Origin of the sequence: Amycolatopsis sp. w19 (genome assembly GCF_051373225.1) — a bacterium.
In the GTDB taxonomy this organism is placed as follows: domain Bacteria; phylum Actinomycetota; class Actinomycetes; order Mycobacteriales; family Pseudonocardiaceae; genus Amycolatopsis; species Amycolatopsis japonica.
The window spans coordinates 110,361-225,703 of record NZ_JBPQFM010000010.1 but is presented as its reverse complement, the minus strand read 5'-3'; the positions used below and the strand labels follow the sequence as shown (position 1 = coordinate 225,703).

105 protein-coding genes (1 of these 105 only partly in view) are annotated in these 115,343 nt (G+C 68.5%); 63 read left to right on the top strand and 42 right to left on the bottom strand.

Translation table 11 applies throughout. The features are described from left to right. Positions 1-293: the start of a sugar kinase gene (locus ACSMFO_RS21570; RefSeq protein WP_378415062.1), read on the bottom strand. Its footprint begins 649 nt before the window's first position; only the first 293 of its 942 coding nucleotides appear in the window; it begins with the start codon at positions 291-293; its stop codon lies beyond the left edge, outside the window. Positions 294-443: 150 nt separating this feature from the next. On the opposite strand from ACSMFO_RS21570, the gene ACSMFO_RS21565 reads away from it, so the two are divergent. From ACSMFO_RS21565 to ACSMFO_RS21525, 9 genes are read left to right on the top strand one after another with little or no spacing between them, the layout of a single operon-like run. Further along, a complete protein-coding gene (locus tag ACSMFO_RS21565) occupies positions 444-1,748 on the top strand; it encodes an amino acid deaminase (RefSeq protein WP_073849267.1) in 1,305 nt (434 codons plus the stop codon). Between the two features lie 33 nt (positions 1,749-1,781). Further along, positions 1,782-3,377 carry an N-acyl-D-amino-acid deacylase family protein gene (locus ACSMFO_RS21560; RefSeq protein ID WP_436460252.1) on the top strand — a complete coding sequence of 532 codons (1,596 nt, stop codon included), beginning with the start codon at positions 1,782-1,784 and terminating at the stop codon, positions 3,375-3,377. Further along, the gene (locus ACSMFO_RS21555) at positions 3,374-4,762 is read left to right on the top strand and encodes a GntP family permease (protein ID WP_436460251.1); all 1,389 of its coding nucleotides are present in this window, start codon (positions 3,374-3,376) and stop codon (positions 4,760-4,762) included. Before ACSMFO_RS21560 ends, ACSMFO_RS21555 begins: the two co-directional genes overlap by 4 nt. Before the next feature lie 27 nt (positions 4,763-4,789). Next, entirely contained in the window at positions 4,790-5,920 is a 1,131-nt protein-coding gene (locus ACSMFO_RS21550) for a lactonase family protein (protein ID WP_436460250.1), read from the top strand. An 11-nt stretch (positions 5,921-5,931) separates the two neighbouring features. Continuing rightward, positions 5,932-7,215 carry an extracellular solute-binding protein gene (locus ACSMFO_RS21545; protein WP_436460249.1) on the top strand — a complete coding sequence of 428 codons (1,284 nt, stop codon included), beginning with the start codon at positions 5,932-5,934 and terminating at the stop codon, positions 7,213-7,215. Further along, complete coding sequence (locus tag ACSMFO_RS21540) at positions 7,216-8,175, top strand: carbohydrate ABC transporter permease (protein WP_073849265.1); 960 nt, start codon at positions 7,216-7,218, stop codon at positions 8,173-8,175. It abuts the gene before it with no gap. Next, complete coding sequence (locus ACSMFO_RS21535) at positions 8,166-9,041, top strand: carbohydrate ABC transporter permease (RefSeq protein WP_038511456.1); 876 nt, start codon at positions 8,166-8,168, stop codon at positions 9,039-9,041. The genes ACSMFO_RS21540 and ACSMFO_RS21535 overlap by 10 nt, the downstream gene beginning before the upstream one ends. A 1-nt stretch (position 9,042) precedes the next feature. Beyond that, positions 9,043-10,449: a beta-N-acetylhexosaminidase gene (locus ACSMFO_RS21530; protein WP_436460248.1), complete on the top strand. Its 1,407-nt coding sequence runs from the start codon at positions 9,043-9,045 to the stop codon at positions 10,447-10,449. A 21-nt stretch (positions 10,450-10,470) separates the two neighbouring features. Beyond that, on the top strand, positions 10,471-11,046 hold the full coding sequence (locus tag ACSMFO_RS21525; protein ID WP_436460247.1) for a hypothetical protein: 576 nt from the start codon (positions 10,471-10,473) through the stop codon (positions 11,044-11,046). 152 nt (positions 11,047-11,198) lie between these two features. Here the strand turns inward: ACSMFO_RS21525 and ACSMFO_RS21520 are convergent, their stop codons facing one another. Further along, the gene (locus ACSMFO_RS21520) at positions 11,199-12,275 is read right to left on the bottom strand and encodes a DUF5005 domain-containing protein (protein ID WP_436460246.1); all 1,077 of its coding nucleotides are present in this window, start codon (positions 12,273-12,275) and stop codon (positions 11,199-11,201) included. A gap of 67 nt (positions 12,276-12,342) precedes the next feature. Between ACSMFO_RS21520 and ACSMFO_RS21515 the strand changes: the two genes are divergently transcribed. Next, a complete protein-coding gene (locus tag ACSMFO_RS21515; RefSeq protein WP_436460245.1) occupies positions 12,343-13,596 on the top strand; it encodes a choice-of-anchor Q domain-containing protein in 1,254 nt (417 codons plus the stop codon). Between the two features lie 65 nt (positions 13,597-13,661). On the opposite strand, the gene ACSMFO_RS21510 is transcribed toward ACSMFO_RS21515, so the two are convergent. From ACSMFO_RS21510 to ACSMFO_RS21490, 5 genes are all read right to left on the bottom strand, one after another. Further along, complete coding sequence (locus tag ACSMFO_RS21510; RefSeq protein ID WP_016335415.1) at positions 13,662-14,210, bottom strand: snapalysin family zinc-dependent metalloprotease; 549 nt, start codon at positions 14,208-14,210, stop codon at positions 13,662-13,664. Between the two features lie 153 nt (positions 14,211-14,363). Beyond that, the gene (locus ACSMFO_RS21505; RefSeq protein ID WP_436460244.1) at positions 14,364-15,314 is read right to left on the bottom strand and encodes an alcohol dehydrogenase catalytic domain-containing protein; all 951 of its coding nucleotides are present in this window, start codon (positions 15,312-15,314) and stop codon (positions 14,364-14,366) included. A gap of 18 nt (positions 15,315-15,332) precedes the next feature. Then, a complete protein-coding gene (locus tag ACSMFO_RS21500) occupies positions 15,333-15,698 on the bottom strand; it encodes a MerR family transcriptional regulator (RefSeq protein ID WP_436460243.1) in 366 nt (121 codons plus the stop codon). Positions 15,699-15,734: 36 nt separating this feature from the next. Further along, the gene (locus ACSMFO_RS21495; protein ID WP_037345590.1) at positions 15,735-16,403 is read right to left on the bottom strand and encodes a response regulator; all 669 of its coding nucleotides are present in this window, start codon (positions 16,401-16,403) and stop codon (positions 15,735-15,737) included. Further along, the gene (locus ACSMFO_RS21490; RefSeq protein WP_436460242.1) at positions 16,400-18,004 is read right to left on the bottom strand and encodes an ATP-binding protein; all 1,605 of its coding nucleotides are present in this window, start codon (positions 18,002-18,004) and stop codon (positions 16,400-16,402) included. Before ACSMFO_RS21490 ends, ACSMFO_RS21495 begins: the two co-directional genes overlap by 4 nt. 204 nt (positions 18,005-18,208) lie before the next feature. On the opposite strand from ACSMFO_RS21490, the gene ACSMFO_RS21485 reads away from it, so the two are divergent. Both ACSMFO_RS21485 and ACSMFO_RS21480 read left to right on the top strand, forming a co-directional pair. Next, positions 18,209-19,528: a cation:dicarboxylate symporter family transporter gene (locus ACSMFO_RS21485; protein ID WP_037345587.1), complete on the top strand. Its 1,320-nt coding sequence runs from the start codon at positions 18,209-18,211 to the stop codon at positions 19,526-19,528. A gap of 82 nt (positions 19,529-19,610) precedes the next feature. Next, positions 19,611-20,192 (top strand): DUF6000 family protein, encoded by a 582-nt coding sequence (locus ACSMFO_RS21480; protein ID WP_436460241.1) that lies wholly within the window; start codon positions 19,611-19,613, stop codon positions 20,190-20,192. Here ACSMFO_RS21480 and ACSMFO_RS21475 read toward each other — a convergent pair. Then, entirely contained in the window at positions 20,182-20,583 is a 402-nt protein-coding gene (locus ACSMFO_RS21475) for a winged helix-turn-helix transcriptional regulator (RefSeq protein ID WP_007028064.1), read from the bottom strand. The two genes, ACSMFO_RS21480 and ACSMFO_RS21475, sit on opposite strands and share 11 nt — an antisense overlap. A 99-nt stretch (positions 20,584-20,682) precedes the next feature. Here ACSMFO_RS21475 and ACSMFO_RS21470 point away from each other — a divergent pair, with 99 nt between their 5' ends. Further along, positions 20,683-22,086, top strand: coding sequence for an MFS transporter (locus tag ACSMFO_RS21470; protein ID WP_436460240.1), 1,404 nt, complete (start codon positions 20,683-20,685; stop codon positions 22,084-22,086). Here the strand turns inward: ACSMFO_RS21470 and ACSMFO_RS21465 are convergent. The 4 genes from ACSMFO_RS21465 to ACSMFO_RS21450 are packed head-to-tail and all read right to left on the bottom strand — an operon-like array spanning position 22,065 to position 24,498. Continuing rightward, a complete protein-coding gene (locus ACSMFO_RS21465; protein ID WP_436460239.1) occupies positions 22,065-22,769 on the bottom strand; it encodes a carbon-nitrogen hydrolase family protein in 705 nt (234 codons plus the stop codon). The genes ACSMFO_RS21470 and ACSMFO_RS21465 overlap by 22 nt on opposite strands. A 9-nt stretch (positions 22,770-22,778) precedes the next feature. After that, on the bottom strand, positions 22,779-23,243 hold the full coding sequence (locus ACSMFO_RS21460; protein WP_436460238.1) for an SRPBCC family protein: 465 nt from the start codon (positions 23,241-23,243) through the stop codon (positions 22,779-22,781). Further along, positions 23,240-23,950, bottom strand: a complete 711-nt coding sequence (locus tag ACSMFO_RS21455; protein WP_038511425.1) for an anti-sigma factor family protein — start codon at positions 23,948-23,950, stop codon at positions 23,240-23,242. The genes ACSMFO_RS21460 and ACSMFO_RS21455 overlap by 4 nt, the downstream gene beginning before the upstream one ends. Beyond that, on the bottom strand, positions 23,947-24,498 hold the full coding sequence (locus tag ACSMFO_RS21450; RefSeq protein ID WP_161791131.1) for a sigma-70 family RNA polymerase sigma factor: 552 nt from the start codon (positions 24,496-24,498) through the stop codon (positions 23,947-23,949). The genes ACSMFO_RS21455 and ACSMFO_RS21450 overlap by 4 nt, the downstream gene beginning before the upstream one ends. Before the next feature lie 260 nt (positions 24,499-24,758). Between ACSMFO_RS21450 and ACSMFO_RS21445 the strand changes: the two genes are divergently transcribed. Then, on the top strand, positions 24,759-25,394 hold the full coding sequence (locus ACSMFO_RS21445; RefSeq protein ID WP_436460237.1) for a fibronectin type III domain-containing protein: 636 nt from the start codon (positions 24,759-24,761) through the stop codon (positions 25,392-25,394). 77 nt (positions 25,395-25,471) lie between these two features. Here ACSMFO_RS21445 and uvrA read toward each other — a convergent pair whose 3' ends face one another. Both uvrA and ACSMFO_RS21435 read right to left on the bottom strand, forming a co-directional pair. Continuing rightward, positions 25,472-28,327: an excinuclease ABC subunit UvrA gene (gene uvrA, locus ACSMFO_RS21440; RefSeq protein ID WP_063273341.1), complete on the bottom strand. Its 2,856-nt coding sequence runs from the start codon at positions 28,325-28,327 to the stop codon at positions 25,472-25,474. A gap of 77 nt (positions 28,328-28,404) precedes the next feature. Continuing rightward, positions 28,405-29,628, bottom strand: coding sequence for an acyltransferase family protein (locus tag ACSMFO_RS21435; protein WP_436460236.1), 1,224 nt, complete (start codon positions 29,626-29,628; stop codon positions 28,405-28,407). 107 nt (positions 29,629-29,735) lie between these two features. On the opposite strand from ACSMFO_RS21435, the gene ACSMFO_RS21430 reads away from it, so the two are divergent. Next, positions 29,736-30,413 (top strand): MBL fold metallo-hydrolase, encoded by a 678-nt coding sequence (locus tag ACSMFO_RS21430; protein ID WP_038511414.1) that lies wholly within the window; start codon positions 29,736-29,738, stop codon positions 30,411-30,413. Between the two features lie 119 nt (positions 30,414-30,532). Beyond that, the gene (locus tag ACSMFO_RS21425) at positions 30,533-30,673 is read left to right on the top strand and encodes a hypothetical protein (RefSeq protein ID WP_436460235.1); all 141 of its coding nucleotides are present in this window, start codon (positions 30,533-30,535) and stop codon (positions 30,671-30,673) included. Between the two features lie 203 nt (positions 30,674-30,876). Here the strand turns inward: ACSMFO_RS21425 and ACSMFO_RS21420 are convergent, their stop codons facing one another. Continuing rightward, positions 30,877-31,212, bottom strand: coding sequence for a hypothetical protein (locus tag ACSMFO_RS21420; RefSeq protein WP_436460234.1), 336 nt, complete (start codon positions 31,210-31,212; stop codon positions 30,877-30,879). Between the two features lie 251 nt (positions 31,213-31,463). Continuing rightward, positions 31,464-32,648 (bottom strand): hypothetical protein, encoded by a 1,185-nt coding sequence (locus ACSMFO_RS21415; RefSeq protein WP_436460233.1) that lies wholly within the window; start codon positions 32,646-32,648, stop codon positions 31,464-31,466. A gap of 188 nt (positions 32,649-32,836) precedes the next feature. Between ACSMFO_RS21415 and ACSMFO_RS21410 the strand changes: the two genes are divergently transcribed. From ACSMFO_RS21410 to ACSMFO_RS21375, 8 genes are all read left to right on the top strand, one after another. After that, a complete protein-coding gene (locus tag ACSMFO_RS21410) occupies positions 32,837-33,010 on the top strand; it encodes a hypothetical protein (RefSeq protein ID WP_350580768.1) in 174 nt (57 codons plus the stop codon). 32 nt (positions 33,011-33,042) lie between these two features. Continuing rightward, on the top strand, positions 33,043-34,062 hold the full coding sequence (locus ACSMFO_RS21405) for a DUF6734 family protein (RefSeq protein ID WP_436460232.1): 1,020 nt from the start codon (positions 33,043-33,045) through the stop codon (positions 34,060-34,062). 79 nt (positions 34,063-34,141) lie between these two features. Next, the gene (locus tag ACSMFO_RS21400) at positions 34,142-34,636 is read left to right on the top strand and encodes an AMIN-like domain-containing (lipo)protein (RefSeq protein WP_436460231.1); all 495 of its coding nucleotides are present in this window, start codon (positions 34,142-34,144) and stop codon (positions 34,634-34,636) included. Positions 34,637-34,826: 190 nt separating this feature from the next. Then, positions 34,827-35,552 (top strand): HEAT repeat domain-containing protein, encoded by a 726-nt coding sequence (locus tag ACSMFO_RS21395; RefSeq protein ID WP_436460230.1) that lies wholly within the window; start codon positions 34,827-34,829, stop codon positions 35,550-35,552. Between the two features lie 37 nt (positions 35,553-35,589). Beyond that, positions 35,590-36,276: a hypothetical protein gene (locus ACSMFO_RS21390; protein ID WP_007028085.1), complete on the top strand. Its 687-nt coding sequence runs from the start codon at positions 35,590-35,592 to the stop codon at positions 36,274-36,276. Between the two features lie 161 nt (positions 36,277-36,437). Further along, a complete protein-coding gene (locus ACSMFO_RS21385; protein WP_436460229.1) occupies positions 36,438-39,338 on the top strand; it encodes an alpha-L-fucosidase in 2,901 nt (966 codons plus the stop codon). A gap of 46 nt (positions 39,339-39,384) precedes the next feature. After that, entirely contained in the window at positions 39,385-40,188 is an 804-nt protein-coding gene (locus tag ACSMFO_RS21380; protein WP_378412579.1) for a MerR family transcriptional regulator, read from the top strand. After that, positions 40,185-41,180 carry a BtrH N-terminal domain-containing protein gene (locus tag ACSMFO_RS21375; protein WP_436460228.1) on the top strand — a complete coding sequence of 332 codons (996 nt, stop codon included), beginning with the start codon at positions 40,185-40,187 and terminating at the stop codon, positions 41,178-41,180. Before ACSMFO_RS21380 ends, ACSMFO_RS21375 begins: the two co-directional genes overlap by 4 nt. Here ACSMFO_RS21375 and ACSMFO_RS21370 read toward each other — a convergent pair. After that, entirely contained in the window at positions 41,162-41,953 is a 792-nt protein-coding gene (locus tag ACSMFO_RS21370; RefSeq protein ID WP_436460227.1) for a DUF1684 domain-containing protein, read from the bottom strand. The genes ACSMFO_RS21375 and ACSMFO_RS21370 overlap by 19 nt on opposite strands. A gap of 37 nt (positions 41,954-41,990) precedes the next feature. Further along, positions 41,991-42,347 (bottom strand): antibiotic biosynthesis monooxygenase family protein, encoded by a 357-nt coding sequence (locus tag ACSMFO_RS21365; protein ID WP_436460226.1) that lies wholly within the window; start codon positions 42,345-42,347, stop codon positions 41,991-41,993. 205 nt (positions 42,348-42,552) lie between these two features. Between ACSMFO_RS21365 and ACSMFO_RS21360 the strand changes: the two genes are divergently transcribed. From ACSMFO_RS21360 to ACSMFO_RS21310, 11 genes are all read left to right on the top strand, one after another. Next, positions 42,553-43,806 (top strand): DUF222 domain-containing protein, encoded by a 1,254-nt coding sequence (locus ACSMFO_RS21360; RefSeq protein ID WP_436460225.1) that lies wholly within the window; start codon positions 42,553-42,555, stop codon positions 43,804-43,806. 368 nt (positions 43,807-44,174) lie between these two features. Then, the gene (locus ACSMFO_RS21355) at positions 44,175-44,747 is read left to right on the top strand and encodes a hypothetical protein (protein WP_436460224.1); all 573 of its coding nucleotides are present in this window, start codon (positions 44,175-44,177) and stop codon (positions 44,745-44,747) included. A 60-nt stretch (positions 44,748-44,807) separates the two neighbouring features. Further along, entirely contained in the window at positions 44,808-45,011 is a 204-nt protein-coding gene (locus ACSMFO_RS21350; protein ID WP_038511380.1) for a DNA-binding protein, read from the top strand. Between the two features lie 72 nt (positions 45,012-45,083). Further along, positions 45,084-45,461: a DUF1801 domain-containing protein gene (locus tag ACSMFO_RS21345; protein WP_436460223.1), complete on the top strand. Its 378-nt coding sequence runs from the start codon at positions 45,084-45,086 to the stop codon at positions 45,459-45,461. 19 nt (positions 45,462-45,480) lie between these two features. Beyond that, entirely contained in the window at positions 45,481-45,867 is a 387-nt protein-coding gene (locus tag ACSMFO_RS21340; RefSeq protein WP_436460273.1) for a YchJ family protein, read from the top strand. A gap of 42 nt (positions 45,868-45,909) precedes the next feature. Then, the gene (locus ACSMFO_RS21335) at positions 45,910-47,148 is read left to right on the top strand and encodes a hypothetical protein (protein ID WP_436460222.1); all 1,239 of its coding nucleotides are present in this window, start codon (positions 45,910-45,912) and stop codon (positions 47,146-47,148) included. 125 nt (positions 47,149-47,273) lie between these two features. Continuing rightward, complete coding sequence (locus tag ACSMFO_RS21330) at positions 47,274-50,354, top strand: glycosyl hydrolase 2 galactose-binding domain-containing protein (protein WP_436460221.1); 3,081 nt, start codon at positions 47,274-47,276, stop codon at positions 50,352-50,354. 119 nt (positions 50,355-50,473) lie between these two features. Further along, a complete protein-coding gene (locus tag ACSMFO_RS21325; protein ID WP_198941864.1) occupies positions 50,474-50,878 on the top strand; it encodes a helix-turn-helix transcriptional regulator in 405 nt (134 codons plus the stop codon). 5 nt (positions 50,879-50,883) lie between these two features. After that, entirely contained in the window at positions 50,884-51,279 is a 396-nt protein-coding gene (locus ACSMFO_RS21320; protein ID WP_360087625.1) for a VOC family protein, read from the top strand. A 40-nt stretch (positions 51,280-51,319) separates the two neighbouring features. Beyond that, a complete protein-coding gene (locus ACSMFO_RS21315; RefSeq protein WP_083650158.1) occupies positions 51,320-53,188 on the top strand; it encodes a Na+/H+ antiporter in 1,869 nt (622 codons plus the stop codon). Positions 53,189-53,206: 18 nt separating this feature from the next. Continuing rightward, positions 53,207-53,893, top strand: a complete 687-nt coding sequence (locus ACSMFO_RS21310) for a histidine phosphatase family protein (protein WP_436460220.1) — start codon at positions 53,207-53,209, stop codon at positions 53,891-53,893. Here the strand turns inward: ACSMFO_RS21310 and ACSMFO_RS21305 are convergent. The 3 genes from ACSMFO_RS21305 to ACSMFO_RS21295 form a co-directional block, all read right to left on the bottom strand. After that, positions 53,856-54,623, bottom strand: a complete 768-nt coding sequence (locus ACSMFO_RS21305) for an ABC transporter permease (RefSeq protein WP_436460219.1) — start codon at positions 54,621-54,623, stop codon at positions 53,856-53,858. The genes ACSMFO_RS21310 and ACSMFO_RS21305 overlap by 38 nt on opposite strands. A 15-nt stretch (positions 54,624-54,638) precedes the next feature. After that, positions 54,639-55,124, bottom strand: a complete 486-nt coding sequence (locus ACSMFO_RS21300) for an MmpS family transport accessory protein (protein ID WP_436460218.1) — start codon at positions 55,122-55,124, stop codon at positions 54,639-54,641. Between the two features lie 201 nt (positions 55,125-55,325). Beyond that, complete coding sequence (locus tag ACSMFO_RS21295) at positions 55,326-55,730, bottom strand: NUDIX hydrolase (protein ID WP_436460217.1); 405 nt, start codon at positions 55,728-55,730, stop codon at positions 55,326-55,328. Positions 55,731-55,760: 30 nt separating this feature from the next. Between ACSMFO_RS21295 and ACSMFO_RS21290 the strand changes: the two genes are divergently transcribed. Next, on the top strand, positions 55,761-56,447 hold the full coding sequence (locus tag ACSMFO_RS21290) for a helix-turn-helix domain-containing protein (protein WP_436460216.1): 687 nt from the start codon (positions 55,761-55,763) through the stop codon (positions 56,445-56,447). Here the strand turns inward: ACSMFO_RS21290 and ACSMFO_RS21285 are convergent. Continuing rightward, a complete protein-coding gene (locus tag ACSMFO_RS21285) occupies positions 56,378-57,901 on the bottom strand; it encodes an FGGY-family carbohydrate kinase (RefSeq protein ID WP_436460215.1) in 1,524 nt (507 codons plus the stop codon). The genes ACSMFO_RS21290 and ACSMFO_RS21285 overlap by 70 nt on opposite strands. Positions 57,902-58,015: 114 nt before the next feature. On the opposite strand from ACSMFO_RS21285, the gene ACSMFO_RS21280 reads away from it, so the two are divergent. From ACSMFO_RS21280 to ACSMFO_RS21270, 3 genes are all read left to right on the top strand, one after another. After that, the gene (locus ACSMFO_RS21280) at positions 58,016-58,996 is read left to right on the top strand and encodes a LacI family DNA-binding transcriptional regulator (protein WP_436460214.1); all 981 of its coding nucleotides are present in this window, start codon (positions 58,016-58,018) and stop codon (positions 58,994-58,996) included. Between the two features lie 324 nt (positions 58,997-59,320). Continuing rightward, positions 59,321-59,902 carry a hypothetical protein gene (locus ACSMFO_RS21275; RefSeq protein WP_037345518.1) on the top strand — a complete coding sequence of 194 codons (582 nt, stop codon included), beginning with the start codon at positions 59,321-59,323 and terminating at the stop codon, positions 59,900-59,902. A 95-nt stretch (positions 59,903-59,997) separates the two neighbouring features. Continuing rightward, complete coding sequence (locus ACSMFO_RS21270; protein ID WP_007028108.1) at positions 59,998-60,654, top strand: RES family NAD+ phosphorylase; 657 nt, start codon at positions 59,998-60,000, stop codon at positions 60,652-60,654. Positions 60,655-60,730: 76 nt separating this feature from the next. On the opposite strand, the gene ACSMFO_RS21265 is transcribed toward ACSMFO_RS21270, so the two are convergent. Together ACSMFO_RS21265 and ACSMFO_RS21260 are read right to left on the bottom strand one after the other, a co-directional pair. Next, positions 60,731-62,692, bottom strand: a complete 1,962-nt coding sequence (locus ACSMFO_RS21265) for an alpha/beta fold hydrolase (RefSeq protein WP_436460213.1) — start codon at positions 62,690-62,692, stop codon at positions 60,731-60,733. A 30-nt stretch (positions 62,693-62,722) separates the two neighbouring features. Further along, entirely contained in the window at positions 62,723-63,697 is a 975-nt protein-coding gene (locus ACSMFO_RS21260; protein WP_360123473.1) for a TerC family protein, read from the bottom strand. Between the two features lie 274 nt (positions 63,698-63,971). On the opposite strand from ACSMFO_RS21260, the gene ACSMFO_RS21255 reads away from it, so the two are divergent. The 5 genes from ACSMFO_RS21255 (at position 63,972) to ACSMFO_RS21235 (ending at position 70,810) form a co-directional block, all read left to right on the top strand. Beyond that, on the top strand, positions 63,972-66,881 hold the full coding sequence (locus ACSMFO_RS21255) for an alpha/beta fold hydrolase (RefSeq protein WP_436460212.1): 2,910 nt from the start codon (positions 63,972-63,974) through the stop codon (positions 66,879-66,881). Beyond that, positions 66,874-67,833, top strand: a complete 960-nt coding sequence (locus tag ACSMFO_RS21250) for an ABC transporter permease (protein WP_436460211.1) — start codon at positions 66,874-66,876, stop codon at positions 67,831-67,833. The genes ACSMFO_RS21255 and ACSMFO_RS21250 overlap by 8 nt, the downstream gene beginning before the upstream one ends. Before the next feature lie 258 nt (positions 67,834-68,091). Further along, positions 68,092-68,514: a hypothetical protein gene (locus tag ACSMFO_RS21245; RefSeq protein ID WP_038511343.1), complete on the top strand. Its 423-nt coding sequence runs from the start codon at positions 68,092-68,094 to the stop codon at positions 68,512-68,514. Between the two features lie 43 nt (positions 68,515-68,557). Then, positions 68,558-69,331, top strand: coding sequence for an enoyl-CoA hydratase/isomerase family protein (locus tag ACSMFO_RS21240; RefSeq protein ID WP_436460210.1), 774 nt, complete (start codon positions 68,558-68,560; stop codon positions 69,329-69,331). A gap of 69 nt (positions 69,332-69,400) precedes the next feature. Next, entirely contained in the window at positions 69,401-70,810 is a 1,410-nt protein-coding gene (locus tag ACSMFO_RS21235; protein ID WP_436460209.1) for a S28 family serine protease, read from the top strand. Positions 70,811-70,885: 75 nt separating this feature from the next. Here the strand turns inward: ACSMFO_RS21235 and uvrB are convergent, their stop codons facing one another. Continuing rightward, positions 70,886-73,042 (bottom strand): excinuclease ABC subunit UvrB, encoded by a 2,157-nt coding sequence (gene uvrB / locus ACSMFO_RS21230; protein ID WP_360087598.1) that lies wholly within the window; start codon positions 73,040-73,042, stop codon positions 70,886-70,888. A gap of 58 nt (positions 73,043-73,100) precedes the next feature. Further along, complete coding sequence (locus ACSMFO_RS21225) at positions 73,101-74,429, bottom strand: DUF5685 family protein (RefSeq protein WP_436460208.1); 1,329 nt, start codon at positions 74,427-74,429, stop codon at positions 73,101-73,103. 142 nt (positions 74,430-74,571) lie between these two features. On the opposite strand from ACSMFO_RS21225, the gene ACSMFO_RS21220 reads away from it, so the two are divergent. The 3 genes from ACSMFO_RS21220 (at position 74,572) to ACSMFO_RS21210 (ending at position 78,351) form a co-directional block, all read left to right on the top strand. Further along, on the top strand, positions 74,572-75,087 hold the full coding sequence (locus tag ACSMFO_RS21220) for a DUF402 domain-containing protein (RefSeq protein WP_436460207.1): 516 nt from the start codon (positions 74,572-74,574) through the stop codon (positions 75,085-75,087). Positions 75,088-75,225: 138 nt separating this feature from the next. Next, positions 75,226-76,740 (top strand): ArnT family glycosyltransferase, encoded by a 1,515-nt coding sequence (locus ACSMFO_RS21215; RefSeq protein WP_436460206.1) that lies wholly within the window; start codon positions 75,226-75,228, stop codon positions 76,738-76,740. A 90-nt stretch (positions 76,741-76,830) separates the two neighbouring features. Beyond that, positions 76,831-78,351, top strand: a complete 1,521-nt coding sequence (locus ACSMFO_RS21210) for an ArnT family glycosyltransferase (protein WP_436460205.1) — start codon at positions 76,831-76,833, stop codon at positions 78,349-78,351. Positions 78,352-78,363: 12 nt separating this feature from the next. On the opposite strand, the gene coaE is transcribed toward ACSMFO_RS21210, so the two are convergent. Genes coaE through ACSMFO_RS21195 form a run of 3 tightly spaced genes read right to left on the bottom strand, consistent with a single transcriptional unit; the run spans position 78,364 to position 81,619 of the window. Then, positions 78,364-79,548 carry a dephospho-CoA kinase gene (gene coaE, locus ACSMFO_RS21205; RefSeq protein WP_436460204.1) on the bottom strand — a complete coding sequence of 395 codons (1,185 nt, stop codon included), beginning with the start codon at positions 79,546-79,548 and terminating at the stop codon, positions 78,364-78,366. Between the two features lie 5 nt (positions 79,549-79,553). Further along, positions 79,554-80,147, bottom strand: coding sequence for a TetR/AcrR family transcriptional regulator (locus ACSMFO_RS21200; protein WP_436460203.1), 594 nt, complete (start codon positions 80,145-80,147; stop codon positions 79,554-79,556). Continuing rightward, complete coding sequence (locus tag ACSMFO_RS21195) at positions 80,117-81,619, bottom strand: FAD-dependent monooxygenase (RefSeq protein WP_436460202.1); 1,503 nt, start codon at positions 81,617-81,619, stop codon at positions 80,117-80,119. The genes ACSMFO_RS21200 and ACSMFO_RS21195 overlap by 31 nt, the downstream gene beginning before the upstream one ends. 207 nt (positions 81,620-81,826) lie before the next feature. Between ACSMFO_RS21195 and ACSMFO_RS21190 the strand changes: the two genes are divergently transcribed. Next, positions 81,827-82,051: a hypothetical protein gene (locus ACSMFO_RS21190; protein WP_436460201.1), complete on the top strand. Its 225-nt coding sequence runs from the start codon at positions 81,827-81,829 to the stop codon at positions 82,049-82,051. A 155-nt stretch (positions 82,052-82,206) separates the two neighbouring features. On the opposite strand, the gene rpsA is transcribed toward ACSMFO_RS21190, so the two are convergent. Next, the gene (gene rpsA, locus ACSMFO_RS21185) at positions 82,207-83,706 is read right to left on the bottom strand and encodes a 30S ribosomal protein S1 (RefSeq protein ID WP_037345493.1); all 1,500 of its coding nucleotides are present in this window, start codon (positions 83,704-83,706) and stop codon (positions 82,207-82,209) included. 302 nt (positions 83,707-84,008) lie between these two features. On the opposite strand from rpsA, the gene ACSMFO_RS21180 reads away from it, so the two are divergent. The 6 genes from ACSMFO_RS21180 (at position 84,009) to ACSMFO_RS21155 (ending at position 90,022) form a co-directional block, all read left to right on the top strand. After that, complete coding sequence (locus ACSMFO_RS21180; RefSeq protein ID WP_436460200.1) at positions 84,009-84,860, top strand: class I SAM-dependent methyltransferase; 852 nt, start codon at positions 84,009-84,011, stop codon at positions 84,858-84,860. Further along, the gene (locus ACSMFO_RS21175) at positions 84,857-85,759 is read left to right on the top strand and encodes a GNAT family N-acetyltransferase (RefSeq protein WP_436460199.1); all 903 of its coding nucleotides are present in this window, start codon (positions 84,857-84,859) and stop codon (positions 85,757-85,759) included. Before ACSMFO_RS21180 ends, ACSMFO_RS21175 begins: the two co-directional genes overlap by 4 nt. A gap of 31 nt (positions 85,760-85,790) precedes the next feature. Continuing rightward, positions 85,791-86,720, top strand: a complete 930-nt coding sequence (locus ACSMFO_RS21170) for a GNAT family N-acetyltransferase (protein WP_436460198.1) — start codon at positions 85,791-85,793, stop codon at positions 86,718-86,720. A 139-nt stretch (positions 86,721-86,859) separates the two neighbouring features. Continuing rightward, positions 86,860-87,555 (top strand): ABC transporter ATP-binding protein, encoded by a 696-nt coding sequence (locus ACSMFO_RS21165; RefSeq protein ID WP_436460197.1) that lies wholly within the window; start codon positions 86,860-86,862, stop codon positions 87,553-87,555. After that, a complete protein-coding gene (locus ACSMFO_RS21160; protein WP_360087562.1) occupies positions 87,552-89,447 on the top strand; it encodes a YhgE/Pip domain-containing protein in 1,896 nt (631 codons plus the stop codon). The genes ACSMFO_RS21165 and ACSMFO_RS21160 overlap by 4 nt, the downstream gene beginning before the upstream one ends. Continuing rightward, positions 89,444-90,022, top strand: coding sequence for a TetR/AcrR family transcriptional regulator (locus tag ACSMFO_RS21155; RefSeq protein ID WP_436460196.1), 579 nt, complete (start codon positions 89,444-89,446; stop codon positions 90,020-90,022). The genes ACSMFO_RS21160 and ACSMFO_RS21155 overlap by 4 nt, the downstream gene beginning before the upstream one ends. Before the next feature lie 185 nt (positions 90,023-90,207). On the opposite strand, the gene ACSMFO_RS21150 is transcribed toward ACSMFO_RS21155, so the two are convergent. From ACSMFO_RS21150 to polA, 7 genes are all read right to left on the bottom strand, one after another. Next, a complete protein-coding gene (locus ACSMFO_RS21150; protein ID WP_436460195.1) occupies positions 90,208-90,531 on the bottom strand; it encodes a CU044_2847 family protein in 324 nt (107 codons plus the stop codon). 9 nt (positions 90,532-90,540) lie between these two features. After that, positions 90,541-91,830 (bottom strand): ABC transporter substrate-binding protein, encoded by a 1,290-nt coding sequence (locus tag ACSMFO_RS21145; protein ID WP_436460194.1) that lies wholly within the window; start codon positions 91,828-91,830, stop codon positions 90,541-90,543. Then, positions 91,827-92,915 (bottom strand): hypothetical protein, encoded by a 1,089-nt coding sequence (locus ACSMFO_RS21140; protein WP_436460193.1) that lies wholly within the window; start codon positions 92,913-92,915, stop codon positions 91,827-91,829. Before ACSMFO_RS21140 ends, ACSMFO_RS21145 begins: the two co-directional genes overlap by 4 nt. Then, the gene (locus ACSMFO_RS21135; RefSeq protein ID WP_436460192.1) at positions 92,912-94,324 is read right to left on the bottom strand and encodes a VWA domain-containing protein; all 1,413 of its coding nucleotides are present in this window, start codon (positions 94,322-94,324) and stop codon (positions 92,912-92,914) included. Before ACSMFO_RS21135 ends, ACSMFO_RS21140 begins: the two co-directional genes overlap by 4 nt. A gap of 10 nt (positions 94,325-94,334) precedes the next feature. Further along, complete coding sequence (locus ACSMFO_RS21130; RefSeq protein WP_436460191.1) at positions 94,335-96,572, bottom strand: tetratricopeptide repeat protein; 2,238 nt, start codon at positions 96,570-96,572, stop codon at positions 94,335-94,337. Beyond that, positions 96,569-98,173, bottom strand: coding sequence for a S1 family peptidase (locus ACSMFO_RS21125; RefSeq protein WP_436460190.1), 1,605 nt, complete (start codon positions 98,171-98,173; stop codon positions 96,569-96,571). Before ACSMFO_RS21125 ends, ACSMFO_RS21130 begins: the two co-directional genes overlap by 4 nt. A gap of 64 nt (positions 98,174-98,237) precedes the next feature. Continuing rightward, entirely contained in the window at positions 98,238-100,979 is a 2,742-nt protein-coding gene (polA, locus tag ACSMFO_RS21120; protein WP_038511295.1) for a DNA polymerase I, read from the bottom strand. Positions 100,980-101,202: 223 nt separating this feature from the next. Between polA and ACSMFO_RS21115 the strand changes: the two genes are divergently transcribed. Both ACSMFO_RS21115 and ACSMFO_RS21110 read left to right on the top strand, forming a co-directional pair. After that, positions 101,203-101,631 (top strand): PaaI family thioesterase, encoded by a 429-nt coding sequence (locus tag ACSMFO_RS21115; RefSeq protein WP_037345470.1) that lies wholly within the window; start codon positions 101,203-101,205, stop codon positions 101,629-101,631. A 76-nt stretch (positions 101,632-101,707) separates the two neighbouring features. Further along, positions 101,708-102,676, top strand: a complete 969-nt coding sequence (locus tag ACSMFO_RS21110; RefSeq protein ID WP_436460189.1) for a LysR family transcriptional regulator — start codon at positions 101,708-101,710, stop codon at positions 102,674-102,676. On the opposite strand, the gene ACSMFO_RS21105 is transcribed toward ACSMFO_RS21110, so the two are convergent. Beyond that, on the bottom strand, positions 102,642-103,454 hold the full coding sequence (locus ACSMFO_RS21105; RefSeq protein WP_436460188.1) for an alpha/beta hydrolase family protein: 813 nt from the start codon (positions 103,452-103,454) through the stop codon (positions 102,642-102,644). The two genes, ACSMFO_RS21110 and ACSMFO_RS21105, sit on opposite strands and share 35 nt — an antisense overlap. A gap of 438 nt (positions 103,455-103,892) precedes the next feature. Here ACSMFO_RS21105 and ACSMFO_RS21100 point away from each other — a divergent pair, with 438 nt between their 5' ends. From ACSMFO_RS21100 to ACSMFO_RS21080, 5 genes are all read left to right on the top strand, one after another. Beyond that, positions 103,893-105,047 (top strand): branched-chain amino acid ABC transporter substrate-binding protein, encoded by a 1,155-nt coding sequence (locus ACSMFO_RS21100; RefSeq protein ID WP_436460272.1) that lies wholly within the window; start codon positions 103,893-103,895, stop codon positions 105,045-105,047. A 111-nt stretch (positions 105,048-105,158) separates the two neighbouring features. After that, on the top strand, positions 105,159-106,130 hold the full coding sequence (locus tag ACSMFO_RS21095) for a branched-chain amino acid ABC transporter permease (protein ID WP_436460187.1): 972 nt from the start codon (positions 105,159-105,161) through the stop codon (positions 106,128-106,130). Continuing rightward, positions 106,127-107,266 (top strand): branched-chain amino acid ABC transporter permease, encoded by a 1,140-nt coding sequence (locus tag ACSMFO_RS21090; RefSeq protein WP_436460186.1) that lies wholly within the window; start codon positions 106,127-106,129, stop codon positions 107,264-107,266. The genes ACSMFO_RS21095 and ACSMFO_RS21090 overlap by 4 nt, the downstream gene beginning before the upstream one ends. After that, positions 107,263-108,036, top strand: coding sequence for an ABC transporter ATP-binding protein (locus tag ACSMFO_RS21085; RefSeq protein ID WP_436460185.1), 774 nt, complete (start codon positions 107,263-107,265; stop codon positions 108,034-108,036). The genes ACSMFO_RS21090 and ACSMFO_RS21085 overlap by 4 nt, the downstream gene beginning before the upstream one ends. Then, complete coding sequence (locus ACSMFO_RS21080; RefSeq protein WP_038511275.1) at positions 108,026-108,739, top strand: ABC transporter ATP-binding protein; 714 nt, start codon at positions 108,026-108,028, stop codon at positions 108,737-108,739. The genes ACSMFO_RS21085 and ACSMFO_RS21080 overlap by 11 nt, the downstream gene beginning before the upstream one ends. A 45-nt stretch (positions 108,740-108,784) precedes the next feature. Here ACSMFO_RS21080 and ACSMFO_RS21075 read toward each other — a convergent pair whose 3' ends face one another. Genes ACSMFO_RS21075 through ACSMFO_RS21065 form a run of 3 tightly spaced genes read right to left on the bottom strand, consistent with a single transcriptional unit; the run spans position 108,785 to position 110,413 of the window. Continuing rightward, positions 108,785-109,318: a hypothetical protein gene (locus ACSMFO_RS21075; protein ID WP_436460184.1), complete on the bottom strand. Its 534-nt coding sequence runs from the start codon at positions 109,316-109,318 to the stop codon at positions 108,785-108,787. Continuing rightward, positions 109,315-109,896, bottom strand: a complete 582-nt coding sequence (locus ACSMFO_RS21070) for an ATP-binding protein (protein WP_436460183.1) — start codon at positions 109,894-109,896, stop codon at positions 109,315-109,317. Before ACSMFO_RS21070 ends, ACSMFO_RS21075 begins: the two co-directional genes overlap by 4 nt. A 37-nt stretch (positions 109,897-109,933) precedes the next feature. Then, positions 109,934-110,413, bottom strand: coding sequence for a MarR family winged helix-turn-helix transcriptional regulator (locus tag ACSMFO_RS21065; RefSeq protein ID WP_436460182.1), 480 nt, complete (start codon positions 110,411-110,413; stop codon positions 109,934-109,936). An 83-nt stretch (positions 110,414-110,496) separates the two neighbouring features. Between ACSMFO_RS21065 and ACSMFO_RS21060 the strand changes: the two genes are divergently transcribed. Together ACSMFO_RS21060 and ACSMFO_RS21055 are read left to right on the top strand one after the other, a co-directional pair. Further along, positions 110,497-111,138 (top strand): FMN-dependent NADH-azoreductase, encoded by a 642-nt coding sequence (locus ACSMFO_RS21060; protein ID WP_436460181.1) that lies wholly within the window; start codon positions 110,497-110,499, stop codon positions 111,136-111,138. Between the two features lie 55 nt (positions 111,139-111,193). Next, complete coding sequence (locus ACSMFO_RS21055) at positions 111,194-111,748, top strand: hypothetical protein (RefSeq protein WP_436460180.1); 555 nt, start codon at positions 111,194-111,196, stop codon at positions 111,746-111,748. 54 nt (positions 111,749-111,802) lie between these two features. On the opposite strand, the gene ACSMFO_RS21050 is transcribed toward ACSMFO_RS21055, so the two are convergent. After that, a complete protein-coding gene (locus ACSMFO_RS21050) occupies positions 111,803-114,937 on the bottom strand; it encodes a TIM-barrel domain-containing protein (RefSeq protein WP_436460179.1) in 3,135 nt (1,044 codons plus the stop codon). Positions 114,938-115,343: the final 406 nt, after the last annotated feature.

Below are 115,343 nucleotides of genomic sequence, written 5' to 3'. Positions count from 1 at the left end.
GAGCCTTTCCGGTAGTAGCGCACGGGGCTGCCGTCCGCGCCGCTCTCCTTGACGTACAGCCCGGTCGGCCGCGTCGGGTCGACCACGACCGCGCTCACGTCCACCCCGGCCTCACCGATCTCGCGCACCAGCGCGCGGCCGAACGGATCGTCGCCCACGGCGCTCACCCACGCGCTGGTGAATCCCAGCGCCGGGAGATGACAGGCGACGTTCGATTCGGCGCCTCCGATGCTTCGCACCCACTTACGTACCTCGTCGGGCGGCCCGGGTTCGGCCGGCACGAACAAGGCCATCGACTCCCCGATGCACAACACGTCGGGCGCGCTTGTCACCTTCACGTCTCCTAGTCGTCATGCCGTTGACCTCCAGCGGACCGGATGCTACACCTATCCCACGCAATATGCGCAACGTCCGTTGCAACATACGCAACCGAGGTGAACCTCATGTTCCAAGCCGGCACCATCGATTCCGCCGCGGTCGCGGCCGTCCGGGAGGAGCGCGTCGACTGGCGCTTCCGCTCGGTCGCGCCCTCGCTGTCCGGTCTCACGATCGGCGAGGCCGCCGCCCGCGGCGCGAAGCTGTTCGAAGACGGCTTCCTCGGCCCGTTCGTCGTCCTCGACGAAGAGGCCGTCGAGCACAACCTCCGCACGATGGCGGCCTGGTGCGCCGAACGCGGGGTCGCGCTGGCCCCGCACGGCAAGACGACGATGGCGCCGCAGCTGTTCGAGCGGCAGCTGCAGCACGGCTCGTGGGGCATCACCTGCGCGAACGCCGGCCACCTGCGGATATACCGCGCGTTCGGCGTTTCCCGCATCCTGCTGGCGAACCAGCTGCTCGACCCCTCCGGCCTGAAGTGGCTGGCCGCCGAACTGGACGCCGACGACGACTTCGAGTTCGTCTGCTGGGTCGACTCCGTCCGCGGTGTCGAGCTCATGACCGAAGCCCTGCGCGGGGCCCGCCGCAAGGTCGACGTCCTCGTCGAACTCGGCGCCGAGGGCGGCCGCACCGGTGTCCGCGACACCGAGACCGCGCTCGCCGTCGCCGAGGCCGCGCACGCGAGCCCGGCTCTCCGCCTGCGCGGATCCGGCGGCTACGAAGGCGCGCTTTCCCACCACACGGACGAAAAGTCGCTCCAGCTGATCAGCTCCTATGTGGACGGTCTGCGCGAACTCGTCTTCGCCTTCCACGCCAAGGGCCTGCTCGACGACGCCGGCCAGATCATCGTCACCGGTGGCGGCAGCGCGTACTTCGACCGCGTCGCCGACGAGCTCACGAAGGATTGGGGCGGCCTGGACGTCCTGCCGATCCTGCGCAGCGGCGCCTACGTGACCCATGACGACGGCTTCTACCGGGTGATCTCGCCGCTGGGCGAACACCCGCGTATCGGCGGGGTCGCATCGTTCCGTTCCGCGTTGCGCGCCTGGGCACAGGTGACGTCGAAGCCGACGGACGAACTCGCGCTGCTCACCATCGGCAAACGGGACGCCTCGTTCGACGAGGGCATGCCCGAGCCACGCCTCATCCGCAAGGGCGACGGGCCACCGTCCGCGCTCGAAGGTCACTCCATCCAGAAGATGAACGACCAGCACGCCTTTCTCACCCTGCCCGCGTCGTCACCGGTCGAGGTCGGGGACTGGATCGCCCTCGGTCTGTCCCATCCCTGCACCGTCTTCGACAAGTGGCCCCTGATCCCGGTCGTCGGCCCCGACGGCGAGACCGTGCTCGATTTCGTTCGCACCCACTTCTGATCCGTCCTCCACCGCCGCAGAGGAAGAATCACCATGGACATCGTCGTCCGCTCGGCACTGGTCGCCGACGGCACCGGAGATCCGCTCACCAGGCACGACGTGGGCATCTCCGACGGCCGTATCGCCAGTGTCGCCGAACCCGGCTCGCTCGCGGGCCGCCGCACCATCGACGCCGAAGGACTCGTGCTCGCGCCCGGGTTCATCGACATGCATTCTCATTCCGACCTCCAGTTGCTCGCCAACCCGGATCACCTCGCGAAGCTCTCCCAGGGCGTCACGACCGAGGTCCTCGGACAGGACGGGCTCTCCTACGCGCCGGTGAACGACGACGTCCTCGCCGCGCTGCGCCAGCAGCTCGCCGGCTGGAACGACGATCCGGCCGGGTTCGACTGGAACTGGCGTTCCGTCGGCGAGTACCTCGACCGGCTCGACGCCGGGGTCGCGGTCAACGCGGCCTACCTGGTGCCACAGGGCACCGTCCGCATGCTCACCGTCGGCTGGGAAGACCGGCCCGCCACCGAAGCCGAGATGAACGCGATGAAGGAACTCATCGCGACCGGGCTGGCCGAGGGCGCGATGGGCATGTCGTCCGGGCTCACCTACACGCCGGGCATGTACGCGACCACCGACGAACTGGTCGAACTGTGCCGGGTCGTCGGGGAGAACGGCGGCTTCTACAGCCCGCACCACCGCAGCTACGGCAAGGGCGCGCTGGAGGCGTTCGGGGAGATGGTCGACGTCTCCCGCCGCTCCGGCTGCCCGCTGCACCTCGCGCACGCCACGATGAACTTCTCGGTGAACAAGGGCAAGGCGTCGAACCTCCTGGAACTGCTCGACCAGGCGCTCGACGACGGCTGCGACATCACGCTGGACACCTATCCCTACCTTCCGGGCGCCACCTACCTTTCGGCGCTGCTGCCGAGCTGGGCGACCGAAGGCGGGCTCGACGCCACGCTGGCGCGATTGTCCGATGTGGACACCCGCGAGCGCATCCGTGCCGAGATCGAGGAGACCGGTTCCGACGGCGCACACGGGGTGCCGATCGACTGGGAGGCCATCGAGATCAACGGTGTCCGCCGCGACGAGAACTCCCACCTCGTCGGGCATTCCGTCGCCGCTTCGGCGCAGCGCGCCGGGAAACCGGCCGCGGAGCTGTACTTCGACGTCCTGCTCTCGGAAAAGCTCGGGACGTCCTGCCTGATGCACGTCGGGCACGAGGAGAACGTCCAGGCGATCATGCGCCACCGCACGCACACCGGCGGCAGCGACGGGCTGCTCGTCGGCGCGCGGCCGCATCCCCGCGCCTGGGGCACGTTCCCGCGTTACCTCGCGCGCTACGTCCGCGAACTCGGCGTCCTCGAACTCGCCGAATGCGTCGCCCACCTCACCGGCCGCGCGGCACAGCGCCTGCGCCTGACCGACCGGGGGCTCGTCCGCGCCGGATACGCGGCGGACCTCGTGCTGTTCGACCCGGAAACCGTCGCCGACACCGCCACGTTCGACGAGCCGCGGCAGCAAGCCGCCGGAATCCCCTATGTCTTCGTCAACGGTGTCGCCGCCATCGACGATGGTCAACCGACCGGCGCCCTCGCCGGCCATTCACTGCGGAACCCCGGGAGTGCCCGATGATCGACTGGCTCCAAAATTCGACGGGAGGTCTCCTGACCCTCGCCGCCGTCTCGATCGCGGTGTTGTTGTTCCTCATCATCAAGGTCAAGCTCGAGCCCTTCATCGCGCTGATCGTGGTCGGCCTGCTGACCGCGCTGGCCGCGGGCCTGCCGGTCGTCCAGATCGTCGGCTCCGCGCAGAAGGCCTCGGATTCCCTGCTGGAGAAGGGTTTCGGCGGGATCCTCGGCCATATCGCCGCGATCATCGGGCTCGGCACGATCCTCGGGTCCATTTTGGAGCGTTCGGGCGGGGCGAAGGTGCTCACCGGCGCGCTGCTGCGTGCCATCGGTGAGAAGCGGGCCCCGTTGGCGATGGGTCTCGCGGGTTTCGTCTTCGGCATTCCGGTCTTCTTCGACATCGGCATCTTCGTGCTGGCGCCGCTGGTCTACGTCGCCGCCAAACAGGGCGGCCGTTCGCTCGTGCTGTACGCGTTGCCGTTGCTCGCCGGGCTTTCCATCACCCACGCGTTCCTCCCGCCGCACCCCGGTCCGGTGGCCGCTGCCGGTCTGCTGCACGTCGAACTCGGCTGGATCATCCTGATGGGCCTGGTCTGCGGTATTCCCGCGTTCCTCGTCGGCGGTGTGCTGTATTCGACGTGGATCGGCAAGCGGATCGACGTGCCCGTTCCCGCGGAATTCCTGGTCGCGGAGGAGGAAGGCGAAAAGGAGACGAACCCGCCGTCGCTCGGGCTGGTGCTGGGGATCATCGCGGTCCCGCTGGTGCTGATCCTCGCCGGGACCTTCGGCAGCATCTGGCTTCCCAAGGCCTCCGCGGCCGCCGGGGTCGCCGCGTTCATCGGTACCCCGGCGGTCGCGCTGACGGTCTCGGTGCTGCTCGCGTCCTGGCTACTGGGGCTGCGCCGCGGTTTGACGGGCAAGGATTTGAGCGAGCTTTCGGCGAAGTCGCTGCGCCCGGTCGCGATGATCCTGCTGGTGGTCGGCGCGGGCGCGTTCTTCGGCGCCGTGCTGTCCGCCACCGGGATCGGCAAGGCCGTCGCGGGTTCGCTGGACAACGCCGGTCTCCCGGTGATTCTCGCCGCCTACGTCATCAGTTGCGGCATGCGCATCGCACAGGGTTCGGCGACGGTCGCGATCGTGACCACGAGCGGTATCGTCGCGCCGACGGTGGCGACGCTGGGCTACTCGCAAATGCAGCTCGCGCTGCTGGTCGTCGCGATTTCGGCGGGTTCGATCATCGCCTCCCACGTGAACGACGGCGGTTTCTGGATCATCTCGCGGTACTTCAACATGACCGTGCCGCAGACCCTGAAAACCTGGACCGTCTTGGAAACCGTCCTTTCCGTTTCCGGTTTCGGCGTGGCAGCATTGCTCATGGCAGTGGTTTAAACCACCCGACAGCTGGGAGAGATCACGATGACCGGACTCGATCGACGCACGTTCCTCGGCGCCGTCGGAGCGGCTGGACTCACCACCGTTCTCGGTTCCCACCTCGCGAACGCCTCCGAACAAACCTGCGGACCGAAGGGAACCGGGGCCATCTACGTCAGCAGCTACACCAGTTCCGGGCACGGGCTCGATGTCGCTCACCGGGACGCGGCCACGAACGCCGTGGTCGTCGACCGGACGATTCCGGGAGTCAGCAACGCTTCCTGGTTCGACATCAGCGCCGACCGCAAGACGCTCTACGTGACCAATGAGGACGAGAACGGCCAGATCTCCGCGTTCAGCCTGGCCGATCCGACCAAACCCGCGCTGCTCAACAAGAAATCGTCCAAGGGACAGCATCCGACCCATCTGTGCGTCCACTCGAGCCAGAAGTACGTGCTCGCCGCGAACTACAGCAGCGGCAGTGTCGTCGTCCTCCCGATCCTCGCGGGCGGGAAGCTCGGCGACGTCGTCGATCTGGCGCAGCACAAGGGCGCCGAACGGGACGCGCACGCGCATCAGGTGGTCAACGACCCCACCGGCAAGTGGGTGCTCGCGGTCGACCTCGGCGCGGATTCGGTCTACGTCTACAAACTCGACGTCTCCACCGGGAAACTGACGCTGAACCAGCAGCTGAAGCTCCCGTCCGGCGCCGGGCCCCGGCATCTGACGTTCCACCCAGGCGGCAAATACGCGTACATCCTCGGCGAGCTACGAGCCCAGGTCACCGTCGCGGCGTGGGACCCGGCCACCGGGAAACTCACCGCCGGGCAGGTCGTCCCGGCCGTTCCGCCGATCACGCCCGGCTCGCAGTACCCGGCCGAGATCACCACGTCGAAGGACGGCCGGTTCGTCTACGCGTCGGTGCGCGGCTCGGACACGATCGCGTCGTTCGGCGTCGGCGACGACGGGAAGTCCTTGAAACTGCTGCGCAACACGGCCGTCGGGGGCATCTACCCCCGGCACCTCACGCTCGACCCGACCGAGCGCTGGTTCTACGTCTCGTGCGACAAGTCCGGCACGCTCAGCTGGCTGCCGCGCGATCCCGACACCGGGCTTCCGGGGGCCGTCGCCGGGAAACTGGCGCTCCCCCAAGTCAATTCCGTCTTTTTCGCATAAGGAGAAAATCCATGAGAACTCGCGTCCTCATCGCGGGCCTCGCGGCGGTCGGCCTCGTCGCGGCCTGCGCGCCGGCCCAGAACACCCCGGCCGCGGGCGGCGGTGACGAGAAGACCGGCACGGTCCGGGTCTGGCTGTTCGACGAAGCCAACCGCGCGCCCAAGGAGGCCGCCGTCAAGGAGGCGATCGCCGAGTTCAAGGCGGCGCACTCGGGCGTCGAGGTCGACGTCCAGTGGATCCCGGTGGAAGGCCGTGCCGACAAGTTCTCCGGCGCCTTCAACGACCCGGCCAGCGCGCCGGACGTCGCCGAGTTCGGCAACACCGACGTCTCCAGTTACGCCGCCACGGGCGCGCTGGCCGACCTGACCGGCGACCTGTCGTCGTGGAAGGAAGGCGCCGACATCCTGCCCGCGGTCCTGGAGACCGCGAAATCCGGCGGCAAGACCTACGGGCTCCCCTGGTTCACCGGCATCCGCGCGTTGTACTACCGGACGGACATCTTCGCCGAACTCGGTCTCAAGCCGCCGACCACGCTGGCGGAGCTGACCGAGACCGCGAGGACGATCCGCGCCAAGAAGCCGGAGCTGTACGGCATCTCCGTCGGCGGCAAGTACACCTACGCGATGCTCCCGTTCCTGTGGGCGCACGGCGGCGAGATCGCCAAGCAGGACGGCGGCAAGTGGAAGTCCACTATGGACTCGGAGCAGGCCAAGGCGGGCGTGACCGCGTACGCGAACCTGCTCAAGGCGGACATCTGCCCGCCCGAACAGTGCGCCAACCTCACCGGGACGCAGAGCATCACGGCGTTCGCCGGTGGCAAGGCCGGGATGTCGATCGGCGGTGACTTCAACCGCAAGGCCGTCGAGGCCGGTCAGGTGAAGGGCAAGTACGCGATCATCCCGCTCCCGGGTACCGAGGCGGGCAAGATCGCCCCGGCGTTCGCGGGCGGCAACCTGCTCGGCGTGTTCAACGCGACCAAGCGCAAGAGCCTCGCGGTCGAGTTCACCGAACTGCTCGGTGGCGCCAAGTACCAGGAGAAGATGTACGTCGCGATGGGCAACCTGCCCACGCTCGGCAGTGTCCAGCAGAAGCTCGCCGCGAGCGACCCGTCGGTCAAGCCGTTCGTCGACACGCTCACCGCGGGCACGAAGTTCGTCCCCGCCACCGCGGCGTGGTCGAAGATCGACGCGCAGAACGTGCTGCCCACCGCGATCCAGCAGATCGCGACCGGCGGCAAGGACCCGGCCACCGCGCTGACCGCCGCGGCCGCCGAGATGAACAAGGCGTTCGGCTAAGTGGTCACGCAAGAAATCCCCCGCACCACGGCTCCGGCCGTCCCGGCACGGCGGTCGCCCCGCCGTCGCCGGGACGGGCGGGCCGCCCTGCTCTACCTGGCTCCCGGTGGCATCCTGCTGCTCGCGATGCTGGTGTACCCGATCTACCAGCTCGTCCTGATCTCGTTCTACGACTACGGCCAGCCGCAGGCGGTCGGCAACGCGCCGCTGGTGTTCCTCGGTTTCGGCAACTACGTCGAACTGCTGGAGAACCTCCAGTTCTGGGAGGTGCTGGCCAAGACCCTCGGGTTCACCGCGGTCTGCGTCGTCGGCAGCCTCGCCCTCGGGACCGGGCTCGCCGTGCTGGCGACCCGGGTCCGCGCCTGGGCGCGTGTTCCGCTGTTCCTGGCGGCGCTGGCCGCGTGGGCGACGCCGGCCATGGCGGGCTCGTACGTCTGGCTGTTCCTGTTCGACGCGGACTTCGGCCTGGTGAACGAGGTGCTGTCGGGCCTCGGGTTCACCGGGATGGCGAACCATTCCTGGACCTTCGACACCTACAGCACGTTCGGGCTGGTGGCCGCCGAGGTCATCTGGTGCTCGTTCCCGTTCGTCATGGTGACGATGTACGCGGGGCTCAAGGGTGTGCCGGAAGAGGTCATCGAGGCCGCGTACCTCGACGGCGCGTCGACCTGGCGCACCACGTGGTCGATCACGCTGCCGATGGTGCGGCCACTGCTGACCATCGCCACGATCCAGTCGATCATCTGGGACTTCAAGATCTTCACCCAGATCTACGTGATGACCAACGGCGGCGGCGTGGCCGGGCGCAACCTCGTGCTCAACGTCTTCGCCTATCAACAGGCCTTCGCCGGACAGGAATACGGTCTCGGCGCGGCGCTCGGAGTCGTGATGACCTTGCTGCTGCTGTCCATCACCGGGTTGTACGTCCGGTCGCAACGCCGGAGCGCCGGATGGGTGTGACGACGGCTCCGAAGACCCGCCGGGTCAAACGCCCTGGCAGGCTGATCGCGGAGATCATCTGCGTGGTGATCGCCGGGATGGTCGCGTTCCCCGTGTACTGGATGGTGCTCTCGGCGTTCAAGCCGACCGGGCAGATCCAGGCGGAGAACCCCCGCCCCTGGACGCTCACGCCGACCCTGGAGCATTTCGAACGGGTGCTCAGCGGTGAGGGTTTCGCGCTGTTCTTCCTGAACAGCGTGATCGTGGCCGTCGTGGTGGTGGCGTTGTCGCTGCTGCTCTCGTTCCTCTCGGCGGTCGCGCTGACGCGGTTCAACTTCAAGGGCCGGACCGTGCTGCTGGTGATGGTGCTGGTGGCGCAGATGGTGCCGGTCGAGGCGCTGACCATTCCGCTGTTCTTCCTGATGCGGTCGGTCGGCGACGTCGCGCCGGCGTTCGGCACCAACCATCTCGGCTCGCTGATCCTGGTGCACCTGGCGTTCAGCCTGCCGTTCGCGATCTGGATGCTGCGCGGTTTCGTCGCCGCGGTGCCGCAGGAGCTGGAAGAGGCTTCGAAGATCGACGGGGCGAGCCGCATGCGGTTCACCTGGCAGATCCTCTTCCCGCTGGTGGCGCCCGGGCTGGTGGCGATCAGCGTGCTGGCGTTCATCCACGCGTGGAACGACTTCCTGTTCGCGAAGACGTTCATCATCTCCAACACCGAGAACCAGACGCTTCCGCTGGCGATCCTGGTGTTCTTCAAACCGGAGGACACCGACTGGGGCGCGGTGATGGCGGGCTCGACCCTGATGACCATCCCGGTGCTGGTGTTCTTCATCCTCGTGCAACGACGACTCGTGTCCGTCATGGGCGGCGCGGTGAAGGGTTGACATGCCTGGCTTCGAAACACTGCTTCCCCGTCCCGTCTCGGTGGAATCCTTGCCGGGAACTTGTTCCGCTCCGTCCGAAGTGGACGTCCGCCGTGACGCCGCGCTGCCCGCCGAGGGCTACCGGCTGGAGATCGACCCGTCCGGCGTGACCCTGCACGCGGCCGACGCGGCGGGCGAGTTCTACGGCCGCCAGACGCTACGGCAACTCGTCGGGCCGGACGCGTTCCGGGCCGCATCCATCCACAGTGGACAAACGACCATCCCGTGCGGTGTGGTGACCGACCATCCTCGCTTCGGCTGGCGCGGCTGTTTACTGGACGTGGCAAGGCACTTCCGCACCAAAGCCGAGGTGCTGCGGTTCGTCGACCTGATCGCCGCGCACAAGCTCAACGTGCTCAACCTGCACCTGACCGACGACCAGGGCTGGCGGATCGAGATCCCCGAATTCCCCAGGCTGACCGACGTCGGCGGCTGGCGGAAGTCGTCGATGGTCGGACGGCACGACGGGCCGGAACGCGACGGACGGCCGCACGGCGGGTTCTACTCGGCCGACGATCTCCGCGAGATCGTCGCGTACGCCGCCGAGCGTTCGGTGACGGTCGTCCCGGAGGTCGACATCCCTGGCCACGCCAGGGCCGCGATCGCCGCCTACCCCGAACTCGGGCCGGAGACCGACGAACCGTGGGAGGTCTGGACGAGCTGGGGTATCAGCACGTCTTTGCTGAACACCAAGAAGTCCACAGTGGACTTCTTCAAACGCGTCTTCGACCACGTGCTGGACATCTTCCCGTCCGAGGTCATCGCGCTCGGCGGCGACGAGGTGCCCGGTGCGACCGAGGAACACGGCTGGTTCGTCCGGGAGATCGCGCGGCACCTCGTCGAACGAGGACGTCGTCCGCTCGGCTGGGACGAGGTGCTCGAAGCGGGTGATCTGCCGCCGATGGTCATCGGCTCGTGGCAGAGCGAGGCGGCCGGTGCCCGTGCGGCGGCCGCCGGGCACGACGTCGTCATGTGCCCGGAGGACCACGTGTACCTGGACCACCGGCAGTCCGACCACCCCGACGAACCGATCCCCGTCGGTTACCTGAGCACGCTGGAGAGTTTCTACGGTTACGAGCCGGTGCCCGCCGATTACCCCGAGGGGAAGGCGATTCTCGGCGCGCAGGCACAGGTGTGGTCCGAGCACCTCGACACCGTGCGGCGCGTGGACTACGTCGTCTTCCCGCGCCTGTGCGCTTTCGCCGAGGTGGCGTGGAGCGACCCGGACGGACGGGATTACGCGGAGTTCCTGCCGCGGCTGCGGGACCACCACCTGCCGCGGCTGGACGCATTGGGCGTCGAATACCGGCCGCTCGACGGACCGCACCCGTGGCAGACCCGGCCCGGAGTCCCCGGGCGGCCTCGCTAGAAGTCGGGCCATGATGGGGTGATGAGTGATCAGTGGGTCGAGGCCTCCCAGCTTCCTGAAGAACTCGTCGCCCTCATCGACACCCTCCGCCCCGGCGAGGAGGTGACCATCACCAGGAACGGCGAGACGATCGGGACGATTTCCGGCGTTTCCCGTCAGGAATCCTTCTCGTCCGCGGAGTCCGAGGACATCACGGTCGTGGCCACCGCCATGAAGCTGTCGGCGTCGGCGCGCGACGCGTTGTCCGAGCGGCTCGGCCCCGGGTACCTCGTCCTGGACCTGCACTCGGCTCCCCCGACCGTCGACGTCCTGCTGGTACCTCCCGCCAGCCCGCAACTGATCGGCAACTTCCGCGCGCTGTACCCGAAGGCGCGGATCGTGATCACGGAGATCGAAGACGCCGAACTCGGCGTCAAGTACGAAGGCCCGGTCCGGCGTCTCCTCGACGCCGGCGCCGAGGCCTATCTCCCGTCGAGCACCATCCCGCGGCTGGCGGAGCAGCTGGACCGGACCATGACGCGGCTGAACCAGCTCACCGACGGCACATCGGCTTCCCTGACCATCGAAGCGCCGCGGGACGACCGCGTCCTGGAATGACGCGCGGCTTGATCGCGGGCCAGGATCCGTGAAGGATCCCGTCCCTCGGCTCAGCCGAGGAAACTCGACCTTCACACCTACCCAAGTACATCAAGGCCCCCATCCTTGCGCCTAAGTACAGGAAGGGGGCCTTCATGTACCTCGGCTGCCACTCACGACCACGGAGGGGACGGCGGCCAATCGACCTCCACGAACCGCGGCCGGTAGATCCGCACATCCGCGATGTTGTCGCCGTGGTCGAGCGAGTTCACGTTGTACGACACCGTGAGCTTCCCGGGACGGCTCAGCTGCGGATGCGCCGTCGCGTCGTAGACGATCCGCCGGTCGCTCGCTTCAGGTGCCCGGTACAGAACGACCGGAGCTCTGAACGGGCCTGTCGGCGAACCTGAGGTGTAGGCGAGCATCACCGGGCTGAAACCGGGGCTGGTGTCCATGGTGATCAGCACGTATTCACCGCCGATGCGGGTCACCGAGAACGCCGTCCCGACGCCGGGCAGCATCCGGGCGGAGTGCTCCTCGTGGGGCGACCAGCCGACGCCGGTCCAGAACTGCCAAGGCCCCCGAAGGCCACCGACAGGCACCCTGGCGAGCCGGAGGTGACCTTGTTCCGCGCCGTAGACATAGGTGTACCCGCCGTCTTCGAGCAGCTCCGATCCCCACGCGACCTTGTCGCTCACCGGGATCACCAGCAGCTCGGACGGCGTCAGCGCGGGCAGCCGGAAGGTGGCCAGCGAAGTCCCGGTGTTCCGAAAGTCGAGGCCGCCGGACCCAGTCGTCTTGTACCGGTTGTAAAGCACCCGCAGGACGTCGCCCTGGACCACACCGTCGCCGACCCAGTAGTGCTCGTCCGAACCCGCGAGACCGATCAGCGCCTCCGGATCGTCGGCGGTGCCGCCGTGCAGCGTCTCCCCCAGCGAGCCGTCGGGCCGCTGGACGACCAGGGTGTTGCGCGCGATCGGGCTGTCCCGCGGGCGGCTGTGGTCGGGGTTCACCGTGCCGAGGAAGGTATCCGAGAACAGCCACGCCGTGCGTCCGTCCGGCAGTGGGACCGACACCGTGCGATCCCCGCCGGTCCAGTGCCCGCCTTGATCGCCGTACGCGTTCCAGAGCTCGTTCAGCCCGGCGACGGGAACCACCGGCGGGGGCGGCGCGGACGCGATCCCGCTGCTCGCCACCATGGCGCTGAACAGCAGCGCGGCCGGTACGAGAATCCGCGACGCCCGACGCATCCGATCATGTTAAAGCCGCCGAGGTCTTTGTACGACCCTTGTGCGGCAGGTGGTTACGGTCCGCCGCATGTCCTGGAAACTGCTTTCCGTGGCCGTGCTCGCCGCCGTCGCGTGCACCGGGTTCACGACGGCCGAAGCCGCTTCGAAGACTTACTACGTCGACCAGGTCTCCGGCAGTGACACCGCGAGCGGCACTTCTCAGCAGACCCCGTGGAAATCCCTGGCCAAGGTTTCGGCGACCACGCTCGCGGCGGGCGACATCGTCCTGCTGCGTCGCGGCGGGAACTGGTCCGGCGGTCTCACGGTCAAGGGGTCGGGAGTCACGGTCGGCGCGTACGGCACCGGCGCGCGGCCGATCGTCAAAGGCAACGCGGAAGCGTGCGTCGACCTTCCGGGCAACGACAACGTGGTGAAAGACCTGCAGATCGGCGTCGCGGCCGACGCGGGACGCTGTTCGTGGGCCGGGGTGAAGGTGTCCGGCGATCGCAACAAGGTGCTGTCGAACCTGATCACCGGCGCCGGCGCGGGCGTGTACATCGCACCGTCTGCGGACGGTACCGAGGTCACGCAGAACGACCTCGTCGACAACAACCACATGACCGTGGTGACGCCGGGCGGCAACGACGACTCCGGCGCGTTCGCCGTGCTGGTCCAGGGCGACGACTCCGACATCGGCTGGAACCGGATCAGCGGGTCGATCGCGAAGGCCGACGACTTCGGCGGCCTCGACGGCGCCGCGGTCGAGATCTTCTACGGCTCCCGGAACGTCATCCACCACAACATCTCCGAGGACAACGAGACCTTCACCGAGCTCGGAACGGACGCCCAGGACCCAGACGGCGTCTCGACCGGAAACGTCTTCGAGTACAACGCGATCTTCGGCGCCAAGACACGCGGCGGGATCATCACGCGCGGCCCGGACGACGGCAACGGGCCGGTGCTCGGCACGGTGTTCCGCAACAACTCGCTCCGGCTCCCGAACGCCGAGGCGGAGGGTTTCGTCTGCTACGGCGGCTGCACGAACCAGATGCTGACGATGACGCAGAACGTCGTCCAGGCGGCGTACAAGGTCGGCTACGCGGACGCGACCTTCACCGCGACCGACCACAACGTGTACTTCGGCGGGCTCCGGCAGTTCACGCCGGGCGCGACGGACAAGGTCGCGGATCCGAAGTTCACCTCGGCCACGAACCTGATCCTGCGGGCGGGCAGCCCGGCGATCGACCTCGGCACCACGAAGTACGACGATCGCGACGTCGACGGCAATCCCGTGTACTCCGGCGCGCGGGTCGATGCGGGCGCCTACGAGTTCCAGGGCTGAACGCCGTGAAGGCCTCCTTCCCTACTTTGAGGGTAGGGAAGGAGGCATTCACGGACTTCCGAGCGTCAGTTGTAGATGCGCTGGATGGCGCCCGCCGCGACGAGGCCGTTGGCCCACAGCGAGTTCACCCGCGAGATCTCCTGGGCGTTCGGCGTCGCGTTGGTGCAGGACGGGCCGGGGCCGCCACCGGACATCAGTTCGGAGCACGGGCCCTGGTAGTTGTCCGGCAAGCCGAGCGCGTGGCCGGTCTCGTGCGCGGCGATCCGCGTCTGGTTGTACTGCTGCGCCTGCGTGTAGTCGATGAAGATGGTGCCGCGGCCGTGGCCGTCGGTCTCGGCGTACGAACCCGAGGGGTCGTTGCCCTCGGTGTAGCGCAGGGTGGCGCCCGAGGAGCTCTCCTGCAGCTTCACGTTCGACACCGAGTTGTTCCAGTTCGCCACGCCCGCCTGGATGGCGGCCCGGAAGCTGGGCGCTCCCGAGGCGTCGTAGTAGACCGTGGTCGCCGCCGCGGCCTTCTGAGCAGGCTGGACCGCCGCCGTGGCCTGGCCCGCGGTGACCGGGACGGCCAGCAGCGCCAAGCTCACGGACGCGGAGACGAAGAACTTCCTTGCCATGGACCCACTCCTTGTGAGGACAACGGAATGGTTCGTGAATTTAGGAGCCCCGGCCGCGACTCGGCACCGACTTTCGTCGCGTCAGCCAGCTGGTGATTTACCAACACTTTCGACCTATTGACATGCGCATGTTCGCATACGACCATGCCGTGCTCAAGGCCGTAGCACCAGCTTTCCCGAGGTCGCCCGCGCCTCCAGTTCCGCGAGCGCCTTCGGCCCGTCCGCGAGGTCGTACGCCGTCGGCGTCCCCGGCACGCAGACGCCGGCCGCGATCAGGGCGCGCAGTTCGTCCATCAGCTCCGCGAAGATCGCGGGCGCGTGCTCGATCAGGACGCCGAGATGCAGTCCGATCACGTGGATCTGCTGCCGGAAGTTCAAGTCCCGGTTGGTGATCGCGGCCTCTCCCCCGGCGACGCCGTAGACCACGACCCGACCGGTGACCCGCTTGGCTGCGGCGAGACTGACCGCGAAGGCCGCTCCACCGACTGATTCGAGCACCAGGTCGGCCGTCCCCGGATCGGCCCCGTAGTCGAGGACGCGATCGGCGCCAAGGCTCCGCACCACGTCGTGTTTGCCCGGCGACGCGGTGCCGATGACGGTCGCCCCGTAGTGCTTGGCCAGCCGGACCGCGGCTTGGCCGACCCCGCCCGCCGCCGCCTGCACCAGCACGGTCTCACCGGGGGCCAGCCGCCCCAGCGGCTTGAGCGCGGCGAGCGCCGTGACCCAGTTCAGGATCAGCCCGATCGCCTGCTCGTCCGACCAGCCCGACGGCACCGGGACCGCGCCGGCCGCGGGCATGACCATGTACTCGGCGAACGCCCCGCCGCCGGTCCCGACGACGTGGTCGCCGACAGCGGACGCGGTCACCCCGTCGCCGACAGCCACGACCTCGCCTGCCGCCTCGAACCCGGCGATGTACGGGGCTTCCGGCCCGTCCTCGTACGTCCCCCGCGTCTGCATGACGTCGGCGAAGTTGACGCCCGCCGCAGTGACCTTCAGGAGGATTTCGCCTGGTCTCGGCGCCGGAACGGGGGCATCGGCGACGAGGTGGAGATCTTCAGGACCGTTCGCGGAGTCCTGTCGCAGCGCGCGCATCGAAGTCATGCCCGCACGCTAAAACCCTCACGTTTGTGTCAGGGTCAAGTCGCGCAGGTACGCGTCGAGGGCGTCGCGATTGCGGGTCATGAGCGCGATCCGGCGGTCGAGCACTTCCCGCTGCCTCGCAACCTCGCCGATCATGTACTCGCACGGTTCCTTCGGCCGGACCTCCTCCGGTCCGTCGAGATACGGCAGGACCTCACGGATCAGCCGCACCGGCAGTCCGGCGTCGAGCATCCCGCGGATCTGCAGGACCGCCTCGACGGAGCCTTCGCAGAAGTCGCGATAGCCGTTGCCTTCACTGCCCGGGCTGATCAAGCCCTCTTCCTCGTAATAGCGCAGCGCGCGGACGCTGACCCCGGTCTTCCGCGCGAGTTCGCCGATCTTCACGATCCCAAGGTAGCCCGCAAGCCGCGGTATAGGTCGTTATACGGTTTTCGGCTTGTACCAGACCTCGGGGCGGCCGACCTGGCCGTAGCGGGGCTCGCGCTGGGCGAGGCCGTTGTCGGCGAGGTATTCGAGATAGCGGCGCGCGGTGACGCGGGAGGCGCCGATGGCGGTCGCGGCCGCTCCGGCGGAGAGGCCGTCGGCGGCCGAGGCGAGGACTTCGGTGATCGCCTCCAGGGTCTGCCCGCTCATCCCCTTCGGCAGCGCCTGCCGCTCGGTGGTGCGCAGGGTGCCGAGCGCGCGGTCGATCTCGGCCTGTCCGGTGACTTCGCCCGAAGCGCCGTGGAACTCCGCGTAGCGCTCCAGTTTTTCCCGCAGCGACGCGAAAGTGAACGGTTTCAGCAGGTACTGCACCACGCCGACCGACACGGCTGCCTTCACCAGCGCCAGATCCCGCGCCGAGGTCACGGCGATGACGTCGATCGGGAGGCCGGCCGCGCGCAGCGACCGGCAGACGGCGAGGCCGTGCGTGTCCGGGAGGTAGAAGTCCAGCAGTACCAGGTCGACCGGTTCGCGTTCACAGAACCGCAAGGCGTCGCCGCCGGAGTGCACGACCCCGGCCACGGTGAAGCCGGGCATCCGCTCGACGTACACCCGATGCGCGTCGGCGGCCACCGGTTCGTCCTCGACGACCAGCACCTTGATCATCGCGCGGACTCCTTCGGCGGCAGGCGAACGGTGAACACCGCGCCCTCGTCGCGGCCGACGTCGATCGTCCCACCGTGCCGCCGCACCGCCTGACCCACCAGTGCCAAGCCGAGTCCGTGCCCGTCCTCGGGTTTGGTGGACCACCCGCGCCGGAACACCTCTTCGACGTCCTCGACGCCCGGCCCGGTGTCGGCGACCCGCAGCAGCAACCCGTCGGCATCCGCGCGGACGGTCACCTCGACCCCGGGCCGTCCGCCCTGGCCGGCGTTGCCCGCCGCCGCGTCGATGCCGTTGTCGATCAGATTCCCGAGGATGGTCACGAGGTCCCGCGGCGGGACGCCGGTGTCCGAGTCCTCCATGACGGTGTCGGGCGTGATCGTGAACTCGACGCCGCGTTCGCTCGCCTCCGCCGCCTTGCCCAGCAGCAGCGCCGCGAGCACGGGTTCGGCGACCGCGCCGACGACGCGGTCGGTGAGTTCCTGTGCCAGCGCGAGTTCTTCGGTCGCGAACTCGACGGCCTGTTCGGGGCGGCCGATCTCGACCAGGGAAACGACGGTGTGGAGCCGGTTCGCCGCTTCGTGCGCCTGCGACCGCAGCGCCTCGGCCAGTCCGCGCACCGTGGTCAGTTCCCCGGTCAGCGCCTGGAGTTCCGTGTGATCGCGCAGGATCACCACGGTGCCCATCGCCTTCCCGCGCGAGCGCACCGGCGACGTGCTGACCACGAGCACCCTGGCCTCGGTGAGGTGCAGTTCGTCGGTGCGCTCCTCCCCCGAGGTGAACGCTTCGACGAGGTCTTCGGGAATGTCCAATGCGGACAGTTCACGGCCGACGGCGTCCTCGGCGACACCCAGCAGCGCCCGTGCCCCGTCGTTGCAGAGCACCACTCGCCCGTCCCCGCCGACGAGCAGCAGCCCCTCGCGCACGGAATGCAGCACGGCTTCGTGGTATTCGAACAGGTTGCTCAATTCCTCCGGCGCGATCCCCCTGGTCTGCCGCCGGAGCCGGGCACTGACGAGATAACTGCCGATCCCGCCGACCACCAGCACCGCCATCGCGACCCCGATCAAGGGCCACAGGCGTTCCCGCAGTTCCGCGTCGATCGCTTCGACCGTGATACCGACCGAAACCAGCGCGACGACCTGCCCGGCGGCGCCGCGCACCGGGACCACGACGCGTTCGGACGGGCCGAGCGAACCGGCGTAGGTCTCGAGGACCTTGCCGCCGCGTTGCGCCTCGCCGATGTTGCCGATGAACGGCTGCCCGATCAGCGCCGGATTCGGGTGCGTGTACCGGATGCCGTTCTTGTCCATGATGGTCACGAAGTCCACGTCCGTGTCCGCGCGGACACTCTGCGCGAACGGCTGCAGTGTCCGGGTCGGCTCCGATGTGGACAGTGCGGCGAGAACGCCAGGGGCGTCCGCCACCGCTTCGGCGACCGCGGTCACCTTGTCCCGCGCCCGGTCCTCGGTGGCCCTGACCGAATCGAGGTACGCGAAGGTCACCCCGGCCGCGACGAGCACGAAAAGCACCACGAGCTGCAGAATCAGCAGCTGGCGGGCGAGGCTGCCGCGCCTGGTCCGGATCCGCGTCGTCGAGGGCACCCGCCCATACCAGCACACCGGCGCCGGTGCCCGCGGCGCGCCCGGCCGGAATTCCCCGGAAACCACTCGCGCGAACTCAATGAACACAACCGTGACCCAGCTCACCTGCCCGGGTGATAGTGACCGGCAATCCCACGGACACCCCCTGAGCTGGAGGCAAAGGTGCCTACAACGCCGGAAGCGGCGCCACGACGCCGCGACAAGATGCACTACCTGTACCTGGCCGTGATCGCGGCGGTCGTCCTCGGCGTCATCGTCGGGTTCGCGGCGCCAGGTCTGGCCAAGGAGCTCAAGCCGCTCGGCACGGGCTTCGTCAACCTGATCAAGATGATGATCTCCCCCATCATCTTCTGCACCATCGTGCTCGGCATCGGATCGGTGGCGAAGGCCGCGAAGGTCGGCAAGGTCGGGCTGCTGTCGCTCGGCTACTTCCTGATGATGTCGACGTTCGCGCTCGCGATCGGCCTCGTCGTGGGCAACCTCCTGCACCCGGGTGAGGGCCTGCACCTCGACCCCGCAGCCGCCGCGAAGGCGCACAAGCAGGCCGAAGGTGGCGAAGGCACCGTCGACTTCCTGATGGGCATCATCCCCACCAGCTTCGGTTCCGCCTTCACCGAAGGCCAGGTGCTGCAGACGCTCCTGGTCGCGCTCCTCGCCGGCTTCGCCGTGCAGAAGCTGGGCACCAAGGGCGAGCCGATCCGCCGCGGCATCGAGCACATCCAGCGGCTCGTGTTCCGTATCCTCGCGATGATCATGTGGGCCGCCCCGGTCGGCGCGTTCGGCGCGATCGCCGCGGTGGTCGGCGAAACCGGCTGGGGCGCGCTGCGCAGCCTCGCCGTCATCATGATCGGCTTCTACCTGACCTGCCTGGTGTTCGTGTTCGGCGTGCTCGGCACGGTCCTGTGGCTCGGCGCGCGGATCAACATCTTCACGCTGTTGCGTTATCTCGGCCGTGAGTTCCTGCTGATCCTGTCGACATCGTCGTCCGAATCGGCGCTGCCCCGCCTGATCGCGAAGATGGAGCACCTCGGGGTGTCCAAACCGGTCGTCGGCATCACCGTGCCCACCGGCTACTCGTTCAACCTCGACGGCACGGCCATCTACCTGACGATGGCGACGCTGTTCATCGCCAGCGCGCAGGACCAGCCGCTGGGTGTCGGCGAGCAGATCTCCTTGCTGCTGTTCATGATCATCGCGTCGAAGGGCGCGGCGGGCGTGAGCGGCGCCGGGATCGCCACCCTCGCGGGCGGTCTCCAGTCGCACCGGCCGGAACTGGTCGACGGCGTCGGGTTCATCCTCGGCATCGACCGGTTCATGTCCGAGGCCCGCGCGCTGACGAACTTCGCGGGCAACGCCGTCGCGACCGTCCTGGTCGGAACGTGGACCAAGGAGTTCGACCGGGATCAGGCCAACCGTGTCTTCAGCGGACAGGCCCCGTTCGACGAAGCCACCCTGATCGACGACCATTCCGACACGCCGAAGGATCCGGACGGCGACCGGGAGAAGGCCGTGGCGCACGCGTAGCGCCCGGCGACAGACCGGAACCGCGGTGCGAGGGGCCCCCGTCCTCGCACCGCGGTTCCTCTTTTCTGGGAAGCTGAACGGCATGCCGGACGCCATCGACCGCTACGTGCTCTCGCGGTACTCGAAGCTGCTGCACGGCAATTTCGCCGGGATGATGAGCGACCCCGAACGCGAGGTCTTCCTGCGAGACCTGGTCGAGGACGCGCGGACGATCACCGACGACGAACTCGGCGCACTGCTCGCGGCGGACTGGCGGCCACGGATCACCGCGGCCTGGCTGATCGGCGTCGACCGCCGCACCGCGTGGCGCGGCCGCATCCGGGAACTGTTCCTGGAAAGCGGGCTGGTCTTCGCCGGGCAGGGCTACTGTTTCGCGCTCGCCCGGTTCGGCACGATCGCCGACGCCGAAATCCTCGTGTCCTATTTGGACCATTACCTCGCGCGGCCGGACCTGCGCTACGACCAGGAATGGGCGCTCGCGGCCCTGCACCACATCGACACCGACCTCACGACCGCGTACACGTCACGCTATCTGCGGCCGGGCGGGCTCTGGGAAAGCTGGTCCGCGAAGAACAGCACGGACCTGCCGTTCCACAAGATGTACTTCGCCATGCTGTGCTCGCACGTCCAGCGTGCCGTGCACACGGCGGACGTCAGGCGCTGACCTTCTCGTCGTAGACGACACGGGACGCGGCGATCGAGTCACGGTGACGCTCGGCCCAGCTCAGCAGGCCGCTCAGCGACGCATACAGCTCCTTCGCCATCGCCGTGGCCTCGTACTCCACCTTCGGCGGCACCGTCGGGTACACGGTGCGCACGAGCAGGCCGTCGCGTTCGAGGTTCCGCAACGTCAGGGTGAGCATCCGCCTGCTGATCCCCTCCACCGAGCGCTCCAGCTCGGTGAACCGCACGGGACCGCGCGTGGCCTCCAGCAGGATGCCGATCGCCCACTTGCCGCTGATCCGGTTGATCACCTCGAGCACGGTGCACACCTCGAGTTTTTCGGGATCGACGACCCTGGCCTGCGCGGTCACATCGGTGTTCCCCTGGGACATGAAAGTGCCTCCTTCCGGCGAGGAACAGAGTCACACAAGATGGGCGCTGTTACAAGTGATGCACCAAGGCATCACCTGGGGAAATCTCGAAGGATCACCATGCGCGCTTTCGCCCTCGCCATCCTTTGCGCCGTCTCGCTGATGGTCGTCCTCGACGGCTCGATCGTCGCCGTCGCGCTGCCCGCGATCCAGAACGATCTCGGCTTCACGCCCTCGACGCTGGCCTGGGTGGTCAACGCCTACCTGATCGCCTTCGCCGGGCTGCTCCTGTTGTCCGGCAGGCTCGGCGACCTGATCGGCCGGAAACGGGTCTTCCTGGCCGGGCTCAGCCTGTTCACGCTCGCCTCGCTGCTCTGCGGAATCGCGCAGGACCAGGCGCAGCTCATCGGGTTCCGCTTCCTGCAGGGCGCCGGTGGCGCGCTGGCGTCGGCCGTCGTGCTCGGCATGATCACCACGCTCTACCCGGAACCTCGGGCACGAGCGAAGGCCATCGGCGTCTACAGCTTCACCCAGGCCGCCGGATCGTCGATCGGGCTCATCGCGGGCGGAACGCTCACCCAACTGCTCGACTGGCACTGGACGTTCTTCGTCAACCTGCCGATCGGCGCGATCGCGCTGGCGCTCGCCGTCCGGCTGCTCGCGGACGATCGAGGCCCTGGCCTGCGCGACGGCACGGACGTCACCGGCGCCGGACTGGTCACCGGCGGCCTGATGCTGCTGATCTACACGATCGTCAAGGCCGAGGAGTACACCTGGGCCGACGTCCGCACGCTCGGCCTGCTCGTGGTGTCGCTGCTCCTGCTCGCCGGGTTCGTGCTGCGGCAGGCCAAGGCACGCCGCCCGTTGCTGCCGCTGCGGATCTTCCGCCTCCGCGCGGTGTCCGGGGCGAACACGGTGATGGTCCTGATGGTGGCCGGGTTGTTCGGCTTCCAGTTCATCACCGCGCTCTACCTGCAGCGCGTGCTCCGGCTCGACGCGTTGAGCACCGGGTTCGCGTTCCTGCCCGCCCCGCTTTCGATCGCGGTGATGTCGCTGGTCTTCGCCGAGCGGCTGAACCACCGCTTCGGGGCACGGACGGTCCTCGTCGGCGGGCTCTCGCTGGTCGCGCTGGCGCTCGGTTTCCTCGCCACCGTCCAGGCCGACGGCGACTACGCGACGGACGTCCTGCCGGCGCTCGTGCTGATGGGCATCGGTTTCGGCGCGGCGATGCCGGCGCTGATGGGGCAGGCGATGTCCGACGTCGCCCCCGCCGACGCCGGGGTCGCCTCGGGGCTGATCAACACCACGCAGCAGATCGGCGCGGCGATCGGGACGGCCGTGCTCGCGACCACCGCCGCTTCGCGCACCGGATCCCTGCTGGCCGAAGGAGCCGCGATGCCCGAAGCACTCGCTAGCGGTTATCGAGCCGCGTACGCGTTGAGCGCCGGGCTGCTCGCGCTCGCCGTCTTCGCCGCGACAGTGCTCCTTCGCGCCCGAAAGGTTCAGGAGGCGATCGTCGCGTAAGCCCACTCGGAGACCTCGCCGCCGAGACGCACCTCGGCGGCGCCTCCGGGTCTCCAGACCCCGCTGCCGCCGAACGCGGCCATGCCGCCGGTCTTGCCGGAGTACTGGGAAAGCACCACCCACATCCCGTATCCGGCGGCGACGCCGACCTGATCGAGCAACCGATCTTCCTGCCCCTCGCTGAAGAGCGCGCTGAGGACGTAGACGTCGGCGCCCGCCTCGGCGAGTTCCCGCGCGTGGTCCGGGTTCGCGGCGTCGAGACAGATCGCCAGACCGAGGCGCCTACCGCCGACCTCGACGATCACCTGCCGCGTGCCCGGTTCGAAGAGCTCTTCCTCGCTGTTGTGCAGGTTCCGTTTCGCATAGGTGGCAACGGTTTCCCCGCCGGGGCCGAGGACGAGCGAACCGATGTACCGGTGCCCGTCCTCCACCAGCGGCAGTCCGATGACGGCGTGGACGGCGCTCGCCCGGCAAGCCTCCCGAAGCGGTTCGAGACGTGGGTCGTCCGGGGTCAGCCAGAGTCCCGGATCGGCGGCGAGCGCCTCGAATTCCAAACCGGTCAGGGAGAGTTCCGGGAACACGCAGAGATCGGCGTCCGCGATCCGGAGGAGCCTGGCGTGTTCGGTGATGTTCGCGGCGAGGTCGGCGGGGACGGTGAACGGCTGCACGGTGGCGACACGCATGGCGCGAGCTTAGCGCCCCAGATATCCCTGCAATCCCTGTTGCCCCCGTCGCATCATGAGGGCGTGGTTGATCCGGAAGACCGGCCTGGCGACACGATCGAGCTTGCGCAGCAACGGTTTCCGCGCCTCGACCTCCTGCGTGATCTCCAGTCTCGTACCGCTTCCCACCGCGACCAGCGCACCGGCCAGCGTCCCTTCGAGGTCACCGCTGAGCAGCACTCGCAGCCGTCCCTCGCGCTCGTCCTGGCGGTCTCGGTGCATCCGCACGGTCAGCGCGTACGGCAGCCTGGAGCGGCAGACGAGTTCGGCGGTGTCCTCGTCGACCCGGCTGACCGAACGCACGTCGCGCCACCACAGCGGGTACGCGGCCAAGTCGACGACCGCGTCGAAGACCGCCTTGGGCGAGGCGGGCAGCACCCACGTGTCGCGGAAGCGGTACCAACCGCCTCCGCGACCCGCGAGCGAGCCCGTCATACCTGCGCCGACACCAGGTTCCGGCCGTCCATCGTCACGACGTCGACCGAGGCCACGTCGCCGGGGGCGACCAGCGCGGAACCGTCGACACCGGTGCCCTCACGCTGTCCCTTCTCCGAAACGAGCCAGCTGCCGGCGTTGACCCGCTCTCCGCTCTTCGTCACGACGATGAGCGCGCACTTCTCGCCTTCGCGGACACCTGTCGCCTTGGCGTGCAGCCGCACCCAGCCCGCGGCCGGGACCACCCGGACCGCCAGTTGCACACCCGTGTCCCGGTTGGTCGCCGCGAGGTCGCGGGTGCCGGGCACCGGGGCGGTCGCCGTCGGCACCGGCAAGGCCACCGTCGACGGTTCGGGCGACGTCTGCCGTCCGACGAGCACACCCGCGCCGAGCGCCACCACGACCAGCACGGCCGCACCGGCCACGGCGAGGAGCCGCCGCGGTTTGCGCTCCTGGGTGCCCTCTTCTTCGCGAACCTGACGCAGCGTGCGCTGCAGGAGCAGATCTCCGCCGTCGGGCGGTCCTTCGAGGAACGCCTCCGGGGGCACCTCGTCGAGGTGGTGGCGCAGCTCCGACAGCTCGCGCACCTCACGACGGCACGTCGGGCAGTTCGCCAGATGCGTCTCGAACGTGGCCGCTTCCGCCTGAGTCAGGCCGCCGAGGACGTAGGCGGCGAGCTGGCCCTGGTCGTGTCCCACCGCACTCATCGCGCTACCTCCTTCCCGGGTCCGGACATCACGGCTCTGAGCGCCCGTAACGCGTAATATGATCTCGACTTAACGGTACCCGGGGCGACGCCCAGGGATTTCGCCGCTTCGGCCACCGTCCGGCCCCGGTAATAGATCTCCACCAGTACCTCACGATGTTCCGTGGACAGGCCGTCCATGGCCCCGAGCACGGCCATGGAGTCCACGACGCCTTGCGCGTGGTCCCGCTCCACCGCCGGGGTGGGCACGCCTTCCGCCGGCTCCGCCACTTCCGGTGGCCGGGCCGCCCTGGCCCGCGCGCGGTCGGTGATGATGTTCCGGGCGACCGTGAGCAGCCAGCCCCGCACCGATCCCTTCGCGTCGTTCTCCAGGTCTTCGGCATGTTTCCAAGCCCGGACCAAGGTCTCCTGCACGACGTCCTCCGCGGCCGCGCGGTCCCCGGTCAGCCTTGTCGCATACGCCAGCAGGCTTCGCCCGTGTTCGGCGTACAAGTGCCTGACCAAGTCCTCGCCTTTGGCCTTTTTGGGCCGCCAGCCTCCGATCGCCACTCGCGTCCTCCCGACGGTCTTCTGGGTCGGCGAGGACAGTACTGCAACCCGCAGGGGCAGAGTGGATCGTTCGGCGCCCGCCGCGATCGAACTGTGCATCGGCACCGGCCTCTCCTCGGTTCTCCATGGCCGCCTCCTCTTGCCTCCCACACGGATGACCGGGGGATGCGGTTCAACCGAGCTCTTGTCGATCACCGGACGCGCTCGTATGCTGACGCCTCCGGATTCCGCCGCCGCCTGATTCCCGGGAGGGTCTCGGCGTGCCAAGGAAACTCGCGGCCGTTCTGCTGGCGGTCGCCTTCGTGTCGGGGTGCGGCGAGGAGCCTGGTTTCACCGCGACGCTGACGGATCCGGTGAACGTCGACCTGAGCTGGCCCGACGACGATCCGGGCGCCGCGGGCAGGATCGTCGAATACACGACCGATCCGCACGGCGAATACACGATCCTGCAGTTCGTGCCGCCACGGCAGACGACCTTCCGGCATCCGGACCTGATGCCGGAAACGCGGTTCTACTACCGGATCCGGCCGTTCTACGGTGCCGTTTCGGACGCCGTGACGGTTTCCGGACCCGCGACCCCCGCCGTTTCCGGACCCGCCGTGCCGCTGCGGGCGGGCGATCGATCGGCCGCCCCTGCGTCGTTCAAGGCCGAGCCGGCGCCGGAGGAGATGGTGAAGTTCAGCTGGGCCGACCGCTCCAGCGACGAGGACGGTTTCCTGGTGGAGATCAAGAAACCCGGCGCGGACGGGTTCGTGCCGATCGAGGTGTCCGATCCGGGGACGACGTCGGCCGGGCTCGCCACCATGCCGGGCGAAGAGGGCGCCTCGTATCGGCTGCGCGCCTTCTACTACGGTCCCGCTTCGCCCGTGCTGGACCTCGTGAGCGGTAAGGGGTAGTTCCCCCTCCGGATGCTATGAAAGGTCCTTTCCTTGCAAAATTTGCAAGGAAAGGACCTTTCATAGCACGGGGTGACTCAAGCGAGAACGGTCTTCAGGAACTGGCCGGTGTAGCTCTCCTCCACCGAAGCGACGTGTTCCGGAGTGCCCTCCGCGATCACGGTGCCACCGCCCGAACCGCCCTCCGGCCCCATGTCGATGATCCAGTCCGAGGTCTTGATGACGTCGAGGTTGTGCTCGATGACGATCACCGTGTTGCCCTTGTCCACCAGCCCGTTGATCACGCCGATCAGCTTGCTGATGTCCTCGAAGTGCAGACCGGTCGTCGGCTCGTCGAGGATGTAGACCGTCTTGCCGGTGGACCGCTTCTGCAGCTCGCTGGCGAGCTTGACGCGCTGCGCCTCACCACCGGACAGGGTCGGCGCGGGCTGCCCGAGCCGGACGTAGCCGAGGCCGACGTCGACGAGAGTGGCCAGGTGCCGGTGGATCGCCTTGATCGGCTCGAAGAACTCGGCCGCCTCCTCGATCGGCATGTTCAGCACGTCGGAGACGGTCTTGCCCTTGTAGTGCACCTCGAGGGTCTCGCGGTTGTACCGGTCGCCCTTGCAGACCTCGCACGGGACGTAGACGTCCGGCAGGAAGTTCATCTCGATCTTGATCGTGCCGTCACCGGCGCAGGCCTCGCACCGGCCGCCCTTGACGTTGAACGAGAACCGGCCCTGCTGGTAGCCGCGCACCTTCGCCTCGGTGGTCGCGGCGAACAGCTTGCGCACGTGGTCCCAGACGCCGGTGTAGGTCGCCGGGTTGGACCGCGGGGTGCGGCCGATCGGCGACTGGTCGACGCGGACCAGCTTGTCCACGTTGGCCAGCCCGTTCACGCGGGTGTGCCGGCCGGGGACCTGACGCGCGCCGTTGAGCTTGTTCGCCAGGACGGTCGCGAGGATGTCGTTGACCAGCGTGGACTTCCCGGAACCCGAGACACCGGTGACCGACACGAGGCAGCCGAGCGGGAACGACACGTCGAGCCCGCGCAGGTTGTGCTCGCGCGCGCCGACGACGGTCAGCTGGCGCTTCTTGTCGATCGGGCGCCGGATGGCCGGGACCTCGATCTTGGTGCGGCCCGAAAGGTACGCGCCGGTGATCGATTCCTTGTTCCGCAGGATCTTCTTGTACGGTCCACTGTGGACGATGTGACCGCCGTGCTCACCGGCGCCGGGGCCGATGTCGACCACCCAGTCGCTGGAGCGGATGGTGTCCTCGTCGTGCTCGACGACGATCAGCGTGTTGCCCAGGTCCCGCAGGCGGACCAGCGTCTCGATCAGGCGGTGGTTGTCTCGCTGGTGCAGCCCGATCGACGGCTCGTCCAGCACGTACAGCACGCCGACCAGACCGGAGCCGATCTGCGTGGCGAGCCGGATGCGCTGCGCCTCGCCGCCGGACAGCGTGCCGGAGGCGCGGTCGAGCGAGAGGTAGTTGAGGCCGACGTCGAGGAGGAAGCGCAGCCGCGCCTGGATCTCCTTGAGCACCGCGCCGGCGATGACCTGCTCGCGCTTGCCGAGCTCCAGCTCGTCCAGGAACTGCGACGCCTCGGCGATAGAGAGGGCGCAGACCTCGGCGATCGACCGGTCGCCCTGGGTCTTGTGCTCCAGGGTGACGGCGAGGATCTCCGGCTTGAGCCGCGTGCCCTGGCAGGCCGGGCACGGCACCTCGCGCATGTAGCCCTCGTACCGCTCGCGCATGTACTCGGACTCGGTCTGCTCCTGGCGCCGCTCCAGGAACGGGATGACACCCTCGAAGCTCGCGTAGTACGAACGCTGACGGCCGTAGCGGTTCTTGTAGCGGACGTGGACCTGCTCGTCGACGCCGTGCAGGACGGCCTTCTGCACCTTCGCCGGCAGCTTGCGCCACGGCGTGTCCATCCGGAAGCCGATGGTCTCGGACAGCGATTCGAGCAGGCGGATGAAGTAGTCCGCGCTCTGGCCGCCCGCCCACGGCGCGATGGCGCCCTCGCCGAGGGACATCTCGTCGTCCGGGACCACGAGCTCCGGGTCGACCTCCTTGCGGACGCCGATACCGGTGCAGTCGGGGCAGGCGCCGTACGGGGCGTTGAACGAGAACGACCGCGGCTCGAGGTCTTCGATCGCGAGCGGGTGGCCGTTGGGGCAGGCCAGGTTCTCGGAGAAACCGCGCACGCGATGCGGATCGTTCTCCGGGAGGTCGACGAACTCCAGCTCGATCAGGCCGTCGGCCAGCCGGAGCGCCGTCTCGACCGAGTCGGTGAGGCGCTGCCGCGAGCTCGTCTTCACCGAAAGCCTGTCGATGATGACGGCGATCTGGTGCTTTTCCTGCTTCTTCAGCTTCGGCGGGTCGGTGAGCGGGTGGATCGTCCCGTCCACCACGACCCGCGCGTAGCCCTGCTGCTGCAGGTTCTCGAAGAGGTCGAGGTACTCCCCCTTGCGCCCGCGCACGACCGGCGCGAGTACCTGGAAGCGGGTGCCCTCCTCCATCGCGAGCACCTGGTCGACGATCTGCTGCGGGGTCTGCTTGCTGATCGCCTCGCCGCACTGCGGGCAGTGCGCCTTGCCGGCGCGGGCGTAGAGCAGGCGCAGGTAGTCGTAGACCTCGGTGATGGTGCCGACGGTCGAACGCGGGTTGCGCGAGGTGGACTTCTGGTCGATCGACACCGCGGGCGAAAGGCCCTCGATGAAGTCGACGTCCGGCTTGTCCATCTGGCCGAGGAACTGGCGCGCGTACGCCGACAGCGACTCGACGTAGCGGCGCTGGCCTTCGGCGAAGATGGTGTCGAAGGCGAGGCTCGACTTCCCGGACCCGGACAGACCGGTGAACACGATCAGGCTGTCGCGGGGCAGGTCGAGATCCACACCGCGGAGGTTGTGCTCGCGGGCGCCGCGAACAACGAGGCGATCAGCCACGCCAGGGTCCCTTCAGGTTTCATTCTCAGCTGCGGTCGCCGGCCCGGTCGATAGCTGCACGGGCGGCCGCTTCCATGCTACGAGGCACCACCGACAGAAACTGGTTCCGAGTCCTTGACCTGCGGTTTTCCAGGCTTATCGCGTCGATCCCGGCGAGCGGTGAGCCACCGGTGGACCGGCCGTTCCACGCCAGCGGTGATCGCCCAGCCCCCGAGGACGGCGGCGGCCAGCACGATGGGGAGCCGCAGCCAGCCGGGGACGCCGACGTTCAGCAGGGCACGGGCCAGGATGTAACCGAGTTCCTGGTGCACCAGATAAAGACCATACGAGATGCCCGCGAGCCAGGTGACAGCCGGGGCGATCCTGGCGAGACCGGGGAACCGCCAGTCCGGTCCGCGCGCGGCCAGGCACACCAGCAGCAGCATGATCGCGAACCCGATGGCCGAGGGCCAGCGCTCCGGATCGTTCGGCAGGGCCTGGTGGAACGGGAAGACCTGCAGGTCCTGCGCGGCGCAGGCGGCGAGCACGAACAGCGCGAGATGCCAGTGCGCCAGCCGTCGTTTCGCCCAGAGCCAGATCGCGATGCCGATGGCGAAGACGTGCACGCGGTGCAGGCCGAGGCCGTAGTAGAAGGTCTCGGCGAGCTTCGGAGTGGAAACCGGGTCGAACACGACGAACCGGAGGAAGAGCGGCACCAGGATCAGCGCCCAGAGCAGCGCGACCGTGAGCCGGTGCGTACGCCACCGGCGTGGCCACAGCAGGGCCGCGGCGGTGAACGCGATGAGCTGCACCGGCAGCGTCCAGTAGGCCCCGTCGAGGTAGTAGAAGAGCTCGTAACGCCAGCCCCATTCCTGGACCATGCCCAGGTTGCCGAGCAGGTCGGCGCCGGTGGGGATGTACCAGGGCGACGGGTCGGTCGGCGGGCCCTGCGGGACACCGAACAGGAAACCGGACAGGCCCGGCGGGAACGGCAGGCCGCTGAACCGGATCGTCGCGTACCGGGCGACGACGTAGGTGACGGTGACCGCCACCAGGTACGCGGGCACCAGCCGCGCGACCCGGCTCCACAGCCACCGCCCCGGGCGTCCCTTGCGCAGGCTCGCGCACACGAAGAAGGCGGAGATCACCAGAAGGATGGCCGCACCGAACTGTGCCGTTACCCGAAAGGGGTACCCCACCAGTTCCGGATGCAGAAGCGCCCCCTGATGGGTGACGTGTCCGAGCATGACCGCGAAGACGGCGACAACGCGAAGGACGTCCCAGCTGATCTTGCGCGGGGCGCGCGGCGAGGCGTCGGGCACGAGCGTCCTGTGGTTCGGATGGCGGGGCGACGCGAGCCTACGTCGTGCACCTGTGCGCCGCCTGTGCGGGTGGAACCGATTGCAGGCGAACGACTACCGTGTGCGGTGTGAACATCGTCGAGACCTACACCGGGCACGTCGACCCCGGCGGCGACGCCGCCCGTCGCACCCTGGACGCGCTCACCATCACGAAGCTGTCGGTCGGCCCGATGGACAACAACGCGTACCTGCTGGTCTGCCGCACCGAGAACGAGGCGCTGCTGATCGACGCCGCGAACGACCCGGAACGGATCTCCGACCTCATCGGCCACGGCCCCGACCGGCCCGCGCTGAGGACCGTCGTGACCACCCACCAGCACCAGGACCACTGGCAGGCCCTCGGCGCCGTCGCCGGCGCGAACGGCTCGAACACCGCCGCCCACCCGCTGGACGCCGGACCGCTGCCGATCCCGCCGGACTTCCTCGTCGAACACGGCGACACGATCAAGGTCGGGCAGATCACCCTCGAGGTGATCCACCTGCGCGGCCACACCCCCGGCTCCATCGCGCTGCTGTACCGCGACCCGAACGGACACCCGCACCTGTTCACCGGCGACTCACTGTTCCCCGGCGGTGTCGGGAAGACGGGTTCGCCTTCGGATTTCACGTCGCTGCTGGACGATGTCGAGACGCGGATCTTCGGCGAACTGCCGGATGAGACCTGGTTCTATCCGGGGCACGGGGACGACTCGACGCTGGGTGAGCAGCGGGGGCAGCTGGCGGAGTGGCGCGAACGCGGCTGGTGACCTGAAGCACCTACGAACATGGGGCAGCCTCGACCAAGAGGCTGCCCCATGTTCGTAGGTCAGCCGCGTCGGCCCAGTGTCGGCAAGCCACCAGATCGCGTCGACACCGAGGTAGAACCGTGGATGTCTTGATCACCGCGATGGAGCACGTCGTTCTCGAGATCCAACAGTCGACGACGCTGTTCCGCCGTGAGCGCGGAACGTTCTGCTGCGTCGAGATCGCTCCAAGCGGCCCTGCCTTGCCGGAACAAGTCACGTAGTTCCCGGAACGAGCGAAGAGGCACTGCGGACGACGTCTTGCGTCGTGAACTCGCGGGCTTGGCCGATTTCCGACGAGGGCGACGTTCTGTCGAACAGGCACAGCCGAGGCCGACCGTCAGACCACATCGCACACATTCCATCTGCTCACCCCTCGTCCGCAACACCCGAACTCGTGAGTCAGTCGAGCCGCCCCGCCTCGTTGTTACGGGCCACGACCCGGCGCAGGGTCATGGATCCAGCAGACCTCCCCGGTCGCCGGTATCTCTCCCAACGTCTTGATCTCGCAGGCCAGGCGCCCGAGAATCTCGCTCTTCGACCCCGACCAGGCCACGAAGCAGGGTTCCTCGTCGACCAGGTCACCGGGAACCGCGCCTCGGTCGATCAGATTGCCGACCACGGACAGCAGCGCGGTGGTCATCTCGGTGAAGGACGCGCCCCGGCCCGCCTTCATCTCCGCCACGACGACCACGACCGAGAGGCCGACGCACCCTTCCCGGGCGTACTTGAGCAGAGGCTGTAGATCCTCGTCATCGGACACGTTCGACTCCCTGAACCGTAGGCGCTCCAGGGAAAAGCCACCGCCACTCTAGTGGGAGTGGATCTCCGAGCCGAGCGCCCCCTTCCTCAACTGTCACCCACAGTGCCGATAAGTTACGCCGCGTACTCAAAGCACCAAGGAGGTTTCGATGACGATCCACGGCGACGACGGCAAGGGCAGCGGCGGCGGCAACACCGGCAATTAGCCACCAGCGGCCGGAGCGGGCCACGTCGATTCGCGGCCCGCTTCGATCAGGATTGAGGCCAGCGGAAAGCGATGCCGTATTCCTCCCGTGGGTGACCAGGTCCCAGAAACGTGTGTTCGACGACGCCTCGCCGAATCTCGAGCAGACGCCGATCACCGGCAGGAGGCCGGACCAGACGCTCGTAGTCGGTCTGCTCCGCATACCACCAACAGGCCTCCGGAACACAGTCGTCGAACGTGATGCTGATGCTCAGACCACCTGTCACCTTGCCCTCTCCATCGACGACGCCCGGCGCGATCCCATGATGGTCGACGTCGACATTGATCCAATACCGCTCTTCGTCCGGGTCCTCTTCACAAGCGAGCGAGATGAACTCGTGCCGCTCCCCTTTGCGCAGTGGTCTCGGAAAACGAAGGTCCACGATCGTCGGATCGCCCGGCTGGACACCCGGTGAAGTCTCGACATGGCAACCGAAGATCGCTTTGACGGGAATGGGCGCCAGATCGTCGGTCCACCCTGTCAGAGCCCGCGCCATATAGCCCCCAACTCCATCCTCGCGAGCGACGATGTTTCTCACCGTCAGCCGGCGATGGGCCGTCCGCCGTCGCATTTCCACGGCCACCAGCAGGCGTTCCAGGAACACAGGTTGCGCCCCACCCGAGGGCGTCCGGCTACCGGCTGATCGGGGTTCCGACGAGGCGGCCCGGGCTATCTCCACATAAGGCCGCCAGGCTTCGCCATCGACCGCGAGTATCGCGAGATTCGTTGCCAGACAAGGAGCGAGCTTGTCGCTCACCGCCCGCCGCCAGGCCTTGTGCATCGGCGTCGTCGTGGTCGGCGGCGGATCCCCGAAGACACCGCGCAGGTCCCTCAATTGACCGAAGCGGTCATCCAGGGTCGACTTCCACTCACGCTCCCCGATCCGGAACGCGGCACTCAAAGTGTTGCGGCGCCGGGACTCGGCGGTCGATCCGATCCTCGCGACCTCGTCGAGGATCAATCCCCAGACCGCGAGTGCCCGCATTTCCGGGGCAGCCGTGGTCATCGACGCCGTCGGCCGGACGAGACAACCGAGGACGGCGGCCGACTCACTCGCCGGGTCCTCGATCGCGTAACGCAGGAACCTGAGCGGTCGGCCGTCCTTACGGACCGCGAGCCAGCGCAGCGCGGCCTCGACCACGGCGACCGGACGCGTGCCGTCAAGACACTCCCCCTCCAGCTGGATTGTCACTACGCCCTCCATGAATCACGGCGATGATCGACAATTCGCGACGCGGCAGGACAACGGCCGGCGATCAGAGAGCCCACCCTCGACGACAAGAAACTCCTCCTGACCGTGAAAGATCAGAACCGGCGAAGGTTTCACCGGTCGTCGCGCCCTACGGTGTACTAGTACACCACACGCGGAGGGTTCGACAAATGGCCAAGAATGCCTCGGGCAACGAGCACGAAGGAATCGTGAAGCTGATCAAAGCTTCACTTGCCGGCGTGGGCGGTCTCTATCTGGTCACCGGATCCTTTGTCGTGACGACTCTCGGCACGACAACCGTGGTCGCCGTGCTCTACCTCAGCGGTTTCCGTCGCCGGCCGTAACGTTCGACCTCCCCGGCCCGAACCACTCCGCGATGCCGTACTACGGATACGACCCCGGCACAGCGGTCGCCATCGGCGGCCGTCTGCTCGCGCCCGGGATTCCCCGGCACACCGGATACGGCGAGGTCATCGAGCCGGGCTGGCGTCCCCCGCCGGTCCGCGTGGTCCGTCCGGGTGACAGGGCCTCGCACCCGATCCGCCGGGCGGTCTGGTCGTTTTGGAGTACTCCGTACCGGCGACGACATGGGAGACATTGGCCCAGCGACTTCTTCCACGCGCTGTCGTGGATCCTGTCGTTCCGCCTCGCGGCCCGCCTCTTCCCCACGACCGCGTTGGTGACCGACGACTGGGGATACGAACTGCTCGTCGCCCGGTTGCGGCTGCCCTTCGACGACGTTTCCCTGTCGTTGAACGGACTCGCCGGGCAGGACCCGTCCTGGTGGGCGCTCGGGAAGCTGCACGCGTACCGGGAGCAGCGCGAACCGTTCCTGCACCTCGACAACGACGTGTTCCTCTGGCCGGGTTTCCCCGCGGACGGGCTCGACGGGGAGATCGTCGCGCAGAATCCCGAGCACGCACCGGCTTCCGATGCCGGCTACTACCGGCCGACGGCCGTCGCCGCGGCGATCCGGAGCACGGGCGGCTTCCTGCCGGAGGAATTCCGCGACTACACCGGGGAAGCCGCGCTGTGCACCGGAATCGTCGGCGGCACGGCGGTTCCTCTCCTCCGCCACTACGCCGACCTCGCCGTCCGCATGGTGGAGTCGGCCGAGAATCAGGCGGCCTGGCAACGGCTCGCGCCACTCGAGGACTACAACCTCGTTGTGGAGCAGTACCTTCTCGGCGCGCTTTGCTGGGGCGGACGCACCACCGACGTGCAGTGTGTCTTCGGTTCTCAGGAGGACGGCTACCGGGAGGACGACCGGAGATTCACGCATCTCATCGCCTCCGCGAAAAGCGATCTCCGTTATCTCAATCTCCTTGCGGAGCGAGTGAAAAACCATTTCCCCGCCGACTTCGAGATCGCTCGACGACTATACGGCGATCAGTAACGATAAGGCCAAGAACGCCAACCGCCCCGGCGATCCAGGCGTCTTTCCGGAATCAGCTCTCCGGCAGGAGGTCATCACCATGACCATCAACCTCCGGCGCGCGCTCGGAGCGCTCGCCGCCACCTCCCTCATGCTGACCGGCACCATCGCCGCGGCCGCGCCCGCTTCCGTCGCGGCACAGGCGATCCCCACGATGACGGGGATCCGCACCGGCCAGAACACCGGGTTCGACCGGGTCGTGCTCGACCTGACCGCAGGCCCGGCACCCGCCGTCCGGTACGACCTCGTCGACGAGTTGATCGCCGACGGCTCGGGCGAGATCGTCTGGCTGACCGGGGAATTCTTCATCGCGGTCACCGCGACCCCGGCCGCCGCGCACGACGACGCCGGGAATCCCACCTATCCCGGCCCGCAGAAGTTCCGGACCCGGAATCTGCGCAACGTCATGGCGGTCGCGGTCACCGGCGACTACGAAGGCACCTTGTCCATCGGTCTCGGCGTCCGGTCGAGGACCGCGGTCACCGTGTTCACGCTGACCTCTCCGAACCGCGTCGTCATCGACGTCCGGCATTGATCACGAGCGGGAATCCGTGAAGGCTTTTCGCCTGCCGCCGCATTTTTGGTGAGCAAAATCCTTTTCGGATTCCCGCGGTGAAAATCCCGATCTGCCCCAACGGGCGATTTTTCGGCAAACCAGGTATCTGCCGCCGGGGATCGCGTTCCTTCCTTCCGTCAGCATCACCGCCGCTGCGAAGGAGAACCTCATGCCGACCCCACGCAATCCCGACACCCCGTCCTTGGGCCCGGGTGGCGACAACCTCGAAGCGGGCCCTGGCAGTTCGGGCCTGGGAAGCTTCTCGAACAGCGAAATCGGCGAACTGGTCACCCAGGCCGCCGAAACCATGGCCGCGTCCGGCGAGGACGCCGAGCGCAATTACCAGCGAAGCCTCGACCGGCTTCGCGAGCGTGCGGACGACGTCGTCCCGGCGCTCGGCGCGCAGTACGACGCGCTGTCCGAGGAGCAGTACCTCGAGCGTTGGGGCCTGGTCCAGTTGCTCACCGATCTCCGGCACGCCGCCGCCGTCCCGGCGCTCGAAAACGTGCTGCGCCAGCCGATCCCGCCGGAGCGTTCCGACGACCCCGCACACGGGATCAGCACGGTCGGCGAAGAGGTGATCATCCGCACCACCGCCGTGGAAGCGTTGGCGCGCTTGGCATCCGCCGGAGACAGCGCGGCGAAGGAACTGCTGCTGCGGCAGGTCCGGCACGAGGTGTTCACGGTGCGGCGCGCGGCGGTCCAGGCCATCGCCGAGACCGGGGACACCGAACTCACCGCGCGGGTGCGCGAGGAGCTCAGCGGCACCGAGGACGAGCGGCTGCTGAACATCCGGCGGGTCGACGTCCGCGGTGTCCCGCAGGCCGTCGGCGGCCGGTACGTGAAGGACTCGCGGACCAACGACGTGCCACCGCCCGAGCCTCCGCGCTCCTGAACCAGAACGAATTCCTTCTACAGACAGGTGATCTCCGATGGCCACTTGCAGCTACACCGTGCCGGACAAGAACGTGACCGGGGACAATTTCTACGGCGCCTCGATCTGCAATCAGACCTACATCGACTATTTCTGGAACACCTACGGTTTCGCGGGCAACAAGGACTACTGGGACGACGGCTTCGGCTGGGAAGACGCGTGCAACACCGACAAGCCGCTGGCCCGGACGTTCAACGCGTGCTACCTCCTGACCTATTCGGCACAGGACTACCAGAACGACGCCTATTCCGGCGCGATGCTGAACTGGGCGCGCCGCTACGTCCGCGACAACTGCGACGACCTCCGCTCGCTTTGCGGCGACGGCAGCGCCATCGCACGCTCGTTCAAAGGGGCGTTCGTCGACGACCGGATCGAGTTGTACCTGGGTTTCTGGTATTCCAAGGACGTTCCCGGCCGCGCCGAGACGCTGATCCACGAATCGCGCCATCAGGGCGGGAAGCCGCACAACGCGAACTTCCCGGCGGGTTCGGTGTTCGGCGCCGGCAAGAGCGGCGCCGACTCCACCTGGGGTTACGAGGGCGCCTGGATGTACGGCGCGCTCTACCTGTGGTGGTTCTACGCCCAGGGCGCCCGCACGACGTCGGCGTTGCGTGAACGGGCCCGCCAGCGCGGGAACCTCGTGATCGACAACGCCTTCGCGACCCATCCGGGTTTCAACATCTGAATCAAGACCGGGCAAGGCCCTCTCGTAACTGCAGACGAGAGGGCCTTGCCCACGAAATACCTCGGATGACTTCACCAGTGTCCCGCTCATCGGGGCTTGACCACCGCGTTTTCTGGCGCAATCATCGGATCTCTCGGTAACCATGCCCTGGATGAGAGCGGATGGTCATGAGAGTTCACCGCACTGCCTGGCTCGCTTTGGTCCTCACCCTGCTGGCGAGCCTGCTCACCACGACCGCGGCGAGCGCGGAAGTGCATCATCCCCGCCAGAAGTGGCTGCGCGAGGCCACCGCCGGACTCTTCCTCCACTGGGGCATGTTCACCGCGCCACGCCAGACCGACTGCGCCGCTTGGGAACGCGCGGTCACCGACGGCGGCTGGAGCGCCGACTACTGGGTGGACGAAGCCCGCAAGCTCGGCGCCTCCTACATCGTGCTGGCCACCTTCCACAGCAGGCTGGGCTACGCGCGGCCATGGCCGTCGGCGATCCCGGGCAGCTGCTCCACCCGTCGCGACCTCCTCGGCGAACTCGTCAAGGCAGGCAACGCGAAGGGCGTCCGGACGATCCTCTACATGACCGACGATCCGCAGTGGCACAAGGAGACCGGTGTCGAGTCATTGGATTCCGCCGCGTACTCCGCCTACAAGGGCAAGCAGGTCGACCTCACCACCCGCCCGGGCTTCGGCGAGTACAGCTACGACCTCTTCCACGAGGTCATGGACCGCTACGCCGATCTCGCCGGGTTCTGGATCGACAACGACAACGAGTACTGGGAAAAGAACAAGCTCTACGAACAGATCCGCGAGAAGCGCCCGTCCTGGTTGCTGAGCAACAACAACGAGGACACCCCGATCATGGACACGGTCAGCAACGAACAGAAGACGGGCATCACGCCGCCGTACGACTATCCGCAGGCCGCGTTCACCCCGATGCCCAGGCTCACCGAAGCCGACTACAAACTGCCGACCAACGGTGGCTGGTGGTACGACGGCACCGATCAGGCCGTCGACTTCCGGCTGTCCACCGGGCGCTACATCACCAACGCGGGTTCGTCGATGAAGTCGCTGATGGCCGAAACCCCGATGGTGAACGGGAAGTTCCCGCCTCAGCAAGAGGCGTACAACAACTTCATGGCGAGCTGGGTGCCGCCGATCAAGTCCTCCCTGCAGGGCAAAGAGGGCGGCGGCTACATGTACGGAGGGATGCAACCCGGGTTCTGGAACGACGGCGCGCACGGCGTCATCACCGTCGAGCCCGGTGCCGGAACGCAGTACCTCCACGTCGTCACCCGGCCTCGTACCGACCTGCTCCGCTTGCGCGACAACGGCTACAAAGTGACCAGGGTGTCCGACGTGCGCACCGGGAAGCAGCTGCGGTTCAGCCAATCCGGCGGTCATCTGACCATTGTGGACATCAAGGACTGGGACACCTACGACACGGTGTTCAAGGTGGAGACGACCGGGCAGCGGTACTTCCACGACTCCCGCACGATCAAGGCGACCGCGTCGTCCGCGCGCGCCGGGCATCCGGCGTCGAACCTCGTCGACGGGAGCTTCGAGAACTACTGGGACGCCGACGGCAAGCAGCCGGTCTCGGTGACCTTGGACCTCGGCAGGCGGCGGACCGCGGCCTACCTCGCGGTGAATCAGCGCGAGATGTCGCCGACCCACGCGCGCGAATCGTTCGGCAGGCCGGAGGACTCGGCCCGGATCCAGGACTATCGCCTCTACGTCAGCGACGACGGACGGAACTGGGGTGAGCCGGTCCGCACCGGCGCGATGCCGAGCGCCCGCGGCGTGCAGTTCATCGACTTCGGCGAACGGCAGACCCGGTTCATCAAACTCGAGGTGCTGAACACCTGGTCGGGACCGCAGGCGAAACCGTTCTACCGGCAGCTGGCCATCGACGAGATCAAGGTGGCGTACGGCTACCCGAGTTCGGGATCGGGCGCGCAGGTTCCGCTCGAGGCCGAGGCCTTCCGCAACGACCACGACGGCCGTGCCCACCTGGGCCACTGCTCGTCCTGCTCCGGATCGTTCCAGGTCACCGGCCTCGGTGGCGGCCCGCGCAGCTCGGTCACCTATCCGGACGTGATGGCCGCTGAAGCCGGAAGTCACCGGCTTCAGCTCGACACCACGGGCGGGCCCGCGACGTCCGTGGCGGTGAGCGTCAACGGCGGTGCCCCCGTCGAGACCGCGATCGGCGGCGGAACGCCGGGAGTCGTGGCGTCGACGGCGATCCCCGTCGCACTGAACGCCGGCGCCAACACGGTCAAGGTGTTCAGCAACGCACGGTCGGGGCCTGGCCTCGACCGGATCGCGATCGCTCCCCTGCCGCCGTCGTCGTACACGCCGAAGACGACTCTGACCGTCGAACCCGGTGGCATCCAATGGCTCTCGCCAGGGCAGCAATCCTTGCGGGTGACCGCGAAGCTGCGGCTCGACGCCGACGACGCGATCGGGAAGGTCTCCCTGGCACCGGTCGTCCCGGCGGGCTGGACCTTACGGGGCGCTCCGGCGACGGCGGAGTCCATGCGCGTCGGAGACGAGCTGGAAGCCTCCTGGACGCTCGTCTCCCCCGAAGGTGTCACCGAGGCCGACATCCCGGTCACCGCGTCGTTCGACCTGCTCGGACGGGCGAAATCGGTGAGCAAACCGGTCCGGGTGAGCCCACGTCCGGCGGATCGGGTCTTCATGCGCGAGGCCGAAGACTCGGCGAACGACGTCGGCGACGCGGGCGTCACGAACTGCGGCGTGTGCTCGGGTGGCCAGAAGGTGCGCAACATCGGCGGCGACCCGGGCTCGTCCGTGCGCTTCGACGGCGTCACCGTGCCCGAGACCAGGCGCTACACCCTCTACCTCGACTTCACCGTCAACGGGCCGCGCTCGTACTTCGTCACGGTCAACGGCGGCGCGCCGATCGAGGTCAAGGTCGACGGCGCCGGCAACAACACCCAGCTCACGACGTCCTTGCCGGTCGATCTGAAGACGGGGGCGAACACGATCGAGCTGGGCAACGACCACGCGTCCGCCCCGGATCTCGATCGGCTGTCACTGGGGTGAGGTACCGGCTTGACCCTCTCCCCGGGAGAGGGTTCAGGCTGGTCCCATGACGACCTTGATGCCGATCGGCGTGTTCGCGCACGCCACCAGGCTGTCGGTCCGCGCGCTGCGGAACTACGACCGGATCGGGCTGCTGGTGCCCGCCGTCATCGATCCCGCCACCGGATACCGCCGGTATTCGCTCGACCAGTTCGCCCGCGCGGGTCTGATCCGGCGGCTTCGGGAGCTGGAGGTGCCGCTGGCGGAGATCGCCGAGATCCTGGACGCGGGCGACCCGCACGAGGTGCGGGCCGCGATCAAACGGCATCACGACCGGGTGGCGGCGCGGGCGGCGGAGCTCGCGGCTATCAGCGACGAACTCGACTCCGTGCTCGCCGGACCGACGCGGTGGCTGCACGTCTACGAACGCGTGCGCGCACCGCAGCAGATCGCCCGTCTGTCGATCCGGACTCCGCTGAACGGCCTGGCGGAGCTGATCGGCCCCGCGTACACACGGCTGTTCGCGGCGCTCGACGCTCAGGGGGTCAGGCCGGCCGGGCCGCCCGGAACCCGTTACCTCGCCGCCGATCCCGACGAGTTGACGATCGAACTGTTCGTACCCGTGGACGGGCCGGTGCGGGACGACCGCGACATCGGCGCCGCCGAGCTTCCCGGTGGCCTGCTCGTGGCGACGATTCACGAGGGTGGCTACGAAGACGTCGAGACCGCGTACCGATCACTCGGCCGCTGGCTCGCCGAACGCGATCGCGTCCCCGCGGGGCCCGCCGAGGAGTTGTACCTGGTGGCACCCGGACCGTCGGTCGCACCCGAGGCGTACCGCACCGAGATCGCCTGGCCGGTGGCCTCGTGATCCTCGACGGAATCAAGACCACGGGCGGGGAGCACTGCGAGACCAGCACACTCGACGTCCTCCTGCGGCACGCCGGGGTCGAGCTTTCCGAGCCGATGCTGTTCGGACTCGGCGAAGGCCTGGGCTTCATTTACTGGGACGGAAAGAATCTGCCGTTCCCTTTCCTCGGCGGGCGTGCCAAACCCGTCGAGATCACGCGGAAGCTGACCGACCGGCTCGGGTTGGCCTTGCGGGTCAAGGAAACGTCGTCGATGCGCACGGCTTGGCGGAACGTGGCCGAGCAGATCGACGGCGGGGTGCCTGTCGGCCTGCAGCTCGACTCGTACCACTTGGAGTACTTCACCTCGAAGGTCCACTTTGGAGGGCACTTCGTCGCCTTGTACGGCTATGACGACGAGCGAGCCTTCGTCGTCGACACGGCCCAACAGGGTGGATCGGGCTCGACATCTTTGGAGAGCCTGGAACGCGCTCGCGCGGAGAAGGGCCCGATGACCGCGAAGAACCGTTCGTTCACCATCGCCGCGGAGGCGCCTGTCAGGCCGCTTCCGGATGCCATCCGGGCCGCGGTGCGGGCGAACGCGGCGGAATTCCTCAACCCGCCCATCGCGAACCTCGGGTATCGCGGCATCGGCAAGGCCGCCGTCCAGGTGCGGAACTGGCTGGACCGCAGCGACGATCCGGCCCGCGACCTGCCGCAGGCCGCGATCCTGATGGAACGGGCGGGCACCGGCGGCGCGCTCTTCCGGCGGATCTACCGCGACTTCCTCGAAGAGTGCACGACCCTCGTCGACGACGCCGGTCTCCTCAGCGCGTATGAGAAGTACCGCGAGATCGTTCCACTGTGGACCGAAGTCGCGCGCTTGTTCACACAGGCAGGGGAAACCGGCGACGTCCGACCGCTGAACGACGCGTCCGCCGTCCTGTCCGAGCTGGCTCAGCACGAACAGGAGGCGATGACGGCGCTCGCGACGGTTCAGTGTGAGCGTTCGTAGGGCAGCTTCTCCCCCGCTTCCACCGCGAACGGCAGATCGTTGCCCGCCGGCGGCAACGGGCAGGTGGCGAAATCGGTGAACGCGCACGGCAGATTCGTCGCGCGGGTGAAGTCGAGGACGACCGACCCGTCCTCGGCGGGCTCGGGTACCGCGAGCGACCGGTTCGCCGCGTAGGTGGTGACACCGCTCGTGGCGTCGGTGAACAGGATGAGCAGGCCGTCCTTCTTGCCGTTGAACGCGGTGAGCGTGTGCTCCGCGCCGTCGTGCTCGAAACGCACGATGCCCGGGGAGACGTAGACGTGACTGAGCCCTTCGACGACCGCTCCGACCGTCGTCGGCCGCGGTTCGCCGAAGGGCTCGAAGGTTCCGGAGAGCACCCAGGCCGCGTCGGGCTCGTACGCCGGGACACCGCGGAAAGCGTTGAGCACCGGCGCCTTCGGGTCGTGCGTCCGGATCAGATATCCGCCACGACGCGCGACCTCGATCTCGATGTCACCGGCAACGACCCGAGTGGTCGCACCGCTGTTGACCAGCTCGAAGCGACGGACACCGGTGATGCGTTCGCCGTCGTGCGAGAGGTCCGCGCCCTGCGGGTCGAGGTACGCCGCGTCGGCGTCCTGCCACCACAACCCGGGCAGCCCCTCGTACGCGCGCGGCTTGTCCTCCAGCCAATCGAGCGAGACCAGGGCGAGCCAGCCGAGCGGATCGGCGAGATCGCGCTCGCGCTGGGTCTTCCAGTCCTGCCAGTCCCGGGTGAACGTGTCTGTGCTCATCGCCGATCCCTTCCGTGACCTTGCTCGTTCCCCCTGGTCAACGGACTGTCGTCGGCGATATTTCCCGTCCCGGAATGTGGTCGCTCGTGACACCCTCCTCGGCGGAGACCAGCTCGGCGATCGGCGCGAAGAAGGCCTTGATCCCGGGCAGGTTCGCGCCCTTCTCCCTGGACGCCGCGAAGTCCTCGGAGGAACGCCACCACACGACGTCGAGCCAGGTCTCGTCGTCGACCCGGATCAGCTGGGCGTCGAGGAAGCCCTCCCTGTCGGCCCGGAAGTCGGCGATCATCGCGGGGCGGGCCTGGAGGAGTTCGTCCGCGCGGTCGGCGGGGACCTTGAAGCGGGTCAGTTCCACTGTGGTCGTGGTGCCTGTTGCCGTGGTGCCTGTCGTCATGATGTGAATGTTAGGCGACTGCTGTTCGCGCTCGTTCGACTACTCGCTTTGCTCGATGTCCGCATTTAGTCGACTAAATGCGAGGGTTGCCTCCACAGAGCGATTGGGGGTCGGCGGCCGTTTCACTCTTCGGTGTTGTCGGTGCGATTTTGCTTGTTGCCTAAAATTACGAACACGTGTTCGATTATCGGTGTATTATGAAGGAGTGTCCGAGACCTTCCTTCCCGAGTTGCCGCAGGAGCTGTGGCGCGCCGGCAAGCTGGAGCTTGCCCATGGCGTGCAGCAGTCGTTGCAGGTGATCCGGATCGCGACCGCCTGTCTGGGGCGGTTCCTGGCGGAGATCGAGTCTCGGGGCGCCAAAGACTTGTACGGGCATGGCAGCACGGCCAGCTGGCTCGCCGAGATCGCGGGGCTGTCACGGGGTGAGGCGGGCCCGATCGTGAAGCGCGCCATCGCCTTGAACCCCACCCGCGCGTTGGACGGCACGGAAGTTCCGCCTCTCGCTCCCGCGACTGCTGCGGTCGCCGCTCAGGGGCTGGTCGGGGACGAGCGGATCGATCAGATCCTGGAGATCCTGAAGAACCTTCCGGCCGAGATTTCGGCTGAGGAGCGGGCTGGTGCGGAGCAGATCCTGGCGAATCTTGCCCCGGCTGCCGGTCCCCGCCAGCTCGCCAAGGCTGAGGCGAACCTGCAAGGCTTGCTGAACCCCGACGGCAAGGAACCCAAAGACCCCGAACCCAAGGAACCACGCCGCGAGATCACCCTGGAACGGCGCAAAGACGGCTTCTGGAAACTCACCGGCCTTCTCGATGACGAGACCGGCGCCCGGACCGCCGCCGCGTTGGAGGCGCACGCGCAGCCGCGGTCGGTGGATGAGTTCGGGCAGGCGGATCTGCGGATGAAGTGCGAGCGCATGGGAGATGCCTGGGCCGAACTCCTCGACCTGGCCATCGCCTGCCCCGACCAACCGGGCACCAGCGGCTACCGCACCTTGGTGCATGTCACCGTCGGGCTTGAGGAACTGAAGTCCGGCCTCGGCACCGCGTGTCTCGACTTCGTGGGGACCATGACGGCACGGGAAGCCCGGCTCGCCGCCTGCGACTGCCTCATGCTGCCGGTCGTGATGAGCGCCTCGGGGGAACCACTGGACATGGGACGCCTGAGACGGTTCGTCACCCCAGGACAGCGACGCGCACTCAACATCCGAGACGGCGGTTGCGCATTCCCGGGCTGTCATCGGAAGCCGAAGAATTGCCACGCTCATCATATTGAGCATTGGGCAGACGGCGGGCCGACGGATCTTCGGAATCTCGTGTTGCTCTGTGGCTTCCACCACCGGCTGATTCACCACGGTGACTGGGAAGTACGCATGGCGGCCGACGGCCTACCGGAATTCATCCCACCCCAATACCGAGATCCGCTCCGAAAACCCCGGCGTAACACCCTGCACCACGTCTGAACCCGAGGAGCCCGCCAGCCACCCAGGCGACGGGCCCCTCGTCATGCCCGCAGCTCCCGTAGCCGCCTTCATAGTCGACGCGAGCGCCCTACGAGCCTGGCTCGCTCACTGGCTGCAGCGTTATCAAGATGTGCGCGACACAAGCCGTCTGAGCTGGAACTGTTCACCACCGGCGGGTTCGCGAAGATCTACTGCGCCATTCGGGCGTATTCACACGGAAGTCCTCGTTCCTGCCGCGACACCCAGAGCAAGATCGTCCGTTCCGGACTTGGGAGGGGACGGAACGCATGGTCAGAACGATAAACGGCAAACCGCGCCCGTTCGGTGACGACAAACCGAAAAAAGGTGCGGCCATCGCGGCGGCGGCCGTGGTCACCGGAGGCGCATTGGCCGTCGGCGGCGCAAGCATCGGCATCGGCGGAGGCGCCGCCACCTCCCTCGATTCCGCCGCGAGCCAAGCCCTCAAAGGCAAAAGCTCCAGCAAGAAGTCCGCACAAAAGGGTCGCCATTCCGAAGCATGGCAACGCCTGGGCTGGCGCGGGCTCAAAAAGCAAGCCAAACGGGAACTCAAATGCGGACCGCATTCCTTCGGCGAGGTCCAGCGTTTCTTCCTGCGCCACCCTTGCGTCGATCTCGACCGCATGCTGGTCACCGTCGACGACGGCGCCGGCAACACCATCGACGTCTCCGTCGCGTGGGTGAAGATGCCGAAGGCGGGCGAGGCGAGTGACCTGAAGCGGCTCATCGACAAGGACGGCACCGGCAACGTCCTCCTCTTCGGCGAAGCTCCGCCCGGTAGCCGATTCACCGGCGAGAACTACGACTCCCGACTGGCCAAGAAGCTCGTCGTGATCGCCGAAGCAGCCCCCGCCACCGGGCGGCCGAGCGAAACGACGCTGGAGACCGCGGTCGAAGTCGCCGTCGAGTTCCCCGCGCCCTGACCCGCCACCGGCGATCCACAATGGAGGCGCCCAGGACCGGCCACTGACCGAAGAGGACCCATGGACGAACAAACCGACCTGCCGTCCGGCATCGGCAAACCGGCGACGCGCGCCTTCACCGGCGCCGGCTACACCCGGCTGGAGCACTTCACCCGCGCCACCGAAGCCGAGCTCGCGAGCCTGCACGGCGTCGGTCCCAAAGCGCTCCGCATCATCCGCGAAGCCCTGGAAACACGAGGTCAGACGTTCAAACCCACCGACTAATTTTTTTGTCTTGACAACTTCACCCTTCGGACGGTTTGCTGAGCGCAGCACACCGACCGAAGGGATCCAGTCATGGCCAAGTTCGCGAACGTCGACGACTACCTCGCCGCTCTGCCCGAGAACCTGCGTGAAGTCGCCGTCGCGTTGCGGCCGATCGTCAACGCCGCGATGCCGGGCTCCATCGAGGCGATGTACCACGCCTCCCCCACCTGGAGCGTCGGCGAAGCGGTCGGCAAGAACCTCGTCTGCCTGATGAAGGCGTACTCGTCGTACGTCACTTTCGCGCTCTGGAAGGGGCAGCTCGTCGACGACGAGTCCGGCAGGCTGGAGCCGAGCGCGCGGGAGATGGCGCACGTCAAGCTGCGCTCGGTCGGCGACATCGACGCCGACCTGTTCACCGGGTGGCTCAAGCAGGCCCGAGACCTCGAAAGCATCGCGACGGCACGATGACACAATCGGCGGCGTGCCTGTGATCACCGACGATTCCCGTTGCCCCTGCGGTCTTGGCGAGCCCTACGGCGTTTGCTGCGGCCGCTTCCACCGGGGCGACGCGACCGCGCCGACCGCCGAACTCCTGATGCGGTCGCGGTTCAGCGCGTTCGCCGTCGGCGACACCGCGTACCTCACGAAGACGTGGCATCCGAAGACGCGGCCCGCCGATCTCGAACTCGACCCGGGGCAGCGCTGGACGTTCCTGGAGATCCTCGGCAAGACCGGCGGCGGACTGCTGGAGAACGAGGGCACCGTGGAGTTCCGGGCCCACTACCGCCAGGATCGCCGGGCGGACAGCATGCACGAGAACAGTCACTTCGTCCGTGTCGACGGGCAATGGCTCTACGAGGCGCCTGTCCGCTAAAGCTCCACTTCGCCCAACCTTCCCGTGATAAACAAGGTGGCGATGGGAAAACTGACCCGCCGGGCGAGGGCGAAGGCCGACCACTTCGCCTACTCGGCCGCACGCGAGTGGCCCGTCGCGGCGTCCGGGGTCGGCGTCGTCCTCGGGGTGGCGACGATCCTGCCCAGCGCCTTCGGCATCGCGCTTTCCGTGCTGGCCTTGGCTTTGGGCACCACCACGTTCGTGCGGGATCTCCGGCTGCTTCGGGCACGCTGGGCCGGGTACGAGTTCAGCGCGATCGCCGCCCCCTTCCCCATCGCCGAACTTCCGCCCCCGCCCGCCTACCCGGGAGCGGCCTACCTCTCCGTACCGGCGCGGGGAACGGCGCTGGTCAGCGATGTGATCGACGAAGCACTGACAGCGGGGAACTTCCGGATCGCCGTCGCCGAGGAGCCGTACCGACTGCCGCCCAAGCTCAAGGCGACGGCGCCGCACGTCCTTCCCTTGCGCGCGAAGGGTCGCCTGCTGTTCAACGGCGCCATCGTCGGCATGCGCGGCGAACCGCTTCCCGCCGCGGGCGCCACGCCCGCCCCGATCCGGCTGCATCGAGCGCGGTTCTTCGACGCCGTGTGCTCCAACGAACTGTCGACCCTGCGGATCACCAAGACCGACACCGGCGAGGAGTACGACCTCCGCCGCGAGGAACTGGCCGACTCGTCGGGCAGCCTCCGCACGCTGGCGAGCAGCGAACTGGCCGATCTGGTCGGTGTCTCGACCATCGCGTTCACCTCCGACGGCAAGCTGGTCGTGGTGCGCCAGTCCGGCCGGAACTCCGCGAGCGCGCTGCTGCTCGCGCCGTCGGGCAGCGGCTCGCTGGAACCCCAGGATCTCGACACCCCCGACGGTGGACGCCGCCGGATGCTGCACACCGCGGTGATCGCCGGGATGGAGCGGGAACTTCGCGAGGAGACCGGCCTCCTGCCCGGCGAGATCACCTCCACCAGGCTGACCGGGTTCGCGCGCTGGATGGAACGCGGCGCGAAACCGGAGTTCCTGGGGATCACCGAACTGTCCGTGGACAGCGCCACCCTGCTGACGCGTCGTACGCGCGGCGCCGAGAAGCTGTACAGCGCGGGCACGACCATGCTCGACGTCGACCTCGCCGCGCTCGGCGAGGATCTTTCCGGCGGCGCCGACCTGGCCGACGCGCCCTCGCTGCCGCCGAGGCTGCGTGACGACGCGTCCCTGCCGCTCCTGCTCTGCCTGCGCGCGGCCGTTCTCCGCCGGAGCTTCCACCGCTGACGAACCCGGTGCAAGGGTCTGTTCCCCGCGCGAAGTGACGGCTACTATCTCCCCCAACATTGTTAGGGAACTTTCTTAACGATTTCCGCCCAGGTCCGCCGCCGTGTGCCCGAGGAGGCGCGCTCGTGAGTTTTCGGCAGAAGAGAACCCGGATCCCGTTACTGGCTTTGACCGTCACCGCGCTGGCCGCCGCGGTCTGCGGGGTGACCACCGCTCCCGTCGCCACCGGCGCGGAGGTGGCCGTCCCGCTGACCGCCGGCAACGCCACCCCGATCCCCGGCTTCGTGATCCAGTCTTCGGCGCAGGTCAGCGATGATTCGGCGGTGTCGAAGCCGGGCTTCCCCACCGCCGGCTGGTACCCGGTGTCGTCGCGTTCGACGGTCTACGCCGGACTGCTGCAGAACGGCAAGTACGCCGACCCGTTCTATTCGACGAACATGAAGAACGTCCCGACCGCGCAGTTCTCGGTGCCGTGGTGGTACCGCACGGACCTGAACGTCGAGGACACCTCGAAGCGCACGTACCTCGACTTCAGCGGCGTGCTCTCCAAGGCCGACGTCTGGGTCAACGGCACCCGGATCGCGACGAAGGACCAGGTCAACGGCGCCTACACCCGCCACGACCTGGACATCACCGAGCACGTGCGCCAGGGCGTCAACAGCGTCGCGTTCAAGGTCTACCCCAACGACCCCAACAACGACCTCTCGATGGGCTGGATCGACTGGGCACAGACCCCGCCGGACCAGAATATGGGCATCGTGCGCGACGTCCTCGTCCGGCGCGGCGGCCCGGTCGCGCTGCGCAGCGCCCACGTCGTCCAGAAGCTGAACTCGTCGCTCGACCACGCCGATCTCACGGTGAAGGCCGACGTCCGCAACGACTCGGCGGGCGCGGTGCAGACCACCGTGGCCGGCACGGTCGCGGGCAAGCCGGTCAGCCAGACCGTCTCGCTGGCCGCGAAGGAGCGCAAGACCGTCACCTTCCCCATCGTCGGTCTCGACAAGCCCAACCTGTGGTGGCCCGCCGGAATGGGCGGACAGCACCGGTACGAACTCGAGCTCACCGCGAGTGTCGGCGGCACGGCGTCGGACGCCTCGAAGTCGAAGTTCGGTGTCCGCGACGTCAAGGCGCCGCTGAACTCCAGCGGTGCGCGGCAGTACAGCGTCAACGGCAAACCGCTGCTGATCCGTGGTGGCGGCTACACGCCGGACCTGTTCCTGCGCTGGAACGAGACCGCGGCGGCCGACAAGCTCAAGTACGTGCTGAACCTCGGGCTCAACACCGTCCGGCTGGAAGGCCACATCGAGCCGGACGAGTTCTTCGACCTCGCCGACGACCTCGGCGTGCTGACCATGCCCGGCTGGGAATGCTGTGACAAGTGGGAAGGCCAGGTCAACGGCGAGGAGAAGGGCGAGCCGTGGGTCGAGTCGGACTACCCGATCGCCAAGGCGTCGATGTTCTCCGAGGCCGAGCGCCTGCGTGACCACCCGAGCGTCATCTCGTTCCACATCGGCTCCGACTTCGCGCCGGACAAGCGGATCGAGCAGGGTTACCTCGACGCGATGAAGGCCGCCGACTTCCTGCCGCCGGTCATCCCGTCCGCGTCGAAGCGGCCGTCCCCGATCACGGGTGCTTCGGGGATGAAGATGAACGGTCCGTACGACTACGTCCCGCCGGTCTACTGGTACGACAAGTCGCAAAAGGAGCGCGGCGGCGCGTGGAGCTTCAACTCCGAGACCAGCGCGGGCGTCGACATCCCGACGATGGACACGTTGAAGCGGATGATGTCGGCCGCTGAGCTGGAAACGATGTGGAAGGATCCGTCGGCCGCGCAGTACCACCGCTCGTCGTCGGAGACCTTTGGGAACCTCAAGCTGTTCGGCAACGCGCTCACCAAGCGCTATGGCGCACCCGCCGACCTGAACGACTTCGTGCGGAAGGCGCAGCTCGCGCAGTACGAGAACGTCCGCGCCGAATTCGAGTCGCACTCCCGCAACTACACCGACTCGACCAACCCGTCGACCGGGTTGATCTACTGGATGCTCAACAGCCCGTGGACCTCGCTGCACTGGCAGCTGTTCGACGCCTACATGGACCAGAACGGCGCCTACTACGGGGCGAAGAAGGCCAACGAGCCGCTGCACATCCAGTACTCGCACGACAATCGGTCGGTCGTGGTGATCAACCAGACGTCGAACGCGGCGAGCGGGCTGACGGCGACCACGAAGCTGTACAACCTCGACGGCACCGAGAAGTACAGCAACACCAAGACCGGGCTGTCGGTCGGCGCGCTGGGCGCCAAGGCCACCGCGGTCACCGTTCCGGCGGTGAGCGGGCTGTCGAGCACCTACCTCGCGAAGCTCGTGCTCACCGACTCGTCCGGCAAGGAGGTCAGCCGCAACGTGTACTGGCTCTCCACCAAGGCCGACACGCTGAACTGGGGCGGCAGCGACTGGTACTACACGCCCCAGTCGGGCTACGCCGACCTGACCGGGCTGAAGAACCTCGGCCAGTCCGCCGTCAGCGCGACGGCGAAGTCGGTCGCCGGCGCCGACGGAACCACCACGACCACCGTGACGCTGAAGAACACCTCGGGCGGCAAGCTCCCGGCGTTCTACGTCGACTCGAAGGTCGTGGACGCCGCGGGCAAGCCGGTGCTGCCGGTGGAGTGGAACGACAACGCGGTGAGCCTCTGGCCGGGTGAAACGACCACGCTGACCGCGAAGTACCGCACGGCCGACCTCAAGGGCTCCAAGCCTTCGGTGCGGGTCACGGGCTGGAACACCGGGACGCAGACCGTCCCGGCCGACGGCTCCGGCCCGGGCGACCCGGTCGATTACCAGGCCGAGGACGCCACGATCGACCAGGGCGCGGTGGAGTCCAACCACGCCGGGTTCACCGGCACCGGGTTCGTCAACTACGACAACGTGGCGGGCAGCTCGGTCGAGTGGACGGTGAACGTGCCCGCCGCGGGCACCTACGACGTCGTCGTCCGGTACGCCAACGGCACGACGGCGAACCGGCCGCTCGACTTCTCCGTCAACGGCTCGATCAGCGCGTCGGGCGTCGGCTTCGGCGGCACCGGGGCCTGGCCGAACTGGACGACGAGAACCGTCAAGGTGACGCTGGCGGCGGGAGTCAACAAGATCAAGGCCGTCGCCACCACGGCGAACGGCGGTCCCAACGTCGACAAGATCACGCTCTAGTCCGGGAGTCGCCTGAGAGGCCCCCTTCGCCGCCCGGCGAAGGGGGCCTTTCGGCGTCCGGCGTGGGTTACGCTTTCCGGGTGACCGGCAAACCCGACCCGCGCCTGCGGGATCTCGCGATGCTGCGCCGCGTCCGCGACCGGATCGATCGCGACTACGCGCAGCCCTTGGACGTCGAAGCCCTGGCGCGCGGCGTGCACGTCTCCGCCGGGCATCTGAGCCGCGAGTTCCGGGCCGCGTACGGCGAATCGCCCTACAGCTACCTGATGACCCGCCGGATCGAGCGGGCCATGATGCTGTTGCGGCGCGGGGACATGTCGGTCACCGAGGTCTGCTTCGACGTCGGTTTCTCGTCGCTGGGCACGTTCAGCACGCGGTTCTCCGAACTGGTCGGCATCTCGCCGAGCGCGTACCGCAAGCAGGCCGCGGAAGACGGCCGGGGCATGCCCGGCTGCGTCGTCAAACAGGTCATGCGACCGATCAGGAATCGAGAAGCGACGCCGCCGCGCGCCGACCTACCTTGAGTCGTATGACCCTCTCGATTCAGGCGTCCTACCTTCCCGCAGACGATCTCGAGGCTTCGGTTTCCTTCTACCGCGACATCCTGGGCTTCGAAGTGCGGGACGAGGGCCCGCTCCAGGCCACGGTCGGCCCGCCGGGGCAGCCGGGGACGTCGCTCGTGCTCCGGCCGCTCGCGGCCGATCAGGAGCTCACCGACGAGGAACGCGCGACGATCGCCGAACTGATGGCCAAGGGCGTCCACGGGATCATCGTCCTGTCCACCCCGGACCTGATCGACACCTTCGACCGGATCCAGGCGACGGGTGCCGACGTCGTCCAGGAACCGGTCCGGCAGTCCTACGGCGCCTTCGACTGCTCTTTCCGCGATCCGGCGGGCAATCTGGTGCGTTTCGAAGAGCGGTAGCCGGGCCTCGGTGCGCGCGCTCTGAGCCTCCCGGGTGATGATGAGCGGCGTGGAGATCGCGGTAGAACTCGTGGCACTGGTGGTGGCCGTCCTCCTGGTCACCGCCGCGGCGCGGAAACTCGACTGGTCGGCGCCGCTGTGCCTGATCGCGGTCGGGGTCGTCGCCTCGTACGTGCCGGGCGTCCCGGAGTACGAACTGGACCCGGAGGTCGTGCTGCTGGGCCTGTTGCCCCCGCTGCTGTACGCCACCGCGATCCGCACGTCGCTCATCGACTTCCGCCGCAACCGCGGGCCGATCCTGCTGTTGTCGGTGGGGCTCGTCATCTTCACCACGGCCGCGGTCGGGGTCGTGGCGTGGCTGGTGATCCCCGGTCTGCCGCTGGCCGCCGGGCTCGCGATCGGCGCGGTGGTCGCGCCGCCGGACGCGGTCGCGGCCACCGCCGTCGCCCGCAAGGTCGGGATGCCGCGCAAGCTGACCCGGCTGCTGGAGGGCGAAAGCCTGTTCAACGACGCGGCCGCGCTGGTCGCCTTGCGGACCGCCATCGCGGCCATCGCGGGTTCGGTGAGCCTGTTGCAGGTCGGCGGCGATTTCCTGCTGGCCGCCGGCGGTGGCCTGGTGATCGGGTTCGCCGTCGGCGCGCTCGCGGCGCTGATCCGCACCCGGCTCGAGGATCCGGTCACCGACACCGCGCTTTCGCTGGTGGTGCCGTTCGTCGCCTATCTGGCCGCCGAGGCGATCCACGGTTCCGGCGTGATCTCCGTGGTCGTCGCGGGGCTGATCCTCGGGCACAAGGCGCCGAGCATGCTTTCGGGCCGCTCGCGGCTGGCCAGCAGGCTGAACTGGCAGACCATCCAGTTCCTGCTGGAGAACATCGTCTTCCTGCTGATCGGGCTGCAGGTCCGCCGGATCATGACCGAGGTCGGCGACAGCGGGCTGACCGCGCTGGAACTGGTCCTGATCTGTGCCGCCACGCTGGCCGCGACCATCGTCACGCGGATCGTCTGGATGGCGGGGATCGGCCTGGCGCGCCGGGTGTTCCGCCGTCACGCCTGGCCGTGGCGGTACTCGGCCGTGATCGCCTGGGCGGGGATGCGCGGCGTCGTCACGCTCGCGGCGGCGTTCGTGCTGCCGGCGGACACCCCGCAGCGGGCCGTGCTGGTGCTGGTCGCGTTCGTGGTGGTGGCGGGAACACTGCTGCTGCACGGGACGACGCTGCCGGTGCTGGTCCGCCGGCTGAAACTGCCGCCGCCCGATCCGGCCGAGGACGCGCTGCAGGAGGCGGCCGTGCTCCACGACATGACCAGGGCCGCGCTCGAAGAGCTGGAGAAGATCCGGACCCCCGAGGATCCGGAAGACATCGTCGAGCGGCTGCGCAGCCGGCTCCAGCACCGCTCGGACTCGGCGTGGGAGGAACTCGGCAGGCAGAGCGCGCTGACCGAAACGCCGAGCGACGCGTACCGGCGCCTGCGGCTGAGGCTGCTCGAAGTCGAACGGGAGAAGTTCCTGGAGGCGCGCGACTCCGGAATGGCCGATGATGATGTCCTGCGCCGGATCCTCGAACGCCTCGACATCGAGGAATCCATGCTGGACAGGGAGGAGGAGACCGTGCCGGACTCCGATCGGGAACTGCGCACCCCCGCCGCGACGGCGGGATCCTGCAAGCATCTGACCAAGAACTGGCCGTCGGTCGAGCCCAGCTCCCCCGACGTGTGCGCCGTCTGCGTCGAGAACGGGATGACCTGGGTGCATCTGCGTGAATGCGTCAAATGCGGGAACGTCGCCTGCTGCGATTCGTCGCCGGGCAAACACGCGACCGAGCATTTCCACGACACCCTGCATCCGGTGATGCGCAGCCACGAGCCCGGCGAGACCTGGCGCTGGTGTTTCGTGGACAAACAGCTCGGCTAGCTCGGTAGGGTCCGGGGTATGAGTACCCCTGAGCAGGAAGTCGAATACCGCCAGCACCGGTTCTCACCTCCCCCGGGCGCGACCGAGATCTTCCTTGTCCGCCACGGTGAATCCGCTCCGGCGAAGGGCGACAACCCGTTCGAACTCGTCGACGGGCAGGCCGATCCGGATCTCGCGCCGGAGGGCAGGGACCACGCCGAGCGGGTGGGCCGCCGCTTGGCGGACGAGCGGATTTCCGCGCTGTACGTGACGACGCTGCGCCGGACGCCGCAGACCGCGGCACCGCTGGCGGCGAAGCTCGGGCTCACGCCGGAGGTCGAGCCGGATCTGCGGGAGATCCACCTCGGCGACTGGGAGAACGGCCTCTTCCGGCGCTACACCCACGAAGGTCACCCGATCGTCGAGCGGCTGTGGCGCGAACAGCGCTGGGACGTCATACCCGGCGCAGAGACCATGGAGTCGTTCAGCGGGCGGATCAAGGCCGCCATCGGCAGGCTGGCGGCGGCCAACCCGGATCGGAGGATCGCCGTGTTCACCCACGGCGGCGTCATCGGCGAGGTCTTCGCGCAGGCGAGCGGCGCGGCGAACCGGTTCGCCTTCCTCGGGGCGGACAACGGCTCGATCTCGCATCTGGTGGTTTCGGGCGGGAACTGGATGGTGCGGCGGTTCAACGACACGTCGCATCTTCAGTCGCCTTTCGGCTGATCCGGCCCGCCGCGACCAGGTGCACGACGACCAGGACCGCGACCGCCTCGGCGGCCAGCAGCCCGATCAGCACGAGCACCTGCGTCACCCCGGCCTGCACCGGCCCTGCGCCACCGAGGAGGACCCCGACGTAGGCGCCGGGCAAGGTCACCAGGCCGACGGTCCGGGTCTGGTCGAGCGCGGGGATCAGCGCGTGCCCCGCCGAGGGACGGCAGATCTCCAGCGCGGCCGGACGGGGAAGGAAACCCAGTGCCAGGGCGGCTTCGTACTCGCCGTGCCGGGTCACGAGTTCGTCCAGGGCCCGCCTCGCCGCCTGCGAGGTCGCGGACATCGCGCCGCCGATGACGATCCCGGCGATCGGCACGACGGCGATGGGCCGCCACGGGACCACCCCGGTCGCGAGCACGAGCGTCAGCACCGGGACCACCCCGGACGCGATGGCGAGCGCGACCCACGCGAGATCCTTCGCCACGCCGATCCGGCGTGCGGAGGTGACCGCCGCGATCGTGAACATCAGCAGCACGAAACCGCCGGTCAGCCAGCCCGATTTCAGGATCCCGACGATCACCAGCGACACGGCGGCGAGCTGGACGACGGCGCGCGCGGCCGCGAACAGCACCGCCTTGCCCTGGCCCAGCCGCCCGAACTGCACCACCGCCGCGCCGAAGATCGCCAGCACGGCCAGGACCACGGCGAGCACCGGGCCGAACTCGATCGCACCATCCGTCACGCGGATGATCCTGCCTCAGGACGTGCAGGTCACCGGTGCACCAGGGGCGGGGGCGGTGCGGTCGCTGACGACCTCGCCGTCGACGAGGATCCGGCACCGCAACGCGCCTTTGCCCGAACCCTGCGCGGAGAGGCTGTAGAACTCGTCGCGGCCTTCCTGGCTCTCGCGTTCGAAGGTGGTGCTCCACGGCGCCGTCACGTCGGTCTTCTGCAGGAGCTCGGAACCCTGCGCGACATAGGTGACGTTCTGGGCGCCCTTCGCGCCGGAAAGTTCGTAGACGACCGAGTGGATCACGGTGCGCACGGCGGCCGCGGCCTGTTCGACCCGCGGCGCGGGCGGGCTCTGCACGGGGCGCGAGGCCTTCGGCAGCATGTAACCGGTCAGGGTGACGGCGACGGCCATCACCCCCAGCACGACCACGACGGTCCCCAGCGGCTTCAGCCTGCCGGGGGCACCCTGCTCCGGCGCCGATGCCGGAGGGGTCGCGGTGGGAACACCCATGGAGAGGTCTTCTCTCGTCCGAGCGCACTTCCGTCGAGTGCGTCGCCTACTTCTCGCTCGAAGGTGACTCCGCGTTAGCCGTTATCGGGAAGAAACCCGATATTCACCCTTTTGGGTGTCCCAGTGAGCGGAGAGCGCCTGGTCATGGGGCGATCGGCGTAAGCACAGTGAGCCGAACAGCTCACTTTGAGTGACACCGCGTCAATCGACGAGACCCGAGTCGGCGAGCAGCCCGAGCATCCGCCTGCCCGCCGGCGGGCAGAGATGGGCGTCGGCCGAAGACAGCCACGCGGACTCCGCGATCTCGCGTCCGGGCGCGGGCTCCCCGCGATGCTCGGCGGTGTAACAGGTCATACGGACACGGCGGCCGTCCGCGTAGCCGTCGGCCTGCTCGTTCAGCACCGCGAAGAAGCGGAAACTCAACGGGTCGAGCTCGACGCCGAGCTCCTCCCGGATCTCCCGGCACAGCCCGGCGACGTCGCCTTCTCCCGGCTCTCGCTTGCCTCCTGGCAGGTAGAACTTGGCCTTGCCCTCGGTCCGCACCGACAGGAGGCGGCGGTCGCGGACGTGGATCCAGGCCAGCGAATCGATCTCCGCTTCGGACACGGCCTGATTCTGTCGTAGCCCGGGGGCATCATGACAACCGTGTATCGGGAGACGACGGCGACCGGCGGCCTGGACGGCGTGGTGCGCCGCCTGTGGGAGGACACGGGCGGCGCACCGAAGCGGATCGTGCCCGACTGCTGTGTGGACCTCGTGGAATGCGGCGGCGAGGTCTTCGTCGCCGGGCCGGACACGGTGCCCTGGACCTGGGAGACCGGCGAACGGGCGCATGGCGTGCGGTTCGCCCCTGGCCGGGCGGGCGACGTCCTGGGGCTGGGCGCCGACGAGCTGCGTGATCAGCGCGTTCCCCTCGCCGACCTTTGGGGCAAGGAAGGCGAACTGCTGGCCGAACAGGTCCTCTCCGGCGCCGCTTCGCTGACCGATGTCGTCGCGCGACGCCAAGCCGGACGAGCCGACCGGGAGATCTCGGAGCTGATCGCCAGGCTGGACGGCGGGGCGCCCAGGGTGTCCGCCGCGCTGAAGCCGTTCACCACCGGGGAGCGGCAGCTGCGGCGGCGGTTCACGCTCGCCGTGGGCTACGGCCCGGCGACCTACCTGCGGGTCAGCCGGTTCCAGCGTGCCATCGGCCTCGCGGGGTCGGCGCCGGATCTCGCCTCGCTGGCGTTCTCGGCGGGCTACGCCGATCAAGCTCACCTGAGCCGCGATTGCCGAGAGTTCTCCGGGCTGAAGGCGAGTGAGTTCTTCCGCGCCAGGAAGTGAGCGATGTCCACTGTGGACTCGTACAGCGCGCGGTAATGCGGGTAGAACTCGTCGTAGACATCGGCGTCCGCGCTCGGACGGACGATTTCGGCGACGGGGTTCCAGGCTGCGATATCCGGCTCCAGCCCCAGGGCGACGGACGCGAGAACGGCGTTCCCGAACGCGGCACCGATGGTTTCCGCGGGGATCTCCTGGTCGATCCGAGCGACGTCGCTGACGATCCGCGTCCACACACCGCCTCGCGTCCCACCGCCGACCGCGACGAAGCGGCCCGTACCGCCACCGGCCTCCCGCATGGCTTCCAGGTTGTGCCGCACCCCGTACGCCGTTCCTTCCAGCGCCGCGCGGTACAGCTCGGCACGATCGTGGGAAGTGGTGAGCCCGGCGATGATGCCTCTGGCGTCCGGATCCGGCACCGGTGTCCGTTCTCCCGCGAAGTACGGCAGCATCAGCAATCCGCGGCTGCCCGCCGGGACCTCGCCCGCCGCCGCGGCCAGCTCGCCGAACCCGCCGCCGACGAGCTCCCGCAGCCAGTCGGTGATCGCACCGGACGTCGCCATCCCCGCCGCGAGCGAATAAGTACCGGGAAAAGCGCCGCGGGTCGTCCACAACCCCTGGCCGGGGCGCGGATCGGCGAGCATCTGGACCAGGAACATCGTGGTGCCGTACATGAGCATCGTGTCCCCGGGCGCGGTGACCCCGACGCTGGTCGCCTCGGCCCAGGCGTCCACCGTGCCCGCCGTCACCGGGATCCCTTGCGGCAGACCGGTTTCCGCGGCCGCCTCGGCGGTGACCGAGCCGACCACCTCGGTCGGCCACGCCAGCCTGGGCAGGTCGACGCCGGGGGCGATCGCGGCGACCCGGTCGGCCGCCCAGCGGGCCTCGCGCAGGTCGTACATCGGATCGCATTGGCTCGCGGAATGATGGTCGAGGACGTATTCACCGGTCAGGCGCAGGACAAGGAACGAACTCGCCATCAAGAAGAGCTTCGCCCGCTCGAACACGTCCGGCTCGTTCTTGGCCAGCCAGCGCCATTTCGGCCCGACGGCCTGCGAGCCGAGCGCGCTCCCGCCGCGTTCCACAATGGATTCTTCGCCGAATTCCCGGTTCAATTCACGGATTTCGTCGAATGCGCGGGTGTCGACGCCGTAAAGGATCGCGGGGCGCAACGGTTTCCCGGAAGCGTCGGCGGGTAACAGCACCGGCCCGATCCCGCTGACCGACACCCCGATGATGGGATGATCCTCCGCGCTCGCCGAAAGCTCCCTCGCCAGCGCGAGGAAGTCTTGCCACCACACGGTTTCGGCGTCGTGTTCGAACCAGCCGGGACGGGGCCGGGAGGTCTCGTGCGGCCGGGATGCCCGCGCCACCACGGCGCCCCGGGAATCGACGAGGACACCTTTGGAACTCGAAGTGCCGATGTCGATGCCGAGCACCAGGCCCGGTTCCCCCACGACCCCTCCGAACTCCCGCACGCGAGTAGCGCGATCAGCGGATGGTAACGATTGTCGGTCAAGCTATTCTTCCCGTGCGAAGGTGTCAATACACCTGCAGAAGGGGAGGTCACGGTGGCCACCATCAACGACGTGGCGGCGAAGGCCGGGGTTTCGACGGCGACCGTGTCGAGGACGCTCAACGGGAAGTCCACTGTGGACCCGGTACTCGCGGCACGGGTGCAGGCCGCCGCCGCGGAATTGGGCTATCATCCGAACGGTCTCGCGAGGAATCTGCGCCGTCAGGAGACCGCGGTCCTCGCGCTCATCATCTCCGACGTGGAGAACCCCTTCTTCACCGCGATCGCCCGGGGCGTGGAGGACATCGCGCAGACCGCGGGCTACTCGGTGGTGTTGTGCAACGCCGACGACAACGAGGAGAAGGAGCGGCGCTACATCGACGTCGCCCTCCAGGAGCGGGTCGCCGGCGTGGTGCTCTCCCCCACCGGCCGGGCCACCAACGTCGACCGGCTGACCGAACGCGGCACGCCCGTGGTCGCCGTCGACCGGCCCCTGCTGAAGAACACCGGCGACCAGGTACTGGTCGACACCCGGCTCGCCGCCCGCGACGCGACCCGGCATCTGCTCGACGGCGGCTACCGGCGGGTCGCCTGCGTCAGCGGGCCGGCCGGGGTGCGCACGGCCGAGGACCGGCTGGCCGGCTACACCGACGCCGTCGGCGAGGGGAACGCGCTCACCCGGCGGGCCGAGTTCCGCGCCGAGGGCGGCAGGCTCGCCGCGCTCAGCCTGCTCGACGAGCCCGAGCCGCCGGACGCGCTGCTGGTCGGCAACAGCACGATGGCGATCGGCGTCCTGGAGGCACTGGCTTCACGCGGCCTGCGATCGGGACAGGACGTCGGGATCGTGTCGTTCGACGACGCGCCGTGGACGACGCTGATCGACCCGCCGCTGACGGTGGTCGCGCAGCCCGCGAACGAGGTGGGCCGGGTCGCCGCCGAACTGCTGCTCGCCCGCATCGGCGACAGCACGCGCAAGGCCACGACGACCACACTGCAGGCGAAGCTGATCGTGCGCCGGAGCTCACGTCGCGACTGACCCAGGCGCACGACGTGCCTGGGCGACCGGTTCGCACCGGCCGCCCAGGAACGCCCCACCCCCTTGTTCCCCCAAGCCGGCCCCACACCAGCCGGGTTCTCCGAAGCGGTGGGAAGAAATCGTTTACCTTTCGGACGGTAAGTTCCTCCTTACCACCTGTCAAGCCGAAGTCCTGGACAAGCTCGCCCGTTCCGGGCACACTGTGGCGATATTCCCTACTGCACGTGTTTGATTCCGTGCGCTCTGTGTTCATCTCTGGTGAATTCACCCACGAAATCGAGATGAGACCGCACGAACCCGCACAGACGCGTTACTCTAGGCGCTATGTCGATAGCGCTCGAGAACGTTCTCGCCAAGGCGGGCCTGAAGGTCGACGCCAACGAGTTCCTGAACCTCGTCGAGGACGCGGCGCGGAGGCTGACCCCACCGAACCCCGACCCGTCGCACTACTTCTCGGCGGACCAGCGAGCCGCGCTCACCGACGTCGGCCTGGACCTCTCGCCCCGCGGCGAGGACGAGCCGGACTTCCGTGCCCGGACGGTCGCCGCGCACGCCGTGCTCGCCGATTCGGCGCTCAGCGTGCTGGAAGCCGCGAAAACGCTGGGCGTGGACGACAGCCGTATCCGGCACCGCCTGAAGGAGGGAAGGCTCACCGGCTGGAAGGACCAGGGCTGGCGGTTGCCCGCCTGGCAGTTCGCCGGCTCCGGGGTGCTGCCTGGTCTGGAGGTCGTGCTGCGTGCCGTCCCCGAGGACCAGCCCGCCCTCGTCGTCGCCGCGTTCATGAGCACCCCGCAGGCCGACTTGGTGATCAACGAGCATCCCGCCACCCCGCGCCAATGGCTCCTTTCGGGTGGCGATCCCGAGCACGTCGCGAGACTGGTGGCCACGCTGGGCTCGCCGTTCTGAGATCTTTGCCCGACGACGGAATTCCAGTCGGGGGTAGGCCGTAGGCTGACCCCACCGAGCAAGATCACCCGACAAGGACGGACGACTCCCGAGGTATGGCCCGGCTCCCCCTGCCGCCCGCACGCTCTGTCCTGGTCAAGGAGCTGCACCGCACCAACGACGTGGTGACGGTGCACCCCGGCACCAGGCTGGTCAGGATCTTCACCGCGCACGGCAACCACCCCCAGCAGTGGAATTCGTTCCGCTACAGCGGCCCGCTCCCGCACGGCCGCTTCGACCCGCAGACCCCCGGTCGCGGCGGTCGCCCGGTCACCGACCCCGGCAACGGCGTCCTGTACTTCGGGCTCACCGTGCGCACCAGCATCGCGGAGGTCTTCCAGACGACATCGACGGTCGACCGCAAATCCCGCGGCCCTCGGCTGGTGGTCGTCCGGCCGACCCGCACGCTGCGGCTGCTCGACCTCGCGGGCCTGTGGCCGACCCGGGTCGGCGCCTCGCAGGAGATCTCCAGCGGCCCGAAGAAGATCACCCAGGCCTGGGCCCGCGCCATCCGCGCCGCGTTCGGCGACCTCGACGGTGTCTGGTACCGGTCGTCCATGGACTCCGGCGGCCCCGCGCTCGCGCTGTGGGACCCGCCGGCCGGGAACTCGCTGCCGGTCGCGCCCGACGTGCTGCTCCCCCTCGACCATCCGGGGCTGGACGTCCCGCTGGGCCGGGTCTGCGAAGAGCTGAACTACACGCTCCTCAGCTGACCGATGCCATGAAAGGTCCTTTCCTTGCGAAATTTGCAAGGAAAGGACCTTTCATGGCATCCGGTGACCCGAGAGATCAGAGGTGGCGGCCCCACCACTGGAGCACGGCGTCGAACCGCTGCACCCGGTGCCGGGGCAGCCCCGACCGCGTGAGTTCGTGTCCCTCGCCGGGGAACAGCAGGAACTCGGCCGCGACGCCGTTCTGCCGCAGGGCCACGTACATCCGCTGCGCCTGCTCCAGCGGGCATCGCCAGTCCTGCTCGGAGTGCACGACCATGAACGGGATGTCGATCTTCCCCGCGTAGGTCAACGGGCTGCGCTTGCGCTGCTCGTCGGGGTCGTCACCGACGTAACCGCCGGCGAAGAACCAGCCGATGTCGGAACTGCCGACGAACGAGTCCCAGGCGTTGACCGCGCGCTCGCTCCACGCGGCGCGGAACCGGCCGCCGTGGTGCGCGGCGAGCCAGCTGGTCATGAAACCGCCGTACGAGCCGCCCATAACGCCGACGCGATCACTGTCCAGATCGGGCAGTTTGAGCGCTTCGTCCAGCAAGGCCAGCAGATCGTCCGCGTCCACGGTGCCGAAACCGTGGACGATGCTCCGGCCGTGGCTTTCGCCGTACCCGGCGGAACCGCGCGGGTTCCCCAGTACGACGGCGTAGCCCGCGGCGGCGAGCACCTGAGCTTCGTCGAAGACCTTCCATTCGTACGGCGCGAACGGTCCACCGTGGACCATCAGGACCACGGGATGCGGTCCGTCGCCCTCGGGCCGGACGATCCAGCCGTGGACCGGATAGCCGTCGGGAGCGGTCGTTTCCAACTCCTCCAGCGGCAGGATCCCGGTGTCCCGCAACGCCTTCGAGTAGTCGGTGAGCACGCGCGGCCCGCCGTCCGACAGCAGGACGACGTCGCCGGAACTCTCGGGCGTGCCGATCACCGCGACGATCCGGTCGCCGTCGACGGCGAAGGACTTCACCACGGTGCGCTCGCCCGCCAGGTGCCGCAACGTCTTCAGCTCGGCCAGTTCGGCGTCGAGGGGGACGGCGCGCAGTTCGGCGGCGCCGCGGGTGCGGACCACGACGAGGACCTCGTCGCCGACGACGACCGGAGCGCTCGCCGCGTTGTCGCAGTCCACCGTCTCGACGTCGGTCAGCCGCCGCGGGGACGAGGGTTCGGCGCCGGAGGGCCACGACGCTTGCCAGAGCCCCGTGTTGCGCGCGATCTCCTCCTGACCGGAGAACTCGGTGCCGTAGAACAGGATCGAACCGTCCGGCGCGACGACGGGCCGGTCCGCCGTGCCCAGGGACCGGACGAGCAGCCGGGGTTCGCCACCGCCGGCGGGCACGGCGTAGACGTCCGAGCGGACGGTGTCTTCGGCGGCCCAGTCACGCGGGGCGGTGAACAGGACGTGCTCGCCGTCGTCCGTCCACGAAGGATGGTCGACGTCGGCCCGGTCGTCGGTCAGCGGCGTGAGCTCGGCGAGTTCCTCCTCGTCGAGCGCGCCCGCGGTGTCCACGACGAACAGACGTTGTGGACGGTCGTTGAGGAAACCAGCGTCGTCGACGCGGTAGAAGAGGTTCTTGATGTGCCGCGGCGCTTCTTCACCCGGCTCCGGCGTCTCGCCGTCCGCGTTCTCGGTGCCGTAGCGGCCGGCTTCCGGTACGCGGGCGACGAAGGCGACGCGGCGGGAGTCCGGCGCCCAGACCGGCGCGCCCGCGCCGAGGGGGAGATCGGTGATCCGTTTCGCGTCGCCGCCGGCCGCGGGCATCACGTGCACCTGCGGTTTGGCCGCACGCCCGGAGCCCTCTCCCGCGCGGAGGAACGCGACCCACCGGCCGTCCGGCGAGACGGCGGGGGCGGAGTCCTTGGCCCCGTGGGTCCAGGGCCCTTCCCCGCCACCGCCCAGGTCGACCCTGCGCAGGCCGGAGCGGTAGCTGTTCGTCTTCAGATCAGGCCTGCTCACCGCGGTGAGCAGCAGGTCGCCGTGCAACGCGAGGATGCCGGGGACCGTCAGGGCTTCGATGTCAACGGGACGCACGGCCCCGACGGTACCCGATCCTTAGCAGCTCTAACTACTGATTGAAGACTCCTGCTCAGCGGCTTCCAGCTTCTTCGCCTTCGCGAGGCTGGCCAGCGTCGTCACGCTCAGGACCACGACGATGACACCCAGGGAGACCCAGTTGTTGATGTCCAGCCAGTCCGGGACGACGTGGTACTCGTGCAGCGCGTGCAGGAACAGCTTGGCGCCGATGAAGGCGAGGATCACCGCGAGGCCGTAGGACAGGTACACCAGCTTGGTGACCAGGCCACCGAGCAGGAAGTACAGCTGGCGCAGGCCCATCAGCGCGAACGCGTTGGCGGTGAAGACCAGGAAGGCCTCCTGCGTGATACCGAAGATGGCGGGGATCGAGTCGACGGCGAACAGCAGGTCCGCGCTGCCGATGGCGACGATCACCAGGAACATCGGCGTGATCCAGCGCTTGCCGTCCTTCTTCACGAAGGACTTGTGGCCGTGCCATTCCTCGGTGACGGGGAAGAGCTTGCGCACCCAGCGGGTGAGCGCGTTCTCCTCGTACTCCTCTTCTTCGTCCTTGTTGCGGACCATGCTGATCGCGGTCCAGATGAGGACGGCGCCGAAGAGGAAGAAGACCCAGACGAACTGCGCGATCAGTGCGGCGCCCACGGCGATGAACACGCTGCGCATGGCGAGCGCGAGCAGGATGCCGATCAGCAGCACACGGTGCTGGTGGATCGCGGGCACCTTGAACGACGTCATGATGATCATGAAGATGAACAGGTTGTCCACGCTCAGCGAGTACTCGGTGATGTACCCGGTGAAGAACTGGACCCCGGGGTCGTGTCCGGCGAAGACCCAGACACCGATGCCGAAGGCGACGGCCACTGCGACGTAGAAGATGACCCACCTGGCGGCTTCGCCGGTGGTGACCTCATGCGGCTTGCGATCGACGATGACCAGGTCGAGCGCGATCAGCGCGAGCAGACCGCCGACCGTGGCGATCCATAGCCACAGGGGAACAGACATGTAACCAACCCTCCGGATAGTGCACAGCAGCAACTAACCGGAGGTCTCTTCCGCCGGTATGAAACCGGCCGACGGTGCCGGGGGCCCGCGAAGGCCACCGTGCTGACGACACCGCCGCGAAGGAATACTCCCCTCACAGCTGGTCCAGTTTGACCTGTCTGTACGCATGACGCCAGTTAAGGTTGCCCTTGTCACCAAGATGATGGCGTAACTCCCGTCACACCCCGCTCACTTGTGTGGTCCGTGTGTGCCGGGAGAGCGACTCTCAGGTTCGGTGAAATACGGTCATTCCGTGCCCCGAATCCCGCTCCCTCGCACGCGAGGCGCGAAGCTCATCGCGCTCGCCGCGGTCGTGGTGGTCCTGGCCGCCGCGGCCGTCGTGTGGACGAACAGCGACCCCGCCCCGTCCGCGGTCAAAACCCAGGACGCGACCCTCGATCTGCCCGAAACCCCGGGCTCGTCCGAGGTCGTCAAGATCGACACGACCACGTACCTGCCCGAGCGGACCCCGGCTCCGGCCGTGCTGCTCGCCCACGGTTTCGGCGGTGACAAGAACAGCGTCGCCACCGAAGCCCGCGAACTCGCCGACAAGGGCTTCGTCGTGCTGACCTGGTCCGCGCGCGGTTTCGGCCGCAGCACCGGGAAGATCGCGCTGAACGACCCCGACCGCGAAGTCGCCGACGCCCGGAAGCTGATCGACACCCTGGCCGCGCGGCCCGAGGTCCTCAGCGAGAACGGCGACCCGAAGGTGGCCGTCTCCGGTGCTTCGTACGGCGGCGCGCTTTCCCTCCTGCTCGCCGGGACGGACAAGCGGGTCGACGCGATCGCGCCGGTGATCACCTACAACGACCTCGCCCAGGGTCTCTTCCCGAACGCCGCCGCCCCGGCCGCGCCGAACGCCACGACCCCGGCCGCCGGCGCGTTCACCGCGGACGGCGTCTTCAAGAAGTCCTGGGCCGGCATCTTCTTCTCCGCCGGTTCCGGCGCGGCGCAGAGCGGCTCCCCCGCCAACGACGCGCCCGAGGCCGGTGACGAGACGAGCGAATCCGGTGCGGCACAGGGCACGGGCGCGGCAGGCGCCGCGGCGCGGTCGCTGCCACTCGGCGGCCCCAACGGGCAACGTCCGCCGTCCGGCCCCGCCGACCCTTGTGGACGGTTCACCGCCGAGGTCTGCCAGGCCTACACCGAACTCGCCACCACCGGGAAGGCGAGCCAGAAGACCGTCGACCTGCTCCGCCGGGTCTCCCCCGCGTCCGTGACGGACAAGATCACCGTGCCGACGCTGCTGGTGCAGGGCGAAAGCGACACACTGTTCGGCTTGGACCAGTCCGACGCGACCGCCCGGCAGATCTCCGCCGCGGGCGGCAAGGTCCGCACGATCTGGTACACCGGCGGCCACGACGGCGGGAAGCCCGGACAGAAACTGCGCGCGCAGATCGCGGATTTCCTCAAGTTCTCCCTCACCGGGCAGGGCACCGATCCCGGCACCGGGTTCAGCTACGACATCCAGGGAACGCTGAGGGCCAACGGCGCCCCCTCGGTCCGGACCGTCAGCGCCCCGGCGTACCCGGGAGCGACGGGCGACGCCACCGAGCGACGCCAGTTCGCCTTGGCAGGCCCGGCGCAGCCCGTCGTCCGGCCCGCGGGCGGCAACCCCGCCGCGGTGAGCGGGATCCCCGGATTGAACGGCGCGGTGGCGGGCTCGTCGCGGCTTTCCGGACTGTTCAGCCTGGACCCGCCGGGGCAGGCCGCGCAGTTCGCGACGCCACCGCTCGACGCGCAGACGATCGCGGCCGGTTCCTCGACGGTCCGGCTGCAGGTCTCCGCGGATCCGTCCGCCGCCGCTCCGCAGAAGGAAGCGGTCCTGTTCGCGAAGCTCTACGACGTCAACTCGGAAGGTGTCCGCACGCTTCCGGCCAACGCCGTCGCACCGTTCCGCGTCTCCGGCCTGCCCGCCGACGGCAGCCCGGTCGAGGTGACGGTGACCCTGCCGGGCATCGTGCGGCCACTGGAGGCCGGGCACACGCTGCGACTGGTCGTCGGCACGACGGACCAGGCGTTCGCGACGCCGGTCGAACCCGCGGTGTTCCGCATCGGACTGGCCGACGGTGGACGGCTCGCCGTCCCGGTCGTCCACGGCAACTCCGTCGGCGCGGGCGCGCCCACCGCACAGCTGCTCGGGATCGCCGGGACACTGCTCGCGGGTATCGCGATCACGGTGATCGCCGCGTTCCGCCGCCGCCGCGCGCACGACGTCGACGAGAGCCTGGCGAAGACGCCGCTGGTGATCGAAGGTCTGCGAAAGGCCTACGCTGGCGGGTTCGTCGCGGTGAAGGATCTGTCGTTCCGGGTCGAACCCGGCCAGGTGCTCGGCCTGCTCGGGCCGAACGGCGCGGGCAAGACGACGACCCTGCGCATGCTGATGGGACTCATCACGCCGACCGCCGGCACCATCCGCGTGTTCGGCCATCTGATCGCGCCCGGCGCGCCGGTGCTGTCCCGGATCGGGTCCTTTGTGGAGGGTTCGGGCTTCCTGCCGCACCTGTCCGGCAAGGAGAACCTGGAGCTGTACTGGGCGAGCACGGGCCGCCCGACGGACAAGGCGCATTTCGCCGAAGCGCTGGAGATCGCCGGGCTCGGCGACGCGGTGAACCGGCGGGTCCGCACCTACAGCCAGGGCATGCGGCAGCGGCTCGCGATCGCGCAGGCGATGCTCGGCCTCCCGGAGCTCATGGTGCTCGACGAACCGACCAACGGGCTCGACCCGCCACAGATCCACCAGATGCGTGAGGTGCTCCAGCGCTACGCGGCGACCGGGCGCACCGTGGTGGTCTCGAGCCACCTGCTGGCCGAGGTCGAGCAGACCTGTACGCACGTGGTCGTGATGCACCGCGGCATGCTGGTCGCCTCGGGTGAGGTCGGCGAACTGGCCGCCTCCAGCGGCGAGGCGACGTTCCGCGTCGACAAGCCCGCCGAAGCGGCCGAAGCGCTGCGAAAGGTCGGCGGCGTTTCCGGCGTAGACGTCGACGGGGAACTGGTCCACGCGGATCTCGACGGTCTGGCCCGCGCCGAGGCGGTCGCCGTCCTGGTGCGGGCCGGGGTCGCGGTCGAACAGGCTGGACCGCGGCGCCGTCTGGAAGACGCGTTCCTGCAGCTGGTCGGAGAGGACTCGAAGGGTGAGTAAGACCAATGGTTCCGGCCCGGCACCCCGGGCGGATCACGGCGTGCACACCGATCCGGCGGCACTGCTGGAGCTGACCGAGGTCGCGTCGCACGAACCGACCGAGGTCGGCCCGGACGGGGCGGTGGCGGGCTACCGCGCCGACCGGACACTGCGGCTGGGCGTCGAACTGAAGCGGCAGCTCAAACGGCGGCGGACCCAGCTGATGCTGGGGTTCGTCGCGCTGCTGCCGTTCATCCTGGTGATCGCGTTCGAGATCGGGCAGGCCAACCCGAACCGCCGCAGCGGCGGGTTCGTCGACCTCGCCACCGCGAGCGCGCCGAACTTCGTGGTGCTCGCGCTGTTCGTGTCCGGGACGTTCCTGCTGCCGATGATCGTGGCGTTGTTCTACGGCGACACGATCGCGAGCGAGGCGTCGTGGTCGAGCCTGAAATACCTGCTCGCGATGCCGGTCCCCCGGCATCGGGTGCTGCGGCAGAAGGCGATCGTCTCCGGCATCCTCTCCGCGGTCGCGCTCATCCTGTTGCCGCTGGTGTCGCTGGTGGTCGGCGTCATCTTCTACGGCGCGGGCGACGCGATCAGCCCGACCGGGGACGCGGTGTCGTTCGGCGACAGTCTCATCGCGATGGGGCTGGCGACGATCTACATCATCCTGCAGCTGGCGTGGGTGGCCGGGCTGGCGATGCTGCTCTCGGTCGCCACCGACGCCCCGCTGGGCGCCGTCGGCGGCGCGGTGATCGTCGCGATCGTCTCGCAGATCCTCGACCAGATCACCGCGCTCGAAGGGCTGCGGGACTATCTGCCGACGCATTTCGCGTTCTCGTGGATGGATCTGATCTCGACCGACATCGACTGGACGAACATGGCCAACGGCATGTTGTCGGCGGCGTTGTACGGCACGGTGTTCTTCCTCCTCGCAGGCCGCCGGTTCGCGACGAAGGACATCACCAGCTGAGAGCGTTTTCGCACTGAACAAACGACCGGGGTCCACCGGGAAGACGAAATTCTCTTCCCTGGTGGGCCCCGGTTTTCACTGGCCGTGGCGACCTTCACCCATTAGCGCCGGTAACCGGTGTTTCATGCGCATGTGAACATCGATTTTCCGATCATCGACTCATTGGGTGAAAAGTTCGCATTCATCTTCGGCGGCCTCCGGGAAATCCTTATCTTCAGTGAAAAGGTGCCGACGCGAGAAGAAAGCGGGGATGTCACCATGACCCAGTCAGTCGAGACTCCGGTCCAAGAATTCTCTCTCGATTGGACCATGAACGCCGGCAAGGGCGGCCGGGTCGGATTCGCCGTCTCGGGCCAGGTGACGCTTCTCGACAACAATCGGTTCTACAAGATCGACGGGGTCCTCTACATCTCCGAGGGCAGCACCTACTGCCGCGAGATCGGCAACCCGCATCTGTTCGTCCGGCGCAACGGCGTCGAGGAGAGCGGCAGGCAGTGGGGCTGGGAGACCATCTGCAACCGCAAGTCGTGCAGCAGGCTGTGTTCGATGGACGCCTACTTCGTCCGCACCGGCTACTGGGCGCCCGCCGACCGCGCCATCCAGCTGAGCATCGGCGCCGAGACCGGCTGGAACCGCAAACGGTCCTTCAGCCCGACGGTCACCGTGCGCCTCAAGGATTGAGCGGTCCACTGTAGATCCCCGCGGGCTCGGGTACGGTCGGCCCATGGCCACCTCCTCGATCCGTGTGGACGATGAAGGCGGGATCGCCGTCGTCACCCTGCAGCACGACAAGGCGAACACCCTCGACACGGAGTTCTGCCAGGAACTGACCCTCCGGCTCGAAGACGTGCAGCTCGGCGGCTATCGCGGTGTCGTGCTGACCGGCACCGGCGGCATTTTCTCCGCGGGTGTCGACCTGCGGCGGGTGCACGACGGCGGCACGGGTTATCTCGAGGACTTCCTGCCCGCGCTGTCGGACGCGTTCCTCTCGGTGTTCGGTTTCCCCGGTCCGGTGGTCGCGGCCGTCAACGGACACGCGATCGCCGGCGGGGCGGTACTCGCCGCCGCCTGCGACCGCCGTGTCCTCGCCGACGGCCCCGGCCGGATCGGGATCACCGAACTGCTCGTCGGCGTGCCGTTCCCGTTGGCGGCGCTGGAGATCCTGCGGTCCGGGTTCGGCGCGGACATCCTGGCCGAACTCGCGTTCCTCGGCGAGACCCATCTTCCGGCGGACGCGCTCCGGCTCGGCCTGGTGAACGAGGTGACCGCGCCCGGGGACGTCGTCGAGCGGGCGGTGGAGGTCGCCGGGAAACTCGCCGAGATCCCGGCGGCCGCGTACGCGCACACGAAGGCGCAGCTGCACCGGCCGTTCCACGAGCGGATCGCCGAACACCGCACCGGCGACGACGCCCACGTCCTCGAACTGTGGAGCTCCCCCGAAGCCCGCGCGGCCATCAAGGCCTATGTCGACCGGGTGCTGCGCGGCTCGACCGGATAGGCGATTGCCCACCGGCTGTGACTCTGTGAGTATCCGACCGCTCAACAGGTCCCGATGGGGAGGGCATGGATGCGGAAGCTCACGGCCGCGTGGTCGGTTCTGGCGATCACCGTTCTCGCATTGGCCGGGTTGACCCCGGCCGCGCAGGCGGCACCCGAGGACATCAAGGAGGCGCTCGGGCGGATCCCCGGGCTGACCGTCGTCTCGGAGAACCCGGCGCCGACCGGATACCGGTTCTTCAAACTCACCTATACCCAGCCCGTCGATCACCGCAGGCCGGAGGGCGGCACCTTCCAGCAGCGTTTCACGTTGCTGCACAAGGAATTCCGCTCGCCGACCGTGGTGTACACGAGCGGGTACAACGTGTCGCAATCGCCCAACCGCTCGGAGCCGACACAGATCGTCGACGGCAACCAGCTGTCGATGGAATACCGCTTCTTCACCCCGTCCCGGCCGGAGCAGCCGAACTGGGGCAAGCAGCTGACGATCTGGCAGGCCGCCGCCGATCAGCACCGCGCCGTCGAGGCGTTCAAGCGGCTCTATCCGGGCAAGTGGCTCGCGACCGGCGGCAGCAAGGGCGGTATGACGGCGACCTACTTCCGTAGGTTTTTCCCGGACGACGTCGACGCGACGATCCCTTACGTCGCGCCCAACGACGTCATCAACGAGCACGACCGCTACAACCGGTTCCTGGCGAACGTCGGCAACGATCCGGCCTGCCGTTCGGCCCTGAAGGCGATCCAGCGTGACGTGCTGACCCGGCGATCCGAGTTCGCGGCGCTCGCCGCCGCCGACGCGGCCAAGAACGGCTACACGTTCAAGACCGTCGGTTCGGCCGATGTGTCGCTGGAGATCTCGGTGATCGACTCGTACTTCGCCTTCTGGCAGTACCAGAGGCAGTCGGACTGCGCGACGATCCCGAAGGCGGGCGCCCCGGCGTCCGAGGTCTACGCCTGGTTCGAACGCGTCGAGAGCCTCAACACCTACTCCGACCAGAACCTCGAGATCTACGTCCCGTACTACTTCCAGGCGGCCTACCAGCTCGGCGCTCCCGAGTCCTACGAAGGCTATCTCCGGGATCTGCTCCGCTACCCGGGCTCCAACGTGTCGCGGACGTTCGTGCCGAAGTCGGTCGACATCCCGCGGTTCGACCATCTCGCGATGCCGGACATCGACTTCTGGGTGAAGTCGCGCGGGAAGCGGCTGATGTTCGTCTACGGCGGCAACGACCCGTGGGGTGCCGAGCCGTTCAAGCTCGGCTTCGGCACGAAGGACTCCTACAGCTACACGGTGCCGGGCGGCAACCACGGCGCCCGGATCTCGCAGCTTCCCCCGGAGCAGGCCGCCGAAGCGACGAACACCGTGCGGCGCTGGGCCGGTCTGCCCCCGGTCTCACCGGGCGTCAGCACACGTTCAGTGCCCGCCGGTTTCCCGGACTTCGACGCCGACCTGACCATGCTCGAACGCCGTCGCCTCTGACCCCCGCACGCGGTTCGTCCTCTGAATGCGGTACTTGCACACGCAAGGATCGCGTTCAGAGGACGAAACGCGGGGTCACTTGATGCCGGCCGCGTCCATGCCCCGGAGCTCCTTCTTGAGGTCCGAGACCTCGTCCCGCAGCCGGGCCGCCAGCTCGAACTGCAGGTCGCGCGCGGCCTGCATCATCTGGTCGGTCATCTGCTGGATGAGGTCGGCCAGTTCGGCGCGCGGCATCCCGGCGACGTTCTTGTCCGCGAGCATCCCGGAACTGCGTACGCGGTCGCCCTGCTCGGGCTTCTTGCCACGCGAGGAGTTCCGGCCCGAGCCACCGACGGCGACAGACTCCGTGTCCTCGGCCTCGCTGTAGACGCGGTCCAGGATGTCGGCGATCTTCTTCCGCAGCGGCTGCGGGTCGACACCCCGCTCCTCGTTGTAGGCGACCTGCTTGGCGCGGCGGCGATCGGTCTCGTCGATGGCGTGCTGCATCGAGTCCGTGATCTTGTCCGCGTACATGTGCACCTCGCCCGACACGTTTCGCGCCGCGCGGCCGATCGTCTGGATCAGCGACGTGCCACTGCGGAGGAAGCCCTCCTTGTCCGCGTCGAGGATCGCGACCAGCGACACCTCGGGCAGGTCGAGACCCTCACGGAGCAGGTTGATGCCGACCAGTACGTCGAAATCGCCCGCACGCAGCTGCCGCAGCAGCTCGACCCGGCGCAGCGTGTCCACCTCGGAGTGCAGGTACCGCACCCGGATGCCCAGCTCCAGCAGATAGTCGGTGAGGTCCTCGGCCATCTTCTTGGTGAGCGTGGTGACCAGGACGCGCTCGTCCTTCTCGGCCCGCTCGCGGATCTCGTGCACCAGGTCGTCGATCTGGCCCTCGGTCGGCTTCACGACGACCTTCGGGTCGACCAGGCCGGTGGGCCGGATGACCTGCTCGACGAACTCGCCGCCGGCCTGCCCCATCTCGTACGGCCCCGGCGTCGCCGAGAGGTACACCGTCTGCCCGATCCGGTCGCTGAACTCCTCCCAGGTCAGCGGCCGGTTGTCGACCGCGCTGGGCAGCCGGAACCCGAAGTCGACCAGGTTCCGCTTCCGCGACATGTCGCCTTCGAACATGCCGCCGATCTGCGGGACGGTCTGGTGCGACTCGTCGATGACCAGCAGGAAGTCGTCCGGGAAGTAGTCGATGAGCGTGGCGGGCGCGGAGCCCGCGGAACGGCCGTCGATATGCCGCGAGTAGTTCTCGATACCGGAGCAGAACCCGACCTGGCGCATCATCTCGATGTCGTACGCGGTGCGCATCCGCAGCCGCTGCGCCTCGAGCAGCTTGCCCTGCTTCTCCAGCTCGGCCAGCCGTTCCTCCAGCTCGGCCTCGATCCCGCGGATGGCCTTCTCCATCCGCTCCGGGCCCGCGACGTAGTGCGTGGCCGGGAAGATGCGGACCTCGTCGACCTCTTTCACGATGTCGCCGGTGAGCGGGTGCAGGTAGTAGAGCTTCTCGATCTCGTCGCCGAAGAACTCGACGCGGATCGCCAGCTCTTCGTACGCCGGGATGATCTCGACCGTGTCGCCGCGGGCGCGGAAGGTGCCGCGCGCGAAGGCGATGTCGTTGCGGGTGTACTGCACGTCCACCAGCGCGCGGAGGAAGACGTCGCGGTCGAGTTGCTCGCCGACCTTCAGCTTCGTCGACCGGTCCAGGTACGACTGCGGCGTGCCGAGGCCGTAGATGCACGAGACACTCGCGACCACGATGACGTCACGCCGGGACAGCAGGTTCATCGTCGCCGAGTGCCGCAGCCGCTCGACGTCGTCGTTGATCGACGAGTCCTTCTCGATGTAGGTGTCCGTCTGCGCGATGTACGCCTCGGGCTGGTAGTAGTCGTAGTAGCTGACGAAGTATTCGACCGCGTTGTGCGGGAACAGCTCCTTCAGCTCGTTCGCCAGCTGGGCGGCGAGTGTCTTGTTCGGCGCCATCACCAGCGTCGGGCGCTGGACGCGCTCGATCAGCCAAGCCGTCGTCGCCGACTTGCCGGTACCCGTGGCACCGAGCAGCACGACGTCCTTCTCGCCCGCGTTGACCCGGCGTTCGAGCTCGTCGATGGCCGCCGGCTGGTCACCGGCGGGCTTGTACTCGCTGACCACCTCGAACCGGCCGCCCGTCCGGGGGATGTCCGTGACGGGGCGGAAGTCCGACTGGGCGAGCACGGGGTGTTCGGATGCGAAAGCCACGGGAACCAGAGTAGGCGCAGGGTCCGACAGTTTCACCGATCCCCTGGTCAGAGCCTCCCTAGCAGGAGCAATCGCAGCACGTGCAGCATTCGCAGCAGGAGCAGTCGGCACCGCCGCAGCCGTCGTGCGGTTTCCCGCTCCACGGGCCGGGGAACGGGTCGCGGCAGCAGAACTGGCACGAACAGCACATGTAGGTGGCCACGGTGCAGCCGAAGAAGAAGCCCCGCGGTTGCGGCGGCACCCGGAACTTCGGCGTCCAGCAGGCTCCGCCCTGACCGTCCACCGGGCCGCTGCCCCCGTGCTTACCCTTCTTCGGCGGCTCCTGCGGCGGGCCTCCACCACCGGGCGCGCCCTGCGGCGGGACCGGCCCCGGTGGCGGCGCCTGGTGCCCGCCCCGCGGGTAGGGCTGCTGGGGATAAGGCGGCTGGGGATAGGGCTGCTGCTGATACGGCTGGTGGGGATGCTGTTGCGGCCGGGGCCCGGGTCCGATCCAGCCCGGCGGCGGCTGCTGTGGGCCGTGCCCGTGACCGGTGAGGTTGTGCCCGAAGGACCGTCGCACCGCCTGCCGCAGTTCGTGCACCAGCAGGGCATGAATCAGCTTCGGCTGGTCGAACTTCACTTCGCGAAGGGCGAGTTCGACGCCGAGCACGGCGTCGTCGCACAGCCGTCGTGCCTCGGCGAGGCCGGTGCCGGTGGCCGTCAGCGGGTTCCACGCGCCGGCGGCCTCGTCCTCGGCGAGGTCTTCGACGGCGTCGAGCAGGTGAGCGGCCCTGCCGAACAGACGCCCGGCCTCGGCGAGCGGCGCGGCGTTCTCCGGACGGCCCGCGATGACCGCGGTGTGCGCGAACGCGGCCGCCGTCGCCAGTTCGGCCGGTTCGGTGGCGAGCACGGCCGAATCACCCAGGTGGAGGGCCCCTTCGATCTCGCCCTGCCGGTCGACGGCCTCGGTCAAGACCGCCGTGTCGAAGCCGATCCGGATGCCCGTGCGGCTCCCCTGGTCCGCCCAGCGCGTCGCGACCCGCCTCGCGGCGAGAGCGACGGAACGCCGGGCGAAGGCGCCGTCGCGGTCCTCGACGTGGTCACTGATCTTGGCCGATGCCAACACCAAGGAGACAGCCGCCGCGAGCTGGGCACCGCCGCCCTTCGCGACCGACGTCCCCTTCATCGCCCGAAGCGGGCAAGGGCCGGCGTCGCGCCGCCCTTCCGCACGGGGCGACTGCGCTTCGACGAGTGCCGAGATGATCAGGCCGTCATAGTTCGTCACCATTCGGGCGAGATGTCCGTGTTCGTCGCGCAGTGCCAGGCAAAGGCCGCAGAGATGGGCGAGCCAGTCCGCGTGCAGACCCGCGGAAAGCCGGTGGCGGCACGGCCTGATGATCCCGAACATACGTCGACTCCCACTCACCCTTATGGCGGAACCAGCGCACCTTATCCGGCGAGGCGGCTCCACTCCCCCGGAACCGCGAAACCGTGATCGTCCACCCGGTTGGGCGGTGTTCGCGGGCGTCGGCTCCTTCCAAGATGGGCGCATGACCGCGCTGCATCCGCCGAAGGTCGAGTACTTCGACCCCGCCGCGAAGACCAACACCGACCCCAAGGGCGTCGTGAGGGACGTCGACGAATACCGCGAAGAGCCATTCGGCCTCTACATGGCGCGGCCGACGCCGGGGCGGACGCAGTTCCACTACCTCGAGTCCTGGCTGCTGCCGGATCTCGGCCTGCGGATCACCGATTTCTGGTTCAACCCCGGTCACGAACGCGACCAGGACTTCTACCTCGACGTCGTCGACATCCGCCGCGAGGGCGGCGTCTGGGTGGCCACCGACCTCTATCTCGATCTCGTGCTGCGGGACAAGAAGTCCGTCCAGGTGATCGACACCGACGAACTCCTCGCCGCGGTCACCGCCGGACTGCTCTCCCCCGCCGACGGCGAACGCGCGCTCGATGTCAGTCACACGACCGTCGACGGGCTGGCCACCCACGGACACGACCTGCGCGGCTGGCTGTCCACAAAGGACATCACACTCGGCTGGCGACGGCACTGAGCGGACGGCATCCATCGTTCGATTGATCTTCACTCATCCCTTGGACGAGCGGATCACGACCGCCTGATGGATACCCGGAAGGGCGCCTTTGCGGAACTCTCGATCACGGAGTAACCGATCGAGAGGGGGCGGATACCCGTGGTCATCGAGACCGAGGGGCTCCGAGAACGCGTGGAGACCACGCAGTTCGCGAGGGCACCGGTGCTGGCGATCGCCGGGGCGATGGGGGCGGTTCTCGCGGCGACGGCCGGTCGCTACGGCTATTTCGGCGACGAGTTGTACTTCCTGGCGGCCGGTCGGCATCTGGACTGGGGGTATGCCGACCAGCCGCCGTTGTTGCCGCTGCTGGCCCGGCTGATGGACGGGTTCGGCGCCGATTCGCCGTTCGTCCTGCGGATCCCGGCGATGCTGGCGATGGTCGCCGGCGTCGTGCTGACCGCGCTCATCGCCAGGGAACTGGGCGGTGGCCGCAAAGCGCAGACGATCGCGGCGGCGACCTTCGCGGTGTCCCTCCAGATGCTGGGCAGCGGGCATTACCTGGCGACCAGCACGATCGACCCGTTCCTGTGGACACTCCTGCTGTGGCTGGTCGTCCGGTGGACGCGGACCCGCGAGGACGGGCTTCTGCTCTGGAGCGGGGTGGTCACCGGATTCGCGCTGAACACGAAGTTCCTCATCGGGGGCTTCTGGGTCGTCGCGCTGATCGCCGCGACGATGTTCGGGCCCCGCGACCTCGTCCGCCGTCCGGCTCTGTGGTTCGGCGCGGTGATCGCCGCCGCGATGATCGCGCCGACGCTCGTCTGGCAGGCGGCGAACGGATGGCCGCAACTGACCATGGGCGCGGCGATCTCCCAAGAGGTCTCGGCGGGCTGGGGCGGGCGGGTCACGTTCGTCCCGGCACTGGTGCTCAGCGCCGGGGTTCCGGTGGGGATGATCCTTCTCGGCTATGGCCTGTGGCGGCTGCTGCGGTCCGAACGCCTGCGGCCGTACCGTTTCCTCGGCTGGACCGCGCTCGGCGTCCTCGCCCTGTTCGTGCTCGCGAACGGGCGCTATTACTACGCGGCGGGGATGTTCGCCCCGCTGTTCGCGGCCGCGGCGGTGGAGATCGAAGCGGGTCAGGCGTCGAAGTACTGGCGTTGGCTCGCCACCTGGCCGGTGTACGCCGTGGCCGCGATGATCGCGATCCCGCAATCGCTCCCGATCCTCCCGAGGTCGGAGCTGGCGAGTGCCCCGGAGTGGACCCGGCCGGTCTTCGCCCTCGAGGAGGTCGGCTGGCGGGAGATCACGGAGTCGGTGGCGCGGGCGTACCGGACCGCACCCGATCCGGCCCGGACCGGGATCGTGGCGGCGAAGTACTGGCAGGCGAGCGCGATCGACCACTATGGACCGGAGCTGGGGCTCCCGTCGCCGTCGAGTCCCAACCGCGGCTACGCGACGCTGCCGAGGCCGCCGGAATCGGCACGGGACGTCCTCTTCGTCGGGAACGACCCTTCGGGGCTTGTGCCGTACTTCACGCGGATCCGTGAGGTCGGCACGCTCGACAACCGGGCCGGGATCACGAACGCGAGTCAGGGCATGAAGATCTGGCTGGCCACCGGCCGGAACGGGGCTTGGGACACGGTATGGCCGAAACTCACGGACTGGGGGTTCTGATGCTCCAGCGGTCCTCTCACGACCGACGCGCCACGCCGTCGGCACGTAAGGTGCGAGAGGACCGGCACCCGAGGGATCTGCGAGGAATGGATGGAAGCCGCCCACGCGGCCGAAACACCGACCGTGTCCAGTGCGGCGTTCGCCCGGCTCCCGGTGGGGCTGCTCGCCGCCGCGGCCGCGGCGGTCCTGCTGGCGACGGCGTGGCGCTATGGCTACTTCGGCGACGAACTGTACTTCCTCTCCGCGGGCAAGCGGCTGGCCTGGGGTTACGCGGATCAGCCGCCGGTGCTCCCGTTCCTGGCGCTGGCGATGGACACGCTCGCGCCGGGCAACGTCTTCGTGTTCCGCCTGCCCGCCGTCCTCGCGACGGCCGCCGGTGTCGTGTTCACCGGGCTCATCGCCTACGAGCTGGGCGGGGACCGCCGTGCGCAGACCCGCGCCGCGGCGGCGTACGCGATCTGCGGGCAGTTCCTCGGCAGCGGGCACTACCTGGCCACGTCGACGATCGACCCGGCGCTGTGGGCGCTCATCGCGTGGCTGCTCGTCCGGTGGATGCGGAAGCGTGACGACAACCTGTTGCTGTGGCTGGGCGTGGCGACCGCCGTCGCGCTGAACGTCAAGCTCCTCATCGCGACGTTCTGGGTCGCCGCCGGGATCGCGATCCTGCTCTTCGGGCCGCGAGATCTCTTGCGCAGGCCCAAACTCTGGGCAGGCGCGGGGATCGCCGCGCTGTCGATGGCGCCGACGCTCTGGTGGCAGGCCGCCAACGGCTGGCCGCAGCTGGAGATGGGCGACGTCATCGCGCACGAGACCACCGGCGGTTGGAGCGGGCGTGCCGGGTTCCTGCCCGCCCTGCTGACCGGGGCCGGCCTCGGCATCGGTGTCGTCGGTGTCCTCTATGGACTCTGGGTCCTGCTGTTCTCGTCCAGGCTGCGCCCCTACCGGTTCCTCGGCTGGACGGCCGTCGGCGTGATCGCGTTGTTCATCCTGTCCAACGGCCGGTACTACTACGCGGCGGGTATGTTCAGCGTCCTGTGGGCGGGTGCGGCCGTCCACTTCGGACAGTTGAAGCCGTCGCTGTGGTTCCGCTGGATCCCGACCTGGCCGGTGTTCCTGCTTTCCGCGTTGTACACCCTCCCGTACGCGCTGCCGGTGTGGCCGTCCGCCTGGCTCGCGGAAGGGCGGGATGTACCGCGTCCGGCGTACGCGCTGGAGGAGATCGGCTGGCCGGACCTCGCCCGTTCGGTCGCCGACGCCTACCACCGGCTCCCGCCGGAACAGCGGGAGCGCACCACCCTCGTCACGGCAGGCTACTGGCAGGCCGGAGCGCTGGACCGGTACGGCGCCGGCTACGGGCTGCCCGCCGTGTACAGCCCGAGCCGCGGGTTCTGGTACTTCGGGCATCCACCCGAGACCGCGGACAGCGTCCTGTTCGTCGGGCCGGATCCGGCGCGGCTGCTCCGGTCCTTCACCGACGCCCGGATCGTCTCGCGCGTGGACAACGCGACCGGCGTGCGCAATGTGAGCCGCGGGATGCCGATCTGGCTGGTCACCGGTCACACCGGAAGCTGGGCCGAGGCCTGGCCCGCGCTACGGGAATTCCGGGTCTGACCGAGCCGGCGCCTACGGGGTCCAGCCGGTCGACTCCGCCCAGGCGTCGGCGCGTGTGAAGGCGGCGTCGACCCAGACCTGCTTCTCGTCGGTGTACTGCTCGACGGTCCCGTCGCCGGCGTGCTTCGCGGCCATGGCGTTCTTGACGGCCGCATAAGCGTCACGTTCGCCGGGGTTCTGTCGCAGCCATTCCGGGAACAGCAGCGCGAGCCGCCAGGCCGGGGTCTCCTGCGAGCGGACGTGCAGGTTGACCGGACGCCGGGGATCGCCGCCGAAGTGGAACCGCTTGGGCCAGGTGCCCTCTTCGCCGTGCGCGTCGTCGTACCACTCCCCTTCCGCGCGCGGGAACCCCGCGTCGGAAAGCGCCTGGGCCAGTTCGTCGGCCTTGTCCAAAGTGGACACGGTCAGCTGGAGGTCGAGGATGTCCTTGGCGGGCAGCCCCGGCACGGACGTCGAGCCGATGTGATCGATCCGCACGGCGTTGTCACCCGCCACCACGCGGATCCGCGCGAGCGCCCGCTCGGCCTGCACGGGCCACGTCTCGTCGTACGGCGCGATCTTCGGCGACATCGGCGCCCGCGGCTTGCGGAGCCGCACGTTCGCCTCGAACGGGGTCAGCCGGTCCGCCCACAGCGCGTCGACCTCGGCGAGCACGATGTCGGGCGCTCCGCTGTTGTCGAACCACACGTCGGCCACCGCCCGGCGCTGATCGGTCGTGGCCTGCGCCTTGATCCTGGCGCGCGCGTCCGGTTCGGCCATTCCCCGCGCCTCGACCAGGCGGCGGACCCGGATCTCCTCCGGCGCGTCGACCATGACGACGAGGTGGTACATCGGCGCCAGCCCGCCTTCGACCAGCAGCGGGATGTCGTGGACGATGATCGCGTCCGGCGCGGCCGCCGCCATCAGCTCGGCCGTCCTGGCGCCGACCCTCGGATGGACGATCGAGTTCAGCCGCTTGCGCGAGTCCTCGTCGGCGAACGCCTTCGCGGCGAGCGCGGGACGATCGAGCACACCGTCGGAGGCCAGGATGTCTTCCCCGAACGCCTCCACGAGTTCGGCGAGCCCCGGCGTCCCCGGTTCGACGACCTCCCTGGCGATCTTGTCGGAGTCGATGAGGACGGCGCCGTGCTCGGAAAGCCGGTTCGCCACCGTCGATTTTCCGGCGCCGATCCCGCCGGTCAGGCCCACACGCAGCATGTCGATCAGCCTAGATGAAGGTCCTCCCGGCGGCCGAGGTGCCGCAACATGCTCCGCAGCCTGCCGTCGATCTCGGCTTCGGCCACTTCCCCGCGCAGCAGCACGAATCCGATCGCCCCGGCGAACACGTCTTCGATCACGGCCGGATCGGTGCCCTCGGGGAACTCGCCCTTCTCGACCGCGTCCCTGGCGAGCTCGGCGAGACCGGACAACCGCGGCCGGAGGTACCGCTCGACGTAGGCACCGACCAGGTTCGGATGATCCACCGACGCGCCGACGACCCTGGCCATCAACATCCGGAACCTGTTCTGGCTCAACAAGCGCGCGACCGTGACGACGAGTTCGCCGATCGACTCCGCGTTCGCGCCGTCGGGTGGACGCGCGTGCTCCAGTGCCGCCAGGAACAAGTCCTCCTTGGACTTCCACCGCCGGTACACGGTCATCTTCGCGACACCGGCCCGTTTGGCGATCGCCTCGATGCTCGCGCCGCCGAAGCCATCCTCGATCAGCAGGTCCAGCGCGGCGTCCAAGATCGCCACGTCGTTGCCCGGATCGCGGGGGCGCCCGCCTACCCTGTCCACCGCATGTCGTTCAGCCACACGGCCATCTTGTCCGGTGCCGGAAGCCCGCGCCAAGCCAGGTGCCCGTCCGGCCTTACCAGCAGCACGTCGCGCGATCCCTTGCACACCAAGGTGCCGACCAGATCGGCACCGAGTTGCGCGGCGACCGCCTCGGTGTGCCGGGCCGCCTGTTCGGCGTCGCCGGCCACGACCGTCCAGCGCCCGGATATCGCCGCGTGCAACGTCGTCTCGACGCCGTCCGTCCGCCGGCACCGCAGGTCCGGCACCCGGTCCCCCGGCCGGGGTTTGCGGGCCCACCGGCTCGCGCCCGGCGCCAGCGGTCCGCCTCGGTAGGTGGTGTCCAGCTGGGAGGCGGCCAGCCACAGCCGTCGCTGCACCGCGGTCGACCGGATCGCCGGCATCACCAGCCGGTCGCGTACCAGCCGTTTCCACGGCCGGTCGGGCAGCATGATGTCCACCGCGCCGCTGGTCGCGGCCAGCACCTTGCGGGCGAGGGGCCGCCGCTCACCCTCGTAGGTGTCGATCAGGTCCTCCCCCGCCAGACCGCGAGCGACCAGGGTGAGCTTCCAGGCCAGGTTCTCCGCGTCCCCCAGTCCGGTGTTCTGCCCCTGCCCGCCGGTCGGGCTCTGGATATGCGCCGCGTCACCCGCCAGCAGGAGCCTGCCTTGCCGGTACCGGTCGGCGAGCCTGCGGTGGATGCGGAACTCCGAACTCCACCGCACCTCGGTGACGGTGTCCCGCGACAGCCCGCTCCGGCGGCAGAACTCGCTCAGCACCTCTTCGCCGATCTGCTCGGTCGAGAGCCCTTCCGGCAGGCCGGGAAGCGGCTCGGTGAACACCCGCCAGGCGTTGTCCGGCAACGCGGTCACCGACAACATCCGCCCGGTGTCCATCCAAGTGACACTGCCGTCGTGGTCGAACGGCCAGTTCGCACGCACGTCGGCCATCAGCAGCCGCTCGATCAGTTTCCGCCCGGAGAAGCCGATACCGGCGATCCGGCGGACCGCGCTGTGCGCGCCGTCGCAGCCGATCAGCCACGAGGCTTCGATTTCGCGCTCGTCGGTGTCCACGACGACGGTCACCCCGTCCGGGCGCTGCCGGGCGCCGGTCACCTTGGTACCCCATTCGACCTTCCCGCCCACCTCGGCGAGCCGCGCACGCAACGCGCCTTCGACCTCGGCCTGGGAGATCAGCAACGTGGGTTTCGGCAGCATCGCGGCGGCCTTGCCGACCTGCAGTTTCAGCACCGTGCGCGGGCCGTCGTTGTAATACATGGTGAGCAGCGACCGGGACCGGCTGCGCAGATCGCCCAGCGCGCCGATCCGCTCCAGCACTTCGACGCCACGGGGCTGCAGGCCGAGGGCGCGGGAAGTGGTGACCGGTCCGGGGGCGGCGTCCACCAGCCGTACGTCGACGTCGTGCATGAACAGATGAACGGCGAGCGCGAGGCCGGTCGGGCCCGCGCCCACGATGACAAGAGGTTCGCTCATGTTTGTAAACGATACCGTCTCGTTTACTAACCTGTCCAGACTTCGCGCTGGGTGACGAGAGAGGCACATCCGGCACAGAAGGGCGCAAAAGGCAAGTTGATAGTGACGCGAGACTCAACCTTTACGGGTGACACGCCGGGCGGTTACGCCGCATCGGAGGCCTGATTGCGTACCGTGCGCGGCGAAGGTCGCCCACACGGAGGAAAGATGGCAGACGGCAAGCACGTCGGAAGGCACCGGCTCGGTACGCCGGGCCTGGTGCACTGTGTCCTCCATCGTCCCGTGGCCGAGGCCCTCGCCGAATACCGGCGCACGTGGCTGAGCGCGCTCCTGGTCCCGGCCAAGCACAGCTTCGCCGGACTCCGCCGCAGGGCCCGCGCCGCGGCGCTCGAACGCGTCTGGGTGCCGGCCGTCCGGCCCGCCACTTCCTGACGCTGCTCTTCTCCCCCTACCGCATTCAGTCCTCTGGATGCGGTAGTTGCGCACGCAAGGATCGCATTCAGAGGACGAAACGCGGGCACAAGAAAGCGGCCCCGGTCCGTGTGGACCGGGGCCGCTGTCTGTCAGCTACTGGCTGAGCGCCTGGATCACGCGCCGCCCGACAGCTTCTCGCGAAGAGCCGCGAGCTGCTCGTCGCTGGCGAGCGTGCCACCGCTCTTGGCCTCGGCCGGAGCGGAGGTGTAGCTCTGCTCGCCCGAGTCGCCGGAGGTGACACCGGTCGCGGCGTCGGCCGCGGCTTCCGCGTCGGCCTCGGCGGCCTTGACGACCTGCTTCATGTGAGCCTCGTAGCGGGTGTGAGCCTCGGCGTACTGACGCTCCCACTCCTCACGCTGCTTGTCGAAGCCTTCCTGCCACTCCTGGGTGTCCGGGTCGAAGCCTTCGGGGTAGATGTAGTTGCCCTCGGCGTCGTACTCGGCGGCCATGCCGTACTGGGTGGGGTCGAACTCGGTCTCCGGCGTGACGCCCTCGTTCGCCTGCTTCAGCGACAGCGAGATGCGACGACGCTCGAGGTCGATGTCGATGACCTTGACCATCACGTCGCCGTTGACCTGGACGACCTGCTCCGGGATCTCCACGTGGCGCTCGGCCAGCTCGGAGATGTGCACCAGGCCCTCGATGCCCTCCTCGACGCGCACGAACGCACCGAACGGGACGAGCTTGGTGACCTTGCCCGGCACGATCTGGCCGATCGCGTGGGTGCGGGCGAACTGACGCCACGGGTCTTCCTGGGTCGCCTTCAGCGACAGCGAGACGCGCTCGCGGTCCATGTCGACGTCCAGAACCTCGACCGTGACCTCCTGGCCGACCTCGACGACCTCGGACGGGTGGTCGATGTGCTTCCAGGACAGCTCGGAGACGTGCACCAGGCCGTCGACGCCACCCAGGTCCACGAAGGCACCGAAGTTGACGATGGACGACACGACGCCCTTGCGGACCTGGCCCTTGGCGAGCGCGTTGAGGAACTCGCTGCGCACCTCGGACTGGGTCTGCTCCAGGTAGGCGCGGCGGGACAGGACCACGTTGTTGCGGTTCTTGTCCAGCTCGATGATCTTCGCCTCGAGCTCGCGGCCGACGTACGGCTGCAGGTCGCGCACCCGGCGCATCTCGACCAGCGACGCGGGCAGGAAGCCGCGGAGGCCGATGTCCAGGATGAGGCCGCCCTTGACGACCTCGATGACGGTGCCCTTGACGGGCTCGTCCTTCTCCTTGAGCTCCTCGATCGTGCCCCAGGCGCGCTCGTACTGCGCACGCTTCTTGGACAGGATCAGACGGCCTTCCTTGTCCTCCTTCTGGAGGACCAGGGCTTCGACCTCATCGCCGACGGTGACAACCTCAGCCGGGTCGACATCGTGCTTGATGGAGAGCTCGCGCGAGGGGATGACACCCTCGGTCTTGTAGCCGATGTCGAGCAGGACCTCGTCACGGTCGACCTTGACGATGGTTCCTTCGACGATGTCGCCATCGTTGAAGTACTTGATCGTCTTGTCGATCGCAGCGAGGAAGTCTTCCTCCGACCCGATGTCGTTGATAGCGACTTGCTGGGGCCCGGTGGGGGCGGTCGGGGCGGTGGCGGTGTCGGTCGTCATTAGGCGGGTTGCTCCGGTGGATGGGAAGTAGTGGGTTTGCAGTTAGGGCACCATGGGCTTCCGACATGAGGCGACCGCATAAGCAAACGTCCACAGGGAACGACCGCGAGCATCACCGCATCCGGTACGCGACCCCCTGACCCGGACGCTGAGCGAACCGGGGGAAAGAGTAGCGCGAACCCACTGCGCTAACAGATATCCTACGCGGCCCCCTGTACACGGCACAATCAGGGTCGCCCCCACGATCACGGCGGGCGGATAAGCTGTGCCGCGAAGCCCTGACCTGGGGAAAGGATATCGGTTTGAGCCAGCAGTCCGTCACCGAGCCCGATCGGCACGCACAGGCCGAGGAGCGGCTCGGCACCGCGGGGGTCGCCTACCGGGCGGTCTCGGCGCCGGAAGCGACCGCCGCGAACCTGGCGTGGTGGGACGCCGACGCCGACGACTATCAGGCGACCCACGGCGGGTTCCTCGGCGACGCGGACTTCGTCTGGTGCCCGGAGGGCGTCCGCGAGGCCGACGTCGCGCTTCTGGGTGAAGTCGACGGCAAGCGGATCCTCGAAGTCGGCTGCGGGCAGGCGGCCTGCTCGCGCTGGCTCGCCGCGCAGGGCGCCGAGGCGGTGGCGACCGATCTGTCGGCGGGCATGCTGCGACACGCGCGGGAGGGCAACGAACGGACCGGCACGCCCGTCCCGCTCGTGCAGGCGACGGCCGAGTCGCTCCCGTTCGCCGACGCGAGCTTCGACGCGGCCTGCTCGGCCTTCGGCGCGGTGCCGTTCGTGGCGTCGGTGGACGTCGTGTTCGCCGAAGTGCGCCGGGTGCTCCGGCCGGGTGCCCGCTGGGTGTTCTCGGTGACCCATCCGATGCGCTGGATCTTCCCCGACGACCCCGGGCCACTGGGCCTCACGGTCACGCAGCCGTATTTCGACCGCACGCCTTACGTCGAGGTCGACGAAGAGGGCGTCGCGACGTACGTCGAGTACCACCGCACCCTCGGCGACTACGTCCGCGCGCTCTCCGACGCCGGCTTCGCGCTCACTGATCTCATCGAGCCCGCTTGGCCGGAAGGCCACACCCGCACCTGGGGACAGTGGAGCCCGTTGCGCGGCAAACTCTTCCCCGGCACCGCGATCTTCTGCACCCAGCGGGGATGACCCCGGCGGCGGAACGGCAGCGGGCGCGGTTCGCCGCGCTCGACCCGTTGCTTCCGCCGCCTCCCCCGCTCCCACCGGGCGAACCCCTCGAAGCAGGCGGCGCCAGCGGGACGATCACGCACGTGCGGTTCGCGGCGGGTTCCTGGCAACGGCTCTGGAGCCCCGCGCATCTGCAGATCCTCTCCGCGGTCCTCCCCGACGACGCCGTCGCGGGCATGAGCGCGCTGCTCTCCGCCTGGCGCGACCGGATCGCGCTCGCCGACGCCGAACCGGATTCGTCGTGCACGGTCACTTGGCCCAGCCGTGACGTCGCGGTGTCACGGGCCCTCCTCGACCACGGGCTCGCGCCCCAACTTGCGCTGGCCGTCCGCGAGCCCGCGGCGGGGGAAGCGCATTCCGTACCCGGCGTGACCATCCGCGCGTCGACGCGGGGCGATCTGGAGGAGATCGTCGACCTCCGGTTCGAAGAACTTCGCTACACCTCGCTCGTCGGCCACGGTGTCGTCCGGCCCGGCGCCAAAGCCCTGCTCGCCGAAGAGGTCCGGCGGGGCCTGCAGTTCGGCGGCCGGGTCTGGATCGCCGAGGAGGAAGGTCTCACGGTCGGGATGGTGACCGGCGGAAAGCGCTCCCCGGTCCCCGGCGACGCGCTCGCCGGACGCTTGCCGCCGGGCGAATGGGGCTACGTCGGAACGCTCGCGGTCACCGCGGCAGCGCGGGGACGCGGGATCGGGCGCGCGCTGACCGCCGTCGTGCACGACGAGCTGTTCTCGCCGTCGCTGCGCGGTACCTTCGTCTCGTACAATCCGGCCAATCCGCTGTCCCCGGTGTTCTGGCACCGGCAGGGTTATCGTCCTCTGTGGACGACGTGGGCGGCCGCCCCGGCCGCGGCCCTTCGGTAGCGGAGCGCCGCGGTCGACACTGGGGACGGGGATGGAAATCGAAAAGACCTTGTTCGACGCGCACCGCGCCCGGTTCGCGTCGATCGACGGGTTCCTGCCCGAGGCGGCGCCCGCCCCGGTCGTCGGCGAACGCGTGGACGCGGCCACCGCGGCCGGCGTCCAGGTCACCGGAGTGGTGCAACGTCAGCTGCACGGGCCGGACGACGTCCCCCTGCTGTGGTCGGCCGCCGACGTGCGACAGCTGTTCCCGTTCATCGGGAACACCGGCACCGAGGGCATGGACGTGCTCCTGCGCGCGTGGCGGGCGTGGATGGACGACGAATCCCCCGGCGAGGACTCGTCGTGCGTGGTCAACTGGCCGAGCCGGGACGCCGAGGCGATCCGCGCGTTCCTCGACCACGGGCTGGTGCCGATGTCCGCGCTCGCGGTGCGCACCGGTGGCCATCGGGATGCCCCCGACGGCGCGGACGTCGCCGTCCGCCGGGCCCGGCGCGACGACTTCGACACCGTGCTCGCGATGGCCGTGTCGACCCACGACTACATCGGCCAGGTCGCCACCCGGCACCGTCCGAACGCCGCCGAACTGCTCGCCCCGGCACTGGAACGCGCGCTCGACAAGGATCTCCCGCTGCTGTGGCTCGCCGAACGGGACGCCCGCATCGCGGCGTTCGCGCACGGCGCGTGGATCACCTCCTCACCCGGCTCGGCCGAGGCCGAACTGCTCCCCCGCGGACGCTGGGGCTACGTCAACAACGTCGTCACCCTGCCCGGGCTGCGCGGAAGCGGACTCGGCCGCACACTGATGTCGGTGGTGCACAAGGAGTTCGCCGCCGACGGCGCGGACGGCACCTACCTCTATTACAACCCGACCAACCCGCTCTCCTCGGTGTTCTGGCACCGGCAGGGTTATCGTCCACTGTGGACGTCCTGGGAGGTCCATCCGGCGTCGGCCCTGCGTTAGACGTCCGGTTTGCGGAGGTTTCGTCACTCTTGTGTGTGACGTGAGCCCCCCAAGGTTGTGCACCTCCCAGGTCAGGGCTAACTTTTGAACTGACCAGTCAGTTTAAAAGTTCCGCGAGTCACCGACCTGGGAGTTCTTCGTGCGGGTTCAAGCCGACAGGGTGTCCGTAACCGGACCCCACGGCACGTTGCTGTCGCCCACTTCGCTCACCGTTTCGGGTGGTGAGCTGGCGATAGTGCACGGCGAGCCGGGAGTCGGCGTCACCGCCTTCGGGCTGGCGCTGGCAGGCAGGCTGAAGCCCGCCACCGGGACCGTGACCGTCGAGGGCGGCGACCCGCACAAGGTCGTGGCGATCGTCGACTCCCCCGGCGTGAGCGAGCCGGACGGCGCGTTGTCGCTGCAGGTCGTCGTCGGGGAGGAACTCGAACTCGCGAAGCGCCCGGCGAACAAGGCCGCCGTCGCGAGCTGGCTGGCCGAGCACGACGCCGCCGCCTTCGCCACCACCCGCTTCGAAAACATCGAACCGGTGACGCGCACCCGGCTGCTCACGGCACTCGCCGCCGGCCGCGAGGGCGTCGGCGTCCTCGTGCTCGACACCCCGGACCGGCACACCAGCGACGTCGACAGCTGGGTGCGGCTCGCCCGCGAGCACGCCGAGCGCGGCCTCGCCGTCATCGTGCTGACCGCCACCACCCCGGTTTCGGCCCTGCCGGAGAAGCCCGCGCTCTGCGGCGCCCTCGAGCAGCCCGACCCCGTGCGCTGCGCGCCTCTCGAACTCGAGACCGAGCCGGACGAAACCGAAGAGACTGAGAAGACTTCAGGAGACCAGGAATGAATCCCGTCCGGATCGCCGCCAACGAGCTGCGCCGGCTGAGCAGTGGCACCCTGCCGAAGCTCGCCATGGCCGCGCTCGTCCTGGTGCCGCTGCTCTACGCGTCCTTCTACCTCTACGCGAACTACGACCCGTACTCGCGCCTGGACAAGCTGCCCGCCGCCGTCTTCACTTCCGACACCGGCGCGAAGGACTCGGCCGGCGCGGAACGCAACGTCGGCCGTGAGGTCACCGACGAACTGGTCAAGTCCGGCACGTTCCAGTGGCACGAGGTCTCCCAGGACGAGGCCGCGAAGGGCGTCCGCGACGACAAGTACTCGTTCGCGATCGGCATCCCGCGCGACTTCTCCACCGCCCTGCTGTCCTCGGGCAACTTCCAGCCCCAGCAGGCGACGATCACGCTGACCACCAACGACGCGAACAACTATCTGTCCGGCACCATCGCGAAACAGGTGGCCGAGCAGGTCCGCAAGACGATCGCGGAGAAGGTCGGCAGCGAGGCGGCGGACAAGTTCCTGGTCGGCTTCTCCACGATCTACGGCAAGATCCAGGAGGCCTCGACGGGTGCTTCGCAGCTCGCCGACGGTGCCGGCAAGCTCAAGACCGGACAGCAGCAGCTGGCCGACGGCGCCAACCAGCTCGCCTCCGGCAGCTCCCAGCTGGCGACCGGGCTCGGCACCCTGAAATCCAGTACCGCCCAGCTCCCCGCGCAGACCCAGAAGCTCGCCGACGGCGCCGGTCAGGTCGCCGACGGGAACCAGAAGGTCGCCGACGCCGCCTCGCTCGCGGCGACGGCTTCCGGGGACATCCAGACCAAACTCGACGGTTACCGCACCCAGCTCGCACAGGATCTGCGTGCCGCCGAAGTCCCCGAGGCGAAGGTGCAGGAGATCCTGAGCCGCCTCGACACCCTCCGGTCTCCGGTCGACCAGGCGAACACCAAGATCCAGGGTGCGAACAGCCAGCTGATCCAGCTCGCGTCCGGTGCCCGGCAGGTGTCCGACGGCGCGCACCAGCTGGCCTCGGCCACCCCGCAGCTCACCAGCGGCATCGCGCAGGCGGCCGACGCGTCGGCGCAGATCCGGGACGGCGCCGCGAAGCTGAACGACGGCGAGAAGACCGCGGTCAACGGCACGAACCAGCTCGCCGACGGCGCGGTGCAGCTGCGCGACGGGCTCGCGGCCGGGCTCAAGGAGATCCCGAACCCGGACGACCCCACCCGGGCGGCGACCGCCAACACCATCGCGGACCCGGTGGCGGTCAACTCCTCCGGCGTCGCCTCGGCCGGGACCTACGGCGCGGGTCTCGCCCCGTTCTTCATCTCGCTCGCGACCTGGATCGGCGCGTTCGTGCTGTTCCTGTTGCTGCGCCCGCTCTCGACCCGCGCGCTGACCGCCGGCGCGTCACCGTTCAAGGTCGCGCTCGGCGGCTGGCTGTCCTCGGCGCTGCTCGGGATCGCGCAGGTGATCGTGCTGTTCGGCGCGGTGACGTGGCTGGTCGGCATCGACGTCGCGCATCCGCTCGGCGCGATCGGGTTCGCGGTGCTGGTGTCGCTGACCTTCACGTCGGTGGTGCACGCGCTCAACGCGTTCTTCGGCGCCGTCGGGAAGTTCCTCGGCCTGGTGCTGCTGGTGCTCCAGCTGGTGAGCGCGGGCGGCACGTTCCCCTGGCAGACGATCCCGGACGCGTTGTACCCGTTGCACATCGTGCTGCCGATGGGTTACGCGATCGACGGGTTCCGGCACCTGCTCTACAGTGGCGCCTCGATGGAGATCCTCGGTGACATCGGTGTCCTTGTCGCGTATCTCGTCGGCGGGATCCTGGTCTCGACACTGGCGGCGCGGAAACGGCGCACCTGGACGGTTTCGGCGCTGAAACCCGAGCTGGCGTTGTGAGTCCCCGGGGTGAGGCGACGAAGCAGAAGCTGTTCGAAGCGACGCTGCGGCTGTCCGCCAGCCGTGGCCTCGTGGGGCTGACGGTGGACGACATCGCGGCCGAGGCGAAGGTCGCGAAGGGCACCGTCTACTACAACTTCGGCAGCAAGGACGGGCTTGTCGACGCACTGCTGCGCTACGGCGTCGGCGTGCTCGCGGACCGCCTGCGCGCGGCGACCGGCGACGGCGACCCGATGGACGTCATCGCGTCGCAAGTGGACGGTGCGCTGGAGTTCATCGCCGAATACCCCGGTTTCTCGCAGATCCTGGTGAGCGAGATGTGGCGCACGCCCGGCACCTGGCACGAAACGCTGACGCTGCTGCGCGAGGAGATCATTTCGATCGTGCGCGAACAACTCCACCGGCTGGACGCCGCCGGGCGGCTGCCCGACGGCGTCCAGATCCAGACCGCCGCGGCGGGGCTGTTCGGCACGATGCTGGTGGTCGCGCTCGACTGGCAGGTCTTCCAGCCGAAACGGACCAGGGCCGACGTGCGGGAATCGGTGATGGTGCTGATCCGGGGCCTCGGGCGCTAGCTGAAGGACACCTTCCCCTGGGCGATTTCGTCACTGTCGTGGATGGGCTGAAGGCTCCTTTCACCGCATCCGATGCGACGAAAGGAGCCTTCGCCCCCCCGGCCGGATGCGGGGAGCGGCGATTCGTGAGTCCGTGAAGGCCCCCTTCCTTGCGCCTAGGTACAGGAAGGGGGCCTTCACGGACTTCAGCTGTCCGTCTCCCGGACCCACTTCAGCTTGACCTCGAAGTTCCCCTCCAGTCCCGTTTTCGCGATAACGGCGCCCGCTTGCGCGGTCAGCTTGACGCCGAACTTGAGTTCGACCTCGTCCGGTCCCCTGGTCATCGACCGGAAGGCGTCCAGTGCCGCCGCGGCCGCGTCCTTGACGTTCGCGAGTGCCGCTTCGAAGGACCCCTTGGTGTCCTCGATCAGGTCGTCACGCCGGGAGACCCGGGCGGTGCCGGGGACCGGGTCGATCTCGACGATCACCGAACCACCGCCTTCGAGCGGGAATCGTGCCAGGTCGTTCACCGATACTCCTCACTGTCCACAGGGGATTTCGAACCATTCGCCCTGCTGGATGCTTTCTCGGACGTCGTCGAGTTGTTTCAGCAGGATGTCCAGCCGGTCCCGGTTGCTCAGGTATTCCAGGACGGCCCGGTGGAACGCGCCGGTCATCGTCGCGGGCATCAGGTCCGAGGCGTCGAAGCACAGCGCGGACGCCGAAGTGATCGTGTCCGCGACCCTCCGGCTCACCTGATCCGGATAGACGTCGAGGCCGAGCTTCCGGTTGGCGGAAAAGGCGTTCGCGCGCGGGATCGACGGCCAGATCCGCTGTGCCTTCTCCGAAGCGAGGAACTCCATCAGCTTGCGCGCCTGCGGGGTGTCCTGGAACATCCCGGCGAGGTCCGCCGCGACCTCGGAGACGTCGCGGCCGGGGAAGGTGAGGAAGTCGAAATCGTTGCCCGGCTTGGGAAAGGTCCCGTCGGGGCGGTTGAAGTTCTGGTAGCGGCTCATGATGAACGACGCCTGGTGTTCGAGCGCGCAGCCCGGCGGGTCGGTGAACATGGCCTTGCCCGCGTCGCCGAAATCGGTCAGCAGCGCGGCCGCGGTACCGCCGCGGATCGCGGTGGGTTCGAGCACGGAACCCCAGTCCAGCCAAGCCTGTTCGACCTCGGGCGAGGTCCACGGCAACCCGCCGGACGCCCACTGCCGGTACTTCTCCGGCCCCGCCGAATGCAGCAGGATGTCTTCGATCCAGTCGGTTCCCGGCCAGCCCGAGGTGGGCGGGGCGCCCATCCCGACACACCAGGGCGTGCCGCCCGCCGCCGTCAGCCCTGCCGAATATTCGCGGAGCGCGGCGAACGTCGTCGGGCGGATCCCGGTCATCCGCGCCGGGTCGTACCAGATCAGGCTCTTGAGATCGGCCTTCACCGCGACCGCGTACAGCTTCTCGGTGCCGATTTTCTGCAGGGTGACCCACTGCGAGCTGAAAGACCGCGTCACGGCGGCGGAAAGGTCGTCGTCGAGCGGCAGCAGGTCGCCCGACTTCCGGTATTTCGCCAGCACTCCGGCGTTGGGCAGGACGGCCACGTCCGGCGGGGTACCGCGCTGGACGTCCGAAGCGAGCACCTGATCGACGGCCCGGGTGCCTTCGTAGAGGTAACCGATCCCGGTGTCGGCCTTGAACGCGTCCAGCACCTGGCGGAAGGCCGTTTCCTCGCCGCCGGTCCAGGACGCGAGGACGACGACCGGTTCGTCCTCCGCCGACGCCGAACAGCCGCCCGCGACCAGTGACAGCGCCGTCAGCACGGCGATCAGGCGCTTCACGGGCGATACCGGTATTCGTCGATCCGGGCGTGCAGCCCGAGCAGGACGAGTCCGCCCGCGAGCAGGGTGCCCGCCGGGATCAGGAACTCCCGTCCGCCGGATTCGGCCGCGGCGGAGGCGTCGGCCGCCACCGCCTTCGCGCCCGCCGTGGCCACCCGGGTGTTGTCCGTCGCCACCGTCGTGGACCCGCGTGCCCGTACCCGGAACTCGTCGACGGTCACCCCGCATCCCTGCCTTTCGTCGCAGTACCCGGTCAGCAGGTCGGCGAGCTCTCGCTGACCTGCGTCGTCGGCCGCCTGGATCTGTTGAGACCGCGCGGCGGCGACACCGTCGAGCCGCTCCCCGACCGAATCCAGCCTGTCGCGGCTGATCAGCGTGAGCACCAGGGCGACCCCGATGGCTGCGATCAGCACCGTCGCCGCGAGCAGCGGGAGGTTCGCCACGCGCCGGAAACGCTTCCGCAGGTACAGCTGGGTGAAGACCAGCAGCACCAGCAGGGCCAGCACCGGCAGCAGCCACAGCGGGAGCATCGCGAGGCTCATCCCGGTGTCCGCCAGCTGCCGGTCCAGCGCCTCACGTTGCCTGCCCTGCAACACTTCCAGCTCTTCCAGGACACCGCCCGAAGCGTGCAGCAGACGAGAGGCGTGCCAGAGATCGACCGCGCCCAGCACGGCGGCGTCCGGCTGGCGGAAGTGCACGTCGGCCTGTCCGATGGAGCCCGAGTAGGCCGCGACCTGGCTTTCGATCACTTGAAGCGCATTGCCGCCCGCTTCACCCGCCTGGTTGAACTCCGCGACCCGCGCGAGGCTCTGGCTCGCCAGCGCCAACTGGTTCGCGTACTCCTGCCCCGGCCCGGCGAGTTTCGCCTCACCGGAGGCGAAACTCGCGATCGCGGCGGCGTCGGCGGCCACCAGCGCGGCCCGCGCGGCGGTCACTTCGAGTACCGCCTGCGCGGTGCGGTCGCGGACGGTCTCCGCCGTGTTCTGGACGTTCTGGAACGCCCACAGCGAGACCACCAGTACCGCGAGGGTGAGCGCCAGCAACGCGGTGCGGAGCCGGACCAGCCGCACCCGGGTGGCCGTCACGAAACGACCTCGCCGAACGGTCTTCCGCAGCCGACGCAGAAGTTCGCCCCGGCGGGTGAGAGCGCGGGGCAGGCCGGGCAGGCGACCGGTGTTCCGTCGGGCATCGGCCGATCTTCCTGCGGAAGGGCGATTTCCGAAACCCTCGACGGGATGACGACGTGCAACGCGTGGCTGCGGGTCGCGTCCGGGCGCAGCCGCACCACGCCTTTCTCCGCGTCGACGATCTCCACGACCCCGGAGAGACGGCTGAGGGTCTCTTCGTCACCCGCGGCGGTGGCCAGGGCGACCGCGCGCCCCCAGTCCCGTTCGGCTCCGGCCCGGTCGCCTGCCGCGTAGGCGTCGCCGCCCGCGGTCAGCGCCTCGCCGAGGTCGGCCTGCGCGGCGTACTTCGAGACCATCGGGTGAATCAGCGTCGGCGGGATCGGATCGCGCGTCCACCGCCCCGCGATGGCCAGCGCGTCCTCCTCGACCGCGGCTCCCGGCACCGGGACGAGTTCCGTCCACGCCAGCTGGCGGTCCTGTCCGTGGCTCGGTTCGAGGTCCGGATCGAGATCCAGGATCAGCTGGTAGTCCCGCGTCTCGTCGCTCGCGAACGAACCGAGCGACAACTCCTGCTCGCGGACGCCGACCTCCCGGCACCGGTCGGTGAGGTCGTACTCGTCGGGGAACACCTGCTTGATCGACCGCAGCCTGCTGAACGGCATGGTGCCGATCCGGAGCCGGACCTCGGGCAGCACCTTCGTCATCGCGCTCTCGACCAGCTGCCGGAAATCGTCGGCGAGCTTGTCGTCCTCGACGACGGAATCGACGTTCCCGCGCAGGACCCGGCCGATCTGGGTGAGTTCGGCGGGCTCCCAGCCGTCGCCGATCCCCCTGGCGTCACAGACGAACCGGCCTTCGCAGCTGTTCAGCACGGTCATCAGATCGGCCCTGGTCTGGGAATCGTTGCGACCGTCGGTGAGGAGGATCGCGTGGCGGACGGCGTCGGGCACGCCGTCGAAGAGGTCGCGCGCCTTGGCCAGCCAGGCACCCATCGCGGTACCACCGACGGCCGCGAGATGCTCGACGGCGGCGCGTGCCTCCGCCCTGGTCCGGCCGGAAGCGGTCACCAGGCCGTCCTCGGCCGGGTAGATCATCTTCGCGCGATCGGTGCCCTGGATGACGGCGAACCGCACGCCGTCGGGGAGGACGTCGATGGCCGCCGCGGCCGCGCGCCGGGCCTCGCCGATCTTGGTGCTGGGAAAGCGCATCGAACTGGAGCAGTCGATCATCAGGACCTCGGCGGCCCTCCTGGCCGCGGACGCTTCACCGCCGCGGGAGACGACCCGGACGATCGCGGTCATCGCCCGGTCCCCCTCGGCCAGGAACTTGTTCTGGTGCACTTCGAGGCCCAGACCCGGCTCCCTCATCTCTCCCCTTTCACACCAAGGTCACCGGTCTCACCGAATTCGCGAGATCGATCAGCACGTCGTGCGCTTCCGGCGAGGGCGCGTGATGGGCGAGCCGCCGGTACGACCTGTCCAGCACGGTGCGGGCACCCGTCTCGTCCGCGCGCAGGATCTCGCCGTCGGTGATCCCGTCCTGCCCGAGCAGCACTCCCGCCAGCCCGGTCTCCCGCACCGCCGTCACGAGCCTGTCGAGAGCGTCGCCGTCAAGGTCCAACGCGGTAAGCCGGACGACGGCGTCGTCGAGTTCCGCGGATGCCGGGAGGTCACCCGTCTCCGGCATCGGCGCGGACAGCACCCGTACGCCGGCGATCCGCGCCGCCTCGTCGTAACGCGAGAATTCCGGGACCTGGTCGAGAATCCCGACGGCGGCGGCACGATCGCCTCGTGCCAAGCGGACCCGCGCGAGCCCGAACGCCGCACTGACCTGCGCCCGGTCCCGCACCCACAAGGCGTCGTAGTACCGCTCGGCGGCGGCCGCACCGTTGAGGTGCTCCTCGCAGAGCCCCAGTGCGAGTTTCGGCGGCTCCTCGCCGGGGATGTCGCGGTACACGGCGGTGAACTTCTCCTTGGCCGCGGCGAAATCGCCCTCGCCGAGCGCGAGCAGACCTCGATGCCACGCCACCCGCCAGTCGTGGGCGGCGCGCTCCCCGAGCAGCCGTTCGGCCTCCGCCACCGCCAGCGTGCCTTCGATGACGGCCCCGAGTTCCAGCTGCGCCCGGCACCGGCGGAATCCGACCTCCGGCGAACCGGTCATCTTGTCGAGTTTCTTCAGCAGCCGCGCCGCGTCGGGCGCGCGGACGGCACGGAGGAAGTTCGCCTGCGGGTCGTCCGGATCCTCACGCGGCACCGGCAGCCCGAGGGCGATCTCCTCGGCGGACGGCCGCGCGCCGAGCGAGACGGGCGCCCCGCGCGTCCAGTGCTCCAGCGGCGGTGCCTGACCGAGGCCCGCGTCGAGCAGCACCGCCCCTTCGGCGAACAACGTCGATGCGCCGGGCCGGTACTGCTTGTCCCGCAAGGAAAGGATCTCGTCGAGTACGCCGTCGAGCTGGACCAGCATTTCGCGCGCGGTCGCGAACCGCTGTTCGAACGGCGCGGTCGCCCGGTCGAGGACGCGGAGGAACGACTCGATGCCGAACCGGACACCGCGCGCGTCGGTGGTGACCGACCAGCCGTCGCTGGCCTGGAAGAGTTCCCGCAACGTCACGCCGACGGTGTGGATGTCGGACCGGACGGTGAGACCGTGGGTCGCCCGTTCCTTCGGGGTCACCTGATAGTGCTCGGTGCCGACGATCGGGCTTTCGTCGTCGTCGATCTTGCGGATGGCGCCGAAATCGATGAGCTTGATCCGCTTCTCGCCGTGGATCACGTTGTCCGGCTTCATGTCGCAGTACAGCAGGCCTTCGCCGTGCAGGTAGTCGAGCGCGGTCAGGATCTCGCGCCCGTACCCCACGACGTGCTCGACCAGCAGCCGTCCCTCGCCGGATTCCAGCCCGGCCCGGCGGCGGTTCTTGACCTCCCGCAGGGAAAGACCGTCGACGAACTCCATCACGATGTAGCGGAAGTCGTCGTGCTTGACGACGTCGAGGATCCGGACGATGTTCGGATGATCCAGCGCGGTGAGCACCTGGCTCTCGGTCTCCGCGATCCGGACGGCGGCGGTGTTGTTCGTGTTGATCAGGCCCTTGAGCGCGACGTACCGGTCGCCGAGCCCGGAATCCGTTGCCAGATAGACGAACCCGAGCCCGCCGCGCGCGACACAGCCGAGCACGTGGTAGCGGCCGTCGACCACGTCACCCGCCGCGAGCTTGGGCGAGAAGGAGAACGGCGTCCGGCAGACCGGGCAGAACCCTTCGGCGGGTGCCGGCCCGCCACCGACCGAGCGGCCGACCGGGGTGGCCGTGCACCCATGCTTGCCGCAGAACCGTTCCTCCTCCGGGACATGCGGCTCGGTGAGCAGGCGGCTCGCGACCTCCGGGAGTTCGACGACGGGCAGCGGGGCCCGATCGTCCGTGCCGGCGTGGCCCGCGATCTGCTGGGCACGGGTGGCCACCGTGCTGGTGATCCTGGTCTGCGCCTCACCGGGGCCGGGGATCACCAGGGTCGGTTTCCCCGGTGGCTCTTCCGGAGTGCCGGGCGGCAATCCGCAGATCTTGCAGAAGCCGGTCTTGCCCAGCACCCCCGGGCAGCCGTCCTGTCCGCAGGCCGTCATCCGTCGATCCGTTTCCGTACGGTGTCCGCGTAGCGCTCGACGGCGGCCGCCGCGGCCGTGAGGTCGCACGGTCCTTCGAAGAGCATCCGCCAGGCAGGGGCGTAGGCGGCATCCAGTTCGACGTCTTCGACGAGGCCGCCGTTACGGGCCATCTCCCCGTACGCGTCGAGCCGGGCGCGCAGTTCCGCGCGCCGGGCGAGGTTTTCGCCGAGGAGGCGGCGCAGGTCGCGAGCACGATCGACGGTCTTGGCCACGGCACGCTCACAGACCGGAAGCTGCCGTTTCACCCAATCCGTGTCACCGTCCCGCTCCGCCGAACGCAATTGCGTCAGCGCGCCGCGCAGCCGCCGCTCCTTCGGATGAACGTGCGGGGCATCGGAGAAGCGGGGCGCGTCGCTCGCATTGTCCTTCTCCAGCTTGGCGAGTTCACCCAACCGGGTTTCCAGGAGGGCGAGCCTGCCCTCGATGTCGTCCTCGTCCGCGGGCAGCACGTCCGTGCTCGACCGGACCACGCTCACTCCCGGCGAAGTCGCCTCGCGGAACGCCAGCGCGAGCCGCAGCCCGAGTTCGTGCGCGCGCTGGGCCAGCGGCACGAGCACCTCACCGACGAGCTCGTCGGGTTCGGCGGCCTCGTCGATCCCGTAGACGACGACGGTACGGGCGGAACCGTGACGGCCCGCGGGCGAATCCGCGGCGACGTCGAGCCGGTCGGAGATCCGGCGGCGCACCTCGTCGGCGGTCTTGCCGATCGCGTCGACGGCGAGCACGACACTGCCCACCGGCGGCACTGTCGGCCCCGTGTCGGTCCGGCCCGCACCGCGTTCGCGGTCGGCGAGGACGACGGCGCGCCGCAACGAGGCGGCGACGGCCGAATCGTCCTGCCCCATGATGATCACCCGGACGTCGGCCAGGCCGTGCCCTCCGAGCCATCGGGCGAAGTCACGCGCGAACCGTGGGTCGAGCTCGGGCGGCTCCGGGTACTGCACGAAACTCGGGTCGATCGCGGGGCTGCCTTCGGCCCAGCGGCGCAGTTCCGGCAGATAACCGAGCATGGTCTCGACCGGGATCATCCAGGAGACACGGGCGGCCTCGGTCGCGTACCGGGTCGCGACCATGCCGACGACGTGGCCGGTCTTGTCGGCGATCACCGCGGAACCGCTGAAACCGTGGGTGATCGGCTCGGCGTCGGGATGCCGGTGCAACTGGACGCGTTCGAGGCCGTGCCCGCCGTCGCCGACGACGGTCGCCAGCGACCACATTCCGTCCGAACCGGCCGGGAAGCCATACGCGCGAACGCGTTGGTGGTCTTCGAGAGCGGTCCGATGGAGCGGGGCGCCGGAGATCTGTTCCTCCGGGTCACGCAATCGGAGCAACGCGATGTCCCCGCCGTCGTCGCCGATGGGCGCCGCCTGCGCGACGATCGTGGCGATTCCGGGCTCAACACCGGGAAGCGCCACGAAATCCACCGCGACACCGTCGTGGCCTTCGATCACGTGAGCGCAGGTGAGGAGGTGTTCACCGTCGAGCATGGTCCCGGCGCCCAGGATCCGCCCACGATGATCGCGCAGCCGCACCCGCCAGCGTCTGCGCTCGGAAGTCACGCGAAAGACCCTACCGATCGTGAGTGGTAATGACGGTTAGAACCGTCATTACCACTCACGAGGCCTAATGCGCGGCGTCGTTCCAGGACCGCCCGTACCCGACGGAGACCTCGAGCGGGACCGCCAGCTCGTAGGCCGAACCCATTCCCTGGCGCACCAACGCTTCCAGCTGCTCCCGTTCGCCTTCGGCGACCTCGAGAACGAGCTCGTCGTGGACCTGCAGCAGCACGCGGCTCTTCAATTTCGCCTCGGTCAGCGCCTTGTGCACGTTGAGCATGGCGACCTTGATGATGTCGGCCGCGCTGCCCTGGATGGGCGCGTTGAGCGCCATCCGTTCGGCCATTTCCCGGCGCTGCCGGTTGTCGCTGTTGAGGTCGGGCAGATAGCGGCGGCGGCCGAAGATCGTCTCGGTGTAGCCGACCTTCGCCGCGTCGCCGACGACCGAATGGAGGTAATCGCGCACGCCGCCGAAGCGGGAGAAGTACGCCTCCATCTGCTCTTTGGCTTCTTCGGTGGAGATCCGCAGCTGCTGCGAAAGGCCGTACGCCGAAAGCCCGTACGCCAGGCCGTACGACATCGCCTTGACCCGGAACCGCAGCTCCGGCGTGATCTCCTCCGGCGGCAGCGAGAACGCGCGCGACGCCACGAAAGTGTGCAGATCCTCGCCGCTGTTGAAGGCCTGGATCAGGCCCTCGTCCTGCGAAAGGTGCGCCATGATCCGCATTTCGATCTGGCTGTAGTCCGCCGTCATCAGCTCGGCGTACCCGTCGCCGACGACGAACGCGTCGCGGATGCGCCGGCCTTCTTCGGTGCGGATCGGGATGTTCTGGAGGTTCGGGTCGACCGACGAGAGCCGTCCGGTGGCGGCGATCGTCTGCAGCAGCGTGGTGTGGATGCGGCCGTCGTCGGCGACCGACTTGATCAGGCCCTCGACCGTGGTGCGCAGGCGGGTCGCGTCCCGGTGCTCCAGCAGATGCTGCAGGAACGGGTGCTCGGTCTTCTCGAACAGGCTCTGCAGCGCCTCGGCGTCGGTGGTGTAGCCGGTCTTGGTGCGTTTGGTCTTCGGCATGCCGAGCTCGTCGAACAGGATGACCTGCAACTGCTTCGGCGAACCGAGGTTGACCTGCTTGCCGATGACCGCGTACGCCTCCTCCGCGGCCTGCGTCACCCGGCTGAGGTAATGCGCTTCCAGGTCCGTCAGGTGCTCGATGTCGACCGCGATACCCGCCGCTTCCAGCCCGGTGATCACCTGCAGCAACGGCAGTTCGAGCTCGGCGAGCAGCTGCGCGCCGCCCAGTTCTTCGAGCTCCTTGGTCAGCGCGCCGGCGAGCTCGGCGACCGCGCGGGCCTTGACCAGCTCGGCCTGGATCTCCTTCTGCTCCATGTCCTCGGCGCCGCCGTCGAGCAGCGAAAGCTGCCCGTCCCCGGTGTCCGCCTCGGACCGCAGCTCACGGTGCAGGTACCGCAGGGCGAGGTCGTCGAGTTCGAAGGTGCGCTGGCCGGGACGGACCAGGTACGCCGCGAGCACGGTGTCCATGACGAGCCCGGCGAACGTCCAGCCGCGTGCCTTGACGGCGTGCAGGGGGGCCTTGAGCTCGTGACCGATCTTCTGGATCTTCTCGTCGGCGAGCCAGGCCGTGAGCGCCTTGTCGTCCTCGGCGTCCATCGCGGTGACGTCGACGTACGCGCCTTCGCCGTCCGCGGCCGCGAAGGTGATGGCCTTCAGGTCCGAGCGGACCGAGGCACCGGTGGTGCGGAACGCCAGGCCGACCGGCTTGTCCGTGCCGGTGTGCGCGGACAGCCATTCGGTGAGGGCACCCGGCGCGAGCTTCGAACCGCTGACCTCGAAACCCTCCTCGGCCTCGGGCTCGGCGCTCTGCAGGGTGGCGAAGAGCCGGTCTCGCAGGACGCGGAACTCGAGCTCGTCGAACAGCGCGTGGACGGCCTCGCGGTCCCACGGGCGCAGCTCGAGCATCGTCGGGCCGAGCTCCAGCTCGACGTCGCGGATCAGCTCGGTGAGCTGACGGTTCAGCATCACCGCGCCGAGGTGCTCGCGCAGCGCGTCGCCGACCTTGCCCTTGACCTCGTCGACCCGGTCGATCAGCTCGTTGAAGGAGCCGAACTGCCGGATCCACTTCGCGGCCGTCTTCTCCCCCACGCCGGGGATGCTGGGCAGGTTGTCCGAGGGGTCGCCACGCAGCGCGGCGAAGTCCGGGTACTGCGCCGGCGTGAGGCCGTACTTCTCCTCGACCGCCGCCGGGGTGAACCGGGTCATCTCCGACACGCCGCGCTTCGGGTACAGCACGGTGACCTGGTCGGTCACCAGCTGGAGCGCGTCACGGTCGCCCGTACAGATGAGGACGTCGAAACCTTCGGCGGTCGCCTGTGTCGTGAGCGTGGCGATGATGTCGTCGGCTTCGTAGTTCTCCTTGGTCAGCGCCGGGATGCCGAGGACCCTGAGCACGTCCTCGACCAGCCCGACCTGGCCCTTGAACTCGTCCGGGGTGCTGCTGCGGTTGGCCTTGTACTCCGCGAACGTCTCCGACCGGAACGTCTTGCGGGAGAGGTCGAACGCCACCGCCAGATGGGTCGGCGCCTCGTCGCGCAGCAGGTTGATGAGCATCGAGGTGAACCCGAAGACCGCGTTCGTCGTCTGCCCGGTCTTCGTCTTGAAGTTCTCCGCGGGCAGCGCGAAGAAGGCGCGATACGCCATCGAATGGCCGTCGATCAGCAGCAGTTTGGGCCGCTCGGCCTGTGCGGTGGCGGGTGTGGCGTTGGCAACGGTCGTGTTCTCACTCGGGCTCACGGGAGCGAGTCTAGGGTGAGGGTCTGACAGTCCTACCTGTCGTGTCTGTTGCGGCCTGTCGGCGGAGCTGCTCAGACCCCCTTGGCGCAGGAACCCGCCTGGCCGAAGGCCCCGCGATCGGGGCGGCAGGGCGCCCTTGGGCAGGACGTGAGAAAAACTCGATAACGTGCGCCCTGGCGACGCGATCGTGGTCGCGGGTTCACGAATGTTTAAGGAGCTCTGTGTGACCGAACAAGCCCTCGAAACCTTCGCCGGGATCGACCCGGCCTTCGCCGGACAGCAGCTCAACGACAAACTCGGGCTCGAGATCAGCGAATTCGGTCCCGAACGCGTCGTGGGCAGCATCCCGGTAGAGGGCAACCTCCAGCCCTACGGCCTCCTCCACGGCGGTGCGAACGCCGTCGTCGCGGAGGCGCTCGGTTCGATGGTCTGCGCGCTCAACGCCGGCACCGACAAGGCGACGATGGGGCTCGAGCTTTCGTGCACGCACCACCGGGCGGTCCGTTCCGGGCGGGTGACCGGTGTCGCGACGCCGGTGCACGTCGGACGCGGGACCGTGACCGCCGAGATCGTGCTGACCGACGACCAGGGGCGCCGGTCGTGCACGGCGCGGCTGACCTGCGTGGTGCGGGAGCGGCCGCCGGGCGCCTGAGCGCGCCGGAAGTCCGTGAAGGCCCCCTTCATTGCGCCTAGGTACACGAAGGGGGCCTTCACGTACTTTGACAGACGTGGATCTCGACACTGCCCAGGTGCGCGCGTTCGTCGCGACCGCCGACCACGGCCATTTCGGTCGCGCGGCAGAATCCCTGTTCCTCACCCAGCAAGCTCTGTCGAAGCGGGTCCGCAAGCTCGAGGACGCCCTGTCGGTCCAGCTCTTCCGGCGCACCAACCGGTCCGTCGAGCTCACCGCCGACGGCGACCGTTTCCTCCCGCACGCGCGCGACCTGATCCGCGCGGCCGACGCCGCCGTCGCCGCGATGGGCCTGCAGGACCGCCCGCCCCGCCTCGACGTCATCGACCCGCGTCTCTCCCCGATGTACATGTTGCGCCGCATCGCCCAACGGGATCCGGCGCTGGCGGTCGAGCGCGTCGCCGGACGCGGGCTGGCCAACGCCCTCGACCCGCTGGTCCGCGGCGAGATCGACCTCGCGTTCGGCCGCGTCGCGGACCTCGGCCGCGACGTGCCCGCCGAACTCGAACACCGGCTCGTCCGGCTCGAACCGCTGGTCGCCCTTCTCGCGCCGGAACACCCGCTCGCGGACAACGATGTCCTGAAATTGTCCGATCTCCGGCACGAGGGCATCTGGATTCCGCAATTGGGCGGCCCGGTCGAATGGCTTTCTTATTTGCAACGCCTATGCAAAGAATTCGACGTCCCGATCGACGACTCCGGGGTCAGCTACGACCTCCGGCACACACTGGAACAGACGCGCTACGGAAAGCAGCGGGTCACTCTCGCCGGCGCCGACATGGACCTCGCGTCCGACCTGAATCTGCGAGTCCTGCCGTTCGAGCCGTCGCCGCTGTTCCCGTGGTCGGTGGTGTGGCGCCGCGGCGAAGGCCCGGCCCTGCGGCGCCTGCTGGCGCTCGCGGGCCGGACCAGCCACGAAGAAGGTTGGTGCGCCTACGATCCCGGCCGATCGTGGCTGCCGGACGACGACCTCAAACAGCTAGGTGCCGGGCGAACCAGCGCGTGAGCTCGGCGTCGACCAGCTTCGCGTGTCCGGTCTGCGGAGCGGGTTCGAGGCCAGGGGCCTCGGCGAATTCGTGCGCCATCCCCGGGATCGTGACGAGCTCGGATCGCCGCTCCCCCAGCGCCTTGTGCAGGGCTTCGGCCGGTTCGGTGATCGAGACGTCGTCCTCCTCGCCGATGACGAGCAGGATCGGCGCGGTCAGTTCGTCAGCCCGCCGCACGTAGTCGTACTCGTTCGCGACCGCGCGGGACCGGTCCGACCAGGGATAGGTGACGTCGTAGACCCGCTCGTTCGCCGCGATCACCGGCGCCAGCTGGGTCACCGGGTTCACCAGCGCGGCGGCCGCCACGTCGATCTCGGCGTGGGTCAGCATCTGCAGCGCGACCCCGCCGCCCTGCGAACCGCCGGCCAGCCCGACCGGACCGTCCTCAATGGACAAGCGGGAGCGCAGTTCCGCCACCGCCGCCGGGAACTCCGCCTCGACCTGCCTGGTGAGCGGTTCGACGACGTTGAGCACGTTGTCCTCGCTCGCCAGCCGGAAGAAGCCCTCGAAACCGCCTTCGGGGAACCGTTTCCCGGTCAGCGGCAACCCGAGGTGTACCCGCCACGCGTGCAGGTCCCGCATCGGCAGCGCCGCCGCCATGGCGGCCTCGCTGAACGGCGCGCCCAGCAGATGCCAGGTCAGCACCAACGGTGCCGGACGCCCGCCGTCCGACGGCGGCAACGCCACGAACGGAACTCCTGCCGCCACGCCTTCGATCGCTTCGGTACTCATCGTCATGGGAACAGCTAATCGCGAGGTCAGGGCCGAGATCCAACAGCCGTTCGGACCGCCGTGACAACCATCGGTTGTCATGGTGCCGAAGGAAGAGGGGGCACCGTTGACGCCCTTTGGGGCAGCATTGCTACGACGAACGGCCGCCCTCGAAGGAGCTGAAAAAGCGCAAGATACGCGGCCGAAACAGGATCATTACCCACGAGCATGATCGACGTGGTAGCGGTGAATCCCCAGCGTGACCAGCGAAGACTCGCCAACCGGCAACATTCGCCTTTTCGTGCAATTCGTTCTGGTTTCGACCGTCACGATGTGGACACAGAGTGATGGGCGTCTGGGCAGATCATGGCGTAGGGGGATATCTTCCTGCCCTAACCTAGCCCCTGTGTCGGGGGCAACGCCTACCGGCGGCTGGTTGGTCATGGGAGGTAGTCGGTGTCAGGAGTGCGTTTTGGACGGGTTTTCGCCGTCGCGGCGGCTGCGTCGCTGGCGCTGGCGGGCTGTGCCGGCGGCAGCAGCTCGTCCGGCAGCGGTGACAGCAGCACGCTGAAGATCGGGTTCATGGGTGACCTCACCGGTGAGAACTCCGGGATCGTGATCCCGCCCCGCAACGGCGCCAAGCTCGCTATCGACGAGTACAACAAGACGAACCCGGCGACGAAGCTGGAGCTCAAGGAATACGACAGCCAGGGCAAGCCCGAGCAGGCGACGTCGCTGATCACGACCGCCGTCGGCCAGGACAAGATCACCGCCCTGATCGGCCCGGCCTTCTCCGGTGAGTCGAAGGCCATCGGTGGTCAGCTGGAGCAGAACAAGATCCCGAGTGTCTCGCCCTCGGCGACGGGCCCGGGCCTGGCGGCCAACGGCTGGAAGTACTGGCACCGTGTCGTCGCGAACGACAACGACCAGGGCCCGGCCATCGCCAACTTCCTCATCACGGCGAAGTCGCCGAAGAAGGCCTACGTCATCTCGGACGACCAGGAATACAGCGTCGGCCTCGCGGACGCCTTCGAGAAGACCTTCAAGGAGAAGAACGTCCCGGTCGACCGCGACAAGTTCGCCAAGGACGCGTCGGACTACTCCTCGACCGTGCAGAAGGTCAAGGCCGCCAACCCGGACGTCATCCTCTTCGGTGGCTACTACGCCCAGGGCAGCCGTCTGCTCAAGCAGCTGCGTGACAGCCAGGTTTCCGCCACCTTCGCCACCGGCGACGGTTCGCTCGACGCCCAGCTCGTGAGCGGCGCGGGTGCCGCGGCCGCGGAGAAGGCCGTCATCGGCTGCCCCTGCAACATCAAGGACGCCGGTACGGGCGACGAGTTCGTCACCAAGTACAAGGCCGCGTACAACGTCGACCCGGCGATCTACGCGACCGAGGGCTACGACGCGGCGACCGCCATCATCAACGCGGTCAAGGCGGGCAACACCACTTCGGAGAAGATCAACGAGTTCCTGAAGACGATCGACTTCAAGGGTGTCTCGAAGCAGATCAAGTTCAAGGAGAACGGCGAGCCGCAGACGAACGCGATCTACGTCTACCAGGTCACCGGTGGCGTCATCAAGAACCTCGGCGCCTCGACCGAAGCCAAGCTCAACGGCTGACGGAGCAGGTACGAACACCTAACGGAAGCGGGGGCGCTGTGCGAGCACAGCACCCCCGCTTCCCGCAAATGTGGCGAAAGAATCCGCCCCGTCCCGTAAGGCATCCACGTCATGCTTCAAGATCTGCAAGCCCAGTTCCTCGGTAGCACCATCGGCGGACTGGTCGCCGGAAGCATCTACGCCCTCATCGCCCTCGGCTACACAATGGTCTACGGCGTGCTCCGGCTCATCAACTTCGCACATTCCGAGATCTTCATGATCGGGACGATCACGTCCCTGTTCGTCCTGATCAGCATCGCGGGCGGCACCGCCCCGATCACGCTCGGCGTGTTCGGGATGATCGCCGTACTGCTGCTGATCATCATCGCTTCGGCCGCCGTATCGGGCGGCGCGGCGGTGTTGCTGGAGCAAGTGGCCTACCGGCCGCTCCGCAAGAAGGGCGCGACCCGGCTGGCCGCCCTGATCTCCGCCATCGGCGCCTCGCTGTTCCTGCAGGAGCTGTTCGGCCTCGAGATCATCGAATGGATCACGGGCAAATCCGGCCGTGTGCAACAGAACGCGCCGCGGTTCATCCCGCACGAGGACCTCTTCCGCATCGGCAACGGCGTGGTCCGCACGGACCACGTGTTCGTCATCGTCGGTGCCGTGATCATGATGGTCGTCCTCGACCAGCTGGTCAGCCGCACCCGCATCGGCCGCGGTATCCGTGCCACCGCACAGGATCCCGAAGCCGCCGTGCTGATGGGTGTCAGCATCGACAAGATCGTGCGCCTCACGTTCCTGCTCGGTGGCGCGATGGCCGGTGTGGCCGCCGCGCTGTACGTCATGGAGTACGAAAACACCGATTACCGCATCGGGTTCCTCCTCGGTATCAAGGCGTTCACCGCGGCCGTGCTGGGAGGTATCGGCAACCTGCGCGGCGCGCTGCTCGGTGGCATCGTGCTCGGCTTGGTGGAGAACTGGAGTTCCATCTTCTTCGGTTCGGAATGGAAGGACGTCACCGCCTTCGTGGTGCTGGTGCTGGTCCTGATGTTCCGGCCCACCGGCATCCTCGGTGAATCGCTGCAGCGGGCACGCGCATGAAGGGCAACGAACAAGTGGCTGAAAAGTCCTCAGAGAACGGAAAGCCCGCGCGCGCCGGGTTCCACCCCATCGACGGTATGCGGGATTGGTGGGCACGCGCCCCACATTGGCAACGTTATGGCGTTTACCTGGCCTTGATAGCGGGCGCGTTGATCCTGCCCGCGCCCGCCATCGGGTCGTTCATGTCCCCGGACTCGGACTGGACGAGCGTCCTGATCTTCCCGATCGGGATCTACATCCTGCTGGCGATCGGCCTCAACATCGTGGTCGGCCACGCGGGCATGCTCGACCTCGGTTTCGTCGCGTTCTTCGCGATCGGCGCCTACACCCTCGCGACCATGGGCGTGAACTACGGCTGGCTCGTCTGGCCGACCTTGCTGGTCGGTATCTTCCTCGCCGCGATTTCAGGAGTCATCCTCGGTGCTCCGACGCTCCGGCTTCGCGGTGACTACCTGGCGATCGTCACGCTCGGCTTCGGTGAGATCGTCCGGATCACCGCGAACAACACCGACGCCATCGGCGGCGCCCGCGGTATCACCAACATCCCGCACCCGGAGCCGCTGTTCGGCACCGAGTTCCTGCTGGACGCGGCACCGTACTACTACCTGATTCTGGCCGCGATCGTGATCGCGATCGTCTTCTCGGTTCGCTTGCAGAAGAGCCGCGTCGGGCGTGCGTGGGCCGCGATCCGCGAAGACGAGGACGCCGCCGAACTGATGGGCGTCCCGACGTTCAAGTTCAAGCTGTTGGCGTTCGCCATCGGCGCCATGATCGGCGGGTTCGCCGGCGGAATCCACGCCAGCAAGGCCGTCTTCATCGCGCCGGAGAACTTCCCGTTCATCCTCTCGGCGACCATTCTCGCGGCCGTCGTGCTCGGTGGCGCGGGGAATCTGCCCGGCGTGATCCTCGGCGCCTTCCTCGTCGCCTGGCTCCCGGAGCGGTTCCGGTTCCTTCTGGAGTACCGGATCCTGATCTTCGGTGGCGTGCTGGTGCTGATGATGGCGCTGCGGCCGGAGGGTCTGCTGCCGTCGCGGCAGCGCAAGGCGGAACTACGAGAAGGAACGGGCGGGATGGGTGCCATGGGCGCCGAAGTCGCGGGTCCGGATTCCGAGGCTTCGGCGGAGGTGACGAAATGAGCGCACTGCTCACATTCGACAACGTGACGATGCGCTTCGGCGGCGTCACGGCCTTGAAGGAAGTCAACCTCACCATCGACCAGGGTGAGATCTTCGCGCTCATCGGCCCGAACGGCGCCGGGAAGACCACGGTCTTCAACGTGATCACCGGTGTCTACAAGCCGACCGAAGGCCAGGTGCGTTTCGGCGACACCCGGGTCGACGGGATGAAGCGGTTCAAGGTCAACCAGGCCGGGATCGCCAGGACGTTCCAGAACATCCGGCTGTTCCACAACATGTCGGCGCTCGAGAACGTGATGGTCGGTGCGGACTCGCACCACAAGACCGGCGCGGTCTCGGCGACGCTGGGCCTGCCCGTCCACCGCAAGGAGGAGAAGCGGGGCCGCGAGGTGGCGAGGGACCTGCTGGACTTCGTCGGCATCGGCCGGGTGGAGCACAACACCGCGAAGAACCTCTCCTACGGCGACCAGCGTCGTCTGGAGATCGCGCGCGCGCTCGCGACCGACCCGAAGCTGCTGCTGCTCGACGAGCCCGCCGCCGGCATGAACCCGGCGGAGAAGAACTCGCTGCAGGAACTGATCCGCAAGATCCGCGACGACGGCCGCACCGTGCTGCTCATCGAGCACGACATGGGCCTGGTCATGCAGATCGCCGACCGGCTGGCCGTGCTCGACTTCGGCCAGAAGATCGCAGAAGGGCTCCCCCACGAGGTGCAGAACAACCAGAAGGTGATCGAGGCTTACCTGGGGGTGGCGGAAGATGCTTCTTGAGGTTCAGGACATCAACGTCCACTACGGGAAGATCGCCGCGCTCAAGGGAATGAGCATCGAGGTCGGCGAGGGCGAGATCGTTTCGCTCATCGGGGCCAACGGTGCCGGCAAGACCACGACGCTGAAGACGATTTCGGGCCTGCGTCCGCTGACCAGCGGCCGGATCCTCTTCGACGGCAAGGACATCTCGAAGACGCCCGGCCACAAACGGGTCGAGCTCGGGATCGGCCAGTCACCGGAAGGCCGGGGTGTGTTCCCCGGCATGACGGTGCAGGAGAACCTCCTGATGGGTGCCTACACCCGCAAGGACGATCTGAAGGCCGACCTCGCCGAGGTCTACGAGCTGTTCCCGCGGCTGAACGAGCGCAAGACCCAGTTCGGCGGCACGATGTCCGGTGGCGAGCAGCAGATGATCGCCATCGGCCGCGCGCTGATGACCAAGCCCAAGGTGCTGCTGCTCGACGAGCCGTCCATGGGCCTGGCGCCGATGCTGATCGCGCAGATCTTCGACATCATCCGTGAGATCAACAAGCGCGGGACCACGGTCCTGCTCGTGGAGCAGAACGCGCAGCAGGCGCTGAAGCTCTCCGACCGCGCGTACGTGCTGGAGACCGGTGAAGTGGTCAAGAGCGCCCGCGGCGCCGAGCTGCTGGACGACCCGCAGGTGCGGGCCGCCTACCTCGGTGGCGACCTGGGCGTCTGACGCCTTTTCGAGGAGGGCCCCGTCGCTTCCGCGGCGGGGCCCTTTTCATGCCAGCTTGACGTCGGTGCCCGTGAGGTTCTTCATGTCGGTCAGCGTCGGACCGCCGAAAGCCCGCAGCAGCACGGGTTTCGCTTCCTTGGGAAGGTCGAAGTAGAGGTCGAACTCGACCCGCACACCGCGTCCCAGCTCGAACTTGTCCGGCTGCCGTTTGATCGTCATCGCCTGGTTGTCGACCGCGATCACCGCGCCGGAATCGGTGATCAGCTGCTGGCGCCGAGTGTCGAAGAGGATGCCGGACAGACCCTTGCCCGTGACCACCAGCCGGAGCCGGACGAACTGTCCCTTCGCCTCGAATTCGGCGTGGCTGCCGGTGAGGCTGGGCAACCCGGCGGCCAGCCCGATGACGGAGAACTCGGTCTCCCCGTTGAGCGCGGGCGGCAGGTGCAGCGCGGTCTCGTCCGGCCGGACCTCCCGAGCGGGGAGGTCGTAGACGGGTTTGGCGGGCGGCTGCTCCTGCTCGGCGGAGCACCCGGCGAGCAGGACCAGGAGCGAAGCCGCCACCGTCAGGCGCTTTCTCATCGGACTGCCTCCACGCTCAGGTGAGGCCAGTCGCCGGCCTCCGGCAGTCGCAGAGGGCCGATCTCCTGCCCTGGCAGGAGACGCACCGTCGTGCCGGTCGTACCGTCGTCGGTGATCGGCGACAGGTCGGTGACCGGGACGCCGCGTTCGTAACGCTGTGTCCAGGAACCGTTGCGACGCCGGTTGGTGTGCACGAGCCAGTCGCTCAGCGCGGCCACGACCGACACACCGCGGCGCGGATGACCGTCCGGGAGCCGTTGCACCTCGGGGGAATCGAAGAAACGCAGATCCTTGGTCGGCATGACCGGCTTCTTCACGAAGCCGCCGTTGCCGTCGGCGCGGGTGTCGGTGCCCCGCCCGTCGTCCGCCACGGAGATCGAGCCGTCGGAATGGACCGTGACGACGGCATGCCCGCCGCCGGTGCTTTCGGCCTCCTCCGCCGCATAGGCGAGCACTTCGAGGACGAGGTGGGGAACACCGCCGGGAGCGAAGTCCCCAGGGTTCCGGCGGATGCGCGCCAGATGGTCCAGATCCACGGAACCGGCCCAGTCGTGCGTGGTGTTGCGCCATTCACTCACCCCGTCGATTCTGCCCGGTCCGGGGCCGCTCCGGGGCCTAACAGTCGTCGATATGCACGGCTTCGACGCAGGCGGCGGCTTCTGTCCGGCTGGTCGCCTGGTGAAGCAGGTTGTACAGCGTCTCGCGCTGATCGTTGTCGAGCGCGCCCAGCACTTCGTCCTCGACCCCGGCGAGGGCGAACTCGGCCTTGACGAGCTGCTTGGTACCGACGTCGGTGAGTTCGACGATATGCCGCCGCCGGTCCTCCGGTGAGCGCCTGCGTTCGATGAGGTTCGCGGATTCGAGGTCGTTCAGCAGCCCGACGACGTTCGTGCCGTCCATCTCCAGCGTCTTCGCGAGGTCCTGCTGCGAACAGCCGCCGAGGTCGCGCAGCACGGTCAGCGCGACGAGATGACGGGGACGCAGGCCGAGCGGGGCCAGGACGGACTCGCTGCGCAGCCGGATCCGGCGGGTGACGTGGTCGAGCAGCGCGCCGCAGCGGTGCGGGGGCTGGTTCACGACCGGGAGCTCGGACACGGGTCAAGTGTACGTTCCCAGATGATGACCGCCACAGCATCAATGGTTTGCGTTACACAAACTATCTATGCAAGATAGGACGCATGACGAACCTGCTGCACATCGACTCCAGCATCACGGGCGAGCACTCGACCAGCCGCCGCCTCACCGCGCGGGCGGCCGCGGCCTGGCGTGCGGCGCATCCGGAAGGCACCGTCACGTATCGCGACCTGGGCGCCGACCCGCTGCCGCATCTGGACGCGGTCACCAACGTCGCCAGGACGGTGCCGCCGGAGCAGCACACCCCGGAGCAGGCCGCCGCCTGGCGGCTCATCAAGGAGCTCGTCGACGAGGTCAAGGCGGCCGACACGATCTTGCTGGGCCTGCCGCTGTACAACTTCGGCCCGCCGAGCACGGTCAAGGCCTGGGTGGACCACCTGATCGCGCCCGGGCTGTCGATCGACATGGAGACCAGGGAAGGCCTCTTGGGCGGACGTGATTTCGTCGTCGTGACCTCACGCGGCGGCGGCTACGGCGAAGGCACCCCGCGCGAAGGCTGGGACCACGCCCAGTCGTGGATCCCGCACGGCGTCTCGCTGACCGGTCTGGAACCGCGTTTCGTCACCGCCGAGCTGACCATGGCGAAGACCAACCCGGCGATGGCGGATCTGATCCCCCTTGCCGAGGCCAGCCAGGCCGAGGCCGAGCGCGCCATCGACGCGCTGTGGACACCGGTGGCGGCTTGAGGAGGATGTACTTCAAGAGAACCGCCGTCGCCACTCACGACGTTAGTCTTGGCGGATGGGGTTCGGCGAGCGGGCGCGCAGGGTGCGGGACGAGCGGCTGGCGCACGGCAGCCGGGTCGCGGCGTTGTGTTCCTGCGTGAGCCTGTACCACCCGATCGGCCACCGGGCGACGTTGAGCTTTCTCGAGGAGTTGGCCGGGCCGTACCAACGGCATGAGAAGGCGCTGCTGCGAGCCTTGGAGACGCTGGAAGCCAGCCGCGCGGTGTGGCGGGCGGAGGTCACCGGCCACAAGAACGCGCGCTTGAAGGAAAAACGGCTCGGCAGGCGTGTGCCGTCTGGCGAAGGTCCACCGCCGGGCAGGATGGGCGGCCACTGGTACGCGACGGTCCCGGCCCTGCCCGGACGCGCGGCCGTGCACGCGCTCAAGCTGTGGGAGCGGGACCACGGACCGGAATTCGCGGACGACGAGACGCGATCTCTTGTGCGGGAATGCATCGCGACAGGCGGCAGGCTCACCGGTGAACGACTGGACGTCGTCCTGGCCCGCCGGGCCGGTGACGCCCGCTGGCCGATGACACTCATCGCCTCGGCCGTGGACACAAGTCCGTGAAGGCCTCCTTGAGGGACCCTGGGGCCCTCAAGGAGGCCTTCACGGACTACTGAATCAGCCGATGCCCGCGGCGAAAACGTGCATCGCGCTGTTCGACGGCAAAGTCACCGCGACGACCTCCTTGCCCGCGGTGAGCGGGACGGAGTTCGCGAACACCCGGTACGGCGTGGTCGGATACGCGGCCCCGGCGCGGGTGTTCTTGCCCATCACCGTCGCCACCGTCGTGGCGCCGTACTGCGCGGGATCGGCACAGCACCAGTTGGGGAAGCCCAGTTCGGCCTGGCTGGTGCTGCCGTCGGCATAACGGACGACGACCGTGCCCTTCGCCGTGCCGGTACCGGTTCCGGTCAGCACGAGTTTCGCCCCCGTACCGCGCACCGCGATGGTCTGGCCGGACGCGAGGACGTTGTCCTTCTGCCCCGAACCGGTTTGCGGCCACGTCAGCCGCGCACCGAGCGCCGAGAAGCCCGCACCCGGTTTGAGCCCTGCCTCGGCGAGGCCCTCCGCCCGGAAACTGCTGCCGCCGCCGTCGATGTCCCCCACCGCGACGTGGGCCGCGTCGGTCACGCCGACGTTGCCGTAGGCCGCGGCCAGCGAACCGTGCGGGACGGTGACCGTCACCGAGTCGGTGACCCGGTTCTCCCCGAGCCGCGCCTTGTACGACGCCGACGCGGTGAGCTGGTAATCGTCCGGTTTGATGCCCGCGTCCGGTGTCACCTTCACCGGGACACGCACGGTCGCGCCGGGCATCACCAGCCGCGGGCCCGCAGGCACCTCGGCGCGGAAGCCATTGGCGGGCAGGGAGAACGTGACGTCCCGGACCGGCAGCGGCGTGCCGTTGGTGAAGCTCAGCGTGCCCGTCGCGCTCTGTCCGGGACCGGCCACCGCCGGGACGGACAGGGTGACCGAGCCGTCGCGGTCCTCGGGGAAGATCCCGCCGACCGCGCTCGTGCCGAACAACCGGACGTCCTGACGGTCACCGGCGCCGATCTTGCCGGTCTTGACCCGCGCGACCCCGCCGGTGGCCGGATCGAACCACCAGCCCGACGGCGCCGCGTCCAGTTCGGCCTTGCTGCCGTACTGCCGCAGGACCGAGTTCCCGGCCAGTACCGTCGCGGGCTTGCTTCCCGTGTGGACGGTCAGCTGGTAGTTCCGCGACGCGGGTTTCCCGGCGTAGGAACCGGAACTGGCCCCGATCCCGACCGTCACCGTGCCGAGCCCGGACGTCGGCGCGTCCACGGTGAAGGTCTGCTTCGCCTGGTCGCCGTTCTTGTACGCCCTGGTCACGCCGTCGTCCTCGGCGAGCGTGAACGAACCCTTGCCCTGCGGGTAGACGTCGAGATCGAGCACGCTCTTGTCCCGCGTCTGCCACGACTTCGTGCCCTCGGCCCACATCGGCACCACGGCACCGGCGCGGACGAACAACGGCAGCGTGTCGAGCGGCGCGTCGTAACCGTCCACAGTGGTCGGACCGGTGTAGGTCTTGCCGCTCCAGTAGTCGACCCAGGTGCCCTTCGGCAGGTAGATGCCGTTGCGGACGGCGGAGTTCTCGTACACCGGCGCGACGAGGAAGTCCCTGCCGGACAGGAACTCGTACTTCGCCTGCTCGCCCCACACGTTCGGGTCGTCGGGGTATTCGAGCGCCAGCGGGCGCACCTGGCCGACGCCGGACTTGTGCGCCTCGACCGAATGGCTGTAGGTGTAGGGCAGCAGCCGCTCCTTGAGCAGCAGGTACTTGCGGTTGATCGAGGTGTACGGCTCGCCGTACCGCCACGGCTGCTTGTCCGACGCGGCCCAGCCGTCCATCGTCATCGAGACCGGCAGGAAGGCCTTCCACTGCAGGTCGCGGACGTAGGTCTGTGGGCTGCCGCCGAAGATGCCGTCGATGTCGCCGGTGTTGTACGCGATCCCCGACGTCGTGGCGCCGGCGTAGGTCGGGATCTGCCACTTGATGTAGTCGTAGGAACCGGCCTGGTCGCCGCTCCACAGCACGCCGCAGCGCTGCGCGCCGGCCCAGCTGACCGGTGTCCAGACGAAGCCGCGCGCGTCGCTGTTGTCCTCGATGCCCTTGTGCGCGGTGTCGCAGGCGTCCAGCGCGAACTGGTAGCCCGGGCCGACCCACGCGACGTCGAGTTTGCGGACCCGCACCCCGGCCTTGACCTCTTCGACCTGGTTCGGCACGCCGTTCTCGGTCCACAGGCCCAGCTGCATGTTGTTCTTGCGCAGGCCTTCGCCGGTCTGCTGGAGGTTTTCGTAGCCACAGCCGTAGCCGTCGTTGACGAGCATCCAGCCGTTGGGCATGCCGTGCTCGGTGTAGCCCTCCGCGATCTTCACCGCGTCCAGCGTGTGGCGCTCGCCGCGGTTGGCGTTGTGCAGGTAGCAGTCGGCGTCACCGTGTTCGAGCCCGTAGAGCGGTGGCAGGAAAGGCTTCCCGACCAAATCGGTGTAGCCGGTGATGACGTCCTTGAGCCCGTCACCGACGACGTACGTCGCGTCGAAGCGGCGTTCGTCGTGTGTGGTGCGCACCGGCTCGGTGAAGGCGTATGTCCCTTGCGCGAAGGTGTTGCGCAGTACGCCGTATCCCGCCGTCGAGGCGTAGAACGGCTGCGAATTCGGGGCCCCGCCGTCGTTCCAGTTGTAGTCGGCGAAGATCCGGATGGTCTGGCCCCGGTGGCTGAAACGGCCGTTCTGCTCGCCGCCGCCGACGAACTGCTCGGTCGCCGTCCGCGCCAGGGTCTGCGTGGTCTGCTTGTCGGTCCAGGACAGCGGCGCCGACTCCTCCCAGAGCCGCTTGCGGTCCGCGCCGTCGTACAACGCGAGGCGCAGCGGATGCTTGTACGCCCGCAACGTCGCCTTGGCCGTGGAAACCGCCCAGTAGTCCCCCTTGTCGGCCGTCTTGGGCGTCACCGGGGCGCCGGTGCGAGGCAGCACGATCTTGCTCCCGGCGGGATCGGTGAACGTGCCGTCCGGAGCCAGCCAGACCCGGACGGCGCCTTCGGCCGGGAAGCCGACGCGTACCGCGGCGCTTCCCGATTTCAGTGTGACCGTGGGGCCCTCGGTCGAGATGCCGGTCAAATCGCCCAGCTTTCCGGACGCCGCCGCGGCCGGGTCGGCGTGGGCGGCGACCGGGGAAAGCCCGATAAGGGCCACTGCGACCAAACAACTCAGGGATTGCGCAACTCTGCTCATTCGAGACACCTTTCGCGCATGAATACGCAATATGGTCTCTGTATAGCGCACGGTTCGCGCAAAGTCATCCACCGAAGCGGTGCTGCCGACTTTCGTCGGGTCGCGCGAAGATCCTTATGGGGCAACGGTGCCTAACGTCCCGCATCGTCAGCACCCAAGACGCTCGCGCCCGATTTGAGCACTTTGACTGATTCTGCACGAGGGTCGTGAGTGATTAGGAGCGTTAGAACGACCAATATCACTCACGACCCCGCGCCAAACCGGAGACATGGACATCAATCGGATATTCAGCGCCCAACGCGTGTCCCTTGTGACATTCACGGCAAGTCCCTCATCCGACGCGGTGAAGGGCGCTTTGCCCGCGTCACATGCGGTGAAAGTCCCCTTCATCCACCCTGAGACCAGA

Bases quoted from the DNA above. Each gene is read 5' to 3' on its own strand.
- ACSMFO_RS21170 (WP_436460198.1), top strand. From the start codon at position 85,791: ATGGAAATCGAAAAGACCTTGTTCGACGCGCACCGCGCCCGGTTCGCG.
- ACSMFO_RS21235 (WP_436460209.1), top strand. From the start codon at position 69,401: ATGCGGAAGCTCACGGCCGCGTGGTCGGTTCTGGCGATCACCGTTCTC.
- ACSMFO_RS21460 (WP_436460238.1), bottom strand. From the start codon at position 23,243: ATGACGGGCTCGCTCGCGGGTCGCGGAGGCGGTTGGTACCGCTTCCGC.
- ACSMFO_RS21060 (WP_436460181.1), top strand. From the start codon at position 110,497: ATGACGAACCTGCTGCACATCGACTCCAGCATCACGGGCGAGCACTCG.
- ACSMFO_RS21475 (WP_007028064.1), bottom strand. From the start codon at position 20,583: ATGTCCCAGGGGAACACCGATGTGACCGCGCAGGCCAGGGTCGTCGAT.
- ACSMFO_RS21365 (WP_436460226.1), bottom strand. From the start codon at position 42,347: ATGACGACAGGCACCACGGCAACAGGCACCACGACCACAGTGGAACTG.
- ACSMFO_RS21465 (WP_436460239.1), bottom strand. From the start codon at position 22,769: ATGCGTGTCGCCACCGTGCAGCCGTTCACCGTCCCCGCCGACCTCGCC.
- ACSMFO_RS21075 (WP_436460184.1), bottom strand. From the start codon at position 109,318: ATGAGAAAGCGCCTGACGGTGGCGGCTTCGCTCCTGGTCCTGCTCGCC.
- ACSMFO_RS21505 (WP_436460244.1), bottom strand. From the start codon at position 15,314: ATGACTTCGATGCGCGCGCTGCGACAGGACTCCGCGAACGGTCCTGAA.
- ACSMFO_RS21080 (WP_038511275.1), top strand. From the start codon at position 108,026: ATGCTTCTTGAGGTTCAGGACATCAACGTCCACTACGGGAAGATCGCC.
- ACSMFO_RS21405 (WP_436460232.1), top strand. From the start codon at position 33,043: ATGCCGTACTACGGATACGACCCCGGCACAGCGGTCGCCATCGGCGGC.
- rpsA (WP_037345493.1), bottom strand. From the start codon at position 83,706: ATGACGACCGACACCGCCACCGCCCCGACCGCCCCCACCGGGCCCCAG.
- ACSMFO_RS21055 (WP_436460180.1), top strand. From the start codon at position 111,194: ATGGGGTTCGGCGAGCGGGCGCGCAGGGTGCGGGACGAGCGGCTGGCG.
- ACSMFO_RS21480 (WP_436460241.1), top strand. From the start codon at position 19,611: ATGCCGGACGCCATCGACCGCTACGTGCTCTCGCGGTACTCGAAGCTG.
- ACSMFO_RS21560 (WP_436460252.1), top strand. From the start codon at position 1,782: ATGGACATCGTCGTCCGCTCGGCACTGGTCGCCGACGGCACCGGAGAT.
- ACSMFO_RS21195 (WP_436460202.1), bottom strand. From the start codon at position 81,619: ATGAGCGAACCTCTTGTCATCGTGGGCGCGGGCCCGACCGGCCTCGCG.
- ACSMFO_RS21525 (WP_436460247.1), top strand. From the start codon at position 10,471: ATGAGTGATCAGTGGGTCGAGGCCTCCCAGCTTCCTGAAGAACTCGTC.
- ACSMFO_RS21395 (WP_436460230.1), top strand. From the start codon at position 34,827: ATGCCGACCCCACGCAATCCCGACACCCCGTCCTTGGGCCCGGGTGGC.
- ACSMFO_RS21095 (WP_436460187.1), top strand. From the start codon at position 105,159: ATGCTTCAAGATCTGCAAGCCCAGTTCCTCGGTAGCACCATCGGCGGA.
- ACSMFO_RS21290 (WP_436460216.1), top strand. From the start codon at position 55,761: ATGACAACCGTGTATCGGGAGACGACGGCGACCGGCGGCCTGGACGGC.
- ACSMFO_RS21220 (WP_436460207.1), top strand. From the start codon at position 74,572: ATGACCGCGCTGCATCCGCCGAAGGTCGAGTACTTCGACCCCGCCGCG.
- ACSMFO_RS21350 (WP_038511380.1), top strand. From the start codon at position 44,808: ATGGACGAACAAACCGACCTGCCGTCCGGCATCGGCAAACCGGCGACG.
- ACSMFO_RS21050 (WP_436460179.1), bottom strand. From the start codon at position 114,937: ATGAGCAGAGTTGCGCAATCCCTGAGTTGTTTGGTCGCAGTGGCCCTT.
- ACSMFO_RS21160 (WP_360087562.1), top strand. From the start codon at position 87,552: ATGAATCCCGTCCGGATCGCCGCCAACGAGCTGCGCCGGCTGAGCAGT.
- ACSMFO_RS21400 (WP_436460231.1), top strand. From the start codon at position 34,142: ATGACCATCAACCTCCGGCGCGCGCTCGGAGCGCTCGCCGCCACCTCC.
- ACSMFO_RS21310 (WP_436460220.1), top strand. From the start codon at position 53,207: ATGAGTACCCCTGAGCAGGAAGTCGAATACCGCCAGCACCGGTTCTCA.
- ACSMFO_RS21325 (WP_198941864.1), top strand. From the start codon at position 50,474: ATGCTGCGCCGCGTCCGCGACCGGATCGATCGCGACTACGCGCAGCCC.
- ACSMFO_RS21300 (WP_436460218.1), bottom strand. From the start codon at position 55,124: ATGGGTGTTCCCACCGCGACCCCTCCGGCATCGGCGCCGGAGCAGGGT.
- ACSMFO_RS21470 (WP_436460240.1), top strand. From the start codon at position 20,683: ATGCGCGCTTTCGCCCTCGCCATCCTTTGCGCCGTCTCGCTGATGGTC.
- ACSMFO_RS21555 (WP_436460251.1), top strand. From the start codon at position 3,374: ATGATCGACTGGCTCCAAAATTCGACGGGAGGTCTCCTGACCCTCGCC.
- ACSMFO_RS21190 (WP_436460201.1), top strand. From the start codon at position 81,827: ATGGCAGACGGCAAGCACGTCGGAAGGCACCGGCTCGGTACGCCGGGC.
- ACSMFO_RS21240 (WP_436460210.1), top strand. From the start codon at position 68,558: ATGGCCACCTCCTCGATCCGTGTGGACGATGAAGGCGGGATCGCCGTC.
- ACSMFO_RS21315 (WP_083650158.1), top strand. From the start codon at position 51,320: ATGAGCGGCGTGGAGATCGCGGTAGAACTCGTGGCACTGGTGGTGGCC.
- ACSMFO_RS21245 (WP_038511343.1), top strand. From the start codon at position 68,092: ATGACCCAGTCAGTCGAGACTCCGGTCCAAGAATTCTCTCTCGATTGG.
- ACSMFO_RS21390 (WP_007028085.1), top strand. From the start codon at position 35,590: ATGGCCACTTGCAGCTACACCGTGCCGGACAAGAACGTGACCGGGGAC.
- ACSMFO_RS21370 (WP_436460227.1), bottom strand. From the start codon at position 41,953: ATGAGCACAGACACGTTCACCCGGGACTGGCAGGACTGGAAGACCCAG.
- ACSMFO_RS21550 (WP_436460250.1), top strand. From the start codon at position 4,790: ATGACCGGACTCGATCGACGCACGTTCCTCGGCGCCGTCGGAGCGGCT.
- ACSMFO_RS21270 (WP_007028108.1), top strand. From the start codon at position 59,998: ATGGCCCGGCTCCCCCTGCCGCCCGCACGCTCTGTCCTGGTCAAGGAG.
- ACSMFO_RS21545 (WP_436460249.1), top strand. From the start codon at position 5,932: ATGAGAACTCGCGTCCTCATCGCGGGCCTCGCGGCGGTCGGCCTCGTC.
- ACSMFO_RS21495 (WP_037345590.1), bottom strand. From the start codon at position 16,403: ATGATCAAGGTGCTGGTCGTCGAGGACGAACCGGTGGCCGCCGACGCG.
- ACSMFO_RS21530 (WP_436460248.1), top strand. From the start codon at position 9,043: ATGCCTGGCTTCGAAACACTGCTTCCCCGTCCCGTCTCGGTGGAATCC.
- ACSMFO_RS21380 (WP_378412579.1), top strand. From the start codon at position 39,385: ATGACGACCTTGATGCCGATCGGCGTGTTCGCGCACGCCACCAGGCTG.
- ACSMFO_RS21565 (WP_073849267.1), top strand. From the start codon at position 444: ATGTTCCAAGCCGGCACCATCGATTCCGCCGCGGTCGCGGCCGTCCGG.
- ACSMFO_RS21520 (WP_436460246.1), bottom strand. From the start codon at position 12,275: ATGCGTCGGGCGTCGCGGATTCTCGTACCGGCCGCGCTGCTGTTCAGC.
- ACSMFO_RS21335 (WP_436460222.1), top strand. From the start codon at position 45,910: ATGGGAAAACTGACCCGCCGGGCGAGGGCGAAGGCCGACCACTTCGCC.
- ACSMFO_RS21175 (WP_436460199.1), top strand. From the start codon at position 84,857: ATGACCCCGGCGGCGGAACGGCAGCGGGCGCGGTTCGCCGCGCTCGAC.
- ACSMFO_RS21535 (WP_038511456.1), top strand. From the start codon at position 8,166: ATGGGTGTGACGACGGCTCCGAAGACCCGCCGGGTCAAACGCCCTGGC.
- ACSMFO_RS21515 (WP_436460245.1), top strand. From the start codon at position 12,343: ATGTCCTGGAAACTGCTTTCCGTGGCCGTGCTCGCCGCCGTCGCGTGC.
- ACSMFO_RS21345 (WP_436460223.1), top strand. From the start codon at position 45,084: ATGGCCAAGTTCGCGAACGTCGACGACTACCTCGCCGCTCTGCCCGAG.
- ACSMFO_RS21135 (WP_436460192.1), bottom strand. From the start codon at position 94,324: ATGAGGGAGCCGGGTCTGGGCCTCGAAGTGCACCAGAACAAGTTCCTG.
- ACSMFO_RS21510 (WP_016335415.1), bottom strand. From the start codon at position 14,210: ATGGCAAGGAAGTTCTTCGTCTCCGCGTCCGTGAGCTTGGCGCTGCTG.
- ACSMFO_RS21410 (WP_350580768.1), top strand. From the start codon at position 32,837: ATGGCCAAGAATGCCTCGGGCAACGAGCACGAAGGAATCGTGAAGCTG.
- coaE (WP_436460204.1), bottom strand. From the start codon at position 79,548: ATGCTGCGTGTGGGCCTGACCGGCGGGATCGGCGCCGGAAAATCGACG.
- ACSMFO_RS21085 (WP_436460185.1), top strand. From the start codon at position 107,263: ATGAGCGCACTGCTCACATTCGACAACGTGACGATGCGCTTCGGCGGC.
- ACSMFO_RS21130 (WP_436460191.1), bottom strand. From the start codon at position 96,572: ATGACGGCCTGCGGACAGGACGGCTGCCCGGGGGTGCTGGGCAAGACC.
- ACSMFO_RS21385 (WP_436460229.1), top strand. From the start codon at position 36,438: ATGGTCATGAGAGTTCACCGCACTGCCTGGCTCGCTTTGGTCCTCACC.
- ACSMFO_RS21320 (WP_360087625.1), top strand. From the start codon at position 50,884: ATGACCCTCTCGATTCAGGCGTCCTACCTTCCCGCAGACGATCTCGAG.
- ACSMFO_RS21485 (WP_037345587.1), top strand. From the start codon at position 18,209: ATGCACTACCTGTACCTGGCCGTGATCGCGGCGGTCGTCCTCGGCGTC.
- ACSMFO_RS21090 (WP_436460186.1), top strand. From the start codon at position 106,127: ATGAAGGGCAACGAACAAGTGGCTGAAAAGTCCTCAGAGAACGGAAAG.
- ACSMFO_RS21210 (WP_436460205.1), top strand. From the start codon at position 76,831: ATGGAAGCCGCCCACGCGGCCGAAACACCGACCGTGTCCAGTGCGGCG.
- ACSMFO_RS21260 (WP_360123473.1), bottom strand. From the start codon at position 63,697: ATGTCTGTTCCCCTGTGGCTATGGATCGCCACGGTCGGCGGTCTGCTC.
- ACSMFO_RS21105 (WP_436460188.1), bottom strand. From the start codon at position 103,454: ATGACGATGAGTACCGAAGCGATCGAAGGCGTGGCGGCAGGAGTTCCG.
- ACSMFO_RS21455 (WP_038511425.1), bottom strand. From the start codon at position 23,950: ATGAGTGCGGTGGGACACGACCAGGGCCAGCTCGCCGCCTACGTCCTC.
- ACSMFO_RS21225 (WP_436460208.1), bottom strand. From the start codon at position 74,429: ATGTTCGGGATCATCAGGCCGTGCCGCCACCGGCTTTCCGCGGGTCTG.
- ACSMFO_RS21275 (WP_037345518.1), top strand. From the start codon at position 59,321: ATGTCGATAGCGCTCGAGAACGTTCTCGCCAAGGCGGGCCTGAAGGTC.